General features: G+C 68.5%; 103 protein-coding genes and 1 tRNA gene (2 of these 104 running past the window's edge). 57 read left to right on the top strand and 47 right to left on the bottom strand.

The features are described 5' to 3' along the window. Both JE033_RS07980 and JE033_RS07975 read left to right on the top strand, forming a co-directional pair. Window positions 1-157, top strand: partial view of an arsenate reductase ArsC gene (locus JE033_RS07980; protein ID WP_200330629.1) — the 3' end only. The gene continues 254 nt to the left of window position 1, outside the view; only the last 157 of its 411 coding nucleotides appear in the window; the start codon falls outside the window, past its left edge; its stop codon occupies window positions 155-157. 215 nt (window positions 158-372) lie between these two features. After that, window positions 373-1,245: a DMT family transporter gene (locus JE033_RS07975; protein WP_200330627.1), complete on the top strand. Its 873-nt coding sequence runs from the start codon at window positions 373-375 to the stop codon at window positions 1,243-1,245. On the opposite strand, the gene JE033_RS07970 is transcribed toward JE033_RS07975, so the two are convergent. Next, window positions 1,242-3,083, bottom strand: coding sequence for a sigma-70 family RNA polymerase sigma factor (locus tag JE033_RS07970; RefSeq protein WP_200330625.1), 1,842 nt, complete (start codon window positions 3,081-3,083; stop codon window positions 1,242-1,244). The genes JE033_RS07975 and JE033_RS07970 overlap by 4 nt on opposite strands. Before the next feature lie 305 nt (window positions 3,084-3,388). On the opposite strand from JE033_RS07970, the gene JE033_RS07965 reads away from it, so the two are divergent. Next, window positions 3,389-7,573, top strand: coding sequence for a DUF5979 domain-containing protein (locus JE033_RS07965; protein WP_200330623.1), 4,185 nt, complete (start codon window positions 3,389-3,391; stop codon window positions 7,571-7,573). Window positions 7,574-7,635: 62 nt separating this feature from the next. On the opposite strand, the gene JE033_RS07960 is transcribed toward JE033_RS07965, so the two are convergent. After that, window positions 7,636-8,520: an alpha/beta fold hydrolase gene (locus JE033_RS07960; RefSeq protein ID WP_200330621.1), complete on the bottom strand. Its 885-nt coding sequence runs from the start codon at window positions 8,518-8,520 to the stop codon at window positions 7,636-7,638. Window positions 8,521-8,616: 96 nt separating this feature from the next. On the opposite strand from JE033_RS07960, the gene JE033_RS07955 reads away from it, so the two are divergent. Continuing rightward, window positions 8,617-9,948: an MFS transporter gene (locus JE033_RS07955; RefSeq protein ID WP_090145966.1), complete on the top strand. Its 1,332-nt coding sequence runs from the start codon at window positions 8,617-8,619 to the stop codon at window positions 9,946-9,948. 102 nt (window positions 9,949-10,050) lie between these two features. Here the strand turns inward: JE033_RS07955 and JE033_RS07950 are convergent, their stop codons facing one another. The 3 genes from JE033_RS07950 to pdhA are packed head-to-tail and all read right to left on the bottom strand — an operon-like array spanning window position 10,051 to window position 13,615. Further along, window positions 10,051-11,454: a dihydrolipoamide acetyltransferase family protein gene (locus tag JE033_RS07950; protein ID WP_200330619.1), complete on the bottom strand. Its 1,404-nt coding sequence runs from the start codon at window positions 11,452-11,454 to the stop codon at window positions 10,051-10,053. Continuing rightward, window positions 11,454-12,512, bottom strand: a complete 1,059-nt coding sequence (locus tag JE033_RS07945; protein ID WP_370567936.1) for an alpha-ketoacid dehydrogenase subunit beta — start codon at window positions 12,510-12,512, stop codon at window positions 11,454-11,456. The genes JE033_RS07950 and JE033_RS07945 overlap by 1 nt, the downstream gene beginning before the upstream one ends. Before the next feature lie 8 nt (window positions 12,513-12,520). Further along, window positions 12,521-13,615, bottom strand: coding sequence for a pyruvate dehydrogenase (acetyl-transferring) E1 component subunit alpha (gene pdhA, locus JE033_RS07940; RefSeq protein WP_090145970.1), 1,095 nt, complete (start codon window positions 13,613-13,615; stop codon window positions 12,521-12,523). A gap of 158 nt (window positions 13,616-13,773) precedes the next feature. On the opposite strand from pdhA, the gene JE033_RS07935 reads away from it, so the two are divergent. Next, window positions 13,774-14,235 carry an Lrp/AsnC family transcriptional regulator gene (locus JE033_RS07935; protein ID WP_200330615.1) on the top strand — a complete coding sequence of 154 codons (462 nt, stop codon included), beginning with the start codon at window positions 13,774-13,776 and terminating at the stop codon, window positions 14,233-14,235. Window positions 14,236-14,268: 33 nt separating this feature from the next. Here JE033_RS07935 and JE033_RS07930 read toward each other — a convergent pair whose 3' ends face one another. The 8 genes from JE033_RS07930 to JE033_RS07895 all read right to left on the bottom strand — a co-directional run bounded on the left by JE033_RS07930 (window position 14,269) and on the right by JE033_RS07895 (window position 21,801). Then, window positions 14,269-14,601 carry a DUF2188 domain-containing protein gene (locus tag JE033_RS07930; protein WP_370567922.1) on the bottom strand — a complete coding sequence of 111 codons (333 nt, stop codon included), beginning with the start codon at window positions 14,599-14,601 and terminating at the stop codon, window positions 14,269-14,271. After that, window positions 14,594-14,794 carry a hypothetical protein gene (locus tag JE033_RS07925; protein WP_200330613.1) on the bottom strand — a complete coding sequence of 67 codons (201 nt, stop codon included), beginning with the start codon at window positions 14,792-14,794 and terminating at the stop codon, window positions 14,594-14,596. The genes JE033_RS07930 and JE033_RS07925 overlap by 8 nt, the downstream gene beginning before the upstream one ends. 687 nt (window positions 14,795-15,481) lie before the next feature. Beyond that, window positions 15,482-16,321: a 5-dehydro-4-deoxy-D-glucuronate isomerase gene (gene kduI, locus JE033_RS07920; RefSeq protein ID WP_200330611.1), complete on the bottom strand. Its 840-nt coding sequence runs from the start codon at window positions 16,319-16,321 to the stop codon at window positions 15,482-15,484. A gap of 20 nt (window positions 16,322-16,341) precedes the next feature. Continuing rightward, window positions 16,342-17,313, bottom strand: a complete 972-nt coding sequence (locus JE033_RS07915; RefSeq protein WP_090145976.1) for a 2-hydroxyacid dehydrogenase — start codon at window positions 17,311-17,313, stop codon at window positions 16,342-16,344. 74 nt (window positions 17,314-17,387) lie between these two features. After that, complete coding sequence (locus JE033_RS07910) at window positions 17,388-18,488, bottom strand: extracellular solute-binding protein (protein ID WP_176698245.1); 1,101 nt, start codon at window positions 18,486-18,488, stop codon at window positions 17,388-17,390. A 52-nt stretch (window positions 18,489-18,540) separates the two neighbouring features. Then, window positions 18,541-19,656: an ABC transporter ATP-binding protein gene (locus tag JE033_RS07905; protein WP_176698246.1), complete on the bottom strand. Its 1,116-nt coding sequence runs from the start codon at window positions 19,654-19,656 to the stop codon at window positions 18,541-18,543. A gap of 8 nt (window positions 19,657-19,664) precedes the next feature. Beyond that, window positions 19,665-21,410, bottom strand: coding sequence for an ABC transporter permease subunit (locus tag JE033_RS07900; RefSeq protein WP_200330609.1), 1,746 nt, complete (start codon window positions 21,408-21,410; stop codon window positions 19,665-19,667). Window positions 21,411-21,435: 25 nt separating this feature from the next. Beyond that, window positions 21,436-21,801, bottom strand: a complete 366-nt coding sequence (locus tag JE033_RS07895; RefSeq protein ID WP_200330607.1) for a cupin domain-containing protein — start codon at window positions 21,799-21,801, stop codon at window positions 21,436-21,438. 184 nt (window positions 21,802-21,985) lie between these two features. Between JE033_RS07895 and JE033_RS07890 the strand changes: the two genes are divergently transcribed. From JE033_RS07890 to JE033_RS07865, 6 genes are all read left to right on the top strand, one after another. Next, window positions 21,986-22,798, top strand: coding sequence for an IclR family transcriptional regulator (locus JE033_RS07890; RefSeq protein WP_176698248.1), 813 nt, complete (start codon window positions 21,986-21,988; stop codon window positions 22,796-22,798). 124 nt (window positions 22,799-22,922) lie between these two features. Continuing rightward, window positions 22,923-23,921 carry a C-terminal binding protein gene (locus JE033_RS07885; protein ID WP_200330605.1) on the top strand — a complete coding sequence of 333 codons (999 nt, stop codon included), beginning with the start codon at window positions 22,923-22,925 and terminating at the stop codon, window positions 23,919-23,921. 1 nt (window position 23,922) lies between these two features. Continuing rightward, complete coding sequence (locus JE033_RS07880; RefSeq protein WP_200330603.1) at window positions 23,923-24,666, top strand: SDR family oxidoreductase; 744 nt, start codon at window positions 23,923-23,925, stop codon at window positions 24,664-24,666. Beyond that, window positions 24,663-25,346 (top strand): bifunctional 4-hydroxy-2-oxoglutarate aldolase/2-dehydro-3-deoxy-phosphogluconate aldolase, encoded by a 684-nt coding sequence (locus tag JE033_RS07875; protein WP_200330601.1) that lies wholly within the window; start codon window positions 24,663-24,665, stop codon window positions 25,344-25,346. Before JE033_RS07880 ends, JE033_RS07875 begins: the two co-directional genes overlap by 4 nt. Before the next feature lie 2 nt (window positions 25,347-25,348). Next, window positions 25,349-26,320: a sugar kinase gene (locus tag JE033_RS07870; protein WP_200331107.1), complete on the top strand. Its 972-nt coding sequence runs from the start codon at window positions 25,349-25,351 to the stop codon at window positions 26,318-26,320. Between the two features lie 26 nt (window positions 26,321-26,346). Continuing rightward, window positions 26,347-27,318 carry a quinone oxidoreductase gene (locus tag JE033_RS07865; RefSeq protein WP_200330599.1) on the top strand — a complete coding sequence of 324 codons (972 nt, stop codon included), beginning with the start codon at window positions 26,347-26,349 and terminating at the stop codon, window positions 27,316-27,318. 96 nt (window positions 27,319-27,414) lie between these two features. Here JE033_RS07865 and JE033_RS07860 read toward each other — a convergent pair whose 3' ends face one another. Both JE033_RS07860 and JE033_RS07855 read right to left on the bottom strand, forming a co-directional pair. After that, window positions 27,415-28,830, bottom strand: a complete 1,416-nt coding sequence (locus JE033_RS07860) for an acyltransferase (protein WP_200330597.1) — start codon at window positions 28,828-28,830, stop codon at window positions 27,415-27,417. A 102-nt stretch (window positions 28,831-28,932) separates the two neighbouring features. Next, entirely contained in the window at window positions 28,933-29,619 is a 687-nt protein-coding gene (locus tag JE033_RS07855) for a response regulator transcription factor (protein ID WP_200330595.1), read from the bottom strand. 110 nt (window positions 29,620-29,729) lie between these two features. Here JE033_RS07855 and JE033_RS07850 point away from each other — a divergent pair, with 110 nt between their 5' ends. Both JE033_RS07850 and JE033_RS07845 read left to right on the top strand, forming a co-directional pair. Beyond that, entirely contained in the window at window positions 29,730-30,707 is a 978-nt protein-coding gene (locus tag JE033_RS07850) for a hypothetical protein (RefSeq protein WP_090145997.1), read from the top strand. A 1-nt stretch (window position 30,708) separates the two neighbouring features. Next, window positions 30,709-32,634: a sensor histidine kinase gene (locus JE033_RS07845; protein WP_200330593.1), complete on the top strand. Its 1,926-nt coding sequence runs from the start codon at window positions 30,709-30,711 to the stop codon at window positions 32,632-32,634. Between the two features lie 25 nt (window positions 32,635-32,659). Here JE033_RS07845 and JE033_RS07840 read toward each other — a convergent pair whose 3' ends face one another. The 5 genes from JE033_RS07840 to JE033_RS07820 form a co-directional block, all read right to left on the bottom strand. After that, window positions 32,660-33,709 carry a biotin/lipoate A/B protein ligase family protein gene (locus JE033_RS07840; RefSeq protein ID WP_200331105.1) on the bottom strand — a complete coding sequence of 350 codons (1,050 nt, stop codon included), beginning with the start codon at window positions 33,707-33,709 and terminating at the stop codon, window positions 32,660-32,662. A gap of 56 nt (window positions 33,710-33,765) precedes the next feature. Further along, window positions 33,766-34,632: an alpha/beta fold hydrolase gene (locus JE033_RS07835; protein WP_200330591.1), complete on the bottom strand. Its 867-nt coding sequence runs from the start codon at window positions 34,630-34,632 to the stop codon at window positions 33,766-33,768. Window positions 34,633-34,693: 61 nt separating this feature from the next. After that, window positions 34,694-35,182 (bottom strand): Lrp/AsnC family transcriptional regulator, encoded by a 489-nt coding sequence (locus JE033_RS07830; protein ID WP_090146003.1) that lies wholly within the window; start codon window positions 35,180-35,182, stop codon window positions 34,694-34,696. Window positions 35,183-35,232: 50 nt separating this feature from the next. Beyond that, entirely contained in the window at window positions 35,233-36,873 is a 1,641-nt protein-coding gene (locus JE033_RS07825) for an amidohydrolase (protein ID WP_200330589.1), read from the bottom strand. A gap of 92 nt (window positions 36,874-36,965) precedes the next feature. Next, window positions 36,966-38,183, bottom strand: coding sequence for an MFS transporter (locus tag JE033_RS07820; RefSeq protein ID WP_200330587.1), 1,218 nt, complete (start codon window positions 38,181-38,183; stop codon window positions 36,966-36,968). A gap of 149 nt (window positions 38,184-38,332) precedes the next feature. On the opposite strand from JE033_RS07820, the gene JE033_RS14680 reads away from it, so the two are divergent. Both JE033_RS14680 and JE033_RS07810 read left to right on the top strand, forming a co-directional pair. Beyond that, window positions 38,333-38,944: a TetR/AcrR family transcriptional regulator C-terminal domain-containing protein gene (locus JE033_RS14680; RefSeq protein WP_200330585.1), complete on the top strand. Its 612-nt coding sequence runs from the start codon at window positions 38,333-38,335 to the stop codon at window positions 38,942-38,944. 145 nt (window positions 38,945-39,089) lie between these two features. After that, window positions 39,090-39,518, top strand: a complete 429-nt coding sequence (locus JE033_RS07810) for an META domain-containing protein (RefSeq protein WP_234037379.1) — start codon at window positions 39,090-39,092, stop codon at window positions 39,516-39,518. Between the two features lie 18 nt (window positions 39,519-39,536). Here JE033_RS07810 and JE033_RS07805 read toward each other — a convergent pair whose 3' ends face one another. Next, window positions 39,537-40,088, bottom strand: coding sequence for a flavin reductase family protein (locus JE033_RS07805; protein WP_090147312.1), 552 nt, complete (start codon window positions 40,086-40,088; stop codon window positions 39,537-39,539). Continuing rightward, a complete protein-coding gene (locus tag JE033_RS07800; RefSeq protein ID WP_200330581.1) occupies window positions 40,085-40,606 on the bottom strand; it encodes an NAD(P)H-dependent oxidoreductase in 522 nt (173 codons plus the stop codon). The genes JE033_RS07805 and JE033_RS07800 overlap by 4 nt, the downstream gene beginning before the upstream one ends. Window positions 40,607-40,889: 283 nt before the next feature. Between JE033_RS07800 and JE033_RS07795 the strand changes: the two genes are divergently transcribed. The 9 genes from JE033_RS07795 to JE033_RS07755 all read left to right on the top strand — a co-directional run bounded on the left by JE033_RS07795 (window position 40,890) and on the right by JE033_RS07755 (window position 51,000). Further along, window positions 40,890-42,176 (top strand): LLM class flavin-dependent oxidoreductase, encoded by a 1,287-nt coding sequence (locus JE033_RS07795; protein ID WP_200330579.1) that lies wholly within the window; start codon window positions 40,890-40,892, stop codon window positions 42,174-42,176. Then, a complete protein-coding gene (locus JE033_RS07790) occupies window positions 42,173-43,564 on the top strand; it encodes an NtaA/DmoA family FMN-dependent monooxygenase (RefSeq protein ID WP_200330577.1) in 1,392 nt (463 codons plus the stop codon). Before JE033_RS07795 ends, JE033_RS07790 begins: the two co-directional genes overlap by 4 nt. After that, the gene (locus JE033_RS07785; protein WP_200330569.1) at window positions 43,561-44,193 is read left to right on the top strand and encodes a GNAT family N-acetyltransferase; all 633 of its coding nucleotides are present in this window, start codon (window positions 43,561-43,563) and stop codon (window positions 44,191-44,193) included. The genes JE033_RS07790 and JE033_RS07785 overlap by 4 nt, the downstream gene beginning before the upstream one ends. Then, the gene (locus JE033_RS07780) at window positions 44,190-45,242 is read left to right on the top strand and encodes an amino acid ABC transporter permease (protein WP_090146021.1); all 1,053 of its coding nucleotides are present in this window, start codon (window positions 44,190-44,192) and stop codon (window positions 45,240-45,242) included. Before JE033_RS07785 ends, JE033_RS07780 begins: the two co-directional genes overlap by 4 nt. A gap of 9 nt (window positions 45,243-45,251) precedes the next feature. Beyond that, window positions 45,252-46,055 carry an amino acid ABC transporter ATP-binding protein gene (locus JE033_RS07775; protein ID WP_200330567.1) on the top strand — a complete coding sequence of 268 codons (804 nt, stop codon included), beginning with the start codon at window positions 45,252-45,254 and terminating at the stop codon, window positions 46,053-46,055. 102 nt (window positions 46,056-46,157) lie between these two features. Continuing rightward, complete coding sequence (locus JE033_RS07770; RefSeq protein WP_200330565.1) at window positions 46,158-47,198, top strand: ABC transporter substrate-binding protein; 1,041 nt, start codon at window positions 46,158-46,160, stop codon at window positions 47,196-47,198. Window positions 47,199-47,272: 74 nt separating this feature from the next. Continuing rightward, a complete protein-coding gene (locus JE033_RS07765) occupies window positions 47,273-48,313 on the top strand; it encodes a transporter substrate-binding domain-containing protein (RefSeq protein WP_200330563.1) in 1,041 nt (346 codons plus the stop codon). Then, window positions 48,310-50,364: an FAD/NAD(P)-binding protein gene (locus JE033_RS07760; protein ID WP_200330561.1), complete on the top strand. Its 2,055-nt coding sequence runs from the start codon at window positions 48,310-48,312 to the stop codon at window positions 50,362-50,364. The genes JE033_RS07765 and JE033_RS07760 overlap by 4 nt, the downstream gene beginning before the upstream one ends. A 36-nt stretch (window positions 50,365-50,400) precedes the next feature. Further along, window positions 50,401-51,000 carry a GNAT family N-acetyltransferase gene (locus JE033_RS07755; protein ID WP_090146032.1) on the top strand — a complete coding sequence of 200 codons (600 nt, stop codon included), beginning with the start codon at window positions 50,401-50,403 and terminating at the stop codon, window positions 50,998-51,000. 4 nt (window positions 51,001-51,004) lie between these two features. Here JE033_RS07755 and JE033_RS07750 read toward each other — a convergent pair whose 3' ends face one another. Next, window positions 51,005-51,595, bottom strand: coding sequence for a TetR/AcrR family transcriptional regulator (locus JE033_RS07750; protein WP_090146034.1), 591 nt, complete (start codon window positions 51,593-51,595; stop codon window positions 51,005-51,007). Window positions 51,596-51,702: 107 nt separating this feature from the next. On the opposite strand from JE033_RS07750, the gene JE033_RS07745 reads away from it, so the two are divergent. Then, window positions 51,703-54,231, top strand: a complete 2,529-nt coding sequence (locus JE033_RS07745; RefSeq protein WP_200330559.1) for an MMPL family transporter — start codon at window positions 51,703-51,705, stop codon at window positions 54,229-54,231. 132 nt (window positions 54,232-54,363) lie between these two features. On the opposite strand, the gene JE033_RS07740 is transcribed toward JE033_RS07745, so the two are convergent. Next, window positions 54,364-54,594 carry a hypothetical protein gene (locus tag JE033_RS07740; RefSeq protein WP_200330557.1) on the bottom strand — a complete coding sequence of 77 codons (231 nt, stop codon included), beginning with the start codon at window positions 54,592-54,594 and terminating at the stop codon, window positions 54,364-54,366. A 153-nt stretch (window positions 54,595-54,747) separates the two neighbouring features. Between JE033_RS07740 and JE033_RS07735 the strand changes: the two genes are divergently transcribed. Further along, the gene (locus JE033_RS07735) at window positions 54,748-54,957 is read left to right on the top strand and encodes a hypothetical protein (RefSeq protein WP_200330555.1); all 210 of its coding nucleotides are present in this window, start codon (window positions 54,748-54,750) and stop codon (window positions 54,955-54,957) included. A 574-nt stretch (window positions 54,958-55,531) separates the two neighbouring features. Here the strand turns inward: JE033_RS07735 and JE033_RS07730 are convergent. The 4 genes from JE033_RS07730 to JE033_RS07715 all read right to left on the bottom strand — a co-directional run bounded on the left by JE033_RS07730 (window position 55,532) and on the right by JE033_RS07715 (window position 61,171). Next, window positions 55,532-56,797, bottom strand: coding sequence for an alpha-hydroxy acid oxidase (locus tag JE033_RS07730; protein ID WP_200330553.1), 1,266 nt, complete (start codon window positions 56,795-56,797; stop codon window positions 55,532-55,534). Window positions 56,798-56,806: 9 nt separating this feature from the next. Beyond that, window positions 56,807-58,300 (bottom strand): rhamnulokinase family protein, encoded by a 1,494-nt coding sequence (locus JE033_RS07725; protein WP_200330551.1) that lies wholly within the window; start codon window positions 58,298-58,300, stop codon window positions 56,807-56,809. After that, window positions 58,297-60,333, bottom strand: coding sequence for a bifunctional aldolase/short-chain dehydrogenase (locus tag JE033_RS07720; RefSeq protein WP_200330549.1), 2,037 nt, complete (start codon window positions 60,331-60,333; stop codon window positions 58,297-58,299). Before JE033_RS07720 ends, JE033_RS07725 begins: the two co-directional genes overlap by 4 nt. A 76-nt stretch (window positions 60,334-60,409) precedes the next feature. Continuing rightward, on the bottom strand, window positions 60,410-61,171 hold the full coding sequence (locus JE033_RS07715) for a DeoR/GlpR family DNA-binding transcription regulator (RefSeq protein ID WP_200330547.1): 762 nt from the start codon (window positions 61,169-61,171) through the stop codon (window positions 60,410-60,412). A 43-nt stretch (window positions 61,172-61,214) separates the two neighbouring features. On the opposite strand from JE033_RS07715, the gene JE033_RS07710 reads away from it, so the two are divergent. The 12 genes from JE033_RS07710 to JE033_RS07655 all read left to right on the top strand — a co-directional run bounded on the left by JE033_RS07710 (window position 61,215) and on the right by JE033_RS07655 (window position 75,706). Beyond that, window positions 61,215-61,964, top strand: a complete 750-nt coding sequence (locus JE033_RS07710; protein WP_200330545.1) for a DeoR/GlpR family DNA-binding transcription regulator — start codon at window positions 61,215-61,217, stop codon at window positions 61,962-61,964. Between the two features lie 145 nt (window positions 61,965-62,109). Continuing rightward, window positions 62,110-63,636, top strand: coding sequence for a sugar ABC transporter ATP-binding protein (locus tag JE033_RS07705; protein ID WP_200330543.1), 1,527 nt, complete (start codon window positions 62,110-62,112; stop codon window positions 63,634-63,636). Then, window positions 63,633-64,655, top strand: a complete 1,023-nt coding sequence (locus tag JE033_RS07700) for an ABC transporter permease (RefSeq protein ID WP_200330541.1) — start codon at window positions 63,633-63,635, stop codon at window positions 64,653-64,655. Before JE033_RS07705 ends, JE033_RS07700 begins: the two co-directional genes overlap by 4 nt. Before the next feature lie 37 nt (window positions 64,656-64,692). Further along, entirely contained in the window at window positions 64,693-65,667 is a 975-nt protein-coding gene (locus JE033_RS07695) for a sugar ABC transporter substrate-binding protein (RefSeq protein ID WP_200330539.1), read from the top strand. Between the two features lie 98 nt (window positions 65,668-65,765). Next, complete coding sequence (locus JE033_RS07690) at window positions 65,766-66,872, top strand: NAD(P)-dependent oxidoreductase (protein WP_200330537.1); 1,107 nt, start codon at window positions 65,766-65,768, stop codon at window positions 66,870-66,872. 68 nt (window positions 66,873-66,940) lie between these two features. Further along, window positions 66,941-68,368: an FGGY-family carbohydrate kinase gene (locus tag JE033_RS07685; RefSeq protein WP_200330535.1), complete on the top strand. Its 1,428-nt coding sequence runs from the start codon at window positions 66,941-66,943 to the stop codon at window positions 68,366-68,368. 500 nt (window positions 68,369-68,868) lie between these two features. Further along, a complete protein-coding gene (locus JE033_RS07680) occupies window positions 68,869-70,122 on the top strand; it encodes a hypothetical protein (protein WP_090146056.1) in 1,254 nt (417 codons plus the stop codon). 44 nt (window positions 70,123-70,166) lie between these two features. Next, on the top strand, window positions 70,167-71,177 hold the full coding sequence (locus tag JE033_RS07675) for an aldose 1-epimerase family protein (RefSeq protein ID WP_370567921.1): 1,011 nt from the start codon (window positions 70,167-70,169) through the stop codon (window positions 71,175-71,177). Beyond that, window positions 71,174-72,667: a sugar ABC transporter ATP-binding protein gene (locus JE033_RS07670; RefSeq protein ID WP_200330531.1), complete on the top strand. Its 1,494-nt coding sequence runs from the start codon at window positions 71,174-71,176 to the stop codon at window positions 72,665-72,667. Before JE033_RS07675 ends, JE033_RS07670 begins: the two co-directional genes overlap by 4 nt. Next, window positions 72,664-73,671, top strand: coding sequence for an ABC transporter permease (locus JE033_RS07665; RefSeq protein WP_090146063.1), 1,008 nt, complete (start codon window positions 72,664-72,666; stop codon window positions 73,669-73,671). Before JE033_RS07670 ends, JE033_RS07665 begins: the two co-directional genes overlap by 4 nt. Next, window positions 73,668-74,723 (top strand): ABC transporter permease, encoded by a 1,056-nt coding sequence (locus tag JE033_RS07660; protein ID WP_200330529.1) that lies wholly within the window; start codon window positions 73,668-73,670, stop codon window positions 74,721-74,723. The genes JE033_RS07665 and JE033_RS07660 overlap by 4 nt, the downstream gene beginning before the upstream one ends. After that, window positions 74,720-75,706, top strand: a complete 987-nt coding sequence (locus JE033_RS07655) for a sugar ABC transporter substrate-binding protein (RefSeq protein ID WP_090146067.1) — start codon at window positions 74,720-74,722, stop codon at window positions 75,704-75,706. Before JE033_RS07660 ends, JE033_RS07655 begins: the two co-directional genes overlap by 4 nt. Window positions 75,707-75,784: 78 nt before the next feature. Here the strand turns inward: JE033_RS07655 and JE033_RS07650 are convergent, their stop codons facing one another. From JE033_RS07650 to JE033_RS07620, 7 genes are all read right to left on the bottom strand, one after another. Then, entirely contained in the window at window positions 75,785-76,786 is a 1,002-nt protein-coding gene (locus JE033_RS07650; protein ID WP_090146070.1) for a LacI family DNA-binding transcriptional regulator, read from the bottom strand. A gap of 262 nt (window positions 76,787-77,048) precedes the next feature. Next, window positions 77,049-78,218 carry an L-rhamnose isomerase gene (gene rhaI, locus JE033_RS07645; RefSeq protein ID WP_200330527.1) on the bottom strand — a complete coding sequence of 390 codons (1,170 nt, stop codon included), beginning with the start codon at window positions 78,216-78,218 and terminating at the stop codon, window positions 77,049-77,051. A gap of 28 nt (window positions 78,219-78,246) precedes the next feature. Then, the gene (locus tag JE033_RS07640) at window positions 78,247-78,600 is read right to left on the bottom strand and encodes an L-rhamnose mutarotase (RefSeq protein WP_090146074.1); all 354 of its coding nucleotides are present in this window, start codon (window positions 78,598-78,600) and stop codon (window positions 78,247-78,249) included. A 132-nt stretch (window positions 78,601-78,732) separates the two neighbouring features. Next, window positions 78,733-79,776: a rhamnose ABC transporter substrate-binding protein gene (gene rhaS, locus JE033_RS07635; RefSeq protein WP_200330525.1), complete on the bottom strand. Its 1,044-nt coding sequence runs from the start codon at window positions 79,774-79,776 to the stop codon at window positions 78,733-78,735. A gap of 87 nt (window positions 79,777-79,863) precedes the next feature. After that, window positions 79,864-80,934 (bottom strand): ABC transporter permease, encoded by a 1,071-nt coding sequence (locus JE033_RS07630; RefSeq protein WP_090146079.1) that lies wholly within the window; start codon window positions 80,932-80,934, stop codon window positions 79,864-79,866. Next, complete coding sequence (locus JE033_RS07625; protein ID WP_090146081.1) at window positions 80,931-81,962, bottom strand: ABC transporter permease; 1,032 nt, start codon at window positions 81,960-81,962, stop codon at window positions 80,931-80,933. The genes JE033_RS07630 and JE033_RS07625 overlap by 4 nt, the downstream gene beginning before the upstream one ends. Then, on the bottom strand, window positions 81,959-83,488 hold the full coding sequence (locus JE033_RS07620; protein ID WP_200330523.1) for a sugar ABC transporter ATP-binding protein: 1,530 nt from the start codon (window positions 83,486-83,488) through the stop codon (window positions 81,959-81,961). Before JE033_RS07620 ends, JE033_RS07625 begins: the two co-directional genes overlap by 4 nt. Window positions 83,489-83,719: 231 nt before the next feature. Between JE033_RS07620 and JE033_RS07615 the strand changes: the two genes are divergently transcribed. Beyond that, a complete protein-coding gene (locus tag JE033_RS07615) occupies window positions 83,720-84,733 on the top strand; it encodes a LacI family DNA-binding transcriptional regulator (RefSeq protein WP_200330521.1) in 1,014 nt (337 codons plus the stop codon). Window positions 84,734-84,872: 139 nt separating this feature from the next. Here JE033_RS07615 and JE033_RS07610 read toward each other — a convergent pair whose 3' ends face one another. Together JE033_RS07610 and JE033_RS07605 are read right to left on the bottom strand one after the other, a co-directional pair. Continuing rightward, complete coding sequence (locus JE033_RS07610) at window positions 84,873-85,637, bottom strand: response regulator transcription factor (protein WP_200330519.1); 765 nt, start codon at window positions 85,635-85,637, stop codon at window positions 84,873-84,875. Window positions 85,638-85,664: 27 nt separating this feature from the next. After that, window positions 85,665-86,981 carry a sensor histidine kinase gene (locus tag JE033_RS07605; protein ID WP_200330517.1) on the bottom strand — a complete coding sequence of 439 codons (1,317 nt, stop codon included), beginning with the start codon at window positions 86,979-86,981 and terminating at the stop codon, window positions 85,665-85,667. A 148-nt stretch (window positions 86,982-87,129) separates the two neighbouring features. Here JE033_RS07605 and JE033_RS07600 point away from each other — a divergent pair, with 148 nt between their 5' ends. From JE033_RS07600 to JE033_RS07580, 5 genes are all read left to right on the top strand, one after another. Continuing rightward, window positions 87,130-88,035: an ABC transporter ATP-binding protein gene (locus JE033_RS07600; RefSeq protein WP_200330515.1), complete on the top strand. Its 906-nt coding sequence runs from the start codon at window positions 87,130-87,132 to the stop codon at window positions 88,033-88,035. Further along, the gene (locus tag JE033_RS07595; RefSeq protein ID WP_200330513.1) at window positions 88,032-89,171 is read left to right on the top strand and encodes an ABC transporter permease; all 1,140 of its coding nucleotides are present in this window, start codon (window positions 88,032-88,034) and stop codon (window positions 89,169-89,171) included. The genes JE033_RS07600 and JE033_RS07595 overlap by 4 nt, the downstream gene beginning before the upstream one ends. 118 nt (window positions 89,172-89,289) lie before the next feature. Beyond that, window positions 89,290-89,691, top strand: coding sequence for a cytidine deaminase (locus JE033_RS07590; protein ID WP_200330511.1), 402 nt, complete (start codon window positions 89,290-89,292; stop codon window positions 89,689-89,691). A gap of 31 nt (window positions 89,692-89,722) precedes the next feature. Continuing rightward, window positions 89,723-91,255 carry a DHA2 family efflux MFS transporter permease subunit gene (locus JE033_RS07585; protein WP_370567920.1) on the top strand — a complete coding sequence of 511 codons (1,533 nt, stop codon included), beginning with the start codon at window positions 89,723-89,725 and terminating at the stop codon, window positions 91,253-91,255. Between the two features lie 44 nt (window positions 91,256-91,299). Continuing rightward, window positions 91,300-91,605 (top strand): MTH1187 family thiamine-binding protein, encoded by a 306-nt coding sequence (locus JE033_RS07580; protein WP_200330509.1) that lies wholly within the window; start codon window positions 91,300-91,302, stop codon window positions 91,603-91,605. 87 nt (window positions 91,606-91,692) lie between these two features. Here JE033_RS07580 and JE033_RS07575 read toward each other — a convergent pair whose 3' ends face one another. The 4 genes from JE033_RS07575 to JE033_RS07560 all read right to left on the bottom strand — a co-directional run bounded on the left by JE033_RS07575 (window position 91,693) and on the right by JE033_RS07560 (window position 97,767). Further along, a complete protein-coding gene (locus JE033_RS07575) occupies window positions 91,693-92,661 on the bottom strand; it encodes an NAD-dependent epimerase/dehydratase family protein (protein ID WP_200330507.1) in 969 nt (322 codons plus the stop codon). Between the two features lie 31 nt (window positions 92,662-92,692). Continuing rightward, window positions 92,693-95,422 (bottom strand): alpha/beta fold hydrolase, encoded by a 2,730-nt coding sequence (locus JE033_RS07570; protein WP_200330505.1) that lies wholly within the window; start codon window positions 95,420-95,422, stop codon window positions 92,693-92,695. After that, on the bottom strand, window positions 95,419-96,486 hold the full coding sequence (locus tag JE033_RS07565) for a 3-oxoacyl-ACP synthase III (RefSeq protein WP_090146151.1): 1,068 nt from the start codon (window positions 96,484-96,486) through the stop codon (window positions 95,419-95,421). Before JE033_RS07565 ends, JE033_RS07570 begins: the two co-directional genes overlap by 4 nt. Before the next feature lie 102 nt (window positions 96,487-96,588). Continuing rightward, window positions 96,589-97,767 carry a 4-hydroxybenzoate 3-monooxygenase gene (locus JE033_RS07560; RefSeq protein WP_200330503.1) on the bottom strand — a complete coding sequence of 393 codons (1,179 nt, stop codon included), beginning with the start codon at window positions 97,765-97,767 and terminating at the stop codon, window positions 96,589-96,591. 209 nt (window positions 97,768-97,976) lie between these two features. On the opposite strand from JE033_RS07560, the gene JE033_RS07555 reads away from it, so the two are divergent. From JE033_RS07555 to pcaC, 6 genes are all read left to right on the top strand, one after another. Then, window positions 97,977-98,741 (top strand): IclR family transcriptional regulator, encoded by a 765-nt coding sequence (locus JE033_RS07555; protein ID WP_200330501.1) that lies wholly within the window; start codon window positions 97,977-97,979, stop codon window positions 98,739-98,741. A gap of 87 nt (window positions 98,742-98,828) precedes the next feature. Then, window positions 98,829-99,647: a protocatechuate 3,4-dioxygenase subunit beta gene (gene pcaH, locus JE033_RS07550; RefSeq protein ID WP_200330499.1), complete on the top strand. Its 819-nt coding sequence runs from the start codon at window positions 98,829-98,831 to the stop codon at window positions 99,645-99,647. Further along, complete coding sequence (pcaG, locus tag JE033_RS07545) at window positions 99,647-100,237, top strand: protocatechuate 3,4-dioxygenase subunit alpha (RefSeq protein WP_200330496.1); 591 nt, start codon at window positions 99,647-99,649, stop codon at window positions 100,235-100,237. The genes pcaH and pcaG overlap by 1 nt, the downstream gene beginning before the upstream one ends. Continuing rightward, a complete protein-coding gene (locus tag JE033_RS07540) occupies window positions 100,227-101,705 on the top strand; it encodes a lyase family protein (protein ID WP_234037119.1) in 1,479 nt (492 codons plus the stop codon). Before pcaG ends, JE033_RS07540 begins: the two co-directional genes overlap by 11 nt. Then, window positions 101,702-102,502, top strand: coding sequence for an alpha/beta fold hydrolase (locus tag JE033_RS07535; RefSeq protein ID WP_200330492.1), 801 nt, complete (start codon window positions 101,702-101,704; stop codon window positions 102,500-102,502). Before JE033_RS07540 ends, JE033_RS07535 begins: the two co-directional genes overlap by 4 nt. Next, window positions 102,499-102,936: a 4-carboxymuconolactone decarboxylase gene (gene pcaC / locus JE033_RS07530; protein ID WP_200330490.1), complete on the top strand. Its 438-nt coding sequence runs from the start codon at window positions 102,499-102,501 to the stop codon at window positions 102,934-102,936. Before JE033_RS07535 ends, pcaC begins: the two co-directional genes overlap by 4 nt. A gap of 31 nt (window positions 102,937-102,967) precedes the next feature. Here pcaC and JE033_RS07525 read toward each other — a convergent pair whose 3' ends face one another. After that, on the bottom strand, window positions 102,968-104,491 hold the full coding sequence (locus tag JE033_RS07525) for a SulP family inorganic anion transporter (RefSeq protein WP_200330488.1): 1,524 nt from the start codon (window positions 104,489-104,491) through the stop codon (window positions 102,968-102,970). A 170-nt stretch (window positions 104,492-104,661) separates the two neighbouring features. On the opposite strand from JE033_RS07525, the gene JE033_RS07520 reads away from it, so the two are divergent. Together JE033_RS07520 and JE033_RS07515 are read left to right on the top strand one after the other, a co-directional pair. Beyond that, entirely contained in the window at window positions 104,662-105,039 is a 378-nt protein-coding gene (locus JE033_RS07520; RefSeq protein ID WP_200330486.1) for a MerR family transcriptional regulator, read from the top strand. Between the two features lie 138 nt (window positions 105,040-105,177). After that, window positions 105,178-105,753, top strand: coding sequence for a dihydrofolate reductase family protein (locus tag JE033_RS07515; RefSeq protein ID WP_200331102.1), 576 nt, complete (start codon window positions 105,178-105,180; stop codon window positions 105,751-105,753). Window positions 105,754-105,864: 111 nt separating this feature from the next. Here JE033_RS07515 and JE033_RS07510 read toward each other — a convergent pair. Continuing rightward, window positions 105,865-105,938: transfer RNA gene (locus JE033_RS07510), tRNA-Met, on the bottom strand. Between the two features lie 86 nt (window positions 105,939-106,024). Then, window positions 106,025-106,243: a hypothetical protein gene (locus tag JE033_RS07505; protein ID WP_090146165.1), complete on the bottom strand. Its 219-nt coding sequence runs from the start codon at window positions 106,241-106,243 to the stop codon at window positions 106,025-106,027. Between the two features lie 146 nt (window positions 106,244-106,389). On the opposite strand from JE033_RS07505, the gene JE033_RS14775 reads away from it, so the two are divergent. From JE033_RS14775 to JE033_RS07480, 5 genes are all read left to right on the top strand, one after another. Beyond that, window positions 106,390-107,337: an Lrp/AsnC family transcriptional regulator gene (locus JE033_RS14775; protein ID WP_200330484.1), complete on the top strand. Its 948-nt coding sequence runs from the start codon at window positions 106,390-106,392 to the stop codon at window positions 107,335-107,337. Between the two features lie 101 nt (window positions 107,338-107,438). Further along, window positions 107,439-108,866 carry an amidase family protein gene (locus tag JE033_RS07495; RefSeq protein ID WP_200330482.1) on the top strand — a complete coding sequence of 476 codons (1,428 nt, stop codon included), beginning with the start codon at window positions 107,439-107,441 and terminating at the stop codon, window positions 108,864-108,866. Then, entirely contained in the window at window positions 108,863-109,171 is a 309-nt protein-coding gene (locus JE033_RS07490) for a hypothetical protein (RefSeq protein ID WP_090146171.1), read from the top strand. Before JE033_RS07495 ends, JE033_RS07490 begins: the two co-directional genes overlap by 4 nt. Then, window positions 109,168-110,631, top strand: a complete 1,464-nt coding sequence (locus JE033_RS07485; protein ID WP_200330480.1) for a sodium:solute symporter — start codon at window positions 109,168-109,170, stop codon at window positions 110,629-110,631. The genes JE033_RS07490 and JE033_RS07485 overlap by 4 nt, the downstream gene beginning before the upstream one ends. An 89-nt stretch (window positions 110,632-110,720) precedes the next feature. Continuing rightward, the gene (locus JE033_RS07480; protein WP_090146175.1) at window positions 110,721-111,140 is read left to right on the top strand and encodes an organic hydroperoxide resistance protein; all 420 of its coding nucleotides are present in this window, start codon (window positions 110,721-110,723) and stop codon (window positions 111,138-111,140) included. Window positions 111,141-111,244: 104 nt separating this feature from the next. Here JE033_RS07480 and JE033_RS07475 read toward each other — a convergent pair whose 3' ends face one another. The 3 genes in view from JE033_RS07475 to fni are tightly spaced (at most 40 nt apart) and all read right to left on the bottom strand, a layout consistent with a single transcriptional unit that may run on beyond the window. Next, entirely contained in the window at window positions 111,245-112,390 is a 1,146-nt protein-coding gene (locus tag JE033_RS07475; protein ID WP_200330478.1) for a hydroxymethylglutaryl-CoA synthase, read from the bottom strand. Further along, window positions 112,387-113,454, bottom strand: coding sequence for a hydroxymethylglutaryl-CoA reductase (locus tag JE033_RS07470; RefSeq protein ID WP_090146187.1), 1,068 nt, complete (start codon window positions 113,452-113,454; stop codon window positions 112,387-112,389). The genes JE033_RS07475 and JE033_RS07470 overlap by 4 nt, the downstream gene beginning before the upstream one ends. A gap of 40 nt (window positions 113,455-113,494) precedes the next feature. Next, window positions 113,495-113,547: the 3' portion of a type 2 isopentenyl-diphosphate Delta-isomerase gene (gene fni / locus JE033_RS07465; RefSeq protein WP_200330476.1), read on the bottom strand. Its footprint extends 1,120 nt past the window's final position; 53 of the gene's 1,173 nt are visible here — the last part of the coding sequence; its start codon lies off the right edge, out of view — the gene reads right to left on this strand; it ends in the stop codon at window positions 113,495-113,497.

Raw genomic sequence — 113,547 nt, 5'->3', positions numbered from 1 at the left:
GGGCTGCGGCGACGCGTGCCCGTTCTTCCCTGGCACGCGCTATGAAGACTGGAAGCTCGACGATCCGGCGGGCCAGGGCATCGAGTCGGTGCGCCCGATCCGCGACGAGATCAAGGGTCGTGTCGAAACCCTCATCGCGGAACTCATCGCGCGATAGGCCGGGCGGCGGAGCACACGGAGTACGGGGTGGCGCCTCGGCTTCTACCCGGTGAGCGCACTGGTCCGTGCATATCGATCATTTCCGGCCTTCCGTTCAGACCGGAACAGACTCTACGGTGAGGAGACGCCAACGGTGCAGATCGTCGGCAGATCCGATCGCCCAGGTTCACTTGAGAAGGCCACCATGACGCGCACCGCACCCGACGGCGACTCGTGAAGGCGGCCGACCGCGGAGCGCTCGTCTTGGTCGCACTGCTCTGGGGCGTCAACTTCGTCGCGGCGAAAGTCGCCCTCGCATCCTTCACGCTGTGGGAGCTGCGCGTCATCACCTTCGGCGGCGCCGCCGTCGTCTTGGTCGTGATCGCCCTCTGCACCCGCACCAGACTGCGCATCGGCGATCCTCGCGACCTGGTCCGCCTGCTGATCGCAGGCGCGTTCGGGATCGGAGGGTTCGGCGTGTTCTCGGCGCTCGCGCTGCTCAACACCACCGCAGGGCGCGCCACGATCTGCGTCTACACCATGCCGATCTGGGTCGTGCTGCTCGCACGCTTCGTGCTTCGCGAACCGATCACCGCGAGACGGTCGGCCAGCCTCGCCCTCGGTGCTGCAGGGCTGGTGATCCTCGCGTGGCCGCTGCTCGGCACCGGCGACTGGCTCGGCGCGCTCTACGCGCTGGCCGCCGCGGTGAGCTGGGCCATCGGCACCGTGTACCTGAAGCGCATCGATGTGGACGCCCCTCCGATCGCGACGACCGCATGGCAGCTCGTCGCGGCTGCTGCGATCTCACTCGTCGGCCTCGCCCTCGACCCGAGGACCGCTCCCTTCCTGTTGACCGGCAGCGCAGCCGCAGGGCTCGCCTACAACGCCCTGCTCGGCACCGTGATCGCGTACCTGATCTGGTTCGGGCTCCTCCAACGGATCTCGGCGGGTGCTGCGGGCCTTGGAAGCCTCCTCGTGCCGCTCTTCGGAGTCCTCGCCTCCGCGGTGCTCCTCGGGGAGATCCCCACGGCGCCCGACCTCGTCGGCCTCGGCCTGATCCTCGTCGCTGCGGCGATCCCGCTCATCGCACCCGCGAAGCGCAGCTAGCAGGTGGTGTCGGGCGTCACCGTCGTCCACGGTGAGTGCCTGCCGTCGAGCGAGAGCAGTCGCATCTCGATCATGACGTCAGTGATCGGAGCATCGTGCAGCCCGTCCCACTGCGAGAGCGGAGTGAGGGAGGGTGTCCACCACCACGGATTCGGGTCGGGATCCGTGCCCGTGAATACGTTCTCGAAGATGACGCCGGAAGGGTCCTGCACGCTGGGATACGCAATGAGGAGCACGGGAGCAGTCGACGGCAGCTGCGTGATCCGCGCCTGCAGCGCGCCCGCCGTTGACGACGTTCCGGTCAGCACGAAACCCTGGTCCGGGTTCTCGGCGTAACAGGCGAAGCCGACGAGCAGCGTGGGATCGGCATCATCGACCGGCTCGCCGCCGGAATCGCCGCCCGCGTCTGCGTCCGCACCGCCGATCGCATCGGCGTCCGCGGTCGATGCGGCTGTGTGCGCTCCGGTGGCTCCCGCATCCGCGCCCCCGGCGGAACCGGATGCACCGGATCCGTCGCTCGACGCGGTTCCCGTTGAGTCGCCCTCCACGCTGCCTGATCCATCGGCCGAGGCATCACCTGTCCCTCGCGAATCGCCCGACTCATCGCCGGCAGGGTCGGGACCCTCGGAGGGCCCCGGGCCCGGTGCGGGTTCGACGCCCAGAATCTCAACGAACGCTCGGCGATCATCGTCCGCTCCGGTGTGCTCGCGCTGATCGGATGACTCAGAGCCCCCATCCCCGGAGTCGGAGTCGGAGTCGGAGTCGGAATCCGCTCCGCCGCCGAGCGGCGCATCTGCGGCGTCACTCGACGACGCGGGCGCTGCTGCCGAGATTCCGGAGCCGGTGGCGGCAACGGGCGCCGTCGACGCGCTCAAGGCCAGTGCCGCGGTCACCACGGCGGCGATGCCCACGATGGTGGCGCCGGCGATCACCGCGGTTCTCGCGGGTGCGCTCGAGAGATGCTTCCGGATCGTGCCGCCGGTACTCGCGGCCGCCGGCGTGCTCCCGGTGAAACCGCCCAGCAGGGCGGTGGCCGAACCGCCGCCGACGAAGATGGTCGCCAGGATGAGGGCGAGCTTGCGGTTCAGGAGCGCGACCTCATCGGCGGCTGAAGCGCACGAGCGGCAGGTCTGCAGGTGCGCCTGCACCGCGCGCGAGCGCGCACTCGTCAACTTTCCGCGTTGATACCGCTGCAGATCCTGCAGCGTGGATTCGCACTCGGCGGAGGCGAGTTCGCGCTGCACGTGCGCTTCGACCCATGCGGATGCCAGAGCCTCGCGGGCCCGTGAGGCGAGGGCTGACACAGCGTTGGGCTTGATCCCGAGCAGCTGCGCCGCCTCTCGAGGGGGCAGACCCTCGACTTCGGTGTACCAGAGCACCGATTGCCAGCGCTCGCTGAGCGAGTTGAAGGCCTGCGCCGCGGCGTTGCGGTCGAACGCATGGTCCTCCCACGGATCTGCTTCGGGGATCTCGTGGGATTCGTGCAGTTCTGCAACGTGCGTCTCCGGGCTGCGGAGCTTGTCTGCGGCGACCGACTGCACGACCCGGTACAGGTACGGCCGAAAGGCGCCGTGCGGGCCCCTGCCCTTCTCGATGCTCTCGATGATCTTCAGGTAGGCGTCTGACACCACGTCTTCCGCGTCCAGCGACGGCGCGATGCTTCTGGCCGCAACGATCGCCGGCCGAACGTGCCGCTCCCACAGCACGGCGAGCGCCGCGGAATCTCCTGCCCGGTACGCGGAGAGGAGGTCCTCATCGGAGTCGTGCTGCTGGTCGGCCACGATCTCATCCCCCTTCGCGCTCCCGATGTTGCGATGCCGGAGAGCACCCCGATGCATTATGAGTCCTTTTCTCTCGGAATGCACGTCTTCCCCGGAATCCACGCCACGCCATCGCGGGATCTCCGGTACGCGACATGAGCGGGCGGCGGAGAGTTTTCTCGAACATTTCGTGAAACGTGCGTCACGAAACGGGGCGTGCGCCGTGTTATCGGTGAGTCGGCTCCTGTGGACCGTTCCCCGACGTACTCCGGGAGCCGACCGTTGCCTGCTCCGAGGCGCCCCAGACATTCCACGGGCGCCCCGGAATCGCCGCGTCGACGCGGTCCATCCATGCCACGAGCACGAGGAGAGTAAGCGCGCACATGCGTTCCCACAGCACACACGGACATCAGGTCCGCCCCTTCCGAATCGGAAGGATCGTCTCAGCGCTGACCGCGGCGCTGCTCGCCGTCAGCGGTCTGCTGACGATTCCTGCGGCGGCGAACGCCGCTCCGAACCCCGAGATCGCCGTCACGAAAGTGGTGATCGGCGCGGGAAGCGGGCCCGACGGGCAGTTGGTCGTCGGCGACACGGTGTCGGTCTCCGGCAGCTGGGATGCAACCGCGGCGGATCCTCAGCCGGGAGACGTCTTCACGATCGGCCTTCCCCAGGAACTGCGGATCCCGGCCAACGTGCCGTTCTCGCTGAGCGGGCCGACGGAAACGGGAGAGGTCGTCGATTGGGCGACGTGTCTCGCGGACGCGTCGACCGGGATCGTCACGTGCACGCTCACCGAGGAAGTCGCGCTGTATCCCGAGAACGTCATCGGCGAGTTCGCATTCGACGTCACGGCAGTGGAGGCGACGGACGAGCAAGCCCTCGTCTTCGACCTCAACGGGCAGGACGTCCCCGTCGAGCTGCCCGGTGGCGGCGGAATCGATGACGGCATCGAGATTCCGGACACCTGGAGCAAGACGGGCGAGATGAACGCCAACAACTGGTCCATGAAATGGACGATCGACCTCCCGGGCTCGCGCATGCAGGCCCACGACGTCATCAACGTGGCCGACACCCTCGGAGCGGGACACGCGCTGTGCACGCCGTCGAACATGAAGGTGGAGACGGTGCGAGGCAGCGCCGTCGCCGATGCGACGAGCGTCGCCGAGATCGTGCCGGGCGCGGATGCGCAGCACTTCACGATCAAGCTCACTGCTCCCGAAGGCGGCTTCGACCCCAACGTGACGTACCGCATCACCTACGACACCTGCACGCCCGACGGGCAGATCGACCCCGAGAGCACCGAGTACACGAACGAAGCCAGCATCGATGTGTGGGGCGAGTCCTCTGGCATCATCGGGCTGCATCCGCGACCGTGGCAGGGGTCGCTCACCAAGTCGGGCACGGTGCTCGGCGGCGGAGAGCGCAACGGAAAGATCGCTTGGACGGTGAGCGTGCCGGGCGACCAGCTGCTGGGCAAGGACGGCTTCGTGTTCAGCGAACAACTCGGAGCCGGGCACGAGGTGTGCAGCGACACGATCAGCGGGATCCGGATCACCGAGCGCTACGGCCCGAGCAATCAGCTCCAGCGCGACGTCACCGGAATGCTCGCCCCGACTGTGACGTCTTCCTCGGCGCAGGCATTCGCGATCGATTTCGACATCTCCGATCCGGCATTCTCCTTCAAGGCCTCGGACTACCGGTACGTCATCACCTACTCGACGTGCGTGAGTCAGGACGGGCTGCCAGCAGGCGGCACCGCGTACACCAACCAGGTAGAGGTCGACGGTCAGGTCGCCGGCACCGAGACCAAGGTTCCCGGACGATCCGAGGGCAAGAACGGCGCCATCAACGGCAGGTCGGTCACGCTCGACGGCGTCGAGCACCTCCCGCAGACGACCATGAACTGGAACATCACCGTCCCGGGCGAGCGGCTCTCGGCGGTGGAAAGCGACCTCGTCGTCACGGACACCCTCTCAGGTGCGCACGAAGTGTGCGTCGCCGGTGATCCCACGAGCGGATTGGCTTCGCAGCTCGGCCTGAAGGTCGAAGCTCGCGACCAGGTCGGAAACGGGGGGCTCGCGACTGTCGATCTCACCGACTCCGTGACCGCGTCGCACGAGGATGGGGTGATCACGCTCGCGATCCCGCGCCCGACGCTGGCGCAGCCCGGTGGGAGCCAGGCGACCGGGTTCAGCGCCGAGTACCAGTACGTGATCAGCTACACGTCGTGCACCTCGAGCGGTGGCATGGACGCGCCGGGCACCTCGTACGGCAACTCCGCCGAGGTCGCTGGGAAGACGTATGAGAAGTCGGTGACGCAGAGCAATCGCGGCAGCGGCACGGGTCAGGGCGTCTCGCGCGGTTCGGTGGGGATCAGCAAGACCCTCGCCGACACTGCGGGAGCAGCATTCGTTCCCGAGGGCACGATGTTCACCGTGCACGTGCAGGAGATCGATCCGCAGGGCCAGATGCAGCTCGAGTACGACCTCCAGGTGCCGTTGAACGGCGATCGGATCAGCGGCCCGAACTCGCGCGGCCTCGGCTGGACGGTGGCGCTGTCAGAACCGACCTTCCCGGCGATCCCCGGCGTCGTGTTCGGTGATCCCGTATTCGCGGAGGGCGAAGCCGTGACCGTGGGTGACGGCGGGAAGACCGCCGTCGCAGCACTGACACCGGGCAGCAACGTCACCGTCGACCTCACCAATGAGGCGCAGCTCGGCGCGGTGTCGCTGGTGAAGCAGGTCGCAGGCGGGGCGGCGAGCCAGGTCGACACGGATCGCGCCTACGAAGTGACCGCGGCGATCGATACGACCGCGCTGGGCGAAGGGTTCCCGAAGCAGGCGGATCGCACGGTCACCGTGCGGGCCGGAGCACCCGTGCTCATCGATGATCTGCCGATCGGTGCGACGGTCGCGTTGAGCGAAGCGCGCCCGGTCGACGATGACCGGTTCACCTGGGGCGACCCGGTCTTCTCCCCGGAGAGCATCACGATCACCGGCGACCACGCAACGGCTCCAGCGGTCGTCACGCTGACGAACAGCGTCGAGCGGACCGTGGGAACGTTCTCGATCGTGAAGAACGTGACCGGCGCCGAGGCTGATAATCCGGCCGTGCCCGATGCGGTGACGGTCACCGCGGTCTGGGAGCAGGAGGGCGTACCCGGCTCGAAGACCCTCACGGTGCCGACCGATGGCACGCCCGTCGAATTCGGCGAGCAGTTGCTGGTCGGCACGCAGGTCGAGTTGATGGAGACTCCGCTCGAAGATGCTTCTGGCATTGCGTGGGGGACACCCGTCTGGTCCGGTGACGGCGTCGTCGTGACCGAAGAGTCGGCGACCGTGACGATCGGACGCGACGCGACTGCGCAGGTGTTCTTGGAGAACCACGCTGCGACGTCAATCGCCGGCATCAGCGTGCTCAAGGGAATCGGAGGCGCGGCAGCGGGAGAGGTCGATCCCGAGACGCAGTTCCCGGTCACCGCGACGTGGACCGACGCAGACGGTGAACAGTCGAAGGAGCTCACGATCAACGCGGTCGAACCGACCCCGCTGGGAGTCGACCTTCCCGCTGGCACCGTCGTCACGATCACCGAGGGCGACCGCCCCGGCATCGACACCGTCATCTGGGACACGATCGCCATCTCCGGCGACCGGGTGACGGACAACGGTGACGGCAGCGCCGAGATCGTGGTCTCGGATCAGCAGGGCGAGATGACCCTGGTCACCGTGGTGAACGAGGCGACGTGGGCTCCGGGCACCTTCTCCGTGGCGAAGCATGTCGACGGCGTCGAGCTCGAAGCGGCGGGCGTCCCCGAGTCCGTCGCGGTCACCGCTTCGTGGTTCGAGGCCGGTGAGCCGCACTCGGCAGAGCTCGCGATCCCGACCGACGGCACTCCGGTGCAGTTCGACGGGAGCCTTCCGCACGGCACGGAGGTGACGCTCTCCGAGGCTGCCTCCGATGACACAGATGCGTTCAGCTGGAACGCTCCCGAATGGGAGATGGATGGACTCGTCGTGCACGACGACGGCACCGCCACCCTCACCATCGGGGCCGCGCAGACGCTGGCCGTCGACCTGATCAACACGGTGACGCCGAAGCTCGGAAGCCTCTCGGTGACCAAGTCGCTCACGGGCGACGGTGCATCGCAGGTGCCCGCGGACACCGTGTACCCGGTGAGCGCGAGCTGGACCGACCTGATGGGTGAACCCCAGCGCGTCGAGCTCGAGCTCGTCGCCGGCGAGCCGACGGTGCTCGACGGGCTGCCGCTCGGCACTGAGGTGACATTCACCGAAACGGCGGCGGATCTGCCCGCAGCCGTCAGCTGGGTCGGAGCCGACTGGTCGACCGAGTCGGCGGGTGCGTCGATCGACGGAGCGGGCGAGCGGATCGTGCTCACCGTCACGGGAGACGCGGGTGCTCAGGCGCTCGTCGATCTCGAGAACGAGATCGGGGTCGCCCCCGGGCTCGCGGTGACCGGTGGTGAGTTGCTCACCGGTGCTCTGCTCGCAGCCGGGCTCGTGGCCGGCGGCGTGCTGCTGCTCCTCGCACGGCGCCGTCGCGCGCTGTAAGAGACGCATCTGACAGGGGCGGCCCGGGCGAGAGCCCGGCCGCCCCTGATCCGTACCCGCCCTCAGGGATCGGGTGTTTCCGCGTTCGGGGTGGGGAAGAAGTCGATGAGCGCTTGGCTCAGGGGCGCAGGCGCTTCCTCGGCCACGTGATGACCCGAGTCGATGCCATGCCCTCGTACATCGCTCGCCCAGTCTCGCCAGATCGCGAGCGGGTCGCCGTAGAGCTGTTCGAGGTCGTCTTGCTCCGACCACAGCGCCAATACCGGCATCGAGAGCCGACGGCGAGCGGCGCGGTCGGCCTCCTCATGGGCGCGATCGATCGTGAGTCCGGCGCGATAGTCCTCGAGCATCGCCCGCACGACACCTGGGGTGCGGATCGCCGCCAACCATTCCGCATGGTTCTCAGCACCCATGCGCTCCGGGTCCGCTCGGTACCAGTTCTCGGGGTCGGCGTTGATGACACGCTCGGGAGTATCGGGCTGAGCGTAGAAGAACCAGTGCCACCACAGCGAGGCGAACCGAGCATCTGCGCGAGCGAGGTGCTCGCTGATCGGAATGCAATCCAGCAGCGCCAGGTGATCGACTCGTTCTCCGTGGTCGAGCGCGAGGCGGAGCGCGACGTAGCTGCCGCGGTCGTGTCCGACGAGGTGGAAACGATCGTGACCGAGGATCGTCATGAGCTGCGTCAGATCCCCGGCCATCGCGCGTTTCGAGTGAGCGCTGTGATCCTCGGTCGGATCCGGTCCCCGCGACCGGCCGTACCCCCTGAGATCCGGGCAGATCACCGAATACCCGGCGTCGACGAGCCTGGGGGCGACGCTGTGCCAGGTGGCCCCAGTGCGCGGATGCCCGTGGAGGAGCAGGACCGGCGGCCCGTCGCCGCCGTACCGCACGTGGATGGTCGCCTCATTCGTCGCGATGTCTTCGACGGCGAAGTTCTCGAACATGCTCCCATCATGCATGCGATGGGTCGTATTCGTGTACGCTCTATTACTGGCCGAACGGTCGGTAACTTGGCCGTCCATACGAACAACGGAGTTCACATGACCATGACTGCTGCTGCCAAGCAGGCGGAACGGCGCAAGGTGCTCGCAGGCACCGTCGTCGGTACCACCATCGAGTGGTACGACTTCTTCATCTACGCGCAGGCGGCGGGCGCCGTCTTCGCGACGCTCTACTTCGCCCCCGCGGGTGAGACGGTCGGCCAGATCGTCGCCTGGGCGTCCCTCGGCATCTCCTTCCTGTTCCGCCCCCTCGGCGCCATCGTCGCCGGGCACCTCGGCGACCGGCTCGGGCGCAAGCGCATGCTCGTGCTCACGCTCATTCTGATGGGGCTCGCCACCGCCCTGATCGGCGTGCTGCCGACCTACGCCCAGATCGGCGTCGCGGCGCCGGTGCTGCTCGTGCTGCTCCGCGTGCTGCAGGGCTTCTCGGCCGGCGGCGAGTGGGGCGGGGCCGCCCTCATGTCGGTCGAGCACGCGCCCGAGAACAAGCGCGGCTTCTTCGGCGCGTACCCGCAGATCGGCGTGCCGCTCGGCATGATCCTCGCGACCGCGACCATGTGGGTCATCACCACGACGCTGACCGAGGAGCAATTCCTGACCTGGGGCTGGCGCCTCCCGTTCCTCTTCTCCATCGTGCTGATCCTCGTCGGCTACTTCATCCGCCGCGCCGTCGAGGAGTCCCCGGTCTTCAAGGAGCTGCAGGAGCGCAAGGGCGAATCTGCCGCACCGCTGAAGACGCTCTTCTCGAAGCACGCGAAGGAGGTGGTGCTCGCCGCACTCATCTTCATCGCGAACAACGCGGCCGGCTACCTGCTCATCGCCTTCTTCTCGGCGTATGCGACGCGGCCGGAAGCCGAGGGCGGGCTCGGCCTCGAGCGGCCCCCGGTGCTACTCGCCACCACACTGGCCTCCTTCGGGTGGCTCGCGTTCACCCTGTTCGGCGGCATCGTCTCCGACCGCATCGGGCGCGTTCGCACCTTCCAGATCGGGTACGTGCTGCTGGGTATCTGGGCCGTGCCGATGTGGTTCCTCATCGACACCGGCAACATCTTCATGTACTTCCTCGCCCTGTTCCTGATGACCGTCGGGCTCGGACTCTCCTACGGCCCGCAGGCCGCGCTCTACGCCGAGATGTTCCCCGCCGACGTGCGCTACTCCGGGGTCTCCATCGGGTACGCGATCGGCGCGATCTTCGGCGGTGCGTTCGCTCCGCTCATCGCCGATCTCGTGTTCGGCGCCACGGGAGCGTCGTGGACGATCGGCCTGTACATCCTCGGCGTGACGATCGTCTCACTCGTGGCCGTGTCGCTCGTGAAGGAGCCGAAGGGCGTCGCGCTGAACACGCGCTCGAACGAGGTCGTGACGGTCTAACCGCCCACCCCTCGACGCAATGCGGCAGAAGGTCCGTTCCCCAGCTCTCGGGGAACGGACCTTCTGCCGCATTCCTGGTGGCTCGTGGGCTCCGGCCCGGCCTCACACCCGGGAGTACGCGCGCAGCGGGTGCTCGAGCATATCGGTCACCGCGCGCAGGAACCCGGCCGCATACCCGCCGTCGCAGACGCGGTGGTCGAACACGAGCGAGAGCTGGGCGATGCGCCGCGCCTGGACGCGGCCGTCAACCACCCAGGCACGCTCGAGCACGCGCCCGATCCCGAGCATCGCGACCTCGGGGTGGTTGATGATCGCGGCGGAGCCGTCGACCCCGAGGCCGCCGTAGTTGTTCAACGTGAACGTGGAGCCTCTGAGCTGCTCAGGGGGCGTGCGCCCGTCGCGCGCGGTCGCACTGAGCGACCGCAGCTCGCGGTCGAGCTCGGCGATCGACATCGCGTGCGCATCGCGCATCACCGGAACCATCAGCCCGCGGCTCGTGTCGACGGCGATGCCCAGGTTCACGCCCTCGTAGATCTCGATCGCGTCACCGGTCGGCGCCAGGCGGCTCGCGAGAATCGGGTACTGCTGCAGCGCGAGCAGCGTGTAGCGGGCGAGGATCGCCGTGAGCGATGGCGGCCGCTCGCCGTCCGCCGCCATGAGCGGGCGCAGCTCCCAGAGCTCGGTGAGATCGACATCGACCCACACCGTCGCCTCGGGAATCTCGGCCCTGCTGCGCGAGAGCGTCTCGCTGACGACGCGCCGGAGCGGGCTGAAGCGCTCGACGCGGGCCACCGGCAGCGGCGACGTGTGCGCGCCCGCGGTGACGGGATCCTGCTGAGTGCCCTCGGAAGCATCTGCGCGAGGCGCATCCGCAGCGCGCAGCACGTCGGCGCGAGTGATCGCGCCATCGCTCCCCGTCGCGCGCACCCGGTGCGGGTCGACCCCGAGCTCCCGGGCGAGACGACGCACGATCGGAGACCGCACGGCGACCGTGCGGCGCGGTGCGTCGCTGATCCGCACCGGGGCGGGGGCTTCGTGCACCAGGGCGGGAGTCGAGGTGGCGCCGCTGCGCGCCCCGCCGATGCCGCCCCTGGCCCGGCGGCGACGGCCCTTCGCGGGCCCGCGGCCAGTGCCGTAACCGATCAGCACGTTGCCGGATCCCGCCCGTTCCTCGTGACGGTAGGCCTCGCGCTCCTCGTCCGGCGACGGAGGCGCTCCGGGTGACTCGGGCGAGCCGCCCGCGGGCTCAGCGGCTTCGGGCGCCCGCTCATCGAGCACCTCGAGCACCGGGGAGCCGGTCAGCAGTGCATCGCCCTCGGCGCCGTGCAGCTGCACGACCACGCCGGCGTAGGGCGAGGGCAGCTCGACGATGCTCTTGGCCGTCTCGACCTCCGCGATGGGCTGGTCGATGCTGACGGTGTCGCCGACGGAGACCATCCAGCGCACGAGCGCGGCTTCCGTGAGGCCCTCGCCGAGGTCTGGCAGGTTGAAGACGCGCGTGCTCATCACTGATCCTCCCAGTGCAGGGTTTCGATGGCGTCGAGTACGCGCTCGGCGTCGGGCAGGTACCAGTGCTCGAACTTCGGTGAGGCGAACGGGGTGTCGAATCCGGTCACGCGCCGCACGGGCGCCTCCAGGTACTCGAAGCACTGCTCGAACACGCGGGCTTGGATCTCCGACGCGACACTGGCGAAGCCCGGAGCCTCGGCGATGACCACAGCGCGGCCGGTGCGCCGCACCGACTCCATCACGGTGCGATCGTCGAACGGTGTCAGGGTGCGCACATCGACCACCTCGACGCTGCGTCCCCCCGCTTCCGCGACCTCGGCTGCCTCGAGGGCGATCGGAACGGACGGGCCGTAGCTGATGAGCGTCACGTCGCTGCCCGGCCGCACGACGCGGGCGCGGCGCAGATCGGCGGCGATCGACGTATCGACCGGCCCGGTCGACCAGTAGAGCTTCTTCGGCTCCATGAAGACCACGGGATCCGGGGAGGCGATCGCCGCGCGCAGGAGCGAATATGCGTCCTGCGGCGTCGACGGGGACACCACGGTGAGCCCGGGCGTGTGAGCGTAGTAGGCCTCGGAGGAGTCGCAGTGATGCTCGACGCCGCCGATCCCGCCGCCGTACGGGATGCGGATCACCATCGGCATGCGGAGATCGCCGCGGGTGCGATTGCCCAGTTTCGCGACGTGACTCACCACCTGCTCGAACGCCGGCAGCGCGAAGGCGTCGAATTGCATCTCGACGACCGGGGCGAGCCCGTTCATCGCCATTCCGACCGCAGTGCCGACGATGCCCGACTCGGCAAGGGGTGTGTCGAAGCAGCGGTCTTCGCCGAATCGCGCGGTCAGGCCATCGGTGATGCGGAAGACGCCGCCGAGCGCTCCCACATCCTCGCCGAAGACGACGACGCGGTCATCGCTCGCGAGAGCGTCGGCGAGGGCGAGGTTGAGGGCGCTCGCCATCGTCAGCGTCTCGACCGTCGTCGCCCCTGCTTCGGCGTCGCGAGCGGATGGCGCAGCGCCGGCGGGCGTTCCGGCCGGAGCGGCGCCGTGCGCCATCGTGGTGCTCATGACTCGACCTCCGTGCGCTCGATCTCGTCGCGCAGCGCGTCCCACTGCGCGTCGAGCATCTCGGGTCGCTGCGCGAAGACGTGGGTGAAGAGGTCCTCGGGGTTCAATTCCGGGTCCGCGTTCATCGCGTATCGCAGTTCGCTCGCGATCTCCTCCGCGGCAGCGGCGAGCTCCGACTCGTCGGCCTCGGTCAGGGCGCCTGACTCGCGGAGGTGGCTGCGCAGGCGGGTGAGCGGATCCCGTCCGACCCACGCCTGCACCTCCTCGCGGTCGCGGTAACGGGTGTCGTCGTCGGCGTTGGTGTGCGCGAGCATGCGGTACGTGTGGGCTTCGATGAAGCTCGGGCCCTGACCGGAACGGGCTCGATCGACGGCCGCGCCGAGCACGGCGAGCAGCGCGGCGACGTCGTTCCCGTCGACGCGCTCGCCGGGCATTCCGTATCCGATGGCCTTGTGCGCGAGAGACGCCGCCGCGGTCTGCCGTGAGAGCGGCACCGAGATGGCGAACTCGTTGTTCTGCACGAAGAAGACGACCGGGAGGTGGAAGACGGCGGCGAAGTTCATCGCCTCGTGGAAGTCGCCCTCGCTCGTGGCGCCGTCGCCGCACATCGCGAGCACCACGGTGTCTTCGCCCCGGAGCCGAGCGGCGTGCGCGAAGCCGACCGCGTGGAGCAGCTGCGTCGCGAGCGGAGTCGCCTGCGGCGCGATCCCGTACTCGGTCGGGTCGTAGCCCGAGTGCCAGTCTCCGCGCAGCAGGACCATCGCATTCGCCGGCTCGACGCCGCGAGCGATCACCGCGACCGAATCCCGATAGGTCGGAAACAGCCAGTCGCCGCGCTCGAGGCACAGCGCCGCGGCGATCTGGCAGGCCTCCTGGCCGGTCGACGCCGGGTAGACGGCCAGCCGGCCCTGGCGCACGAGCGCATTGCACTGATCGTTGATGCGGCGGCCGTTCACGAGTCCCGCGTAGGCGCGTCGCAGCGTCTCGCGATCGGGCAGGGCGAACTCGGGGTCGGGCTGGACGACACCCTCGGCGTCGATCAGTTGCACGGGGGTGTCGCGCGGCAACAGCGCGTCTGCTGATCGGGACACGGTTCCTCCTTGAATCCGTCCGTCAATGTGTCGCCTATTGTGCTCGCAATTCACGCGCCTGCGCACGATTTCGCTCGACTTCTGTATGTTTGATTGCAGAACAGCCTGAATACTGGATATCTGTATCGGGCGACGAGCCGGTCTCCAAGGGAGCAGACATGCAGGTAGACGACACCGATCGAGCGATCCTGGCAGTGCTCAGGAACGATGCCAGAATCTCCATGACCGCGCTCGCCGAGGCGGTGCACATCTCGCGCGCCGGAGCGCATGCCCGCGTGCGCAAGCTCGTCGACAGTGGCGTCATCATGAACTTCACGGTGCGTACCGACCCGGTGCGCGCTGGGGCTCACGCCTCGGCCTACGTGACGCTGCTGATCGACCAGACCGGATGGCAGGAGGTGCGCGCCCGGCTCGGCGAGATCGCGGAAGTCGAGCACATCGCGCTCGTCGGCGGCGACTTCGACGTACTACTGCTCGTGCGCGCTGCCGACAACAGCCACCTGCGGCGCGTGGTGCTCGAGGACATTCAGTCGATTCGGTGGGTGCGCAACACCCGCACCATTCTGATCTTCGAGGATTTCGGCGGCGGCCAGCCGCCCGAGCTCGCCGCGGATCGATGAGACGGCGGCCGGGTACGCCCGTCCAGGCTGCGGTTAGCCCGGCTCCGAAAAGGGTACCTGTGGGTTGGGGTCCGCCGACTCCGCCTCACGTGACGACGCGGGATCCGGATCCGTAATCGCCCCCGTCGGATCCGATTCTTCGATCCGATGCTCGCGATCGTGCGCGGCGGCGAATTCACGGGCAGCCTGTACAGCTTCTTCTTTGTCCCGGAAACTCCTCGAGAGATGAGGGGCGCCTTCCACTTCGTTCACCCACTGGCCGTTCTTCGACTTGGTCGTCACCGTCAATTGGCTCATCGCGCTGTCCTCCTGCTGCTTTCCACGTTTCTGCGTCGTTGCTGGGTAGCTCTGTCGTGTCTCAGTCACGATACGTCTCGACCGACGACGCATCGTCGTCATCAAGCTCCACCGTGATCGACTGCTCAAGCGCATCTGCCGTGTCCGCTTCAGATGACGTGGAAAGAACGTCTTCAGAAGCTGGTTCATCGTCGAACCCCGCGTTCCGGTTCTGCTCCAGGGCGTCGGCTTCCGGTACTTCTGCAGAGAAGTGGTCGCTCATTCGTATTCTCCTTTGCTCCTGATCGCGTCCCGTGGTTGCTGGGGGACCTACCATCTCAGCGGATCTTGTCAGGCGCGAGGGGGTTGAATAACCGGCGTCCTGCGTGCCGCGCACGAACACGCACGTGGAGCGGCCCGAGACTTGAGAAGCGAGATCTCCCGGGGCATTCGCGCTTCGCGCTGCCATGGTGTCGCGCAGAGTAAGAGAGATGCGAGGCCGTTTCAAGGCCATCGCAGCATCGGGAGAAGCTGCTCAGGCTTGTCGATGCGGTGACTTCGCGAACCGCAACGCACCTGCTGCGATCGCGGTGAGCCGGGCGAAGACGCCGATCTTCGCCCGGCTGCACGACACAGCCAAGACGTCGCCGCCCTGACAGGAATGCGAATGAAGCAGCTCAACGGGAGGAACAGAGATGAACGGCACTGAGCGGGGCAGTTCGAAGCATGGACCCGAACTCGACGAGGAGATGAAACACGAAACGAGCGGCACTGTTCAAGGGCATGGGTACCCGCACGCGGAGCCATTTCGGGACACCGAGCCAATGCCCGACGATACTGATGGCCCCGAGGTCGTCGAGGCGTTTGAACGGGGCGATAGCGGAGGCGATCCCGCTCGGGAGTGAGCGGGCACGAAAACGCTCATTCTAGTGAGAGAGCTCCCGCGAGGAACGCTCTCTCACCAGAAGGTTCAGGCGACCGCTCCGGCGACCTCCGGCACCGAGATCTGATCCATGTCGGCGAACATCTGGTTCTCGCCGGCCATGACCCAGAGGAACGAGTAGTTCGTAGTGCCGGCTCCGAAGTGCATCGACCACGCGGGCGAGATGACGGCGTCGCCATCGCGCAGGACGACGTGCCGCGTCTGCCCGGGAACCCCCATGAAGTGGAACAGCCGCTCGTTCTCGTCGAGATCGAAGTACACGTAGACCTCGGTGCGGCGGGCGTGGGTGTGCGGGGGCATGCTGTTCCAGATGTTGCCGGGCTCCGGCGCCGTGATGCCGAGCACGAGCTGGCTGCTGCGCACCCCGTCCTCGTGGATGTGCTTGCGCACGATGCGACGGTTGGCGTGCTCCTGCTCGCCGGTCTCCGTCGTGAGCGCTTCCGATGCCGGGACGAGCGTCGTCGGGTGATCGGTGTGGGATACGGCGGACGACAGGAAGAAGCGCGTCCCGGTCACGTCGGCCTCGAAGGAGATGTCACGCGCCCCGCGGCCGATATAGAGCACATCCATATGCCCGATCGGGTAACGGGTGCCGTCCACGACCACGGACCCCGACCCGCTGAGCCCGGAGACCGCGAGTTCGCGGCGCTGGCAGAAGTACTCCGCCCGGAGGTCGGGGAAGTTCTCGAGCGCGACGGCCGTGCCGGGGATCGGGCTGACCCCGCCGAGCACCATCCGATCCTCATGGCTGTACACGGCCCGCAAGAGGCCAGGGGTGAACAGGTCGCTGATGACGAAGCGGGCGCGCAGCTCTTCGTCGCTCATTCCGACGAGTTCGTCGGGGTGGGTGGCGTGACGGATTTCCATGAATCGGTTCTCTTTCTGGTTCAGAGTGCGGTGCTGGTGACGACGTTGACGGGCTCGCCCGCAGCGAAGGCGATGATGTTGCGGCCGGCGATCGCGAAGACATCGTCAGCCTCGTCGGTGTGGAACCCGATGTGCGGGGTCAGGACGAGGTTGGGGAGATCCAGCGGGATCGTGTCGAGGGCGGGCGGCTCGGACTCGAACACGTCGATGCCGGCGCCGAAGAGTCGCCCGTCGCGCAGCAGCGCGAAGAGGGCGTCGCGATCGAGGATCTCGTCCCGCGCGGTATTGACGACGATCGCGCCCTCCGGCAGCAGCGCGAGGAGATCGCTCGAGATGAGGCGCTCGGTCTCCGGGGTGTGCGTGAGGTGCAGCGATACGGCGTCGCTCAGTCGGAAGAGCTCTTCGAGCTCGACGCGCCGCCCGGGAAGCGCGGCTTCGACCTCAGGGCGCTCCGTCCGGTTCCAGTACACGACGTTCATGCCCAACGCGTCCGCGATGCGAATGACCTCGGAGCCGATGGCTCCGGTGCCGACCACGCCGAGCGTGCGCCCGGCGAGCTTGACACCCTGATGCTTCGCCCATTCGCCGGCGCGCACGATGCGGTCGCCCTCAGGGATGCGACGTGCGACCGCGAAGAGCAGCCCGATGGCGTGCTCGGCCACGCTCCGGCTCGCGAAGTCGGGCACGTTCGTGACGGTGATGCCGAGCGATTCCGCCTCCGCGACGTCGACGAAGCGGTGCGCACCGGTGCCGACGAAGCTGACGAGCGACAGGCCGGGAACGGAGGAGAGGAACCCCTGCGGGAGAGGACCCTGGTCGCCGATGATGTAGACGGCATCGTAACCCTGGGCCCGGGCGATCGTGGCTTCGGCATCGGCGAACTGCTCTTCGAACCAGTCGAGCCGATGGCCCGCAGCCTTGAGCGGTTCGATCACGTCGCGGTGGACGATGTCCGAGTACTGCGCTTCGCCGTCGATGCATACGATGTTCATGGGAGTCCTTCTCTGATCGGGTGGGAGTGAGACGGGGCCCGCGCCGCCGGTGGGTGGCGGGGCCCCGAGGCCGGCTACTGCGCGACCCAGCGGTTGAACTGATCAGTCAGTTCGGTGTTGTTCTCCTTGTAGTAGTCGGCATCGAGCGTGATCGCGGTGTCGGTGTTCTCGCCGACGGGGAGGAACGGCTGGATGTCTTCGGGGAAGTCGCCGACTCCGACGCCGGTGCTCGCCGCCGGGATGGGGGTCGGCACCTGGGATGCGAAGGCGACCTGGCCCTCGGTGTTCTCGATGACGCTCTTCAGCAACTGCTGGGCGGCCTCGGGGTTGGGGGCATCGGCGGGGATCGCCCAGACGCTGTTCGCGTAGCCGGCCTGGTCCCAGCTCACCGAGATCGGGAAGCCGTTCTGGCTCGCCGTGAAGGCCCGGTTCGCCCAGACGATTCCGAGGTCGCAGGAGCCGTTCTCGAAGCTCTCGATGGACTGCGCACCGCTCGACCACCAGGTGACGTTGTCCTTGATGGTGCCGAGCTTCTCGAATGCGCGGTCGGTGTCGAGCGGGTAGAGGTCGTCGGCGGCGACCCCGTCGGCCAGCAGCGCCGACTCGAGCGTCCAGCCGTACTGGGGGTTGTTGAAGAGGCAGCGCTGGCCGGGGAACGCTTCCGTGTCGTACAGATCTTCCCAGGTCTCCGGGTGCTCCCCGTCGACGGGCCAGGTGTCGGTATTCCAGGCGAGCACCATGCCGAAGGTGCCGACTTCGATGCCGGTCTTCGAGTAGGTGCCCTCGACGAGCTGGTCGACGGGGACGATGCTCGTATCGATCTCCGCGAGGTAGCCGTCATCGGCCGCCTGCTGGGCATCGCTGAGCGAGGGCAGGAACACGAGGCTCCAGTCGACGGCGCCGTTCTGCGCACCGGCGAAGAACTTCGTCGAGGCCTCGTTGTAGTCGTCGACGACTTTCACCCCGGTCTCCTCGGTGAAGTCGGCGAAGAGGGTGTCGTTCAGTCCTTCCCAGACGTCACCGCCGCTGGTGTCGTAGAAGAGGATCTCACCGGAGATGTCGCCGCCGCCCTCGGCATCCGCGGCGTCGGCGCCTCCGCTGCACGACGTGAGGGCGAGCGCGCCGGCGAGGGCGAGTGCACCGAGCGAAGCGGTGCGGGTCAGTGTGGAATGCATATGCAGGTCCTTCCTTGGATGCATGCGTTGAGGAGGTAGTGCGAACTGGGGACTACGGAGTGGGGAGCAGGACGGCGCTGCGTGCGCGCACGCTCATGACCGCGGGCGTGCCGACCTCGGGGATCGCCTCGGCGCTGTCGAGATCGACGAGGTAGGAACCGCGCTCGTCGGCGAGGCGGACGCGGATGGTCTGCCCGAAGAACCGGGCATCCGTGATCGTGACGCGCGCGACCGCTTCGTACCCGACCGGGGCGGTCTCGACGCTCGGGCTGAGCCGGATCTGCTCGGGTCGTGCGCTGAGCGTGCAGGCGGATCCGACAGCGAGGGTCGGCCCCTCCGTCGCGGTGACGACGAACTCGCCGGTGCGCACCTGGGTGCCGGAGCGGCTCTGGCCGACGACCTCGGCGACGAAGCTGTTGGTCTCGCCGAGGAAGTTCGCGACGAAGTCGCTGTTGGGAGCGCTGTACACCTCGCGCGGTGCCCCGACCTGGCGAATGTACCCGGCCTCCATGACACCCATGCGGTCGGAGAGGATGTACGCCTCCTCCTGGTCGTGGGTGACGTAGATCGCCGTCGTCTCCGATTCCTGCTGGATCCGTCGGATCTCGGACCCGAGATCCTGCCGCAGGCGCCGGTCGAGCGCACCGAGCGGCTCGTCGAGCAGCAGGACGCGGGGGCGCTGGGCGAGCGCCCGGCCGAGCGCGACGCGCTGCTGCTGGCCGCCCGAGAGCTGTGACGGGTGCCGATCTCGCAGCGCCCCGAGCTCCGTGAGCTCGAGCATCTCGTCGACCCGCTTCGCCAGGGCGGCGCCGCGCACTTTGCGGATCTTCAGCCCGAACGCGATGTTCTGCGCGACGGTGAGGTGCGGGAAGAGCGCGTAGTTCTGGAACACGAACCCGATGTCGCGCTGCTGCGTCGGCAGATGCGTGACATCGCTGCCGTCGATGGCGACACTGCCCGACGTGAAATCGATCAAGCCGGCGATGATGCGCAGCAGCGTGGTCTTCCCGGACCCCGAAGGGCCGAGCAGGGTGAAGAACTCGCCCGCCTGCACGGCGAGGTCGGTCTCATGCAGCACGCGCGTGCCGCTGAAGTCGCAGGTGATCCCGTCGACGATCACTTCGCCGCGCTTTCCGACGGTCGCCGCGTTTGCGTGTGTGGGGGACATGCCGGTCCTCATTTCTGGTCTGCCAGGATCGCCGACCGTGAGCGTCGCGACTGGATGATGCGCTGAGCGATGATGACGGCGATGACGAGCAGCGTGAGCAGCGCGGCGATCGCCGGGACAGTCGGCACGATGCCGCTCTCCAGGTACTGATAGATGGTGACGGGCAGTGTCTTCACCGGTCCGGTCTGGAGGAAGAGGGCGAGCACCACTTCGTCCCAGGAGGTCACGAACGCCAAACCGAACGCCGAGAGGATGACCGGGATCATGCCTCGCACCGTCACCGTCCAGAATGCGGAGATCCGCGACGCCCCCATCGTCCAGGCCGCCGTCTCGAGGTCGAGACCGCGTGATGCGAGTGCGGTGTTCACGATGGCGAACGCGAGCGGGAACGATACGAGGGTGTGCGCGAAGACGAGGCCGGGAATCGTGCCGGCGAGGTCGAGCCGGAGTTCGACCGCGTAGATCCCGATCGCGAGCAGGATGGCCGGCGTGATGATGGGCGCGAAGGCGAGCCCGGAGATGATGACCTTCGTCCGCTCGGATTTCGCGGTCTGCACGACGCGTGCGAGGTACAGGGCCAGGGCGGTGGATGTGATGCCGGTCAGCGTCGCGATCAGCAGGCTTCTCGTAATGGGATCGAGCCAGGTGCTGGTGGTGAGCGCCTCCCCGTACCATTCGAGGGTGAAGCCGCGCGGAGGGAACACCACCGTCTGCGTCTCGCCGACGGAGAGCGGGAAGACGATGAGCACGGGCAGGAGCAGTACGAGCAGTGAGATCAGTGTCAGCACGCCCGTGGTGACCGTGCCTGCCGACCAGGTGAAGCGCTGCTCTGCGCTGACGCCTTTCGCCTGCCCGCCGATTCCGGGGGCTTGGAACCCGCCGCCGATGCGGATGACGGCGACGTAGAGGATGAGGGTCGCCGCGAGCAGCACGACGCCGAGAGCCGAGGCGACACCCCATTGGAACAGGTCGATCTGCTGCTGGATGTACACGGCGACGGTCTGCTCCTGCGGGCCGCCGAGGATGGCGGGGACGATGAAGAAGCTGAGCGCCAGGATGAAGCAGAGCAGAGCGCCGCTGAGGATCGATGTGCGCACGAGCGGCAGGAAGACCTTGACGAAAATCTGGAAGCCCGATGCCCCCATCGTCTTGGCCGCGAGGATGACGTTGTGGTCGATGCCCGTCATGCCCGAGTAGAGGATGAGGATCATATAGGGCAGCAGATACATCACGGTGCCGACGAGGGTGCCGCCCTGGGTGTAGAGCAGGGAGAAGCGCTCGCCGCCGAGCGCCTGGCTCGCCTGGCTGAGCAGCCCGTTCGGGCTCAGGATCGAGGTGACGGCGAAGAGCCGCACGACGATGGAGACCTGAAACGGGATCAGGATGAGGAGGAGCACGATCCCGGCGGCGCGGCTGGGGAGCCGCGAGATGAAGTAGGCGGTCGGGAATCCGAGGAGCAGCGCGAGGAGCGTCGAGTTCACGGCGAGCACGATGGTGCGCCACTCGACGAGATGCAGGTAGTCGTCCTGCAGGATCGTGAGGTAGTGGTCGAGCGTGAGCTGGGGCTGACTCCAATCCCAGACGCCGTCGAGGCTGATGCTGCGGAGCACGACGTCGAGCAGCGGCCAGAAGAAGAAGATCACGAAGAAGCCAGCGGCGGCGAGTGCCATCGCGATCTTGGGGAGGCGAACGGGGTCGAGGATCGATCGCCGCGGAGGGCGAACCGTCGGGATCCCGGTAGTGCTGAGGCTCATCATTGATCCTTGTCGGCGCGGTGGATCAGGCCGCGGCCTGCGTGATGACGTACACCTTGCGGGCGGTCTCCTCGACGTTCCACACGACGTGCGAGCCGTCGGGGAGCGACACGAAGGCGTCCGGGCGGATCTCGATGACTTCGCCGTTCTCACGGGTGATCGTGCCTGCGCCGCTCACGAAGTACATGAACTCGGAGACGCCGATCTTGCTCGAGTGGAAGCTGCCAGGGCTGATCTCCCAGACTCCGATCTCAGTGCGGCCGTCCTCGTGGAGGATGGACTCGTGAGCCTCGGGATCGCCGGAGATCACGCGGCTGGGCGCCGGGCTCGTCTGGAGGGTCATCGTCGTGAGCCCGTGCAGTGTGACCGGATTGAAGAGAAGCTCGGTCATGAGGTATCAGCCCTTTCGGCGGAGTGCTGCAGTGCGACTCTGCGAATTGAAATTTGAAACACTGTCTCATAAGTGCAGAAATAATGTCAAGATAGAAACGACCGGCGATACCGGTTCGTAAAATTGCAACGGTGAGGAGACCTCGCGATGGAGCGTGGTACCGAATCGAAGGATGGAGACCGGAATGGCCGAACGCGTGATATCCACTGGCGGACTGACATCGTCGGAGCGAGTCACGGGCACGCAGAGCCTGGAGAAGGCGGTCGACATTCTCGAGTACATCGCCTCGGCGCCTCGCCCGGGCGTCACGCTGGCCGAGTGCACCGGCATCCTCGGCTACAGCAAGGCGACGACGCAGCGCATGCTCCTCACCCTGGCCCGACGCAATCTGCTGCACTTCGATGAGGATCTCGGGGTGTACTCGCTCGGCATGCTCACGGCGAAGCTCGGATCGGAGTACCTGAGCCGACTCGACACGCGAAAGGCCGCGCTGCCGGTCATGCGCGACATCGTGAGGGAGACCGGCGAGACAGCGCACCTGGGCGTGCTCTCGGGAAAGGATGTGGTCTACATCGAGCTGGTCGACAGCCCCCAGCCGATCCGCATCTTCAGCAAGGTCGGGGATTCCATCCCGGCATACGCCACCGCCATCGGCAAGTCGATCCTCGCTCAGCTGCCCAGTGACGTCCGGCAGCGGCACCTGCCGGACTCTCTCAGCGGCCGCACCGCGAACACGCTGACGACGTTCGAGGCCCTGCATCGGGATCTCGCGTTGACCCGGGAGCGCGGGTACGCGATCGACAACGGCGAGAACCGCGACGGGATCCGCGGATTCGCGGCGCCGATCTTCGATTTCTCCGGTGCGGTCTGCGCCGGCTTGAGCCTCGGCGGCCCGACGGCGCGCGTCGAGGCGGAGGAGGATGAGCAGCGTTTCGGCGAGCTCGTGAAGCGCGCGGCGCGCCGTGTATCCCAGGTGCTCGGCGCTCCCGGGGCGTAGTCGATCGAGCACGTCCCATCGTCTCCGGCGACGGTTTCGAGTGCGTTTCGCGCGCATCTCCGGTTGGCGAACTCCGCGGTTTATGAAATGATGTTTCAAATTTCAATCTCCGATGGGGGCTCCAATGCAGCAGCAACGTCGTCGCGTGGTCATCACCGACTGTGATCACGGCAGTGTCGATATCGAGCGGGAGGTCGCCGCCCGGTACGGGTACGACCTCGAGTTCGCCGAGTGCACGAGCGAGGAGGACGTGATCGCGATTGCCGCGGACGCGGCCGCGATCCTCACCCAGTACGCGCCGGTCACCGAGACGGTGCTCTCGCGACTGCCCGGGCTCGTCGCCGTCGGCAGATACGGCGTGGGCGTCGATACCGTCGACCTCGACGCCGCAAGCGCGCGGGGAGTCGCCGTCTGCAATGTGCCCGACTACGGCACTGAGGACGTGAGCGACCACGCGATCGCGCACGCACTCGGGCTGCTGCGCGGACTCCCGGCACTCGATAAGGGCGTGCGCCGCGGCAGCGCCGATCTCGCGCCGGTACGACCGCTCCATCGCTTCTCGGCCTCGACCTTCGCGGTCTACGGTCTCGGGTTGATCGGTGAAGCGACGGCGCGGAAAGCACGTGCGCTCGGCTTCCGAGTGATCGGAACCGATCCCAGGTACGCGGCAGGCGACATCACCCTGGACGGAACCGACGTCGTCGCGCCTGACGAGCTGCTCGCGCAGGCCGATCTCATCTCGCTGCACCTGCCGCTGATCGCGCAGACCAGGCACCTCATCGACGATGCGGCATTCGCGCGCATGCGCCCGGGCGTCAAGATCGTGAACACATGCCGGGGCGGCGTGATGCAGACGGAAGCGCTCGTGCGCGCACTCGACTCGGGCGTCGTCGCCGCTGCGGCGCTCGACGTCTTCGAAGAGGAACCCCTGCCCCTCACCCATCCGCTCCACCGGTTCGAGCAGGTCATGCTCAGCCCGCACGCGGCGTGGTACAGCGAGGAATCGTTCGTCGAGCTCAAGCGCCGCGCGATGGAGCACATCCTCGACGTCTGCGAGGGGCGGCCGGTCGCGTACGTCGTCAACCAGGCCGATCTCCGGGCCCGCGACCTCGAGAGGATCTGAGATGTTCGACGCGACACTCACCGGGCGCACGGCCGTGGTCACCGGCGCCTCCCGCGGCATCGGCGAGGCCGTCGCGGCCGCGCTGCTCCAGAGCGGTGCCGATGTGACCACGTTCCAACGCGGCCCGAATTCGGACGCACTGCGCGCGATCGCTGACGCGAGCGGGCGCCCGCTCGCGCACGTGGCGGTCGATTTCGCGGATCCGAACTCCGTCGATGCAGCGATCGACCGGGTCGGCGCCGTCGACATCCTCGTCAACAACGCCGGCACGCAGATCAGGCACGACGCCGTCGACTTCCCCCTCGGCGACTTCGAGCGGGTGCTCGCGGTCAATGTGAACGCGGTGTTCCAGCTCAGCCAGGGCTTCGGGGCGGGGATGGTCGAGCGCGGGACGGGGAAGATCGTGACGCTCGCCTCGCTGCTGACCTTCCAAGGCGGGCTTCGCGTGCCGGCCTACGCCGCATCGAAAGGCGCCGTCGCGCAACTGGTGAAGGCGCTCAGCAATGAGTGGGCCGGCCGGGGCGTGAACGTCAATGCGGTCGCTCCCGGCTATGTGGAAACGGAGATGAACGAGGCGCTGCTCGCAGACCCCGTGCGCTTCGCGCAGCTCAGCGATCGCATCCCAGCAGGACGGTGGGGGAGCCCGCAGGACATCGCCAGCGCGGTCGTCTTCCTGTGCACGCCCTACGCCGAGTACATCCACGGCGCGGTGCTCCCGGTCGACGGCGGATGGCTCGCGCGATGAGTCCCCGCGAGCGCGCAGGGGTGCCCGCGGAACTGCGCGCCAACCCCGTGATCGCCGTACTGCGAGCGCCCACGGCAGCTGGATACGCTCCCGTGATCGATGCGCTGCTCAGGGGTGGCGTGCGGTTCGTCGAGGTGACGCTCAGCACTCCGGGCACGATCGACGAGTTGCCGATGCTCGTTCGCCGCTTCGGCGACGACGCGCGGATCGGCGTCGGCACAGTCACCGAGACGAGCCAGGCGCGGGAGGCGATCGCCGCCGGTGCGCGGTACCTGGTGACCCCGACGACCGATCCGCGGATCATCGACGTCGCGGTCGACGCCGAGGTGCCCGTCTACCCCGGCGGCTTCACGCCGACCGAGTTGCACACCGGGTGGCGCGGCGGCGCGACGGCGGTGAAGGTGTTCCCCGCTTCGAAGCTCGGGCCGAAGTACGTCGCCGACCTGCGCGGGCCGTTCCCCGATATCGAGGTGATTCCCTCGGGAGGCGTGGACGCAGAATCCGCGCTCGATTGGCTGCGCGCCGGTGCCTGCGCGGTGAGCGCCGGAGGCCCGCTGCTGCGCGATGCGTTCGACGGGGGAGACCTCGGCGAGCTGACCCGGCGCGCGCAGGCGCTGCAGCAGTCCATCGTCGATGCCGGGCTCGTCGCGCGAGTCGATCTCGGACGGACGGGGGCGTGACGATGGCGACCGCACCCGGGCCGAGCGCAGCGCCCTACGTGCTGACCCTCGGCGAATCGATGGGCCTCGTGCGCCAAACGCAGGCCGGCAGACTCATCACGCAACGCGCAATCGAATTCGGCTTCGGCGGTGCCGAATCGAATGTGGCGATCGGCCTGAGCCGTCTCGGCACGGATGCCGTGTGGTGCGGCAGGCTCGGCGCTGACAGCGTCGGAGACGTGATCGCGCGCGAGCTGCGGGCTGAGGGGGTGCGCACCGTGGCGATCCGGGATGCCGGTGCTCCCACCGGTCTCATGCTCAAGGAGCGCCCGACCGCAGGCACCTCTCGCGTCGTCTACTACCGCACGGGCAGCGCCGGCTCTCGACTCGAGCCGAGCGACCTGTCAGATGCACTGATCGCCGGGGCCGCACTCGTGCACGTCACCGGCATCACTCCGGCGCTGTCGGAGAGCGCCGATGCCGCCGTCGAATCCGTCATGCGTCGAGCGCGCGGCGCCGGCGTGCCGGTGTCCATCGATCTGAACTACCGATCCGCGCTTTGGAGCCGAGCGGCCGCGGCCGTCCGCCTCGCCGAGCTGGTGCCGCTCGCCGACATCGTCTTCGCCGGCGATGACGAAGCCGCCCTGCTGCTCGGCGACCGCCCGCTCGCGGAACTCGGGAGCGGACTGCAGGCACTCGGGCCGACCGAGGTCGTCGTCAAACTGGGCGCGCGCGGGTGCGCCGCGTTTCACGGCGGTACCCGCATCGACCGTGCGGCGATCCCCGTCGACGTCGTCGACACCGTGGGTGCCGGGGACGCGTTCGTGGCCGGATACCTCTCCGAGCTGGTCGGCGGCGCGGAGCTGGAGCAGCGCGTCACGACCGCCGTGACGGCGGGAGCGTTCGCCTGCACGATGAGCGGTGACTGGGAGGGTTTGCCGCGACGCAGCGATTTCGCGTCGCTGCAGTCGAACCTCGATCCGGTGCAGCGCTGATCGAGCGATCGCCGTAGGCTGAAATCATGACGAAGATGCGCGCGATCACCGTTGCCGAGGCCGGCGGCCCAGAGCTGCTGCAATTCACCGAGGTCGAGAGCCCCGCGCCCGGGGCGGGCGAGCTGCTCGTGCAGACCCGCGCCGTCGGCGTGAACTTCATCGAAACCTACCAGCGATCGGGCATCTACTCCGTGGAGTACCCCTTCACCCCCGGAGGAGAAGCCGCCGGCGTGGTGCTCGAGGTCGGGGACGGCGTCGAGGGGTACACAGCCGGTGACGTGATCACCACAGCAGAGGCCTCGCGCACCTACGCCGAGCGCTTCGTCGTTCCGGCCGATCGAGCGGTGCGCGTGCCCGAGGGCATCGCGGCCGACGTCGCCGCGGCCATTCCGCTGCAGGGGATCACCGCGCACTATCTCGCCACCTCGGCCGCGCAGCCCCGGGCAGGGGAGACGGTGGTCGTGCACGCAGGAGCCGGTGGAGTCGGCCTGCTGCTCACCCAGCTGCTGCTCGCGCGCGGGGTGCGCGTGTTCACGACCGTCTCGACGGCCGAGAAGCGCGAGCTGAGTCTCGGTGCAGGGGCCGCCGAGGTCTTCGACTACGACGACTTCTCGGCACGGGCGCGTGAGCTCACCGACGGGGAGGGCGTCGCGGTGGTCTACGACGGAGTCGGGGCGCGTACGTTCGACGATTCGCTGGCGGCGCTGCGCGTGCGCGGCGAGCTCGTGCTCTTCGGCGCGGCGAGTGGCCCAGTGCCGCCCTTCGACCTGCAGCGCCTCAACGCGGGGGGATCCCTGTCGGTCACCCGACCCTCGATGGGGCACTTCGTGCGCACCGCTGAAGAGCGGGCGTGGCGCTATCGCGAGCTCTTCGCAGCGATGGAGGCCGGCCAGCTCGACTTCCGCATCGGCGCCCGGTTCCCGCTGGCTGAGGCGGCTGCCGCGCATCAGGCGCTCGAGTCGCGAGCCACGACGGGCAAGGTGATTCTCGAGCCGTAGCGGCGGCCCGCCCGGCAAGACGCCGGCGGCTTCGGCAGGAGATCTCGCGTCGGTGCGCAGCTGCGGGCGCGAACCGACTCACCGAAGCGGCATCTCTCACCGAAGCGTCACGAGGCGCGGGCGTAGGCGCAGGCGCGGGCGCAGCGTGGCGAAGTGGAGGCCGAGTGCGAGCAGCGCGAGAGCGGCTGCGTAGGGCAGGGGCGAGGCGATCCCGGCGAGCAGTGCACTGGCGGTTCCGCCGATGCCGCACAGCACGCTGAGCGACGCCGACCAGCCCTGCATCCCCCGCATCCCGCGCATCCCCCGCATGCCGGCGCGGCTGCCGAAGCCCGTCGCCGTCGCCGTAGCCGTCGCCTGAAGTCGCGCGACTATCCGCTGCTCGAGCGGTGCGATGCAGGCGGCCACCGGCAGCACGCAGCACCCGATCACGAGGAGCCACAGCGGGCGCGTCGCCCACCACGCCTCCGAGTGCGGGGCAGGCAGGGGCAGGCCGGCGCTCCACATGAGGGCGACCAGGCCGAGTACGACGGGCATGTGCCAGAGATACACCCCCATTGCGACGGCGTTCGCCCGTGAGATGACGCGCGTGAGGCGGGGCGCGCGGGTGAGCGAGTCGAGTCGAGGGCGCAGCAGTTGGAGCACGAAGAACTGCGCCGTGCCGAGCAGCATGATCGCCGTCGTCGGCGGGTTGAGATTCACGAGCATGTCGGGCGACCATCCGCGCCCGATCAACGCGAGCAGCAGCGCCAGCGACGCGAGAAGGCCGGTGATCAGGCCCCGCCGGCGCCACACGGCGAACGACAGCCCGTCGCGCATCAGGAATCCGAGTTGCTGCATGAGCGGCCAGACGAGCACGAGGTTGAGATACCCGACCGGCGCGCCGAGACGTGCATGCGCCACGTCGACGATGATGACGCCGACGGCGAGCGCGAGCACGGTGATCAGCGGGATCCGGTCGTGGAGCCACGCCATCGCCGGCACCAGCGCGGTGACTCCGAAGTAGGTCGCGAGGAACCACAGCGGCTGGCCGATCCGCAGGCTCGCCTCGTCGATGAGGGCGGCGTCCGCCCCGAGCGCTCGGGCGAGCAGCAGTGCTCCGCCGACCGATCCGATCATGAGGATCGCGGGCACGGCCAGGCGGCGCGTGCGTGCGGTGACGTACTCGGCGGCGCTTGCACCGCGTTCGCGCATGCGCCGCCACTGCGACAGTGAGGCGAAGCCGCCGGCGATGAAGAAGAGGGGCATGATCTGCAGCACCCACGTCATCGGCACGAACCAGGCTTCGCCAGAAAGCGCGACACTCGTGCGCAGCGCCCCGGTCGGTGCGATCTGCGCGCCGACCATGAGGGCGTGCAGCACGACGACGATCAGCAGAGCGCCCGCGCGCACCGCATCGACGGTGGGGTCGCGGTGCGAGGCTGGCCGCGCAGGCGAGGCCGGTCGGGCGGCCGGCGGCGGTGAGGCCGGGCCGTCGAGCGCGAGCAGGTCGGGCTGCGAGTGGGTGAGTGTCACGGTGGCTCCTTGCATCGGGTACAAGGAGAGACGGTAGAAGCGGGGTGGCCCGCTCCGCGTCACTCGCGCGGGTGAACCGGCCGAACTGCGGGGTGAGGCGGATCAGCGCCCGACGCCGACGAGCCCCGATTCGTACGCGGCGATGACGACCTGCGTGCGATCCCGCAATCCGAGCTTTCCGAGCACCCGGGACACGTGCGTCTTCACGGTCTGCTCGGAGAGGAACAGGTGCTCCGCGATCTCGCTGTTCGACTTGCCCACCGCGACGAGCTTCATGACTCCGAGCTCGCGCTCCGTCAACGGCGAGAGCAGCGCTGAGGTGTCGCGGGGCGCCGGGCGCGCGACGTAGTCGGCGATCAGCTTGCTCGTGATGGAGGGCGCGAGCAGCGCGTTGCCCGCGGCGACGACGCGGACGGCCGCGATGAGGTCTTCCGCGGTCGCGTCTTTCAGCAGGAACCCGCTCGCGCCGGCCTGCAGCGCCGAGAAGACGTACTCGTCGGCGTCGAAGGTGGTCAGCATGATGACCCGCGGGTGATCGAGCCCGGGCATCGAGAGCACCGCCCTGGTCGCGTCGAGACCGTTCATCTGGGGCATGCGAATATCCATGAGGATCACGTCGGGCCGCGATCGCCGCACCAGTTCCACGGCCTCGCTGCCGTCCGACCCGCTGCCGACGACGGTGAGGTCGGGCTGCGCGTCGAGCAGCGCGCCGAACCCCTGGCGCACCATCGCCTGATCGTCGATGATCGCCACCCGCACGGGGGTATTTTCTCGGTCTGACGGCACCATGAACTCGATGGTATCGAGAGAATCGAGTGGAAGGATCACCCGGAGGTACCACCCGAGTCGACCCCTGAGGGTGACGCGCAGATGCGCGAGCGGCTCGTACGGTGAACCGCATGGTCCTCCTCCCTGTGCTTCTCGCCGCAGTCGGCGCCGTCGGCCTGGCCGCCGGCACGCACCTGCAGCATCGCGCGGTGCGGCTCGGCGCGATGCATCGCGACCCGGCGTCGCCGCCCCGCCCGAACGCGCGGATCCCCGACGGGCTCCTCCAGATGTGGCGATCCCCGCTCTGGCTGCTCGGCGGCGCCGTCATCGTGGGCGCGACCGCACTCAACGTCGTCGCGCTGGGTCTCGCCCCGATCTCCGTCGTGCAGCCCGTCGGCGCACTCGCCCTCGTCGTCGCGGCCGTCATCAGCGCAGGTTCGTCGGGGCTGCGGATCACTCGCGGACTGGCATCCGGCATCGCACTCACCGTGCTCGCCGTCGTGGCCTTCGTGCTCGTCAGCGCCGGGTTCACCCGGGATGCGCACCCCGCTGATGCTCAGGTGCTGCAGCTCTCGGTGGCGCTGGGCGCCGGCATCGTGGCCGGGGGGCTCGTCGCGGTGAGCCGAGCGGGTCACCTCTCCCGCGTGGTGACCGCCGGCATGATGTACGGCGCCGTCGCAGCCGCAATGCACGTGGTGGCGGTCGAAGGCGTCGCGATCCTGCATCGGAACGGAGCGGGGACGCTCGGCGATCACGGCGCACGTGCCATCGCCCCCGGTGCGATGTGGGCGCTCATCGCACTTCTCGGAGCCGCCGCGCTCGTCGGTCTCTGGCTGGTGCAGACCGCCTACGCGAGCGGACCGCCCGAGACGGTGCTCGCGGGGCTGACGGTGCTCGATCCGCTCGTCGCCGTGGGGGTCGGCGTCCTGCTGCTCGGCGAATACGCACCGCTGCCACCGATCGCTCTGCTCGGGCTGGTGACGAGCGGCGGGGCCGCGGCGGCGGGCATTCTGCTCATCGCGCACCATCACCCGGGCTTCGCACCAGCACCGGCCGCATCAACACGACACGACGCCGTTGGCGTCGCACCTCAGAATAGGAGAAGCTGACATGGTGAACGACTCATCGGGCAGCACCCGACGCTTTGCCCGCATGCTGTCAGGCATGGGGCGCGATTACGCCCTCATCGTGCCGGGCTTCCTGCTCTCACTCGCAGCGTTCGTCGTGCTCGTTCCGCTCGCCCTGCTCTCGATCGGAACGCTGATCGTGTGGATCGGCGCTCTCCTGCTCCCGCTGACGCTGCGCGCCGCTTCCGCCGCCGCGCAGCTTTCGCGGGCGCGGGTGCGCCGCTGGGGCGGGCAGCTGCCCGCGGCGCAGTACGCGGCGCCCGCACCGGGTCTGCGAGGACAGCTGCGCGTGCTCGGCGAGCCGCGCCGCTGGGCGGATCTCGTCTTCGAGACGCTCATCGCATTTCCACTGCGCACCGTGAGCGCGGTGCTCGTGATCGCGTGGACGGCGGCAGCGCTCGGCGGCCTCACCTACGTGGTGTGGGGCATCTTCCTGCCGCCGCACGAACAGACCTTCCCCGGGATCGCCATCGAATCCGCGACCGGGGCCGAGCCCGGCACGTACACGCACTCGCACCTCGTCAACGCCGGATTCAATCTCGTCGTCGGCGTCGTCTTCATCCTGCTGCTGCCTGCGGTGCTGCGCGGCCTCGCACGCCTGGACGTGCTCGTGACGACCGCAGCGCTCGGGCAAGCGGTGCCGGTGGGGGAGCGGCCACCAGTCGAGCTCCCAGCGGCGAGTGCCCCGAACCGCTCGCCGGCGACGGCGCCGGCGAGCGCCGCATCGTCGTGGTCTCCCGAGAACTGGTCGTGGATCGCAGCGGCGTTCGTGGCGATCGTCGCCGTCGCGGTCGGCTGGCCGGTGCTCGCGTCCCTCTACGGCATCCACGTCGCGATCGCGATGCTCATCGCGGTGGGGCAGGCGCTCGCCGTGGTGCTCGTCGTTCGCTGGCCGGCGGCGGGCATCGCGCTGCAGTCGATCGCGGCGGTATCGACCGTGCTGGCGAGCGCGGCGACCGGGCTCTCGTGGCCGTGGCCGTGGCCGGTCATGGCGCTCCTCGTGCAGGCCGCGCTCGTGATGATCGTCGCGCTGCGCCGCCACTGGGTGTGGGCGGCGATCGCGTGGGCCGCACCGCAACTGGCATGTGCGATCGCCGCGCTGCCGGGCGGCATCGATGGTGCGGGGTGGGCCAATCTCATCGTCTCGGCCGCGGTGTCGGGCGCGATGCTCGTCGCAGGCGTGCTCGGGCGGCAGTGGCTCGCGAACCGCGGCGCCCTCCGCGAGGAGCGCCGCATGAGCGCCGGGCTGAGCGCGCAGCGCCGGGAGCTCGAAGAGCGCAACCGCATCGCGCGTGAGCTGCACGACGTGGTCGCCCACAGCATGTCGGTCATCAGCGTGCAGGCGACGACGGCGAAGTACCGGTTTCCGGCGCTCGGAGATGACGCAGAACGGGAATTCGCGTCGATCGCCGGGTCGTCACGGCAGGCACTCGCCGAGATGCGCGGGTTGCTCACGCTGTTGCGATCCGGCGATGAGGATCGCGATGCGCTGCTCGCCCCGCAGCCGTCGATCGCGGATATCCCGTCGCTCATCGAGTCGACCCGCCACTCGGGGGTGCGCGTCGACCTCGTCGTCGAGGGACCTGAAGAGTCGGGCAGCGCCTCGCCGTCGCTCGCGCCGGCGCTCGGGCTGACCGCGTATCGGATGGTGCAGGAGACGCTCAGCAACGCGATGCGACACGCGCCAGGGTCTGAGATCACCGTCTCGGTGCGATCCGACGCCGAAGCGCTCGATGTCGCGGTGGTGAACGGGCCTGCGGACGCGACGCGTGCGCAGCACCCAGCCCCCGGCTCAGGGCTCGGTCTCGCCGGGGTGCGCGAACGCGTCGAAGCCCTCGGAGGCGCCGTCACCGCCGGCGCCACCGACGCCGGCGGATTCGCGGTGCGCGCCCGTCTCCCACTGGGCTAGCGCACTGCCCGGCACGGGCGGCGCCCTACGGCACGCGGCGGATCCACTCCTCCGTCAAGAACTTCTTCTCGACCAGCCGCTCGGCGGCATCCCACTCGCCCTCGGTGACCTCGCCATCGGTGCCTCCGTGCCGGCGCTTGAAGACCTCGATCATGCGCTCGATGATCTCTTCGCGCGGCAGACCGGTCTGGCTTCGCAGCGGATCGACGCGCTTCTCAGCGCTCGCGGTTCCCTTGTCGGAGAGCTTCTCGCGACCGATGCGCAGCACCTGCGTCATGGCTTCGGCATCCATGTCGTACGCCATGGTCACGTGGTGCAGCACGGCGCCCGACCCGAGGCGCTTCTGCGCCGCGCCGCCGATCTTGCCCTGGGGGCTCGTGATGTCGTTGAGCGGCTTGTACACCGCGTCGATGCCGAGCGACTTCAGCGCCTCGAGCACCCATTCGTCGAGGTACGCGTACGAGTCGGCGAAGCTCATGCCCCGCACGAGCTCTCCCGGGACGTAGAGCGCGTACGTGATGCAGGCCTCCGGCTCCATGTACATGGCGCCCCCACCCGAGATGCGGCGCACGATCTGCGCGTGGCGCGCCGCGGCCTGCTCCTCGTCGACCTCGTTCTTCACCGACTGGAAGCTGCCGATGAACACGGCGGGGGCGTTCCACTCCCAGATGCGCAGAGTCGGCCCGCGAAGCCCCTCGCCGACGGCTGCGGTGAGCACCTCGTCGAGCGCGGCGTTCAGCACGGGGGCGATGGGCGGTTCGTGCACGATCTGCCAGTCGTAGTCGCGCCAGTGCGCGGCGCCGGTGACGGCGCGGCGGATCGCCACCCCGACCGAGTCGGGCGTGAACCCGAGCAGGTGCACCTCGCTCGGGAGCGCCTGGTGGATGGCGGTCGAGAACTCCTCGATCGTGCCGTTCGGGTGGTGCCCCTCGATCGCCTCGTTGATGCAGCCGAGCGCATCATCGGGTTCCAGGAAGAAGTCGCCGGAGAGGCGGAAGTCGGTGATGCGATCGTCGACGACCTCGAAATCGACGACGACCAGCTTGCCGCCAGGAACCTTGTACTCGCCGTGCATGCTCATGACTTCAGAGTACGCCCGCGCGGAGCGCAGCGACACTGCGGCTTCGGCGATCAGTCGCTCGCGACGCGCTCCTGGATCCAGGTCGCGATGTCGGCGAACACCTCGTCGCGGTTCGTCTCGTTCAAGATTTCGTGCCGGGCGTCGGCGTAGACCTTGACGGTCACGTCGCGCACGCCCTTCGCCCGATAGGCATCGGCGAGCAGGCGGATGCCGTCACCGCGACTCAACGGATCGTGCGATCCGGAGACGATGAGGATCGGCACGTCAGGCGCGAGGCCGGATGCCGGCTTCCCGAACAGGCGAAGGCCGTCGGCGACGCCGAAGAGTCGCAGGATGTCGGCTTCGAAGCACAGGGGATCGTTCGCGAACGCCTCGGAGACCGCGGCGTCACGGCTGAGCCACTCGAACCCGTTGGCCTCGGGAGAGGCCCACTTCGCGTTGAGATTGCCGCTCTCCATGTGGCGGAAGGTGCGGAACGCCGAGCCCGAGAGCACCACCGCGTCCCACGTGCGCGGGTGCTCGTTCATGATGCGCTGGGCCATGAGCGAACCCCAGGAGTGCGCGAAGGCGACGAGGGGCAGGCCGGGGTGGCGCTCGCGGGCGATCTCGGCCAGTCGGCGCACCGCTGCTTCTGCGGCGAGGAGCCCGCCGACCCCGAGCCGGCCCAGTCGGGAGAGATCGCCCTCGTGCTGGCGGCGTCCCGTCTCGCCGTGCCCGCGGTGGTCGTCGGCGACGACGGTGAACCCGATGTCGGCGAGGAAGCGCGCGAACGCCTCATAGCGCAGCGCGTGCTCCCCGATGCCGTGAGAGATCTGCACGACGCCGACCGGTTCGGCCGCGCGCCACTCGTAGCATCGGATCTCGACACCGTGTGCGTCGACGAAGTCGAACTCGACGCGCTCTCCCGTGATGCTCATCTGCCCATTCTGCTGTCTCGTCGGTGCCCGCGCCAGGGAGCGCGCTGAACGCGCGTCGGAGTCACGAGCCGTCGCCGACGCCCCAGCCGTACGCGAGCTTGTGCGCCTTCAGCACGAAGAAGGACTCGGTCGAGACGACGCCGGGCACCTGCTGCAGGGTGCTGAACATGAGGTCGGTGTAGTGCTCGATGTCGCGGCACACGACCTCGACCATCACGTCGAAACCGCCGCTGGTGAGCACGACGTAGCTGGTCTCGGGGAGTGCTGCGAGCGCCTCGCACACCCCGGGCGCGGTGCCCGCCTCGCACTTGATGCCGATGAGTGCGAGACGGTCGAAACCGATGTTCAGCGGATTGGCGATGCCGACGATCTGGAAGAGCCCGCTGTCCTGCAGGCGCTGCACCCGGTAGCGCACGGACGACGCGGAGACGCCGAGATCCTGGGCGAGACTGCTGAAGGGCGTACGGCCGTCGACCTGGAGCGCGGCGATGAGCTTGCGATCCAGCTCGTCGAGATCGAGGTGGGCTGCGGCGTGTTCGCGCTCCGTCATTGGGGCCTCCTCGGCTGATCGACGACGGGACCAGTCTATTGATGCGAGGATCAGCCGGCCGTCGCCACCTCGCCGTCGACGACGGTGAGCACCGCCGAAGCTCCGAGCAGCAGTTCGGGGGCCTCGACCAGGGGATTGGCCGCCCAGACGACGAAGTTGGCGCGGTAGCCCGGGACGATGCTGCCGAGCTCGTCGTCGCGTCCGGTCGCGTACGCGGTTCCGACGGTGAAGGCCTCGAGGGCCTGCGGCGGGGTGAAGACGCGCTCGGGCTGGTAGGGCGCGCGATCGCGCTCGAGCACCGACTGCGCGGTGAGCGCGATGAACAGATTGTCGGCCGCCTCGTGCGGAGCGGTCGGCGCGTCGGTGCCGAGGGCGAGTCGCACGCCGGCTTCGCGGAACTTGTGCCAGGGGAACCCGGTGACGGCGCGCTCGTCTCCGAGCACCGCCTGCCAGTTGTCGAGCACGGCGGGATCGCAGTGCACGGGCTGCATCGAGGCGGTGACTCCCAGTTCGGCCATGCGTGCAATGGTGTCGTCGGCGACGTATTCGAGATGCTCCACCCGCGCGCGGCGGTCTGCGCGAGGGCCGTTGACGCGTTCGGCTTCGGCGACCATGTCGAGCGCGATGGTGCTCGCCTCGTCGCCGATGGCGTGGAGGGCGAACTGCAGGCCGGCCGCGTCTGCCGCGACGGCGACGGGCAGCGCGAATTCGCGCTCCCAGATCGGACCGGGGAGCGCACCGTTCGCGTACGGTGCCCGCATCGCGGCGGTGCAGGCATCGATGACGCCGTCGAGAATGAACTTCACGCCCGCGATGCGCAGCCACTGGTCGCCGTACTTCTCTGCGACCTCGTCGCGGATCCGCGCGACCTCTGCGATCTCGGCGAGGTCGGTGTCGAGATCGCCCGATGCGGTGAGCAGCCAGTGCGCGTTCACGGGGAAGGGCAACCGCCCGTCGCGGTCGAGGAGGCGGCCGTAGGTCGCGAGTTCGGCGTGGCCGAACGACATCTCCGTCGCCCCGGTGACGCCGGTCTCGAGATATGCGGTGAACGCGTTGTCGAGGAAGCGGTCGCGGTCAGCATCGGTCGACATCGTCTCCAGGTAGCTCCAGGCGTACTTGACCGCTGCGGTCTCGAGCAGGAAGCCGGTCGCGTTGCCGTCCGCATCGCGCACGATCTCGCCGCCGACCGGGTCGGGCGTCTCGCGGGTGATGCCCATCGCGTCGAGTGCCGCCGTGTTCACCCAGACGGAGTGCAAATCGTTCGCGTCGAGCACGACGGGCACGTCGGCTACGACGGCGTCGAGCATCGCCGCGGTGGGGCGCTCGCCCTCGGCGAAGATGTCGAAGCGCCAGCTCACTCCGGTGAGCTTGACCGCTTCGGGGTCCGCCTCGCGAGCGGCGGCCAAGCGGCGCTGCACTTCGGCCACGGAATCGGCGTCGCGCAATTGGACCTTGCCGAGCGCTTCACCCAGCATGAGCATGTGCGCGTGGCCCTCGGTGATCCCGGGGGTGACGAAGGATCCCGCGAGGTCGATCTCACGGGCGTCGGGGCCGGCTGCGGCGCGCACCGTATCGAGGTCGCCGACGGCGAGGAAGCGGTTGCCGGCGACCGCGAAGCTCTCCAGCGGGGCGCGGTCTGCCGGTCCGGTGAAGACGACGGCGTTGCGGTAGACGGTGGTGGGGGCCGACATGAGGGGCTCGCTTTCGGTGCTGGTGCTGGTGCTGGTGCTGGTGCTGGTGCTGGGTGCCGAGTCCTGGGTGCTCGGCGGCTGGGGCTGGGTGTTCAGTGGACGGGCTCGGCGGCCCGCGCCGCCGAGCGGGCGAGCGCGCGCTCGGCTCCGGTCGATACGCGAGCGACGAACACCATCGGAAGGATCACCACGAAGCTGACGATACCGGTGATGAGCGTGAACGGGCCGATGCCGAGACCTTCGATGAGCACGCCGCCGATGAGCGGTGCGAAGCTGGAGCCGACGAGGTAGGCCCCGAGCAGTGGCCCCGACCAGCGGCCGCGGGCATCGAGGCCGGCTGCCGTGGCGATGAACAGGGCGAAGGCGAAGGCGTAGATCGAGCTCACCGCGATGATCAGCACGGCGAAGGTGGTGGGGTCGGCCGTGAGACCGGTCCAGATCTTGAGCACCCCGCCGATCGCGAGCGCGATGGTCAGGGGCCAGGCGCGTCCGAAGCGGTTGCCGATCACCGCGGCGATCAGCATGCCGAGGATCCCGCCTGCGGCGGAGAGGCTCAGCGTGAAACCGAGCGACTGCTCGCCGATGGCGAGCGCGTCGCCGAGTACCGGGGCCATCGTCCAGATCGCGTCTTCGCTCGTGCCCCAGATCGGGAAGAGGAAGAGGATCGCGACGCCCGCGAGCGTGATGCGTCGGGGCTCGGCGATCTGCAGGCTCTGCGTCACGTCGACGGGCGCCGCGTGCTCGGGCGCGTTCGGCAGCCACACCGCGAGTGCGAGCCCGACGAGGGAGATCAGTGCGAGCGTGCCGAACACGCTGCCCTGGGTGATGCCGATCAGGGGAATCACCGCGAGGATCACGGTGATGAGTGCTCGGTTGACGAGACCGCTCGTCGCGGAGATGCGATTCGGGTTGCGCAGCGCTGCGATGGCGGCGCCCGATGTCGAGATCGCCGCGCCGACGCCTGCGCCGCCGACGATGAGGCCGGTGACGATGACCGTCGATGTCGGCACGAGCGCGGCGGCGCCGAAGGCGACCACGGCGACGATGAGCCCGGTGATGGCGAGCGGGCGGCGGAGTCGGCCGGAGGCGATGCGGCCGGTGCCGAGGCCGACGACGGCGGAGGCGAGCAGCGCCCAGGTGAGGATGTTGCCGGAGGCGACGGGGTCGAAGCCGAGGCTGCCGAGCGCGGTGATGATGAACGGTGCGAGGTTCGCCATCATCAGGCTGGCGAGTGCGATGAGGAAGGTCGCGCTGCCGTTGCGGAGGGTCAGCGGGAGCCGGGGATCGGCGTCGATCTGCGTGCGTGACACGGGAACTCGTTTCTCCGGCTGCGTCGCCGGGTGGATGCGTTAACCGAATTGGTTTCGGTTTAACCGCAACCATGTTCTCCCCGTGTGGGAGGATCTGTCAATACGGACCTGCAGTGCACCGGCATTGCGCGGCGACGGGAGAGGGAGACGTGGCGCGACCGAAGACCGCACGACTCAGCCGGGAGATCATCGGGCGCGCAGCGATCGAGCTCGCCGAATCCGGTCGCGAACTCCAGCTGGTGCCGCTCGCGAAGAGGCTCGGGGTGAGCGTGTCGTCGCTGTATCACCACGTCGACGGACGCGACGGCGTGATCAGGGCGATGCGCGAAGTGCTCGTGCCCCGGTACCTCGTGGACGTGCCTGCGGGGTCTGGTTGGGAGCAGCGCATTCGCCTCGAGGTAGAGCGCACCTGGCGCATGTACGCCGATCATCCGCGGGTGCTCCAGTACATGGTCACCTCCGTCATCGACGAGCCGGATGTGATGCGCTTCTACAACGCGCTCGCCGACGCGCTCGCCGAAGCGGGCCTCCCGGCGAGCGAGCTGCTCACCACGATCGAGGTGATCGACGCCTTCACCTTCGGAGCGGCGCTCGACACGCTCTCCCCCGATTCGATCCTCGATGCCGCGAGCGCCGGTGAGGTGCTCAGCGGGTTGCTCGCGAATCACCCAGCGGGTGCCGAACGCAATCGACGACTGTTCGACCGCGGGCTCGATCTGCTGCTCGCGGGAATCGCCGCGCGCGTCGGGGCGTCGCGCTGACCGGTGCGCTGCCCGAGGCCCCGCGGCGAGCCGCGAGGCCCCGTTCGCCGGCCTTGAGCGAGTCGGGACCGCGACGTACGCTGGAGCCCATCGAGGCGCTCGCAGTGGAGTGCCGGGATGCCGGGTGAGGGGAGTCGCCGTGTCGATGCGAAGACGTGCCGCCCGGTGCGCAGGCGGAACCGCGGTGGCAGGGGTGCTGCTGGTCCTCCTCACCGCATGCGTGCCGAGCCTGAACGCCCCCGATGCTCCCGATGCCCGCGACGATGCAGCTGATTCCGCCCTCGCCTCCGAAGTGCTCGGAACGTGGGCGGGGCAGGCCGAGGGAGATGCCGCTCCGGAGCTGACGTTCGTCGACGACGGCACCTTCTCGGGCACCGACGGCTGCAATCGTCTCGCCGGCCGGTGGGAGGCCGACGATGCGGAGATCGAGTTCGACGACGTCGCGATCACCCAGATGGCATGCAGCGGTTTCACGTCGTGGCTCGACCGTCTCGACACGGCTTCGGTGAGCGGGAACACGCTGACGGTGTTCGACGATCCGGGCGCTGAGATCGGCACCCTGACCAGAAGCTGAGGCGCTAACCCCGACGCCTCAGGCCTGTCGGGCGAGCTCGTGGTAGGCGCCCCGGTAGAAGAGCAGAGGGTCGCTCTCGACCCCGGTCGAGATCCCGGAGACGGCGACGAGGAAGATCAGGTGATCACCGGCTTCGATCTCCTGCTCGACCGCTCCCGCGACCCAGCCGAGTGCGCCCGCGAGCACCGGCGCGCCATTGATCTCAGACGGGGCCCACTCGACGCCCGCCCATTTGTCGGTCCCCGAGCGCGCGAACTGCCCGCTCAAGTCCCGTTGCTGCGCGCCCAGGACGTTCACGACGAGACTGCCGTGCGCGCGCACAGCAGTGAGGCTCCTCGAGGTTCGCGCGATGGAGAAGGAGATGAGCGGCGGGTCGATGGACACGCTGGTGAATGATTGGCACGTGAAGCCGACCGGGCCCTCGGCGCTCTGGGTCGTGATGACGGTGATGCCGGAGGCGAAGGCGCCCATGGCATCGCGGAACTCACGCTGGCCGAATGGTGCGGCGGGGGGAGGTGAGGCGGAGGCGGGCGCGGCGGGGATGAGCGCGGAAGTGGTCGCAGAGCTCATGCGTCGACCTCCGATCGTGCCGGTGCGGAAGGCAGCCACCGGCCGTCCGACTCCAGCCAGGCGTCGAGAATCACGTCGCGGCGATCGAAGTGCGGCGTCGGGAACGCGAGCCCGCGCGTCGGCACACTCGCTCCGAGCTCCACCAGCAGGGGGCGGAGCGTGAATTCGACGGCGAGCGCGTGCTCATCGGAGGCGGTGGTGAAGACCGGGACGGCCGTGACGCCCCGGAGCGCGTTCGCCGGGTAGCGGTCGAGGAATGCCTTCAGGAGCCCCGTGTAGCTGGCCTTGTAGGTCGGTGTGGCGATGATCGCGTAGTCGGAGGCGCGCAGCTGGGCGCTGATGGCGTCGACGCGCGCTGCGGGCCAGGCGAAGAGGTCGGTCGCGTGATCGATCAGATCGACGGTGGGCAGGGTGTCGGCGCCGGTGCGGGCGGCGATGCGTGATGCGAGGGCTTCGGCGAGTTGCCGGGTGCGCGAGTGCGGCTTCGGGTTGCCGACGATGACGGAGAGGGTGGACACATCGTTCCCTTCGGGAGGGCAGCGGCACGCGAACGGCCTGTGCCGAGGGCGCGGCTGCGCGGCGGGGGCGGGCGGGGGCCGCGCGGCACCACCGCTGCTATGGGCGGGCGGTCGTGATCCACGGTGAGATGTCGCGGAGTCGCCTCGGGATCTCATCCCGGGAGCTGCTGCTCAGTGTAGGTCGGTCTTCACGTCGCTCGGCGAGTGCAGCGCAACAGTGCGTAATGGTCATCGTTCGTCATGTTCCTTCCCCGATCGCGATTTCGCGCCATAAGTTCACCGCATGTCTTCCATAACCGAACCCAATCAAACTGGGGCACCCTTCACCGTCGGCATCGCGCTCGACGGCGCCGGTTGGCACCCCGCCGCCTGGCGCGACGGCAGCGCGCGACCCGACGAGCTCTTCTCCGCCGCCTACTGGGAGCAGCTGGTCGGCATCGCCGAAGCCGCCGGAGCCGACTACGTCACGTTCGCAGACGAGCTGCGGGTGCAGCCGGCGACCGGATCCCCGGCGCACGTCGATCCCACCGTCGTCCAGGGGCGTCTCGACGCGCTGCTCACGGCGAGCTGGATCGCACCGCGCACGCACCGGATCGGGCTCATCCCGACGGTGACCACGACGCACACCGAACCGTTCCACGTTGCGACTGCGCTGCAAACGCTCGACCACATCTCGGCGGGCCGCGCCGGGTGGCAACTGCGCATCTCAGCCGACCCGGAATCGGCTGCAGCCTTCGGACGCAGGCCAGCGCCCCGCGTCGACACCGCAGCGATCCTCGCCGGAGAGCGGGACGCCGGGCTGGCAGAGCTCGTGTCCGGTGCGGCCGATGCCGCGGAGGTCGCGCGGCGGCTCTGGGACAGCTGGGAGGCCGACGCGGTCATCCGCGACGCATCGACGGGCCGGTACCTGGACCGCGACCGCGTGCACCGCATCAACTTCGTCGGCGAGGAGTTCTCGGTCGTCGGCCCTTCGATCGTGCCGCGCTCGCCGCAGGGTCAGATCGTGGTCACGCTGCTGGCGCACGCCACGCCGGTGTACGAGCTCGCAGCGCGGGCGGCCGATGTCGTATTCGTCACACCCGAGCACGACGCACGCCCGGCGGGCGCATCGTCCGGCACGGACGTCGCCGAGATCGTCGCCGAGGTGCGCGCGGCCGAAGCGGCGGTCGATCGTGCGACGCTCGGGTTGCCGCCGCTGCGCGTCGTCGCAGACCTCGTCGTGGCGCTCGACACCCCTGCTGAACCGGGCGCGCATCGCATCGCACGTCTCGACGATCTCGCCGGAGCCCCGTTCAGGAGCGACGCGCGCATCGAGAGCGGCCCCCCGACGCACATCGCCGAGACCATCGCCCGATGGCGCGCCGCAGGCATCGACGGAGTGCGCCTCCGACCCGCAGCACTGCCGCTCGACCTGCAGCTCATCGCCGCAGAACTGCTGCCGCTCCTGCGGGCGCGGGGACTCGCGAGCCCGGAGACGCAGGAGACGGTCTCCCTCCGCGAGCGATTCGGGCTCGCCCCCGCCCCGAACCGATACGAACGAGAGCGCACCGCACAGGAGGTCGCAGCATGAGCGCACGACAGGCACGACTCGTCGCCCATTTTCCCGGCGTCAACAGCACGACGGTGTGGAGCGACCCCGCCTCCGGCAGCCAGATCGACTTCGCCTCGTTCCAGCATTTCGCGCAGACGGCGGAGCGCGGGCTGTTCGACTACGTCTTCCTGGCCGAAGGGCTCCGCCTGCGCGAGCACGGCGGCGAGATCCACGATCTCGATGTCGCCGGCAGACCCGCGACCCTCGCGATCCTGGCCGCGATGGCATCGGTGACGCGGAGCATCGGGGTCGTCGGCACCCTCTCCAGCACGTTCAACGAGCCCTATGAGCTCGCGCGGCAGCTCGCCACCATCGACCATCTCTCCGGCGGCAGGGTCGGATGGAACGTCGTCACCTCGTCCGACGCCTTCCACGGGGCGAACTTCCGCCGCGGCGGGTATCTCCCGTACGACGAGCGCTACACCCGAGCTGAGGAGTTCGTCGCACTCGCCAAGCGCCTGTGGGAGTCGTGGGAGCCGGGCGCCGTGCTCGCCGACCGAGCGGCGGGGCGCTTCGTCGACCCGCACCGCGTGCACGAGGTCGCCCACCGCGGCCAGCAGTTCGACGTCTCCGCGACGAGCACCGTGCCGCGGAGCCCGCAGGGCTTCCCCGTGATCGTGCAGGCCGGAGACTCCCCGGCCGGCCGTGACTTCGCGGCGGCCAACGCCGAGATCATCTTCTCCCGGCACACCGGGTTCGACGAGGGTCAGGCGTTCTACCGCGATGTGAAGGGTCGACTGCCGGCGTCGGGGCGCACGGAGGACTCGCTGCTGATTCTGCCCGCGGCGACGTTCGCGATCGGCGACAGCGATGCCGACGCTCGGGAGATCTCTCGGGAGATCGGCTTCGCGCAGACGTCTCCGCAGACCGCGGTCGCCTGGATCGAGGCGATCTGGGGTCGAGAGCTCCCCGGGCTCGACCCGGACGGACCGCTTCCGTCGGTCGAACCCGCGGAGGGCGATCAGCGCCTCGGTCAGGTCTCCACGAGAGTCGAGGATCGCGTCGCGCGCGCCGCGGCCCTGCGGGATCGGGCGGCGACCGAGGGGCTGACGCTCCGACAGCTGGTCGCCGCCGAGACAGCGTCTCACACCTTCGTCGGTTCGCCCGAGACGATCGCGGCGGAGATCGACCGCTACGTGCAGGGGCGCGCATCCGACGGGTTCGTGCTCGTGCCGCACCTGACTCCGGGCGGCCTCGACCCGTTCGTCGACCGAGTCGTGCCCGTGCTGCAGGAGCGCGGCGTGTTCCGCGACCGGTACGAGACCGACGCCGAGACCGGTGCGCCCGTCACCCTGCGGCGCACGCTCGGGTTGCCGCAGCCTCCCGCGGCGGCGGCACCGGTGCGCCGGGACGAGGTCGCGGCGTGACCGCGGCTCCTCCGTCGCTCGCGACCTCGGCGGCTGGGGGCGCGACGGCGGATCGCGAGGCATTCGAAGTGCGCATCGTGCACCCGTCGGATCCGCTCGCCCAGCCGCTGCTCGCCGACCTGGAGCGCGAGTACGACGCGCGGTACGGCGTCGAGGTGTTCGGCGAGCCTGCGGCGGTCGAGATGAATCGGTACCCGCTCGACGCCTTCGCGGCCCCGAACGGTGCGTTCATCGTGCTGCTGCTGGATGGCGAGCCCGTCTCCGGCGGTGCGTGCATGCGATACGACGAGCGCACGGCGGAGTTCAAGCGCGTGTGGACCCGTACGGACCTCCGCGGGCGCGGGCTCGCGCGGCGCGTGCTGAGCGCGCTCGAGCAGGAGGCGGGTCGCCTCGGCTATCAGCGGGTCACGCTCACGACGGGGCCGCGCCAGCCCGAGGCGGTCGCGCTCTACCTCAGGGCCGGGTACACACCGCTCTTCGACCAGGCGCTCGACGCAGCGACGATCGGCATCCACGCATTCGAGAAGACGCTTCCGCCGATCGTCGGCCGAGCGGCGCCCGTGGCGCAGGGCATCACCGGGATCGCACCGGCACCACTCACTCGCACCGCGCAGAAGGACCCATCATGACCGCAACACTCGAGACCCCGACGACCGAGGCGGCGGACCGCGCTGCGCAGCCGCACCAGCTCGACGTCGTACCGCTGCGCCACTGGTGGCGCTGGGCGTTCAGCGCTGTCGCCGTGTTCCTGCTCGCGCAGCTCATCTGGACGTTCTTCTCCAACCCCCAATGGCGGTGGAGCGTCTTCGCCGAGTACTTCTTCAACGACGCCGTGCTGCGCGGCCTCTGGCTCACCCTCTGGCTCACCGCCGTCTCCGCCGTCGTCGGCTTCGCGCTCGGCGGGATCCTCGCCCTCGGCAGGCTCTCGGGATCTGCGCTGCTGAGCTCGTTCGCCTGGGGGTTCATCTGGTTCTTCCGCTCGGTTCCGCTGGTCGTGCAACTGGTCATCTGGTACAACCTCGGGTACCTGTTCCCGACGCTCGGCATCGGCTGGCCGTTCACATACGACTTCTTCGTCGTCGAGTTCGACACCGTGCGGCTGCTGTCGGGATCAGTCGCGGCGATCCTCGGTCTCTCGCTGCACCAGGCGGCCTACTCGGCGGAGATCATCCGCGGCGGGCTCCTCTCCGTCGATCAGGGCCAGCTCGAAGCGGCACGCGCGCTCGGCATCCCGCGTGCTCGTCGTTTCTTCCGCATCGTGCTGCCCCAGGCGGCGCGAGCGATCCTCCCGAACGCCTTCAACGAGGTGATCGGCCTGCTCAAGGGAACATCGGTCGTCTTCGTCGTCGCCCTGCCAGAACTCTTCTACACGGTCCAGGTCATCTACAACCGCAACCAGCAGGTGGTGCCGCTGCTGCTCGTCGCCGCGGTCTGGTACACGATCTTCACCACGGTGCTCAGCATTGTGCAGTACTACATCGAGCGCCGGTTCTCCCGAGGCACCGCCCGAGAACTGCCCCCGACCCCGCTGCAGCGCCTGCGCCGCAAGATCACGGCGCTCTCGGGCGGCCGATCCCACGGCCCTCGCGAGCGCGCCGCTCGAAACGGTCGGACCATCGCGACGACCGGCCCCGTGTCCACCCACTCCGTCGCGGCGATCACCGCGCACGCCCAGTAGGAGCATCGCATGACTCTCACCACCGAAGCCTCGTCGGCGGCCCCTTCCGAACGGAGCGGCCTCGTCGAGATCAGCGGCGTCCACAAGTCGTATGGAGCCAATGAGGTGCTGCACGACATCTCGCTCCGCGTCGAACCCGGGCAGGTGGTGAGCCTGCTCGGCCCCTCCGGCTCGGGCAAATCGACGCTGCTGCGAGCGATCAACCACCTCGAGACGATCGACGGGGGCGCCATCACCATCGACGGCGAGTACATCGGGTACGAGCGGCGCGGCGGCAAGCTGCACGAGCTCCACGAGAAATACGTGCTCGAGCGCCGCACCCGCGTCGGCATGGTGTTCCAGAACTTCAACCTCTTTCCGCACCTCACCGCGCTCGAGAACATCATCGAAGCCCCCATCGGTCTGAAGCGGGCCGGGCGGCGTGAGGCGATCGCGCAGGCCGAGGTGCTGCTCGAGCGCGTGGGGCTCGCGGATCGCGCCGACCACTATCCTCGCCAGCTCTCGGGCGGCCAGCAGCAGCGCGTGGCGATCGCCCGTGCGCTGGCGCTCGAGCCCGACGTGCTGCTGTTCGACGAGCCCACCAGCGCGCTCGACCCGGAACTGGTGGCCGAGGTGCTCCGTGTGATCCGGGACCTCGCCCACAGCGGCACCACACTCATCATCGTCACCCACGAGATCGGATTCGCCGCAGAGGTCTCCGACCATGTCGTATTCCTCGACGCGGGTCGCGTCATCGAGGCGGGCACTCCGCAGCAGGTGCTGCGGGCACCCGAGCAGGCGCGCACGCAGGAGTTCCTCGACTGGGTCATCTGACTCGAGCCCGCTCACAACGAGTCGGCCGCCGCGACGCCGTCGCCGCTCCATCCGCCCATCCGCTCTGCATCCACCGCATCACCATCACGAAGGACGTCACCCATGCCCACGATCCCCACACCCTCCGCTCCCGCGCCGCGCCTCCGCTCCCGCGTCGGGCTCGTCTCGCTCGCCGTGCTCGCGCTCGCCGGCCTCACCTCCTGCGGCGCGGTCGTGACGGAGGAGGAGCAGGCGAACGCCGCTCCCGGCAGCGCGGCAGATGCAGCGCCCGCCGGCGACTCCCCATTCGACCTGACCAGCGCGAGCGTCGACGAGCGGCTGCGCATCGATCCCGTGCCAGAGGCGGTTGCCGCACTGGAGGCGAGCGGGTTCGATCCGATCCAGGAGGGCAAGCTGACCGTCGCTCATTCCGCGTACGAGGCACCACTCGGATTCCTGGCCGAGGACGACAACGCGACCCTCCTCGGCATCGAGCCCGACATCGCGAACCTCGTCGCCGACGGGCTCGGCCTCGAGTACGCGCCCGAGAACGTCGCGTGGGCGGACTGGCCGCTCGGCGTCGAGTCGGGCAAATACGACGTCGTCGTCTCGAACGTGACCGTCACCGAAGAGCGGAAAGACCTGTTCGACTTCGCGACGCACCGCAACGACGTGCTCGCGTTCTCCGTCGCCGCCGACAGCGAGATCGAGGAGATCGCCGAGGCGAAGGATGTCGCCGGACTCACCGTCGTCGTCGGCAGCGGGACGAACCAGGAGAAGATTCTGCTCGACTGGTTCGCGGAGAACGAGCGGAACGGACTCGAACCGGGCGAAGCCGTGTACTACGACGACAACGCCGCAGGCCAGCTGGCGCTCGTATCCGGTCGGGTCGACGCCATTTTCGGGCCGAATCCGACCGCGTCCTACGTCGCCGCGGTGAGCGGTGAATCGAAGGTCGTCGGCACGCTCAACGGAGGGTTTCCCGAGAACGCCCAGATCGGCGTGACCACGGCTCGCGACAACGGGCTCATCGAACCCGTCTCGATCGTGCTGAACGCGATCATCGAGGACGGCACGTACGCGAAAGCCCTCGAACGCTGGGACCTCTCGGACGAGGCCGTCGCCGAGTCTCTCGTCAACCCTCCCGGCCTGCCGCGTCCGTGACCGAGCGCCGCTCCCGTTTCCGCACCCAGCACTCGGTGCCGCGATCCCGCCGCGCCGCATCCGATGGAGATCACATGACCGCCAGTCGCCACCGTTCACCGCAGCACCACCGTTCCCTCCGGCGCGGTGCGGCCCTGCTCGCCGCGCTCGCAGCGACCGCCTGCGCCCTCACCGCATGCTCGGCGCTCGTGACCGACGATGAGCAGCGCCGGGGCGCGAGCACCGAATCGACCGCACCTGCTTCCGAAGCCGCCTTCGACCTCACCACCTCGAACCTCGACACCCGCCCGCACACGGACCCTGTTCCGCAGGCCGTCGAGGCCCTCGCCGCCAGCGGCTTCGAGCCGGCGCAGGCGGGGAAGCTCACCGTCGCGATTCTCGGCGCAGGATCCCCGCCCACCTCCTTCTTCGCAGAGGACGACGCGCAGACCATCATCGGCAGCGATCCCGATTTCGGATCCCTGCTCGCCGAGGGGCTCGATCTCGCATACGCGCCCGAGAACGTCGCGTGGGCCGATTGGCCGCTCGGCGTCGAATCGGGCAAGTACGACCTCGCCCTCATCAACATCGGCGTGACCGAGGAGCGGAAGGAGCTCTTCGACTTCGCCACCTATCGCGACGCCGTCATGGCGTTCACCGTGGCGGAGGACTCCGAGGTGACCGAGATCGCGGAGCCGGCCGACGTCTCCGGGATCAAGGTGATCGTGGGCAGCGGGACGAACCAGGAGCAGTACCTGCTCGACTGGTTCGCCCAGAACGAGGAGGCGGGCATCGACCCCGGCGAAGCCGTCTACTACGACGACTCGGCAGCGGGGCTGCTCGCGCTCACCTCGGGCCGCGCCGACGCGAGCATCGAGCCCTACGCGCTGGCCGCCTTCCGGGAGCAGACGCTCGGAGACACGCGCATCGTCGGCGCGTTCAACAGTGCCTATCCCGTCGACGGGCAGATCGGCGCCGTGACCGCGAAGGGCAGCGGGCTCGTCGAACCGGTGCAGCTCGTCTTCGCGTCCCTCATCGAGAACGGGCAGTACGACGCGGTGCTCGAGCGCTGGGGGCAGGAGGACGAGGCGATCGCCGAGTCGCTCATCAATCCGCCCGGGCTGCCGAAGCCGTGAGCGACGGGTGGGAGGCCGGCGGAGCGGATCCGGTCGTCGTCGTATGCGTGGGGGCCGGCCCCGCGGCGATCATGCTGCTCGAGCGCCTCATCGCGAACCACGAGCGGGATCGCCCCGGGCTGCCGATCGAGCTGCACCTCGTCGATCCGCACCACCCGGGCGGCGGCCGCATCTGGCGGCGCGATCAGTCGCCGCTGCTCAAACTCAACTCCATGCTCGAAGACGTCGCCTGCTTCACCGACCCCTCCTGCACCCTCGACGGGCCGGTCGCCCCCGGGCTCTCGCTCGCCGAATGGGTGCGGAGCGTGCGCGCAGGCGAGATCCCGATGCCCGAATGGGCCGACGAGGCCGTCGAACGGGAGATCCGTGAGATCGAGACGCGCGACTTCCCCACTCGACGGCTGAACAGCGCCTACCTCGGATGGGTGTACGAGGAGACGCTGCGTCGCGCGTCCGACCGCTTCACGGTCGAATGGCATCGAGACATCGCTGTCGCGGTCGAGGATCACCAGGACTCCGAGTCGGACCGGTCATCCGTGCACCTCGCATCCGGCGCAGCACTCGACGCCGACATCCTGGTCTACGCACTCGGGCACAACGGCACCGAGCCCTCCTCGGAGTCGAAGCGCCTCGCCGGTTTCGCCCGGCGGAACGGGCTCGAGTACGTGGCGCCCGCGTTCACCGCCGACCTCTCCCTCGACCACCTCCGAGCGGGCACCGGTGTGATCGTTCGGGGCATGGGGCTCGCCGCCATCGACCTGATCGTCATGCTCACGAGCGGACGCGGCGGCCGATTCTTCGAGAACGCTCGCGGCGCATTGCAGTACGCCCCGAGCGGCCGCGAGCCGGTGCTGCATCTCGGCTCGCGCCGCGGTGTGCCCTATCGGTCCAAGATCACGAGCCGCATGGTCGGCAATGCCACCGTGCTCGAGTACGTCGGGGCCGAGTTTCGCGCTGCCGTCGAGCACCGTGACGAGCCGCTCGACTTCGAGCGCGACGTCTGGCCGCTCGTCGCCAACGAGTTCATCACCGGGTACTACCGAGAGCTGTTCACCGGTCACGCCGAGCGCGTCGTCGGCGACTGGGCGGCGTTCTGGCCGCTCCTGCGCGCGGCACTCGTCCGCGACGGCGGCTACGCCTCAGCAGAACTCGCCGAACTCATCGCGACGCATGTGCCCGACTGCGATGATCGCTTCGATCTCGAAGCCTTCGAGCGTCCGCTCGCCTTCGCGCCAGCGGGCCGCGAGCCGCAGCCGCCCGGTCGTCCCGATGAGCGCACGCCGAGCGGCGACGTGCACCACCGCGTCGTCGAGCACGTCAGCACCGATCTGCGACACCGCACCGCTCAGCGGCACAGCGCCACCCAGGCCCTCTTCATGACCGGCCTGCACGTCTACATCTCGCTCGCCGAGATTCCCCCCGAGCGGTGGAACGCTCGAAGTCGCACACAGGTGCTCCCGCGCCGCTGGCATGCCACATTCAGCTATCTCGCCTCCGGGCCTCCGGGCCACCGGCTCGCAGAGCTCCTCGCCCTCGCCGACGCCGGGGTCGTGCGCTTTCTCGGGGGCGAGCTGCAGGTGAGCGCCGATGAAGACGGCGGGGCGTTCACGGCGACCGGCACCGCCGTGGTGAGCGAGACCGCGGTCGCGAGTGCGAGCATCAGCGCGAGCACCCTGATCGACGCCTGGCTGCCCGAGGCTCGAGCGTCGCGCAGCGACAACCCCCTGCTGCGGCAGCTGGTGGCGTCTGGGCGCGTCTCCGAGCTCACCGTGGCCGACGCCGACGCCGACGCCGACGGCGCATCGACCACGGGGCAGATCGAGACCGGACCAGGCGGACGCATCCCCGGCCGAACCAGACAGTTCGGGCTGGGTCCGTTCGTCGCCGGACCGACCGGGGGAGCGTTCACCCGGCCCGGGCTCGACTCGCTGCCGTTCCGCATCCACGACCGGGTGGCGCGCGCGATCCTCGCCGAAGTCGCCGAAGTCGCCGATGTCGCGGAGCAGTGCGCCGTGTCGCACGACGGCCGGCTCGCAGCGACGCACCGCTGATTGCCGCGAGGCACCAGCCGGTGCAGAATGACGCGTATGGCACTCGATCACCCGGGCACGCTCAGCGGCTCTCTCGTCACGCTCGACCCTCTCTCGCTCGACCACCTGGAGGGACTCGCCGCGGCGAGCTCCGACGGTGAGCTGTGGAAGCTCTGGTACACCACGATCCCGGCACCCGACGAGATGGAGACCGAGATCCGGCGCCGCCTGAGGCTGCAGGACGCGGGTTCGATGCTCCCGTTCACCGCACGTCGCACGGACACGGGCGCGATCATCGGTATGACGACCTTCATGAACATCGATGCGCTCACGCCGCGCGTCGAGATCGGGTCGACCTGGAACGCCGCAAGTGCGCAGGGAACCGGCACCAATCCCGAATCGAAGCTGCTGATGCTGCAGCACGCATTCGAGGTGTGGGGGTGCAGCGCCGTCGAGTTCCGCACCGACCACAACAATCACCAATCGCGCGCAGCGATCGCCCGGCTCGGCGCGAAGCAGGACGGCATCCTGCGCGCCCACCTCCGGCCGGCCGCCGGGTATCAGCGCGACACGGTCGTGTTCTCGATCACCGAGCCAGAGTGGGCCGGCGTGCGGCTCGGGCTCGAGCATCGTCTCGCGAAGCGCCTGGCGGCGTAGCGGTTCAGGGGCTCGGCGGGCCCACGGCGACGGTGACGAGAGCCGCGATCGCGTCATCGTCGAGCGGGGTGCGGCTCAGCGCGCGGAGCAGGAGAGCCCCGACGAGCGCCTCGGAGATGTCGTCGACCGGAGCGCCAGGCGGCAGGTGCGGTTCGCTTCCGAGCGCCGCCGTGAGCCGCGTCGAGACGGCGCCCGACCCCGATCCGGCGATCACGTCCCGCAGACGCTGACCGACATCGGCGTTGTCGGTCGCCGCGGCGATCAGCGAGCGCGCCAGGCTCTCACCCTGCGGGCTGAGCAGTACATCGCCGACGGCGCGCAGCCACGCCGTCAGATCCCGGCGCACATCGCCTGTGTCGGGAACCTCGAGCCGTTCTGCGAGGATCATGCCCTCGAGCAGGGCCTCGGCGATGATCGCGCTCTTCGACTTCCACCACCGGTAGATCGTCTGCTTGCCGACGCCCGCGCGGGAAGCGATGCCCTCGATGGCGAGGTGGTCGTAGCCGCGTTCCGCGAGCATCTCGACGGCTGCCTGCAGAATCGCCTGGCGCGCGGCCTCGCTGCGCACCGGGCCGCTGCGGGATGACGCTGCCACGTGACCTCCATTCAGTAAAGACGAGACGGTCCGTGTTATCTTAGCCCCTGCTGGTCGACGACGATGGCGGCCCGCCTGATGCGGCCGCCGCGAACTGGGGAGATTGCATGGCCGAGTTGCTGCACCGACTGGGAACCTTCGCCGCGAAACGCGCGTGGACGGTGATTCTCGCGTGGATCGTCATCCTCGGCATCGCCGTCGGCGGGTTCCTCATCGGGTTCAAGGGCCTGAGCTCCAGCTTCGACGTTCCCGGAACCGCCTCCGGCGAGGTGCTCGAGGAGCTCGAAGCATCACTCCCCGACTTCAGCGGCGCCTCGGGAACGGTCGTGTTCCACTCCGAGGACGGGGCGCCGCTCACCGACGCTCAGCGATCCGACATCTCGGAGCTGGCCGAGGCAGCGAAAGACCTGCCCGACGTGGCAGACGTCATCGACCCGTTCGAAGCCCAGCAGCAACTCGAAGACCAGCAGCAGCAGATCGTCGACGGACGCCAGCAGATCGCAGACGGGCGAGCGCAAGCCGAAGCCGGTCAGCAGCAGCTCGACGCCGCCCGCGCGCAGATCGCCGAGGGGCAGGCGCAACTCGACGCGGCCGGCGCCCAGCTGGCAGCGATCGAGATGCCAGAAGAAGCGCGAGCGCCCCAGCTCGCACAGCTCGAAGCGCAGCAGCAGCAGCTCGACGCCGGGAACGCCGAGCTCGACGCGCAGCAGGAGCAGCTCGACGCCGGCATCGCCGAACTCGACGAGAACCAGGCGAAGCTCGAACAGGGCGCGGAGCTCGCCTCCTACGCCGAGAAGATCGGCGTCGTATCGGCCGATGAGGCGACCGCGCTCGTGAACGTCTCCTTCACGGAGCCCCGGCTCGACCTCTCGCAGGAGACGAAGGACGCCGTGGTCGAGCACTTCGAAGGCACGCCCGTCGACGGGGTGCAGGTCGCGATCTCCACCGACATCTCGCAGGGCGTGCCCGAGATCCTCGGCGTCGGCGAGGCGGTCGGCGTCGTCATCGCGGCCATCGTGCTCATCGTCGTGCTCGGCTCGATCCTCGCCGCCGCCTTCCCCATCGTCACCGCACTCGTCGGCGTCGGCATCGGAGCCATGGCGACGCTCGCGTTCTCCGGCGTGACGCAGATGGCCTCGGTCACCCCGATCCTCGGAGTGATGCTCGGCCTCGCCGTCGGCATCGACTACTCCCTCTTCATCCTGTACCGGCACCGCAAGCAGATGCTGCAGGGCGCCGGCGTCGTCGAATCGATCGGGCTCGCCAACGGCACCGCGGGCAACGCGGTCGTGTTCGCAGGCACCACCGTGATCGTCGCCCTGCTCGCGCTGAACATCACGGGCATCCCATTCCTCGGCCTCATGGGCACGGCAGGCGCCGTCAGCGTCGCCGTCGCAGTGCTCATCGCGATCTCCCTCACCCCGGCGCTGCTCGGTCTCGCCGGCACGCGCCTGCTGAGCAAGAAGGCCCGTGCGCGGGCTTCGATCGCAGCGGCCGGCGAACCGGGCACCGCCCCCGATGTGAATCGCGGCGTGAAGCCCATGACGAACCTGCGCGCCGTCGTCACGGCGGTCGTCGCCACGGTCGTGCTGCTCGTCATCGCGATCCCGTCGATGTCGATGCGTCTCGGTCTGCCCGACGGCGGGTCGGAGGCCGAAGGCTCGACCGCGTACGAGGCGTACACGCTGACCGACGAGGCCTTCGGCGAGGGCGCGAACGGGCCGCTGCTCATCACCGCAGATCTGCCCGAGGGGCTCGACGACGACGGAGTGCTCGACGCGCAGCTCGCCGTCGCACGCGAGCTCGCCTCCATGGACGACATCGATGCGATCGCTCCGGTTGCCGTCTCGGACGACCACCGTCTCACCGCCTTCCAGGTCGTGCCGGCCGAGGGGCCGAACAGTCTGTCAACCGAGACCCTCGTGCGCGACCTCCGCGAACTCCCGCCCGTCGACGGCGAGATCGCACTCGGGGTGGCCGGCCAGGCTGCCATCAACATCGACATCTCGGAAGGGCTGCAGGAGGTGCTGCCGCTGTACCTCGTCGTCGTCGTCGGCCTCTCCTTCCTCATCATGGTGATGGTGTTCCGCTCCCTCGTCGTGCCACTCATCGCGACCGGCGGCTTCGTGCTGTCGCTCTTCGCGACGTACGGCGCCGTCACCGCGGTGTTCCAGTGGGGCTGGCTCGGCGAGTGGCTCGGGGTGCACAACCCCGGCCCGATCCTCAGCTTCCTGCCCGTGATTCTCGTCGGCATCCTGTTCGGGCTCGCGATGGACTACCAGCTCTTCCTCGCGACCGGCATGCGCGAGGCCTACGCCCACGGGGCGCCCGCGAAGCTCGCCGTCGCGCAGGGATTCCGGGCCGGGCGGACCGTCGTCATCGCGGCGGCCATCATCATGGTGGCCGTGTTCGGCGGGTTCATCGCATCGGATTCAGTGATGATCAAGTCGATGGGCTTCGGCCTGGCGCTCGGCGTGCTGCTCGACGCGATCGTCGTGCGCATGCTGCTCGTGCCCGCGCTGATGCATCTCGTCGGGCGCGGCGCCTGGTGGCTGCCGAAGTGGCTCGACCGCATCATCCCGAACGTCGACGTCGAGGGGTCGGCGCTGGAGCGCCGCCACCCCGTGCACCACTAGCGGCGCGGCGCTGCGGCGCTGCCGCGGCAGCGGCAGCGCGGCAGCCTCAATCTGCGAGCGGGGTCACTCTTCGTGCGTGTTGGACCAGCGACACGCACGAAGAGTGACCCCGCTCTGCGTGAGACGGCCCGTTCAGCTCGGCTGCGCGCGGGCTCGCTCGACTGCTTCTGTCAGCGCCGCGATGAGCGCCGATGGGTCAGCGACATCGTCGTCCATCGCCACGAGCACCGTCCAGCCGGCATTCACCATATGTTTGCGCCGTATCGCGTCTCGACGCAGCTGAAGATCGCTCGAAAAGTGGTAGCCGCCTTCGTATTCGATGGCGATGCGGAGGTCGGGATACCCGAGGTCGGCGTGGAGCACCCGATGCAGTGTGGCGACCGGACAGTTTACGACGGGCTCATCGAAGCCCGCGTCAACGAGGGCCAACCTGATGAAACTCTCCGGAGGGGAATCGACGGGAGTGCGCAGCAGATCTATTGCACGGTGACGTGCCGGCGCTCCGAGGGTGTTGCGATGACGGGAACGAGCGACCGCGAGTTCACTCGGGGTGCAGAGCGGCGGCGTCCGCGCACCGCCGCTGTCGGGAAGTCGCTCGCCGGACAGAAGGTAGTCTCCGGCCGCGACGAGCTCAGGGAGGGACACGACGACGGCTATCTGGCACCACACATCGGCGGGGGAGGGAAGGGTCAGCCCGCCGTGTTCAGCCCATCGCAGACCGCCTGATTTCACACGATGGCCGTGAATGAGCCGGTGGCGAGGGGCGCGGTGCGGCGAAAAAGATCCGACGTCGACTCGTCCTTTCGATGGCTGAGGGCACGGAATGCCGTAGACCGCGGCCGCAGACCTCCGGGACAGAAAGTGCTCTGGCCTGAGCGTCTGTCCGACCGCTATGCAGCGGTCGCGGTAGCTGAACTGGTCGAACTCGAAATCGGGGTGCACCACGAGGCCGTACCCGATGCGGCGCACATCGTGCGCTCGAAGCCGGTTCGATGACGTACCGGCGGCGATGATCTCGGATGCGCGGTACACGCCTGGGGCGACGGGGATGCTCTTGCGATGCGACACCTCTCCAGACTTGTCTTCTGCGAGCCGATTGCATCCGTCTGACCGAAGTTGTGGAAAGGTGGCGCGTCAATGCGGCTCGTTGTTTCGGTGTGAGCGACGACCGATTCGGTGCTATTCACCGCCGACCCACACATCCGCGAGCGGAGTCACTGTTCGTGCGTGTCATGGGGGCGACACGCACGAACAGTGACCCCGCTCGGAGAAAGGCGCAGCAAGCGCAGCGGCCGCAGCGCTACGCGCCAGCGCGGGCGCGGGCCGCGGCGCCGTGCTCGAGCGGTGCGAGGCGCTGCAGCTGAGTGACGTGGGCGGGCTCGAGCTCCGCGATCGAGGCGACGCCGAGCAGCTTCATGGTGCGCTCGATCTCGTCGCGCAGGATCGCGATCGTGCGATCGACCCCGGCTCGCCCGCCGGCCATGAGTCCGTAGAGGTAGGCGCGTCCGATGAGGGTGAACTTCGCCCCGAGTGCGATCGATGCGACGATGTCGGCGCCGTTCATGATGCCGGTGTCGACCATCACCGTCGCGTCGCGACCGACCTCGCGCACGACCTGCGGCAGGAGGTGGAACGGGATCGGCGCCCGGTCGAGCTGGCGGCCGCCGTGGTTCGACAGGATGATGCCGTCGACGCCGAGGTCGATGAGCTTCGCCGCGTCCTCGACGGTCTGCACGCCCTTCACGACGAGCTTGCCGGGCCACATCTCGCGGATCACCTTGAGGTCTTCGTAGCTGATGGTGGGATCCATCGCGGCGTCGAGCAGCTCGCCGACGGTGCCGCCGGTCGTGGAGAGTGACGCGAATTCGAGCTTGGGGGTGGTGAGGAAGTCGACCCACCACCACGGCCGGGGGATCGCGTTCACGATGGTGCCGAGGGTGAGCTGCGGCGGGATGGAGAATCCGTTTCGCTTGTCGCGCAGCCGGGCTCCGGCGACGGGCGTGTCGACGGTGAACTGCAGGGTGTCGAATCCGGCTTCCGCGGCGCGGCGCACGAGGCCGTAGGAGATCTCGCGATCCTTCATCACATACAGCTGGAACCAGTTGCGGCCGTGGGGGTTGGCCGCTTTCACGTCTTCGATCGACGTGGTGCCGAGGGTGGAGAGCGTGAACGGGATGCCCGCGGCTCCTGCGGCGCCGGCTCCTGCGGTCTCGCCTTCGGTCTGCATGAGGCGGGTGAACCCGGTCGGGGCGATGCCGAAGGGCAGGGCTGAGGATCCGCCGAGGACCTGCACCGAGGTATCGACGTTCGCGGCGGGCTTCAGGATGCCGGGGTGGAACTCGACGTCCTCGAACGCCTGACGCGCGCGGGCGAGGGAGAGCTCGCCCTCTGCGGCGCCGTCGGTGTAGTCGAACGCCGCTTTGGGAGTGCGGCGCTTCGCGATGGTGCGCAGGTCGTTGATGGTGAGCGCGGAGTCGAGGCGGCGCTTCTTGCCGTCGAACTCGGGGCGCTTGAACTGCATGAGGTCGAGAAGTTCGGAGGGGTTGGGGAGTTGACGGGTAACCATGACTGAAACCTAACGCGAAGCGGGGGTGTAACGGATGGGGGCGGTGGATCGGGCCACGACGGCGCGCAGCTCGGTGAGACCCGGGCCGATGAGGCCGAGCGTCTGCGCCTGGATGAGCAGGTTGCCCATCGCGGTCGCTTCGACGGGGCCGGCGAGCACTTCGAGGCCGGATCGGTCGGCGAGGCGCTGGCAGAGCAGGGTGTTCTGCGAGCCGCCGCCGACGACGTGGATGGTCGAGACCTCGCGATCCGCCAGTCGGCTCGCCGTCTCCACGGCGTCGGCGAATGCCACGGCGAGGCTCTCCGTGATCGAGCGGACGATCTCGGCCCGCCCCTCGGGTGCGCGTTCGCCGCGTGCTTCGAACCAGCGCACGATGCGGTCGGGCAGGTCGCCGGGCGGCATGAACTGTGGGTCGTTCGCGTCGAAGACGGGGATGGGGCCGGTGACCGATGCTGCGTCGGCGAGCAGTTCGCCGAGCAGGCTGGATCGCTGCGCGTTCGTCGCACCGGGCTCCCAGTGCCGCAGCGACTCCGAGAACAGCCATGTGCCCATGACGTTGTGCAGGAAGCGCGTGGTGCCCTCGATGCCGCCCTCGTTGGTGAAGTTCGCGAGGCGGGCGGCGTCGGTGAGCACGGGGGCATCGAGTTCGAGGCCGACGAGGCCCCAGGTCCCGCACGAGATGTAGGCGAAGTCGGATCGCGTGGCCGGTACCGCTGCGACGGCGGAGGCTGTGTCGTGCGAGGCGACCGCGACGACGTCGATCGCCCGGCCGATGACCTTCGCTGCGTCTCCGGTGACGGGCCCGAGGCGGGTGCCCGCCTCGATGAGCTGCGGCAGGATGCGCGCGGGAATGCCCGCCTCTTCCGCGAGTTCGAGATCCCATTCGCGTGTTCGCGGATCGAGCAGCCCGGTGGTCGACGCGTTGCTGCGCTCCGCGGCCTCCACTCCGGTGAGCCAGTAGTTCAACAGGTCCGGCACGAGCAGTGCGCGGTCGGCCACGTCGAGCAGGCCGTCCTCTGCGGCGAGCTGGAAGATCGTGTTGAAGGTGAGATGCTGCAGGCCGTTGCGGGCGTAGAGGCGCTCGGCCGGTACGCGCGCGAGCACGGCTGCGACGCCGGCTTCGCAGCGCGCATCGCGGTAGTGGTAGGGGATGCCGAGCAGGCGGCCGTGACGCAGCAGGCCGTAGTCGACCGCCCACGAGTCGATGCCGATCGACGCGATCTTCCCGGGGGCGCTGCGCTCGGCGGCGGCGAGCCCCTGCAGCGCCTGGTGGTAGAGCTCGAGGAAGTTCCAGTGCAGGCCGTCGCTCGTGCGCACGGGGTCGTTCGCGAAGCGCGCCACGTGCTGGGTGCGCAGTTCGGCACCGTCTGGGCCGTGCGCGATGCGGCCGACGATGACGCGCCCGCTCGTCGCCCCGAGGTCGACTGCTGCGACGGCGCGACCGGCGGCCGGAGCGCCGACGTCGGCGCCGCCGACCGCCGATCCTGCAGCCGCGTCGCTCATCGCAGGAACGCCGCGGCGACGCCGGAATCGACGGGGATGTGGAGACCGGTGGTGCGGGTCAGCTCGGGGCCGGTGAGCACGTAGACCGCGTCGGCGACGTTCTCGGGCACGACCTCGCGCTTCAAGATGGTGCGGTTCGCGTAGAACTGGCCGAGATCCTCTTCCTTGACGCCGTAGGTCGCGGCGCGGTTGGCGCCCCACCCCGCTGCGAAGATCCCGGATCCGCGCACGACGCCGTCGGGGTTGATGCCGTTGACGCGGATGCCGTGCTCGCCGAGTTCGACGGCGAGGAGCCGCACCTGGTGGGCCTGGTCGGCCTTGGTGGCGGAGTACGCGATGTTGTTCGGGCCGGCGAAGACGCTGTTCTTGGAGGAGATGTAGATGACGTCGCCTCCGAGCTTCTGCGCGATCATGGCGCGTGCGGCGGCCTGGGCGACGAGGAAGGAGCCCTTCGCCATGACGTCGTGCTGCAGGTTCCAGTCGGCTTCGGTGGTGTCGAGCAGGGACTTCGAGAGCGAGAGCCCGGCGTTGTTGACGACGAGGTCGACGCCGCCGAATGCGAGCACCGCGGCGTCGATCGCGCCCTGTACGGCTGCCGCGTCGGCGACGTTCGCTGCCACGCCGATGGCGACGTCTGCATTCCCGAGCTCGGCTGCTGCGGCCTGCGCCTTCTCGAGGTCGAGATCGGCCACGACGACGCACGCGCCCTCGGCGGCGAGGCGCGTTGCGATCGCCTTCCCGATGCCGGAGGCGGCGCCGGTGACGAAGGCGATGCGGCCCTGGTGCGACTTCGGTTTCGGCATGCGCTGGAGTTTGGCCTCCTCGAGGGCCCAGTACTCGATGCGGAACTTCTCTGCGTCGCTGATGGGGGCGTAGGTGGAGAGCGACTCGGCACCGCGCATGACGTTGATGGCGTTGACGTAGAACTCGCCGGCGACGCGGGCGGTCTGCTTGTTCGCGCCGTAGCTGAACATGCCGACGCCCGGGATGAGCACGATGAGCGGATCGGCGCCGCGCATGGCGGGGCTCGTCTCGTCGGCGTGCGCCTCGTAGTAGGCGCGGTAGTCCTCACGGTATGCCGCGTGCAGTTCGTGCAGGCGATTGATCTGATCCTCGGCCGTGGCGGTGGCCGGCAGATCGAGTACGAGCGGCTTCACCTTCGTGCGCAGGAAGTGGTCGGGGCAGCTCGTGCCGAGCGCCGCGAGCGGGGCGAGCTTCTCGCGGGACAGGAAGTCGAGCACGGCGTCGGAGTCAGTGAAGTGCCCGACCATCGGCTTGTCGGTGCTCGCGATTCCCCGCACCACCGGCGCGAGCTGGGCTGCGCGGGCGCGGCGCTCGGTCTCGGGAAGAGGCTCGAATCCGGCGACGACGCCGCCGAAGGGTTCGGGTGCGCCGTGCTCGGCGATGTAGGCGGCAGCGGTGTCGATGATCCAGAGCGAATTCCGCTCGCTCTCCTCGCTCGTGTCGCCCCAGGCCGTGATGCCGTGGCCGCCGAGGATGCAGCCGATCGCCTCGGGATGCTCCGCCTTGATGGCGGCGATGTCGAGGCCGAGCTGGAAGCCGGGGCGGCGCCAGGGCACCCACACGACCTTGTCGCCGAAGATCTTCGCGGTGAGCGCTTCGCCGTCGGCTGCGGTCGCGATCGCGATGCCGGAGTCGGGGTGCAGGTGGTCGACGTGGGCCGCGTCGACGAGGCCGTGCATTGCGGTGTCGATCGACGGCGCCGCGCCGCCCTTGCCGTGGAGGCAGTAGTCGAGGGCTGCGACCATTTCGTCTTCGCGCTCGAGGCCGGGGTAGACGTTCACGAGTGCGCGGAGGCGGTCGATGCGCAGCGCCGAGAGCCCGGCGGCGGTGAGCGTGCCGAGGTCGCCGCCGGAGCCCTTGACCCACATGAGTTCGACGTCTTCGCCGGTCACGGGATCGGTGGTGAACCCCTTCGCCGACGTGTTGCCGCCCGCGAAGTTCGTGTTCTTCTTATCTGCGCCGAGTCGGTTCGAGCGGGCGATGAGTGCCTGGGCGGTGGGGTCGGTCATGGGTGCCTCCGGAGCTGCCGTTTGTTGCTTCGTGTGAATTTAACACGAAATAACATGGCCGACAAGCGATCGTGCATCATCGGATCTCGACGAGGTCCCGATACGGATCGAGCCTGGGATCTGCGGGGTCGAGTTCGGTGATGAGCGTCGAAACGTCGGAGAGTTCGAGCGCCATGCCGGTCGAGCGCTTTCCGAGCTTCGACGAGTCGGCGCAGAGCACGGTCGCGTCGGCGGACTGCGCGAGGTGGCGCTTCACCTCGGCTTCCGCGAGCGACGCTTCTGAGGTGCCTCCCTCCGGGCTGATCCCGTCGGAGGAGGTGAAGAACACGCGCGTGTGCAGGAGGCGCGCTCCGGCGTTCGCAATCGGGCCGACCAGGCTGCCGGTGATCGCCTCGTGCGCACCGCCCGTCAACTGGGCCTCCACGCCGCCGAGACGCGCGAGCAATTCGAAGGTCTGGACGGAGTTGGTGCACGCGGTGAGCGCGCCGTGATCGCCGAGCATCTCAGCGAGGGCGTTGACGGTCGTCGATGCGTCGAGGGCGATCGCACCTCGACGGGGCACGAGATCGAGTGCCTTGCGCGCGATCGCGCGCTTCGCGCTCCCACGGGTCGCAAGCCGTTCGTCGTAGCTGCGCGGGCCGGTGGCGGGCACGGCGCCCCCGCGCACCCGTCGCACCGATCCCTCGACCTCGAGCATCTCCAGGTCGCGCCGAATGGTCATCGTCGAGACGTCGAACTGCGTCGCGGCCTGCTCGATGGAGATCTCACCCGCGGTGCGCGCGAGTTCGACGAGTTCTCTGCGCCGCCGCTCTCCCTCGATGCTTCCGTTCACGGCCATGTCTCTGAGCTTAGTGACCCGGCGCTACTACGCTAGGACCACCATGGTCTCCCTCGCCGCCGAAGAACGACGCGCCTGGCTGCTGCAGCGGCTCAGTGCGCTCCAGCGCGTCTCGCTGGCCGAGGCCGCATCGGAGCTGGGCGTCAGCGAGATGACCGTTCGACGGGACCTCGACGGCCTGGAGCTGGGCGGCACCATTCGCCGGGTGCGCGGCGGCGCCATGTACACCGGTCCCGTGAGCTTTCACGGCCGCGAGCAGTCTCAGGCCGCCGAGAAGGCGACCATCGCCGAGAAGCTGCTTCCGCTCGTGCCGACCAGCGGAATGATCGCGCTCGACTCGTCGACCACGATGCATCAGCTCGCTCAGCGCATCTCCGGGTCGGGAGACCTCACCGTCGTCACGAACGGAATGCTCACCTTCCACGCGCTTCAGGAGCGGCCCGGCTTGACCGCCGTGCTCACCGGAGGAGCGGCTGATCGGCGAAGCGACTCGCTGGTGGGGCCCGTCACCACGGGCTTCGTCTCCCGCGTCCACTTCTCGGCGTTCTTCGCGTCTGCCGCTTCCCTGGACGAGCGGGGCTGCCATGAGAGCACGCTCGAGGAGGCCGAGGTGAAGCGGGCGATCGCGCGTGCTTCGGAGCGCGTGCTGATCGGCGTGCACAGCGAGAAGCTCGGCAGTGTCTCCGTCGCGCACGCCGTTGATATCGATGAGATCGACACCCTCGCGACCGAGCTCGCCCCCAATGCTCGTGATCTCGCGGCGTTCCGCCGCCTCGTCTCCGACTTGCGCTGACGGCGCCGAGGCGGTGTTCCGGGTCCGCGGGGCCTGGGCGCGCCGTTGCGTCATCGTTACTTCACAAAAGTTGACAAAACCTCACATCTTGTAACACACTCATGTCTTGAAGGTGACGCCACGATGACGTGAGGAGCGTGCAGCAATGTCCCTACAGGACGTATCGACGGCCACCGGCCGCGGGGCAGGTCTGTCATTGCAGGTCGACCGGCTGGTGAAGGAATACCCCGGGGTTCGCGCACTCGACGGCGTCAGTCTCGACCTGCGGCCCGGTGAGGTGCACGCGATCATCGGCGAGAACGGTGCAGGCAAGTCGACGCTCATCAAGACCCTCTCGGGCGCCATCGCCCCGACCAGCGGCACGATCGCCGTCGATGGGGTGGTCCATGAGCGGCTCACGCCTCAGCTGGCCAGGGAGCTCGGGATCGCGGTGATCTACCAAGAGTTCACGCTCTTCCCGAACCTCAGCGCATCCGAGAACGTCTTTCTCGGAGAGTTCATCATGAAGGGGCCGGTGCTCGACCGCAAAACCATGGCGGCGAGATCGCGTTCGCTCTTCGAGCGACTCGGAGTATCGATCGCGCCGAACGCCCTCGTCGAGACGCTCACCACCGGCTACCAGCAGATCGTCGAGATCGCGAAAGCGCTGTCGAAGGAGGCGAAGCTGCTCATCATGGACGAGCCGTCAGCGCCGCTCACCGCCTCCGAGGTCGACGCCATGTTCGCGATCGTCGACGTGCTCAAGCGCGAGGGCATGACCATCGTCTACATCTCGCACCGCATGGAAGAGGTCTTCCGGCTCTCCGATCGGGTCACCGTGCTGCGCGACGGTCAGTACGTCGGCACGGTCGACACCCCCGCCACCACGAAGCGCGAACTCATCTCGATGATGGTCGGCCGTGAGCTCGGGGAAGACTACCCGACGCGCACGAACGTGCTGACCGAACCATCGCTGACGGTGACCGGCTTGACCGGCAACGGCGTGCGCGACATCAGCTTCGTCGCGCGAAAGGGAGAGATCCTCGGGTTCGCGGGGTTGATCGGCGCCGGTCGCACCGAGCTCATGGAGCTCGTCTTCGGGGCGAAACGGCCGGAATCCGGCACGGTCGACCTGCACGGCAACTCGGTGCTCTCGCTCAACCCCATCGCGGCGATCAGGAACGGCATCGCCCTGGTCCCTGAAGACCGCAAACGGCACGGCCTGATCCTCGAGTTCTCGATCGAGCAGAACATCTCCCTGCCACGGCTCCCGGAGATGTCGCGCGCCGGCGTCATCTCGACCGCGGCCGAGCGCGAACTCTCCGACCGCTACATGCGCGAGCTGCGCATCAAGGCGCCGAGCGGCGCCGAGATCGTCGGCAATCTGAGCGGCGGCAATCAGCAGAAGGTCGTGCTCGCGAAGTGGCTGGCCACGAGCCCGGAAGTGCTCATCTTCGATGAACCCACCCGGGGCATCGACATCGGGGCGCGGCATGAGATCTACCTGATCATGAACCGGCTCGCGGAGGAGGGGAAGACGATCCTGATGATCTCCTCCGATATGGAAGAGCTCATCGGCATGTCCGACCGGGTCGTCGTGCTGCAGGAGGGCCTGCAACGCGGGCTGCTCGAATCGGAAGACATCACTCAGGAAGCCATCCTCACGCTGGCTTCGGAAGGAGACCTCGCATGATCTCGAAGTTCCGACCGCGACTGCACGAGCTCGGGATCGTGCTGGTGCTGGTGCTGCTCATCATCGGTTTCAGCGCGCTCTCCCCGAACTTCTTGGACGCGAACAACCTGTTCAACATTCTTCGCCAGGTCACGACGCTCGGGATCGTGGCCGTCGGATTCGCGTTCGTGCTGCTGACCGGCGGCATCGACCTCTCCGTCGGCTACCAGATCTCGTTGTACGTCGTCGTGTGCGGCATCATGATGGCGCAATTCGACGTTCCCTGGCCGCTCGCGATCGTACTCGTGCTCGTGCTCGGCGTCGTGATCGGGCTGATCAACGGGCTGATCATCACCCTGACGGGTGTGGCCCCGCTGATCGTCACCCTCTCCATGATGACGATCCTCAACGGCGTCAGCTACCTGCTCTCCAAGGGCCTGCCGATCTCCGGCTTCCCGAGCGGCTTCTCCGTGCTCGGGCAGGGTGCCGTCATCGGCATCCCGATCTCCGTGATCGTGCTCGCCCTCGTCTGGGCGATCGGGTACTTCATCGCGAATCAGACCTACATCGGTCGGTACTTCTACGCGATCGGCAACAACGTCGAGGCGGCGCGCCTGTCCGGTGTGAATACGCGACGCACCCTGCTGCTCGTCTACGCAGTGAGCGGCCTCTTCACCGCCGTCGGCGCGATCCTGCTGCTGTCTCGACTGAACTCGGCGCAGTCGGCCACCGGAGCCGGGTTCGAATTCAGCGTGCTGACCGCGTGCGTGCTCGGCGGCGTGAGCGTCATGGGCGGGCGCGGGAGCCTGTTCGGTGCGTTCATCGGCGTGCTCATCGTCGGCGTGCTCGACAACGGTCTCGTGCTGCTCAACGTCAGCGAGTACGTGCAGCTCGTGATCAAGGGCCTCATCCTGCTGGTCGCGGTGATCTACGACGCCACCTCGAAGCGCTCCGGCGGGCGGCGCAAGCAGATCGGTGGCGTGTCCATCTCACGAGGGCCGACGGCTGAACCGAAGACCGCGACCGTCCCCCTCTCCTGAACCCTCCGTTCTCGCGGAAACCAACGAAAGGAACCCCATGAAGAAGATCACTGCGATTGCGGCGACAGGAGCACTGCTGCTCGGTCTCGCAGCGTGCAGCTCCGGCGGGAGCAGCGCCGCTCCGTCCGACACCGAATTCTCGGTCGGCGTCACATTCTCCGATCTCTCCAATCCCGTCTGGGCTGAGCTCGTGCAGGAGGCGCAGTCCTACGGCGCCGAGGAAGGCGTCGAGGTCAACTACGTCGACGCCAAGAGCGATGCAGCCACGCAGGTGACGCAGATCGAGAACTTCATCCAGCAGGATGTGGACGCGATCATCATCTGCGCCGTCGATTCGGAATCGCTCAAGGCGGCGACGCAGAAGGCGCAGGACGCGGGTATCAAGATCGTCGGGTACACCCAGGTGCTCGACAACTACGACGCCCAGTACCTGGTCGACGCATACGAGACCGGGTACGCGAACGGCGAAGCCGCAGCGGAGTGGATCAACGAGAACTACGGCGATGAGGACGTCGTCGAGTGGGCGCTGATGGACCTGCCGACGTTCCCCGAGATCATCGATCGCGCGAACGGCATCAAAGACGCCGTGGAGGAGATCGCGCCGAACGCCGAACTCGTCGCGACGAACTCCGCGCTGACCGCCGAGGAGGGCGTGACGAACGCCGAGAACTTCCTGCAGGCCAACCCCGATCTGAAGATGATCGCCACGATCGGCGGCGGCGGCGCGCAGGGCGGCAACGAGGGAGTCAAGGCGAGCGGGATCACCGACTTCGACTCCTTCGGACTGTTCGGGATCGACGCCACCCAGATCGAGATCGAGAACATCATCAAGGGCGACCCGCAGAAGAGCTCCATCAGCCTCGGCGGCGGCAAAGCGCACGGGCGGACGCTGATCGACATCACCTCCGACCTGCTGAACGGCGAAGAGGTCGAGAAGGACCAGTTCATGCCGATCACCGTGATCGACGAGAGCAACGCGCAGGACTACTTCGACGAGATGTTCGGCGGCTAATCAGATATCGGGGGCGGCGCGAACCGGATCGGGTCGCGCCGCCCTGTCACTGCCAGCACCGTCGCGCGACGGCAGGCGAACGTCGAGGAGACAGACACATGACACGCATTCTTGCGGCCGGAGACTTGTTCATCCGGTCGACCCGTCTTCGCAGCGCGATCGAACTCGCCCTGAGCGGGGCTGGGGGCCCGGGATCCGAGATCGAGGTGAGGGAGATCGAGTTCCCGTGGCCCGACGCGCCGTTCGGGCGAGTGGGAGAGGTCGACGAGGCCTCCGGGACGGAGGAGGAACTCATCGAAGCGCTCGACGGGGTCACCGCCATCGCCACGCAGCTCGCGCCGCTCACGGAACGCGTACTCGCGGCCTGCCCAGACCTGCGTCTGATCGCGGTCTCGCGCGGCGGCCCGACGAACGTGAACCTCGACGCCGCGCGGGCCCGCGGAGTCGCCGTCGCGAACGTCCCGGGCCGCAACGGCATCTCCACCGCAGAGATGACGATCGGGCTCGCGCTCGCGCTCCTCCGCCGCATCCCGCTCTCGCACAACACGTTGCTGTCTCACGAGTGGCGGGGAGAGTTCTATCGGCATGAGGAGGTCGGCGGCGAGGTCAAGGGATCGACCATCGGGCTCCTCGGCGCAGGCGCCGTGGGCGGGCACGTCGCAGGTGTCTTCGCAGCAATGGGAGCCGACGTGCTCGTCTACGATCCGTACGTGCAATCAGGATCACTGGGCCCCGGCGTGCGGTCGGCGCCCAGCATCGAGGACGTCTTCGCGCGATCGGATCTCGTATCCGTGCACGCGCGACTCTCTCCCGAGACGACCCATATGGTCAATGCCGAACGGCTCGCACTCATGCGCCCGGGTTCGCGTCTCGTGAACGCCGCGAGGGGCGGCCTCGTCGATTACGACGCCGTTGCCGATGCCGTGGAGCGCGGGCACCTGGCGGGCGCCGCGTTCGATGTCTTCCCCGAAGAACCGGTCGACTTCACGCACCGCATCTTCGGCCTGGCGGCCGCCGGGCACGACATCGTCTTCACCCCGCACATCGCCGGAGCGAGCCGTGAGACCGCGGATCGCGCGGCGGACGGCGTGGCGGAGGAGATACGCCGGTATCTTTCGGGCGAACCGCTGCTGCACCCGCTCGTCGAGGCGCCGTCCCCCACGATCACCCGAACCGCGCCGAGCCCGACCGCGCTGGGGCGGTAGCCTGCTCTGGCCCGTGCTGGGCAGGGCGCGACCGTCACCGGACCCTTCGACGAAGAGGAACTCACCCCATGACCCAACTGCTGCTCGGCATCGACGTCGGTACGAGTTCGGTGAAAGTGGTCGCGACGGATCGGGCTGGCACGCTCGTCGCCGATGCGTCGCAGCGATACCCGACGGCGACCGCTGGCGCGGCCGCCGAGCAGGATGCGACGGCGTGGTGGGAGGCGGTCTGCGCGTTGACGCGGAAGGTCGTCGCCGGAAGAACGGTACTGGCGGTCGCCGTCACCGCGCAGGCTCCGACACTGGTGCCCGTGGATCGGAACGGATCGCCGACGTGTGCGGCGCTCACGTGGCTCGACCGGCGGGCGACGGCCGAAGCTGAGCGGATCGCGGAGATCGTTCCCCATTCGCGCAACGGCGCGGATCCCTTCTTCGGCACCGCGAAGCTGCCGTGGCTCGCCGCGCACCGGCCCGAGGCGCTCGCAGCCGCGGAGCATGTGCTGTCTGCGAACGGCTTCATCGTGCGCCGTCTCAGCGGCGTCGCCGTGCTCGACGACACGACGGCCGCACTCATGCAGGGGTTCGACGACGAAACCGGTGCCTTCGACGCGGCGCTGCTCAATGCCGAAGACTCGCTCGCATATCTGCCGCCCATCGTGGCCGCACGAGCGATCGTCGGCACCGTCACACTCGAGGCAGCCCAGGCGACCGGCATCACCGCGGGGGCGAGCGTCGTCGCCGGAGGCATCGACTCGATCGGTTCAGCGCTCGAAGCCGGCGTAGTCGAAGTCGGCGATCCGCTCGTCGATATGACGGGGTTCTCGAGCGTCACGATTCTCGCGGTACCGCGCGGCACCCGCGTTCCCGGTTTCATCCACACGCGGCACTGCGTGGCGGACGTCGATCTGCTCATCACGGCGCAGGTGACCGCGGGTGCCACCATCGACTGGGTGAACGGCCTCGAAGGCGCAACGGACCTGCGCGAAGACGCCGTGCTCCTGCAGCTGCCGAGACCCGGCGAGCTCACCATGGTGACGAGCCTCGCCGGCGAGCGCACGCCGGGGTGGAATCCGCACTCCCGCGGAGTGATCGACGGCATATCGCTCGCGACGACCGCCTCTGATCTGATGCTCGCCGCGATGGAGGGTAACGCCCTCGCCCTGGCTCGCGACATCGCGACGGTTCGCGAGGCGGGGTTCCCGATCGATCGCGTCGTATCGACTGGCGGCGGGTCGGCATCGCGCGCCTGGTCGCAGATCAAGGCCGATGTGCTGGGGGTGCGCGTCGATCATCCCGCGAGCGGGCACGGTGCGGCGCAGGGGGCGGCCATGCTTGCAGGAATCGCGACGGGCGCGATCGACTCGCTCGACGCGATCCGCTCGCACGGTCGTGAACTCGAGGCGAGCTTCACGCCGGACCCCCTGTTGACAGCGGCCTACGCGGAACGGACTGCTCACTTCGCGACGCTCAGCGCCCTGAACGACCGCCGCCGCTGAGCCGCGCGAATCGACGCGTCCTCTGCCCCGTCGCGGCGACCCTGCCACCACCGACCCCGGCCAACTTCCAGCGGGGTCACTTTGGGAGGGTGTCGCGGTCGAATACCACCATGACACCCTCCCAAAGTGACCCGGCTCGCTTGGCGGCCCGGCTGGCTTGGCGGCCCGGTTCGCTTGGCGGCCCGGTTCGCTTGGCGGCGGCGGCGGCGCCGCTCGCTCGGCGGCGCCGCGCGGTCGGTGGGAGCGGGCCAGCGGTGCGCACTGCGCGCCGGTCGACCGCTTCATTGATCCATTTCGGCATCCACGGCCCGGGAATGCGTCGGGAGCGCGAGCGCCCGTGTCGAGCGATCGCGCAGCGCTGCAGGGAGTTCCGGGGTAACGATTCCGTATCGGCCCCACCGCCTATTGTGCCGCGCGAAACAATTTGGTAGTTTCAATGAAACCTTCTTGGTTCAATGAACCAGAGAAGCGCACGCAGCATCACCACAAAGGAGTGAGTAATGGCACAGGCCGGTCCATACGCGGGAGTCACGAGTTCTGAAGCCGCGATCGAACGCGCGATGAACGATGCGAACGGCGTGCTGCGTCTCGCTCCCGCTTGGGTGCCGCGCGCGTTCTGCACCCCGGGTCGGCGTATCCGGCTGCACCCAGACGACTACTTCCCGCTGGGCAAGGAGCGCGGCGGCATCGATGAGCGTTGGTTGGCGAGTGCGATCCGAGCCGAGAACGGGCCGCGCACCGACCCGTTCGAAGGTCTGAGCCTCGTGCGCGATCCCGACGGCGGGGTGATCCCGCTCGATGAACTCATCGCGCACGCGAAGGGCGATGCCATCGGTGCGCTGTGGGCGTCGCACGGCCTCTGGCCGATGTACTCGAAGTTCTTCGACAACGAGTTCCCGCTGCCGTTCCACATCCATCACCGCGATGAACACGCCGCCCTCGTCGGCAAGCCCGGCAAGCCAGAGGCCTATTACTTCCCGCCGCAGATGAACAACCATGGCGGACAGTTCCCGTACACGTTCTTCGGGCTTCACCCGGAGGTCACGAAAGAGCAGCTCCGCGACAAACTCGAGGCCTTCCTCCGCGGCGGCGACAACCGCATCACCGACCTGTCCAAGGCGTATCGCATCACCCCTGGCACCGGATGGGACGTGCCCGCAGGTGTCCTGCACGCACCGGCCAGCATGTGCACCTACGAGCCTCAGGCGGCGTGCGATGTGTTCGCGATGACCGAGTCGTGGTCGAACAATCGCGAGGTTCCGGACGAACTGATGTGGAAGGACGTGCCCGCGAGCAATGTCGGCGACCTGGACTTCATCGTCGATCTCGCGGACTGGGACCTGAACATCGACGCCGACTTCTGGAGTCACCGCTTCACTCCGCCGGTCGAGACGGTCGAAAGCCGCGCCGGGTCGCCTGAGTACACGGAGCGCTGGATCACCTACCGCGCGACTGCGTTCAGCGCCAAGGAACTCACCGTCGCTCCGGGCGGGTCCGTCACCGTGGGCGACCGGGACGCGCACGGACTCATCGCGGTCGCCGGGCACGGCAGCATCGGCGGGCAGCACATCGCGGCGATCTCGAGCATCCGATATGGGCAGTTCTCGAGCGATGAGTTCTTCATCACGGCGGGCGCCGCATCGGGCGGGGTGCAGGTGGTCAACACGTCGACGACCGACGATCTGGTCATTCTGAAGCACTTCGGGCCCGGCAATCAGCAGCTCGCGAGCGAACGCGTCGAGCTGGGACTCTAACGATGTCCGCTCAACCGAAGCTGTACGGCCGGACACTCGCGGAGGTGAGGCGTCGCACCGGCTCGCTCCATCAGCTCGCCCGCATCGATCGATTCGACGAGACGCAGGGCGCGGCTCGGGGCGCTCGTCGCATCGTGCTCACCTCGGGTGGCGGGCTGACGGTCGAGCTGCACCCCGATCGCGCACTCGACATCGGCGCGGTGGCGTACCGGGGCGTCCCGATCGCCTGGCACTCTCCCACCGGATTCGCCGATCCCGGCCTCACCGTGGATTCGGGGACCGAGTGGCTCCGCACGTTCGGAGGCGGTCTGCTCGCGACCTGCGGGCTCGACTCGTACGGCCCAGCGAGCACGGTGGCGGGAGTCGAGTACCCGATGCACGGCCGAATCGGTTCGACGCCGTCGGTCGTCACTCGGGCGCAGGTGACCGACGCCGAACTCGTGGTGGAAGCGGAGGTGCGTCAGGCCAGTGTCTTCGGAGACAACCTGCTGCTCACCCGCCGCATCACCGTACCGCTCGGCGGGGCGTCGATCGTGGTGGAGGATCGCGTGACCAACGAAGGGTCGGCGGCGGCCGGGCACATGGTGCTCTACCACGCGAATCTCGGGTGGCCTCTGCTCGACGACGGCTCGGTGCTCGAGGTGCCGTCGGTCTCGGTGTCCCCTCGTGACGCTGACGCGGAACACGGACTCTCGCAATGGTTCGAGATCACCGGGCCGGTTCCGGGGTACGCCGAACAGGTGTTCAAGCACGATTTCACCGGGCAGGGGATCGCGGAGGTGTCGCTCGACAACCCGACGCGCGATGTCCGCGTCGCCGTGCGGTTCGACACCGCCTCGCTGCCGGCGCTGCACCAGTGGAAGATGCTGGGAGAAGGGCATTACGTACTCGGGCTCGAACCGACGAACGTCGACTGGAGCCGCGGCCGTGCCGCCGCGAGCGAGGCCGGCGTCCTGCCGATGCTCGCCGCCGGGGAGAGCGCGGACTATCGTCTCGAATTTCACTGCGGAGCGAGCCGGGTCGGCAGCTCACCCGAGTCAGGAGGATCCGCATGACCGTCGCACTGGAGATGCGCGGCATCTCGAAATCGTTCCCCGGCATCCGGGCACTCGCGGATGTCGATCTGGTCGCCAGAGCCGGTGAGGTGCACGCGATCGTCGGCGAGAACGGCGCAGGGAAATCGACGCTGATGAAGATCCTCGCCGGTGTGTATCAGCCGGATGCTGGCTCCATCGTCCTCGGAGGCTCAGAAACCCGGATCGCCGGACCCATCGACGCGCGAAAGCGCGGTATCGGGATGGTCTACCAGGAGCTGAATCTCGTGCCGGATCTGACGGTCGCGGAGAACATCATGCTCGGCGCGACCCCTGCCCGGTTCGGCTTCGTGCGTCGTCGGGCCCTCTCCGATGCCGCGTCTGCCGTGCTCGACGCCTTCAACGCTCGGATCGATCCCTCGGCGCTTCTCGGGTCGCTCACCGTGAGCCAGCAGCAGATCGTCGAGATCGCGAAGGCGTACGCGCAGCACCCGAGCATCATCGTGCTCGACGAACCCACATCGTCACTGAGCGAGCACGAAGCACAGGCGCTCTTCCACATCGTGCGCCGCATGCGCGCCGATGGAATCGCGATCATCTACATCAGTCACCGGCTTCGCGAGGTGTTGGATCTCGCCGACCAGGTCACGGTGCTGCGCGACGGTCAGCAGATCGACACCCGGGCTTCGGACGGGTTGACGGCGGGGGAGATGATCCGCCTGATGGTGGGTCGGGATCTCACCGATATCTTCCCGAAACGCGTCGTCCCGATCGGGGACGTCGTGCTCGAGGTCGACGGGCTCACGCGAGCCGGAGCATTCTCCGACGTGACGCTGAACGTTCGCGCAGGAGAGATCGTGGGTCTGGCGGGCCTCGTCGGGGCGGGGCGCACGGAAGTCGCACGGGCCGTGTTCGGTCTGGATCGTGCGCAGGCGGGCGCCGTGCGCGTCGATGGAGCCGAGCTGGTCGCGCGCACACCGGCGCAGGGAGTCGCTGCGGGCATCGCGTACGTGCCAGAGGATCGGAAGCGCGACGGCATCGTGCCCTCCGCATCCATCAAAGACAATGTTTCGCTCCCCGTGCTGCGGAGCCTCTCGACCGCGGGATGGATCTCCCGCTCGCGCGAACGGGACCTGGTGCGCGAGCAGGTCGAGACGCTCGGGGTCTCACCGCCGGTCATCGAACGCGCCGTCGACACCCTGAGCGGCGGCAACCAGCAGAAGGTGGTGATCGCGAAATGGCTCGCCGCTCGACCCCGAGTGCTCATCCTCGATGAGCCGACGCGCGGGGTGGACGTCGGCGCGAAGGCAGACATCCACGCGATCATCGGCGAGCTCGCCGCCGCTGGCACCGCGATTCTGCTCATCTCGTCTGAGCTGCCAGAGGTGCTCGCGGTGAGCGACCGGATATACGTGCTCAGTGAGGGGCGCGTGACGGCTGAACTGGATCGAACCGAAGCCGACGAGGCCACCGTGATGCTCGCGGCAACGGGAGAGGCGGCGCACGCATGACCGATACGAAACTCGATACGACGATCACGGGGGTGCCGGGCACGAGCCGGGTCACCCGCGCCAATCTAGGGGCGCGCCTCGGTCCGGTGATCGGAATGCCCGTCGGCATCGTGCTGCTCCTCGTGATCGGCACGCTGCTCTCCGACCGGTTCTTCTCGGTGGGCAATCTGGTCAACGTGCTGATCAACATCTCGATACTCGGCGTGATCGTGGTGGGTATGACGTTCGTCTTCATCACGCGCGGCTTGGCCGATCTCTCGGTCCCGGCCACCGTGGCCGTCGGCGCGATTCTCACCCTCGGCCTCCAACCGGCCATCGGCACCTTCGCGGCAGCGCTCGTCGGGATTCTGGCGGCGTGCGGCGCCGGGGTCGTGAGCGGCATCCTGATCGGGTATGCGCGCATCAACCCCGTGATCACGACACTCGGCGTCAGCACCATCGTGCTCGGCATCGCGCAGTGGAGCGTCGGCGGGGTCATCGTGTACGGCTCCGACGCCGACGCCCAGGCTTTCGTGAACAGTCGGGTGTTCGGGATCCCGGTGATCGTCATCATCTTCGTGATCGTCGCAGTCATCGGCCATCTGGTGCTCTCGCGAACGACGCTCGGTCGCTGGGTCTATGCGGCGGGAAGCAATCCTGACGCCACGCGGGCGAGTGCGGTGCCGCTTGCACGAACCCGGGCGTCCGCGTTCGTCATGACCGCCGGGCTGAGCGGGCTTGCGGGCGCGCTGCTCGGGATCACCCTGCAGACGGCGAGGCCCGCGATCGGGGTCGGCTACGAGTTCGACGCGATCACGGCCGTTGTCGTCGGCGGTATCAGTCTGCTCGGCGGGTCGGGCAGCATTCCTCGAGCGATCGGCGGACTCCTGTTCGTCGCCCTGCTCAACAACATCCTGGTGCTGCAGGGCGTACCCACGGCGGTCCAGGGGATCGCGAAGGGCTTGCTCATCGTCGGCGCCGTCTCGCTCGACATCTACCTCCGTCGGAAGGGAGGCCGCTCATGAGCGCGGTATCACCGTTGCGTGGCGGATGGAGTCTCGCGTTGCTCGGATTGGTGCGCTACCGCGTCATCGTGATCCTGATCGCGACACTCGTCATCGCCGCCACATTCGTCCCCGGGTTCTTCGAAGCTCGAACGCTCAGCCTCGGCATCGATCGCGTGGCGACCATGGGACTCATCGCGATCGGACTGACGGTCGTGCTGATCGCCGGCCAACTGGACCTCTCCGGGGGCGCGATCCTTGCGCTGTCCGGTATCGCGGCAGTCGGTCTCCAAGAATCCATGGGTCAGGTTCCCGCGGCCATCGCCGGCCTCGGCATCGGACTGCTCGCCGGCTGCTGCAACGGGGTGCTGGTGGTGCTGCTCCGGATCAACTCCCTCGTCGCGACACTCGCCTCGATGCTGCTATTCCGCGCGGTGTGCCACCTCATCACCGATTCGCGGCCCGTCAGCGGCATCGATCCGTTCTTCGGGATTCCTCTGACGCAGCCGGTCCTCGGCACGCTCTCCACGCGCGTCTTCATCTTCGTCGTGCTCATTCTCCTGCTGCATGTCTGGCTGACGCGGATGGTCTCAGGGCGAAACCTGTTCGCGGTCGGCAGCAACGCGACGAGTGCGGCGGCGAGCGGCATCCGGTCGCGCTGGTACCTCTTCGGAGCATTCGCCTTCAGCGGTCTGATGGCCGGTCTCGCAGGGGTGACGTTCGGCATCGCCTCCAATACGGGGTCCCCGGTCTTCGGCGACACGATCGTGCTCACCGCCATCGCCGCGGTGGTCATCGGAGGAACCCGGCTCGAGGGAGGCGTCGGTTCGGCCCTCGGCACACTCGGCGGGTTGCTCACCCTCGCCGCTCTGACGACCGCCATGGAGTACCAGAGCATCCCCGCGTATGTGCAGGACATCGTGACCGGTGCCATCCTGCTCCTCCTCATCCTGCTCGACCGTCTGACCCACGCGAAGCGTGGCACTGATGTATCACCTACCGCACTGCTGCGGCGCCTCTCACCGAAGAGGGATGCCGCCCGTCAACACGAAACCGAAAGGACACCCGCATGATCAAGAAGGTATTCCTCGGAGGGACCGCGTTCGCCGCGGCACTCCTCCTCGCCTCCTGCTCGACTTCAGGAGCCGATTCCGCCGCCGAGTCACCCGACGCCGAAGCCGGTGCAGGGGCGGAGATCTGCTACATCACCGCCGCCGAGTCGCACGCGTACGCCACTCCCGCGAACGAGGCGTTTCAAGCTGCAGCGGACGAGGCGGGGGCGAAAGTCACCATGCTGAGCCAGGATTTCGATGTCCAGACCGGCACTGAGCAGCTGACGACGTGCATCGGACGCAGCCCCGATGGGATCGTGCTGTGGCCGCTCGATCCGCAGGCGTACATCCCGGGGCTCATCCAGGCGCAGACGGCGGGCATTCCGGTCGTGCTGATCAACTCGCCGATGGACGACGAGGCGCTCGAGCTGGTGGAGAGTTTCACCGGCCCCGACGTCTACGAGGAGGGAGTGCTCTCGGCGGACGCCATGGATGAGGCGCTCGGCGGCGAGGGCGGGGTCGTCATCATCGCCGGCCAGGCCGGCAACGGCACGAGTATCGGACGCACCGACGGATTCACGGAGCAGCTCGAGAAGATCGGCTCGGACATCGAGGTGCTGCAGACCGTCAACGCCGACTTCGATCAGCAGAAGGCGCTCGTCGCGAGCCGAGATCTGATCACCCGCTTCGGGGACGATATCGACGGCGTCTACGCGAACGACGACACGATGGCGCGCGGCTTCATCGACGCGTGGGCTGAAGCGGGCAAGGATCCTGCGGAGATTCCGCCGATCGTCGGTATCAACGGCCAGCAGGACGCGTTCGAGTCGATTCGCGACGGTCAGTTCTACGCGACCATCGTGCAGTCGCCGGTCGAGGACGGCAAGCTCGCGCTCGAGACGATCGTCCAGGCCGCGGCGGGCGAGACCGTTGAGAATCGCATCCCCATTCCGCTGACGGTCGTCACTGCGGAGAACGTCGAAGACGTCGAACCCGCGTTCTAGGTCCACCCGCCGAGAGGCACGGAACGGGCCCCGCGTTGTGCAGCGGGGCCCGTTCCTGTGCTGCGAGACCGCTCCCGATCAGGTGGAGGAGCGCACGACCAGTTCGGGAGCGAGCACGATGTGGTTGGCCTGCGGAAGCGGGCCCGGCCGGTCGATGAGTTGGATCATCATCTCGACCGCCGTGCGGCCCAACCGCTCTCTGGGCTGTGCGACGGTCGTGAGCGGTACCGCTCCGATCGATGCCCACTCGATGTCGTCGTAACCGACCACGGCGATGTCGTCGGGAACGCGCAAGCCGCAGCGCACGAGCTCCTGGATGAGGCCGAGCGCGAGCATGTCGTTCGCGCAGAGCACCGCGCTCGGTCGTTTGTCGTGCGGGCGCGCTGCGAGGGCCGCGCCGAGGCGCCGGCCCTCGTCCACGGTCCACGATGCCGTGGTCACGACTTCGAGGGTGATGTCTCCGTCTGATTGATGCACGACCTCGCGAGCGCCCTCGTACCGCGACCTCACCTTGGGGGAGCGGTGCGGATGCCCGAGGAACGCGATGCGCCGGTGCCCACGCGAGACCAGGTGCCGAGCGCCCAGCCGTCCGCCTTCGCGGTCATCGATCACCACCGACCAGACGTCGCGGTCGTCGCCCACGCGGTCCACGAAGACCATCGGCACGCCGCGATCCTTCAGCATGTCGAGGCGGGAGCTGCGCTCGTCCACTGGAGAGATGATGATGCCCTGCACGCGCTGCTGCACGAGCAGGTCGAGATTCTGGGACTCCAACTGCGGATCGTACGAGCTGTTGCAGAGCACCACTCCGAGGTCGCGCTCCCGGCACACCGCTTCGGCGCCGAGTGCGACATCCACGAAGAACGGGTTTCCGAGTTCGGCGACGGTGATGCCGATGGTTCGCGTGCGGCCGGGGCGGAACTGACGCGACCGCTGATCGGGGATGAAGTCGAGCTCGGAGATGGCGCGCTGCACCCGTTCACGAGTGTCGGCGCGCACGTACGAGGGGCGGTTGAGCACGTTGCTCACGGTTCCCGAGGACACTCCTGCGAGGCGGGCGACGTCTCGAATAGTCGCCATGGGCTACCGCCCGGTGCAGAGAAGAGGATGGTTCATTGAACGATCCTATCGCGAGACGCGCAGCTGTTCGCCCAGAGCTCGCCACCGCCGCCAAAACCCTCGGTACCTGCCTCAGCCACCCACCCACCCCAACACCCGCAGCGGGTCACTTTGGGAGTGTGTCGCGGTCGAAAACACAGCAACACGCTCCCAAAGTGACCCCGCTCGCAGATGGGGAGGGGTGGGGGTGGAGGGGTGGGGTGGGGACGGAGCGGGGAGGCGGTTACGCGCCCCAGCTCGCCTGAGCGCCGCCGACGCGGTCGGCGTTGATCTTCGCCTGGTAGCCCGAGGCGGCGTACGCGGCCATCGGGTCGGCGGGCAGGCCCCGCGACTCGCGCCACTCGGCGAGCGCCGGCCGCACATCCGTGTAGAAGGCGTCCATCATGATCGCGTTGGCTCCGAGCACATCGCCGGAGCGCTGCGCCGCACCGAGTGCGTCACGGTCGAGCAGCAGGGCTCGGGCCGTCATCTCCTGCACGTTGAGCACTGAGCGGATCTGGCCGGGGATCTTCTCCTCGACGTTGTGGCACTGGTCGAGCATGAAACTGACGTCGGGGTTGTTCAGCCCGTCGCCGCGCACGACCTCGACGAGAATGCGGAAGAGCTGGAACGGATCGGCGGCGCCCACGATCAGGTCGTCATCGGCGTAGAAGCGGCTGTTGAAGTCGAACGAGCCGAGCTTGCCGAGCCGCAGCAGCTGCATCACGATGAACTCGATGTTGGTGCCAGGGGCGTGGTGCCCGGTGTCGAGGCAGACCATGGCCTTCTCTCCGAGCGCCGCGACCTGGGCGTACGACGTGCCCCAGTCGGGAACATCGGTGTGGTAGAACGCCGGCTCGAAGAACTTGTACTCGAGCACGAGGCGCTGGTCATCGGAGAGGCGGGCGTAGATCTCCTGGAGGGACTCCTGCAGGCGATCCTGACGGCCGCGCATGTCGGCCTGACCCGGGTAGTTCGATCCCTCGGCGAGCCAGATCTTGAGGTCACGCGATCCGGTCTCGTCCATGACGTCGACGCACTGCAGGTGGTGGTCGATGGCTTTGCGACGGATCGCGGCGTCCTCGTGCGTGAGGGCGCCGAACTTGTAGTCGTCATCCTGGAAGGTGTTGGAGTTCACGGTGCCGAGTTGCACGCCGAGATCTTCGGCGTGTGCGCGGAGCTTCGAGAAGTCGTCGACGAGATCCCACGGGATGTGCAGCGCGACAGCCGGCGCGAGGCCGGTGAGCCGGTTGACCTCGGCCGCATCGGCGATCTTCTCGAACGGATCGCGCGGCGTGCCCGGCGTGCCGAACACCTTGAAGCGCGTGCCCGAGTTGCCGTAGGCCCACGACGGGACCTCGATGGACTGCTTCTCGAGGGTGCTGAGGATTTCGGGAGTCAGCTGGGTGCTCATGTTCTGCGGCTTTCTGTCTGATGCTGCGCTATGCGCGATTCGTGCCCGCGTGGTGGCGCGCGAGTTGGTCTTCGAGGTGGAACACCTCGGAAAGTCGGGGGGCCGCCTGGTCGGGGCGGCCGGCCAGGGCGACGAAGTAGTCGGCCATCTTCTCCTCCCACGCGGCGGTGCGCGGGTCGGCTTCGAGCGCGCGCTGGGCGGCGTCGTCGTCATCGGTCTCGTAGTACCCGATGAGCAGTCCGTCGGGGCGGAGGAAGAGCGAATAGTTGCGGCGCCCGGCGTCTGCGATCGCCGCGAGCATGTCGGGCCAGACCGCGGCGTGGTGCTCGGCGTACTCGGAGAGGCGGTCGGGCTTGACCTGCATCTGGAAGCAGACTCGCATGTGATTCTCCGAGAGGCTCGCGGGCGAATGGGGGCGTGGGGGAGTGGGGGTGTCGGGGAGTGAAGCGGAAAGCGTGCGGAGGGGATCCTGATCCTGACGATCTCGGATCAGGATCCCCGCGCCCGGGGCGGCTTAGAAGTCGAAGTCGCTGATGTTGTCCGCGTTGAAGCGGAACGGATCGCCGAGGAGCACGACGCCGTCGGCGCCGACCGAGTACTCGCCGAGGTCGCCGGCCTCGAAGGTGTCGCCTTCCTTGCCCTCGATCTCACCGGTGGCGAGCGCGTTCGCCGCGTACGCGGTCAGGTAGCCGAGGTCCTCGGGGTTCCAGAGCGCGAACTCGGTGACGGTGCCGTCTTCCACGTACTCGCGCATCTGGTTCGGGGTGCCGAGCCCGGTCAGTGCGACCTCGCCCTTCGCGTCCGAGGTCGAGAGGTAGCGAGCTGCGGCTGCGATGCCGACCGTGGTCGGCGAGACGATGCCCTTGAGCTCGGGGTAGGTCTGGAGGAGGGCAGCGGTCTTGTCGAACGAGGTCTGATCGTCGTCGTCGCCGTACACGACCTCGACGAGCTCGACGTCGGGGTGGTTCGCTTCGAGCTCTTCCTTCATGAGGTCGATCCAGGCGTTCTGGTTCGTCGCGTTCGCGGCGGCCGAGAGCACGGCGATCTCACCCTTGTCGCCGATCTGCTCGGTGATCATGTCGACCTGCACCTGGGCGATGCCGGCGGCGTCGGCCTGGTTCACGAACAGGTCGCGGCAGTCGGCGCTGGTGTCCGAGTCGAAGGTGACGACCTTCACGTCGTTGTCGCGTGCCTCGTTGACCGCGTCGCAGATCGCCTTCGGATCGTTCGCCGAGATGGCGAGCGCGCCGACGCCCTGCTGGGTCGCGGTGTTGATGAAGCTGACCTGCGCGTCGGGCGTGGCCTCGGTGGGGCCGACCTCGTTGAAGGTGCCGCCGAGCGCCTCGACCGCGGCCTTGCCGCCCTTGCTGGAGGTGTCGAAGTACGGGTTGCCGAGATTCTTCGGCAGGAAGGTGATGCTCGCGCCCGATCCCTCGGATCCGCCTTCGGATCCGCCGTTGCCGGCGTCGCCGCCTGAGCAGCTCGAGAGCAGCAGGGCTGCGCTGGCGGCGAGCGCGAGAACGGCGCCTGCCTTCTTCTTATTGTTCTGGAACCACATCGTTCGTTGTTTCCTTTCATCACCCCGCGGTGCGGGGACTGGTGTGGGTGGTCGTGGAAGTGTGCTGGGAAAGCGTGCCGATGTGCGTCAGGACGTCGTCGCGGCCCGAGCTCCGGCGATCTGCAGCTTCTTTCCCGTTCTCCGCCGGTTCTTCACCGCAGCGATCACGCTGGTCGAGATGACGGCGCCGATGAGCAGGGCTCCGGTGATGATGTTGATCACGTCGGAGGTGACGTTCGCGAGGCGCAGCGCGCTGCCGAGCACGCCGATCAGCACGACGCCGGCGATCACGCCGTGCAGGGCGCCGCGGCCGCCGAAGATCGACACGCCGCCGAGCAGCACTGCGGCGATCACCTGCAGCTCCATGCCCGTCGCGTTGTCGCCGCGGGCGCTGCCGTAGCGGAGGGTGAAGTAGATGCCGGCGAGAGCTGAGACCGCGCCGCTGAGCATGTACAGCAGCATCTTCGTGCGGGCGACGTCGACGCCGGAGAATCGCGCTGCTTCCGGCGACAGGCCGATCGCGAAGACGCCTCGGCCCAGCTTCGTGAAGTGCAGCAGGATCGCGAACGCGATGGCGAGTACCACGAAGAGGATCATGACGACCGGAATGCCGGTCGAGCCGATCTTCTCCTTCGCGAGGTCCGTCCAGAAGGCGGGGAACTCGGTCACCGCGGTGGTGCCGAGCATGCCTACGGCGATGCCGCGGAAGAGCGCCAGCGTGCCGATGGTCACGGCGAGCGAGGGAAGCCCCACCGCTGTGATGAGGAACCCGTTGATGGTGCCTGCGAGCAGGCCGGCCGCCAGCGCCAGCACGATGGTGAGCCCGAACGGCACCCCCGCCTGGGTGAGCACGCCGGTGAGCACGCTCGAGAGCCCGACGATGCTCGCGACCGACAGGTCGATCTCGCCCGTCACGATGATCGCCGTCATCGGCAGCGCGATGATCAGGATCGGGAAGATGTCGAGGAGCAGGTAGGTCATCGTGATCTTGCTGCCGAAGTTCGGCACCACGATGCTCGCGAAGAGCACGACGACGATGACGAGGGCGATGATCGCGCTCTCGCGGGTGAGGAGGAGGCGCTGCCAGAGCGGACGATCGTAGTCTGCGATGTGCCGCAGGCTGGTCGTGGAGGTGGTGACGGTGGTCTGAGCGGTCATCGCTGCGTCTCCCGTTCTTCGATGAGCTTCCGATGTTGTCGGAGCGAAAGGACCCGGTCGAGCACGATCGCTCCGATGATCAGGACGCCGACGACGGCGCGCTGCCAGAAGTCGGGCACGCCGAGCACCGGAAGCGCACGGTTGATGGTCATGAGCAGCGCCGCGCCGATGGCGGCGCCCCACACCGATCCGACTCCGCCGAAGATGGCGACGCCGCCGATGACGGCCGCACCGATCGCGTCGAACTCCCAGCCCGCGCCCGCCTGCGAGTTGATGGTGCCGTAGCGGGCGGCGTAGAGCACGCCGGCGAAGCCGGAGAGTGCGCCCGACAGCACGAAGGCGGTGAGCACGCGGCGCGTGACGGGCAGCCCGTAGAGCTGGGCCGCGTCGGGATCGGAGCCGATCGCGTAGCATTCGCGCCCGCCGCGGGTGTTCTTCATCCACCAGGCGACGGCGATCAGCACGACGACGGCGATGATGGTGAGCACTGGGATCGTCAGCACCTGCGCCGTGCCGAGGGCGAGGAAGCTGCGGGGCATGTCGGAGGCGTTGATGCGATCCGATCCCGTCCAGAGCACGTTGATGCCGCGGAAGGCGTACATCGTGCCGAGCGTGATCACGAGGGCCGGCACTTTCGCGAACGCGACGAGCGCGCCGTTGATCAAACCGAGCAGGCCGCCGAAGACGATCGCGATCACGACGACGACGATGGCGGGCAGCCCCGGCATGTCGATGAACAGGCGGCCGGTGAGGTACGCGCTGAGGCCGAGGATCGAGCCGACCGACAGGTCGACGTTGCGGGTGATCAGCACGACGGCCTGACCCACTGCGACGAGCAGGAGCAGCGACGGTGTCAGCCAGAGGTCGCGGTACCCGTCGGTCGAGAACAGGAAGTTGGGGTTCTTGATCGTTGCGGCTGCGACGACGAGCAGCACGGCGAGCAGAATGCTCGCCTCGCGCGCCCGTGTCAGGCGGCCGACGATCGCACCGAACCCGACGCTCGGGGCCTTCAATGTCGTGGCGCTCATGCGGCGTGCTCCGATTCCGTGCTCGAGCTGTGGGTCGCGGCGCGCATGACGTTCTCCTGCGTCGCGTCTTCGCGATCGATGGTGGCGGTGATGCGGCCCTCGTGCATGACGACGACGCGGTCGGCCATGCCGAGCACCTCGGGGAGCTCGCTCGAGATCATGAGCACGCCCATTCCCTGGCTCGCGAGCGTGGAGAGCAGGCGGTGCACCTCCGATTTGGTGCCGACGTCGATGCCGCGCGTCGGTTCATCGATGATGAGCACGCGCGGATCGGTCGCGAGCCACTTGCCGAGCACGACCTTCTGCTGGTTGCCGCCCGACAGGGTGCCGGCGATGGTGGTCAGCGCGTTCGCCTTGACCTCGAGCTTCTCCGCCCACGGGCGCGCGGCGCGGTTCTCCGCGCCGGTCGTGACGATGCCGAGTTTCGCGAGGGAGTCGAGGATCACGGACGTGGTGTTGCGGCCCACGCTCGAATCGAGCACGAGACCCTGCTTGCGGCGATCCTCCGGCACGAGCGCGAGTCCGGCGCGCATGGCGGCCGTCGGCTTGTTCTTCGCCACCTTCGTGCCAGCGACGGTGACGGTGCCGGTGCGGTAGGAGTCGACGCCGAACACGGCGCGGGCGACCTCGCTGCGGCCGGCGCCGACCAGTCCGGCGAGCCCGACGATCTCCCCGGCGCGCACGGTGAAGCTGATGTCATTGAAGATGCCGGGGCTCGTGAGCCCCTCGACGACGAGCAGCGGCTCGCCGGCTTCGGTCTCGATCTTCGGGAAGAGGTCCGTGATCTCGCGACCGACCATTTCGGCGACGACGCTGTCGGGATCCGTCTCGCTGATGGCGCGCGTCGAGACGTAACTGCCGTCGCGCATGACGGTGATCGTGTCGCAGAGCGCGAAGACCTCGTCGAAGCGATGCGAGATGAAGACGAGCGCGCGGTTCTCATCGCGGAGCGCGCGTGCGACCTGGAAGAGGCGCTCGACCTCCAAACCGGAGAGCGCTGCGGTGGGCTCGTCCATGACGAGCACGCGTGCGTCGAGCGAGATCGCCTTCGCGATCTCGATCATCTGCTGGTCGGCGATGGAGAGGCCGTCGGCGGTGCGATCCGGATCCATCGCGACGCCGAGGCGCGTGAAGAGCGATTCGACCTCGGCGCGCATCGCACCGCGATCGATGCGGCCGAACCGACCGCGGGGTTGCCGGCCCATGAAGATGTTCTCGGTGACCGAGAGATCGGGGAAGAGCGTCGGCTCCTGGTAGATGACCGCGATGCCCGCGGCCTTCGACTCGGCGGTGGTGGAGAAGTCGACCGTCTCGCCGTCGTAGCGGAAGTCGCCGCTGTCGCGGCGGTAGAGACCCGCGATGATCTTGACCAGCGTCGACTTGCCCGCGCCGTTCTCGCCGACGAGGGCGTGGATGGATCCCGGGTAGAGTGCGAGGGTGCTGTCGCGCAGTGCAATCACCTGGCCGAAGGCCTTGGCGACGCCGCGCAGTTCGAGCAGCGGCTCGCCGGCGGGTGGTTTCTTCATTGAACTCACGGACTTCCTGCCATTGGAAGGGCATATCAGGGGTGGTGCGCGCTTGAACTTGTGAATCGTTTCAATCGCGATTGAGGTGAGTTTATGGCGCGAGTCTCCAATGAGTCAAGTCGATGTCGAGACGGTTTCACAGTCGTTATTGAAGCGTTTCAAAAGAGTGATGCGATCGGTAGACTGCTGCCCAGCACAGGGCTTTACGACAACGAAGTGGGAGATCACGCCATGGCAGCGAGTATCCGCGACGTCGCGCGCGAGGCAGGGGTGTCGGTCGGGACCGTCTCCAACGTGCTCAACCGGCCGGAGATCGTCGCCGCAGGCACGGTGGCGCGCGTCACCCAAGCGATCGAGCAGTTGGGCTTCGTGCGCAACGATGCCGCGCGACAGCTGCGCGCCGGGCGCAGCACCAGCTTCGGACTCGTCGTGCTCGACACCCGCAACCCCTTCTTCATGGACCTGGCGCACGGAGCGCAGCGCCGCGCGATCGATGACGGGTACACCGTGCTGATGGGGGGCAGCGATGACTCTCCGCAGCGCGAGCACAGCATCCTCGAAATGTTCGAGGAGCATCGTGTCGCAGGCGTGCTCATCTCTCCCGTCGATACCGACCTCACGCAGCTCTGGAGGCTGCGCCAAGCTGGGATCCCCGTCGTGCTCGTCGACCGCGGTTCGAGCGACCGCTCCTTCTCCTCCGTCTCGGTCGATGACGTGGAAGGCGGGCGCATCGCCGCCCGCCATCTCTTGGAGCTCGGGCGCCGTCGCATCGCGTTCGTGGGCGGACCGCTGGGCATCAAGCAGGTCTCCGATCGCGTCAACGGCGCGACGTCGGTGGTCGCCGAGACGTCGGGAGCGACGCTCGAGGTGCGCGAGACGCGCGCATTGAGCGTGCTCGAGGGGCGCAGGATCGCCGAGGAGATCATCGCGCTGCCAGCCGACCGCAGGCCGGACGCCGTCTTCGCCGCGAATGATCTGCTCGCCATGGGAGTGCTGCAGGCCTTCGTGATGACCGGATCGCTGCGGGTGCCAGAGGACATCGCCCTCATCGGATACGACGACATCGACTTCGCGAGCGCCGCGGTGGTGCCGATCACGTCGGTGCGTCAGCCCGCGGTCGAGATCGGCGCCACCGCGGTGGGGTTGCTGCTGTCAGAGGCGCAGGCCGGTGCCGATGCGACGCGCGAGCAGATCGAGTTCACCCCCGAGCTGGTGGTGCGCGCCTCGACGGTGGGCGGCGCCTGACGCTGCGGCGCGCCGCCCTGCGCGCCGCCCTGCGACCGGGGTCACTCTTCGTGCGTGTCGCCGGACGACACGCACTGAAAGTGACCCCGCTCGCAAGGTGCTGCGCCAGCTGCGCCGGCGCCGGGCGGGGAGCGGCGGGCTACGGCCGCGTGTGCACCCACACGACCGCTTGAATGCGGTCGCGCACGCCGAGTTTCTGCAGCAGGTTCGACACGTGCGTCTTGATGGTCGCCTCGCCGAGGAAGAGCGCCGCGGCGATCTCGCCGTTCGACTTGCCCTGCGCTACGAGGGCGAGCACTTCCCGCTCGCGGTCGGTGAGGCCCGCCTCCGTCATCGCCGTGGCCGCCGCATCGGGTGCCTGGCTCGATTCGGGATCGCCGCCCGCCCCAGCGGCCTTCGCGTCGACGGCGGTACTCGCCGAGACCCGCTCGATCACGGCGCGTGTGACGTCGGGGCCGAGCAGCGCGTTGCCCGCCGCGAGCGAGTGCACGGCGTCGATGAGCTGCTCGGCGCGTGCGGTCTTCAGGAGGAAACCGCTGACTCCGGCGGCGAGTGCGTCGAAGAGGTACTGCTCGTGCCCGAACGTCGTGAGCACCAGGATCGCCGGAGCCGCGCGGCCCGAAGCCGATGCGACCGACGAAGCCGACGAAGCCGACGAAGCCGACGAAGCCGACGAAGCCGACGAAGCCGACATCAGGATGCGCCGCGATGCATCGATCCCGTTGAGCACGGGCATTTCGACGTCCATGCAGATGACGTCGGGATGGAGTTCGGCGGCGAGCGCGACGGCGACGGCGCCGTTCTCGGCCTCACCGACCACCTCGATGTCGGGCTCCGACTCCAGGATGATGCGGAAGCCCGAGCGCACGAGCGCCTGGTCGTCGACGAGCAGCACGCGGATCATGTGAGCCTTTCGGGGAAGTGGTGCATGTCAGCTCGCGGCAGCGGCAGCGGCAGCGGCAGCGGCAGCGGCAGCGCGGGGATGGGCGGAGGCGAGTTCATCCGGCACGCACGCGCGGACGATGAACCCTCCGCGCTCCCGCCGCCCGGCGTGCACGGTACCGCCGACGGCGCCGATGCGCTCGCGCATGCCCTGCAGGCCGAGGCCGGACCCGCGGGAGCGCTGCGTCAGCTCCTGCCGCACCCCGTCGTCCGCGACCTCCACCTCGACGGCATCCGCGCCGAATCGCAGGCGCACCTCGGCGGTCGCACCGCGGCCGGCGTGCTTGCGCACATTCGTCAGCGCCTCTTGCACGACGCGGTAGAGCGCGACGTCGACGAGCATGGGGATGGGCCGCGGCTCACCGGCGACGATGAGTGTCGTCGGCGTGCCAGAGCTCTGCGCCTCTGCCACGAGCTCGGAGAGGTGCGCGACGCCGATCGTGGTCGGCGCCGACCCTTCCTTCGCCGGGTCGCGCAGAGTGCCGACGAGCCGCCGCAGCTCGTCGACGGCGGTGCCCGCGCTCTCCTCGACGACGCCGAGGGCTGCAACCGCACGGGCGGGATCGCGCTCGATGCTGCGCCGCGCGGCGGCCGCCTGAATGCCCATGACCGACACGTGGTGCGCCACGACGTCGTGCAGCTCGCGCGCGATCGCCAGCCGGTCGAGCGCAATGGCCTGCGCCGCGCTCGTCTGCCGTTCGAGATCGAGCTCGCGCCCCTGCGCTTCGAGCAGCGCCTGCTGACGCGCCGAGCGCCAGGAGCGTTCGCCGAAGAAGTAGGCGCCGCTGAAGTACAGCAGGTTCGTGATGATCTGAATGACCGCGAACGTGGCGTACGCCGAGAAGATGCCTGATCGCGAAATGCCCTCGAAGGCGTCATCGCTCGAAGACGAGACGATGAGGACGACGGTGATCCACACCATCATGGCGACCCCGATGCCGAGGCGCACCCAGAGCGCGAGCGCGCGTCGGCGCTCCCAGGCGCCGACGGTGTAGAGCGCGCAGAACAGCGCGATGTTGATGATCAGCACCTCTGGCACGCCGAACTGGCCGCAGACGAAGAATCCGATCGACACGACGATCGCGACCGGCACCGGGTAGAGGCGGCGCAGTGCCAGCGGCAGCGTCGTCAAGCCCAGCCCGACGGCCCAGACCCAGGGCTCCGCTGCTCCCGGGTACATCCCGGTGCGCTGGTAGAGCAGCGCGGTGGTCACCGACGCGAGCGCGAGCACCAGCGCGAGCGCGATGTCGGCGCGCAGGCCGCTCCGGCCTGGGCTCGGCCGACTCCACTCCGCGTGATCCTCCATGGCACCAGCGTAGGGTGTGCCGCCGACGCGGCGCTTCCGTCGCGCGGGGGAGGGCGATCCGCCCCTCGCCGCAGCAATCAGCCGTGAGGGGGAAGCGCGTCGCGCCGGTGCTCCGCCATGCTGGAATCACACGACAGAAGGGATCGAGATGATCGACATCGCAGGCGTCACCCGCAGCTTCGGCGAGCGGCGCGTGCTCGACGACGTGAGCTTCACGGTCGAGGGCGGTCGCATGACCGGTTTCGTCGGAGGCAACGGCGCGGGCAAGACCACGACCATGCGCATCATCCTCGGGGTGCTCTCCGCCGACGCAGGCTCGGTCAGCCTCGACGGAGCTCCCCTCACCCCGGCCGACCGCGCGCGCTTCGGTTACATGCCGGAGGAGCGCGGCCTCTACCCGAAGATGCAGGTGCTCGAGCAGCTCGTCTACCTCGGGCGACTCCACGGCATGAGCGCGGGAGCGGCGAAGAAGTCCGCGGCCGACCTCATCGAGCGGCTGGGCCTGGGGGAGCGTGGCACCGACACCCTCGAGAGTCTCTCGCTCGGCAATCAGCAGCGCGCGCAGATCGCCGCGGCACTGGTGCATGAGCCGTCCGCCCTCGTGCTCGACGAGCCGTTCTCCGGCCTCGACCCCATGGCCGTCGAGGTCGTGCTCGCGGTGCTGCGCGACTATGCCGCGCAGGGCGCCCCGGTGCTCTTCTCCTCGCACCAGCTCGACATCGTGGAGCGGCTCTGCGACGACGTCGTGGTGATCGGCGGGGGCAGGATCCTCGCCTCCGGCTCGCGCGAGGGTCTTCGGGCGCAGCACTCCGGGAGCAGCTTCGAGCTCGAGCTCGCTGGGCCGGCGGCCGACGCCGGCTGGGTGCGCGAGCTGCCAGGGGTCGAGGTCACGCATCTCGACGGCGGGTTCGCCCGCTTCGATGCTCCGGACGAGTCCGCCGCCCAGGCGGTGCTCGCTCGCGCCGTGCAGCACTCCGCACCCGGCACGACGGTGCGGCGCTTCGCCCCCATCACCCCATCACTGGCTCAGATCTTCAAGGAGGTCGTGCGATGACCGCCCCACTCACTTCCCAGTCTCGGCGATCCTCGTCGCGCCCGATCAGCGGGGCTCAGGGAGCCTGGCTCGTCGCCGAACGCGAGATCACGACGCGCCTGCGCAGCAAGGCCTTCCTCATCTCGACCGGCATCCTCCTGCTCGTCGTGCTCGGGGGCGTCGTCATCAGCGGGCTGCTCTCCCAGAACGGCGGAATCGGAAGCCCCACGCAGGTGGCGACGGTGGCCGGTGCGAGCGGGGAGCAGGGCGACGCGCTCACCTCCGCCGGTTTCGAGGTGACCGAGGTCGGTGACCGGGCCGAAGCCGAGCAACTCGTGCGCGACGGCGACGTCGAGGCTGCGATCGTTCCCGGCGGAGACACCCCGCTCGATCTCACCGTGGTCGCGCTCGACAGCGCTCCGACCGATCTCGTGCAGGCGCTCTCGGTGGTGCCGTCGGTCGAACTGCTCGAACCCCTCGGCACGAACCCGTTCCTCGCGTACATCATCGCCCTCGCCTTCGGCATGATCTTCTACACCACCGCGCTCACCTTCGGCACGACGATCGCGCAGAGCGTGGTCGAAGAGAAGCAGACGCGCATCATCGAGATCCTGCTCGCCACCGTCTCCGCGCGCACGATGCTCGCGGGCAAGATCCTGGGCAACAGCATCCTCGCGCTCGGCACGGTGGTCGCGATCCTCGCCCTCGCCTCGGTCGGCATGCTCGCGACGGGGCAGGATCTGCTGCTCGGCGAGCTCGGCGCCTCGCTCATCTGGTTCGGCATCCTGTTCGCGTTCGGCTTCGTGCTGCTCGCTGCGATGTACGCGGCCGCGGCAGCGCTTGTCTCGCGGCAGGAGGACATCGGATCGGTGACGAGCCCGGTCATGATGCTCGTGATGATCCCGTTCTTCCTCATCATCCTCTTCAACGACAACCCCCAGGCGCTCGCGATCATGAGTTACATCCCGTTCTCCGCCCCGAACGCGATGCCGATGCGCCTCTACCTCGGCATCGCCGAGTGGTGGGAGCCGATCGTGTCGCTCGGCATCCTGGTCGTCACCATCGCGGTCGTCATCTGGATCGGGTCGCGCATCTACAGCAACTCGATTCTGCGCACCGGCGTGCGCGTCAAGCTGCGCGATGCGCTGAAGGACTAGTCGCCGACATCAGTGCAGGATCGGAACGCCCGGGGCTCCCACCCCGGGCGTTCCGGGTTCTCGCAGGCGCGGCGTCTGTGCCTCTCGGCTGGGCCCGCGGCCCGGATACGCTGGATACATGGCACACGACATCGACTGGACCGAGCTCACGGACGCCGCGCTCGCCGCAGCCGAGCACGCGTACGCCCCCTACTCGGGCTACGCCGTGGGGTGCGCGGCGCTCGTCGAAGACGGCCGTCTGATCACGGGCTGCAACGTCGAGAACGCGAGTTACGGCGTGACCCTGTGCGCCGAGTGCACCATGATCGGTCAGCTGCACCTCGGAGGGGGCGGGCGCCTCCTCGCGTTCGCCTGCGTCGGCAACGGTCAGCCGATCACGCCGTGCGGGCGCTGCCGGCAGCTCCTCGCCGAGGCCGCCGCACCTGGGATGCTGCTGCAGACACCCGCGGGAATCCGCACGATCGAGCAGATGCTGCCCGAGAGCTTCGGCCCGTCGGAGATGGCCGGCACGACTCCCTAGCACTGTCCGCGGCCAGGAGTAGTCTTCTCGGGTGAGCACCGAAACCCCCGCTTCCCCGAAGCCCGAGATCCGGCCCTGGCCCGCCCTGTGGTCGCTGGTGCTCGGCTTCTTCATGATCCTCGTCGACACCACGATCGTCTCCGTCGCGAACCCCTCGATCATGGAGGGGCTCGGCACCACGATGGTGGCGACGCTCTGGGCGACCAGCGCGTACCTGCTCGCGTACGCGGTGCCGCTGCTCATCACCGGCCGGCTCGGAGACCGCTTCGGGCCGCGTCGCATCTACCTCTTCGGGCTCACCGTCTTCACGCTGTCGTCGCTCGCGTGCGGCATGGCCGGGACGATCGAGGCGCTCATCATCGCGCGCGTCTTCCAGGGCCTCGGCGCCGCACTCATGACCCCGCAGACGATGGCGGTGATCACCCGCATCTTCTCGCCCCGCAATCGCGGTTCGGCGATGGCCGTCTGGGGGATCACCGCGGGCGTCGCCACGCTCGTCGGTCCGATTCTCGGCGGCGTGCTGCTCGACGGGTTCGGATGGGAGTGGATCTTCTTCATCAATGTGCCCGTCGGCATCATCGGCTTCGTGCTCGCGATGCGATTCGTGCCGAAACTCGAGACGCACGCCCACCACTTCGACTGGATCGGCGTGCTCCTGAGCGCCGCCGGCATGTTCATGCTCGTCTTCGGCATCCAGGAGGGCGAGAGCTACGAGTGGGGTGTGATCTGGGGGCCGATCTCGGTGTGGAGCCTGATCATCGTCGGCGCGCTCGTACTGGTGCTCTTCGTCATCTGGCAGCGCGTGCAGCGCGGCGAGCCGCTGCTGCCGCTCGAGATCTTCAAGGACCGCAACTTCTCCGTCGGCACCGGCACGATCGTCACGGTCGGACTCGCCGTCACCAGCATGGGGCTGCCGCTGATGTTCTACTACCAGCTCGTGCGCGGCCTCACGCCGACCCAGTCGGCGCTCATGCTCGTGCCGATGGCGCTGCTCTCGGCTGGGCTCGCACGTCCCGTCGGTCTGCTCATCGATCGCACCGATCCGCGCCGCATCGCGACCTTCGGGCTCGCGCTCGTCGCCGCCGGCATGCTGCTGTACTTCTTCCTGCTGCGCCCCGAGACGCCGCTCTGGCTGCTGCTCGTGCCGAGCGCCGTGCTCGGCGTCGCGAACGCCTGCATGTGGGGGCCGCTCGCATCGATCACCACGTTCAGCCTCGCTCCGCAGCTCGCGGGCGCCGGCTCCGGCGTCTACAACACGTCGCGCCAGGTGGGCGCCGTGCTCGGGTCGGCCGCGATCGCCGCGCTGATGCAATCGCGCATCGCCGCGGAGCTGGGCGGCGCGAGCGGTGGTGGTGCCGGCGCTGCTGGTGCTGCCGGTGGCGAGGCCGGGATGGGCGGCGGCCAGCTGCCCGAGGCGGCGCGCGAAGGGTTCGCCGCTGCGATGGCGCAATCCATGCTGCTGCCGGTGGCCGCGATCCTCATCGGGGCGATCGTGTCGCTCTGGTTCGCCCGCCGCCCGCAGAAGACCAACACCAACCCCATCAAGGTGCCGGCGGAGGCGTAGCGCTCACCTCACCTCATTGCACCCGAGAAAGGAACGCGAACACCATGATCCTCGCATTCTCCGTCGCCCCGTCGGGCACCGGCAACGCCTCCGTCTCCGATGCCGTCGCCGAGGCGGTGAAGGTGGTGCGCGCATCGGGCCTGCCGCACCGCACCTCGTCCATGTTCACCGAGATCGAGGGCGAGTGGGACGAGGTCTTCGACGTCGTGAAGCGCGCGACCGAGGCGGTGCTGCCCTTTGGGTCGCGGGTGTCGCTCGTGATGAAAGCCGACATCCGTCCCGGGTTCGAGGGCGAGCTCGACGGGAAGCTGGAGCGGCTGGAGGCTGCGATCGGGGATGCGGGCGAGTAACGGGTTCGGCAGCGCCTGCCGCCAAGCGCGCCTCATTGCATGCGAGCACGCTCGCCGCTCACGACGTCGGGTCCGCAGACCAGCAGCTCACCGTCCGTAGTGCCGAGCTACCGCCTCCATGCCTGCGGCGAAACTCACCGCGGGTTCCCACTTGAGCACTTCGCGTGTGCGGCGCTGATCGAACCAGTGCGCGGTCGACATCTGCTCGGCGAGGAAGCGGGTGAGGGGCGGCTCGTCGTCGTGCTCCCGCAGGTTCCAGACCGTATCCACGGTGGTGCCGGCCGCGAGGGCGAGCCCGACCGGCAGTCGAAGCCGAAGTTTCCGCGCACCCCCGGCCAGCGCGAGGCGTTCGATGAATTCTGCGATCGGCCGCGGCTCTCCGTTCGTGACGACGAGCGCTTCCCCGTGCACGCGGGTGACCGCGTCGAGTGCCGCGATCATCGCGTCGACGGCGTTGGAGAGGTAGAGGGTGTCGACGAGGGCCGCGCCAGAGCCGAGGATCGGCATGCGCCCCTGTCTGGACCGCACGATGATCCGCTCGGTCAGCTGGGTGTCGCCCGGGCCCCAGACGAGGTGCGGGCGCAGCACGAGCACGGGGAACTCATCTGAACTCGCCGCGAGGGCGAGGAGTTCGCCCTCGCCTTTCGTGCGCGCGTACTCTCCACGGGCGGAAGCCGGGTCGGCCGCCTCGGCCGGCGCTCCGACGAGAGACGTCCCCGAATGCGCGACGGAGGGTGAGGAGATGTGGACGAACCGGGTCACCCCAGCGCTCCGCGCAGCATCGAGTACGCTCCGCGTGCCGTCGATGTTGACTCTCTCGAAGTCCCTCGCGTCACCGGCCATCGATACCTTGGCGGCGAGGTGGATCACGGCGGCCTGCCCCGCCATTGCTCTCGCAACCGCGTCGTCCTCGGTCACGCTCCCCAGCACATCGCGCGCGCTCTCGACGCCTGAGGGCCGGCGCTGCAGCGTGGTCACTTCGTCTCCGCCATCGATCAACGCCCGCACGACCGAGGAGCCGAGCACGCCCGAGGCGCCGGTGACGAGTACCTTCACGGGAGTTCCTTTCGCGCCGAGTCGATAGGTGTCACGGCGCGCCGATGCGCTCACCGCGCAGCACGGCGTCAGCCCACACCGACAGTCGCGTGCGATCGATCTTCGAGTTGTGACGGATGTCGGTCGGGAACGAGGTCGACACCAGCACCGCGGCGACGTCGTGCGGGAAGTGCTCTGCGAGCGCCGTCCGTACCGCGTCCGTGAGCTCCAGAGGAGCAAGACCCGACCGCATGCGGATCCCAGGCGCTGGTTCGACGACGACGACGACGGCCTGCGCTCCTCGCGGGCCGGCCCCGACGACGGCCGAGCGGTACACCTGGGGCACCTGGTCGACGACGGCTTCCAATCCACCGGGGCCGAGCGGTCCGGACGAGGTGGTGAGCACGTGCTGCAGACGCCCCTCGATCCAGATCCGACCCTCGGGGTCGATGTGGCCGATATCGCTCGTGCGGTGCCAGACCAGGCCGTCGAGCGTGTCGCGCTTCGACGCCGCGTCGGTGTGCCACAACCCGTCGTAGCCCGCTTTGAGGTGCGGCGCCGAGACGACGAATTCACCGAGAACGTCGACGGCTGCGGTGTCCGTGAGGAGAGCATCGGCGGGCCGCCCGGTCTCGTCGAGCGGCGCGACAGCGATTCGCACGCGCGGAACCGGTCTCCCGACGCAGACGCCGTGATCCCGGGATTGAGCGACGGCGGCCGCGACGCCCTCGCGATCGATATCGGTGAGCATCAGGCCCTCGGTCATGCCGTAGGGCGAGCGGATCTGCGCGTTCGGAAAGAGCTCCGCGAGGTTGTCGAGCAGTCGCAACGGCACGGGAGCTCCGGCCGACAGCACGAGCTCGACGCCCGCGAGGGCCGCGCGTTGCTCGGAGGTCAGGTCAGCGGCGGTCGCCTCCACGTTGCGGTACGCGGCAGGAGATGCGAAGACCATCGTGCATGCGCCGGCGAGAATCGCATCGGCGAGCGCGGAGGCCGTCAGGGTGCGCGGCTTCGTGACCGACATGTCGGGAGTCACGCTGCGGATGCCGAGACCCGGCCCGAGCAGAGCGAAGGGGGCGAATCCGGCCGCCCAGCTCGTTTCGCCGTGCACGGTGAACTGCTCGCGGAGCGTGCGGGCCAGCGCGCCCAACCGGGCGTGCGTGTACCGCACGCCCTTCGCCGGCCCCGTCGACCCAGAAGTGAACAGGATCACGGCGTCATCATCGGGGCCGGGGGAGCGGATCGGCTCGTGGCCCGACGCGCGCGACAGCTCGGTCACACTCGTCTCGACGCCCAGTGCGGCGCGTTCGAGTGCGTTCAGCCGTCGAACGGAGATGCGCCGGCCGGGCCATCCGGCGGCCCGGGCCAGGAGCAGGCCGGGCTTCTGGCCGATGATCCACTGCGGATCGGACGCTTTGACGGCACGGGTCATGCCGGCCGCGCCCAGCCCGGAATCGGCGACGACCGCCACTCCACCCGCCTTGAGCACGCCGTAGAGCACCGCGGTGAGATCGTTGCCCGGAGTCACCAGCAACGAGACCCGGTCTCCCGGTTTCAGGCCCAGCTGCTGCAGCCCCTGCGCGATTCCATCGCTCACGCTCGTGAGCTGCCGCCAGGACACCTCGTGCGGCGGGGTGCGCGTCATGTCGACGCTCGCCACTGAGGAATCATTACGACGGGCGTCGAGAGCTTCGAAGATCATCGGAGCGCGAGGATCGCGCGCGGCGGTGACGGCGCCCTCCGCGCTCTGGCGCGATGCCCCTTCGGGGGACGGGGTCTCGCCGGGGAAGCGCTGCCGAAGCCAGGCGAGGATCAGGGATGCGACGTCGGAGTCCTCACTGACGAGGTGCGAGGCCTGCTCCATGCGATGCACGTCCGCCTGCGGCAGTCGCTGACGGAGGTCGCGCAGGAACTGCTCACCGAACACCGGGTCCTTCGGTCCCCAGACGAGCAGCGCCGGAGTGTCGATGCCGCTGATGTCGGCAGCCGACTGCTGCAGCTCGGCGTACGACGGATGGGAGGGATCGACGGGAACATCGGCGACGAATGCGCCGATACCGCCTCGCAGACCGGCGGCGCGATACGGAGCGCGGTACGCGTCACGAATCTCGGATGGGATGGGCCCCTGACCGAGATGCAGGGTGGTGCGCAGAAACCCGTCCGTGAACACGGTGGAGATGGGCAGGATCGGCCCGCTCAGCGCCAACCGGAGCGGGGTCGGAAGCGACATCTCCGCGGGGAGGTGCACGCCCGTGTTGAGGCTGATCACCCCGTCCACGATGTCGAGGTTTCGTGCCGCCCAGGTGAGCGACACGATTCCGCCCCAGTCATGGCCGAGGGTGACGATCGGATGCGAGGGCGATCCCTCGGCCCCGGCAGTATCGGCGAGGAGCGACCGCACGACCGCGTCGAAATCACGCACGCGTTCGGCAAGACGGCGGTATCCGGACCCGTGCGTCGTGGGCAGCGCATCATGCGTGAGGCGCTCGGAGTAGCCCATGTCGAGCTGATCCGGGGCGATGACGCGCCAGATCCTTCCCGTGGCGTCGCTCAGTGCTGCGGCGGCGACGCCGCGCCACAAGTACGACCACGTGGGGTTTCCGTGCAGCGCCAGAATGGTGCCACTCGGCTCGAGACCTCGCGCCTGCAGCGCTGGAAGGGTGTCGAGTACATGGAACGTGCGTTCGCCGTCTCCTGTATCCACCGTCACGAGACGCGACCACTGCTGGTCCCACTCGGAGAGGAGGCCTGGGAGAACCGCCGGACGCGCCGTGAACCTCACCAGGTGATCTCCACCATTGCAGTGTTCAGACCTGATCCGACTCCCAAGCAGAGAACGCGGTCGCCTGGCTTCATCTTCGGAGCTGTGCGGGCGAGGGTGATCGGCAAGGAGGCCGGGCCCACATTGCCCAGCTCCGGATAGGTCTTGGCGATCCTGGACTCGTCGATGTCGATGGCGTTCGTCAGGGCATCGACGTGGACGTTCGAGACCTGGTGCGGAATGTAATGATCCATGTCCTTCCAGTCCCAGTCGTTCTCGTGAGCCTCGTGCCAGGCGTCGGAGATGAGTCTCATGCCGTTGCTGAGCAGCCCTTGCGTATCGGTGAACATGCCCTCGTAGTCGCCAACGCAGAGCGCGTGATTCCACGTCGCTGCGCGGGAGACTCCACCATGGATACGGTGCCCTTCGGGGTGCAGATCCGCTCGTCCGAGCACGGCAGCGGCGGCTCCGGAGCCGAGAGTCAGCGTCGCGAATTCGTTCAGGTACTCTTCGCGAGTGATGCCGTCGCGATTCAAGCGGGCGACGGTGGCCTCTTGCACCCGCGACATGTCCTCGCCCGCGACGATGAGTGCGTAGTCGATCTGGCCGGCATCGATCATGCTCGCAGCGACGGTGATCCCGTTGACGAATCCCAGGCATGCATTGGTGATGTCGAAGTTCATCGCTGCCGGGCCGAGGCCGATGCTGTCGTGGACGGCGACCGCGACGGATGGCTCGAGCGCCTCGCGAGAAACCGAGGCGTTGATCAGAAGCCCGATCTTCTCTGCTGGGATTCCTGACTCGGCCAGCGCCTGCCGTCCGGCGGAGGCCGCTCCTTCGATGTAATCCGTTGGGCGTTCCCAATTGCGTTTCGCGGAGACGCCTGCGACCCGCTGGAGCAGGCCTCGCGGAAGGTTCAGGCTCTTGAGCGTGTCGCTGAGTCGTTCGTCGAACGATTGGGAGGTCACCTCGACCGGTGCGACAGCTTCGGCGAGCCCGAGAAGTGCGACGTTCGAATGTCGTGAGTTGCTGTTCGCGGCGTCTGCATCGGACCCGGTGGCCGGCGACGGAGGTTCGGGTTTCATTGGGGTCAACTGTAGTCGTATGACATAACTCAACCTTCATATGTCGCGCGCAGCGACTGCCCGGTACGCGTTTTTCGACACGGTGCCCGTCACATTCGTCGGTCAGAACGTGGAGGGGAGCGGCCACCCGGTGTACGCCTCGGCCAGGAAGCGCTGGCCGGCCTCGGACTCGATGACGCCTCTGAGTTCTCCGAGCTGCCGCTGGCGGTCGAACGCGTCGGCGCCATGCACCGCGTGCAGCATGCTCGTCATCCACCAGGAGAAATGCTGGGCCTTCCAGATGCGGCGGAGCGCCGTTTCGGCGTACGCGTCGATGCCCCGCTCATCGTGCTCGACGAGGAGACGCCGCAGTGCATCGCCGAGCAGCAGCACGTCCGCGATCGCGAGATTCATGCCCTTGGCCCCAGTCGGGGGCACTGTGTGCGCGGCGTCGCCCACGAGCGCAGCGCGACCGCGCCGCAGCCCGCCGGCGACGAAGCTGCGGAAGCGCAGCACGTCGCGTTGGAAGATTGGACCCTCGGTGAGGCGCGTGCCGGGAACCCGACGCTGCAACGCGTCCCAGATCTCGGCCTCGCTGAACGCGTCCGGGTCGGTGCTCGGGTCGCACTGGAAGTACATGCGCTGCACCGTCTCCGACCGCTGACTGATCAGCGCGAAGCCGTCGGGCGCATTGCTGTAGATCAACTCGTCCGAGCTCGGCGCCGCCTCGCACAGCACACCGAACCATGCGAAGGGATACTCGCGGAATGCGCCGTTCCCGCGGTCACCGGCGACCGCGGGGCGCACGACGCTCCGCGATCCATCAGCGCCGACGACGAAGTCGCAACGGATCTCGAACGGGGCTCCGTCAGCGTCCGTGGCGACGACGCGCGGCTCGGAATCGACGTCGTGCACGGCGGTGACGCTCGCGCTGAACCGCAGATCTTGCCCGGCGGCGAGGCGCGCAGCGATGAGGTCTTTCAGTACCTCGTGCTGCGGATAGAGCCACACAGACCGTCCGACGAGTGACGGGAAATCGATGCGGTGGCCCTCGCCGGCGAAGCGGAGCTCGATGCCGTCGTGGCGGTGCCCGACGGTGCGGGCACGGCTGCCTTCGATGCCGTCGAGCACCTCGACCGTCCCCTGCTCGAGAATGCCTGCGCGGATGGTCGTCTCGATCTCCTGACGACTGCGCGCATCGACCACGATGGATTCGACGCCTGCCGCTGCCAGCAGGTGCGACAGCAGGAGGCCGGCGGGCCCCGCTCCGACGATGGCGACTCGGGTGCGCTCGACGGTCATGGGTCTCCTTTGGCGGGGTCGAAGGGGGCGCCGGTATCGCGCGCGGCGTGCGAACGGCGCGTGCCGAGTGCAGCCATGGCGATCCGCGACCAGTGTGCTGGGATCGGCCCCGCCCGGCCGCACTTTTCTCACTCACTGGGAAACCGGCCGGACCTACCCCACCCCGCCCGCCCGCTACGCTCGGCAGGAGGTGAACTCGAGGAGGCGAGATGGCGGAGCAGGCGACGCCTGGCGTGCTCGACCGCGCGCTCGCGGTGTTGTCGTGCTTCAGCGAGGACGAACCCGAGCTCTCCGCCGGCCAGCTCGTCGAGCGCACCGGCCTCGCCTCGTCGACGCTCCATCGCCTCGTCGCCATGCTCGTCGACCGCGGTCTGCTCACGCGCCTGCCGAATCGGCGGCTGGCGGTCGGTGCGCGGCTGTGGGAGCTCGGCGAGCTCTCCCCGCTCGCGCTGCGCCTGCGCGAACGCGCGATCCCGCACCTCATGCGGCTCTACGAGGTGACGGGCGAGAACGTGCACCTCGGCGTGCTCGATGGGCCGGCGGAGCGCGCGAGCGTGCTCTACGTGGGGCGCGTCACCGGCCGCCGTTCGATCCCCACGGTGAGCCGTGCGGGCGGGCGGGGTCCGCTGCACACGACGGGCGTCGGCAAGGCGCTGCTCTCGGGGTGCGACGACGCCTGGTTGCAGCGCTACTTCGGCGCGAGTCCGCTGCTCCGGGAGACGACGCACTCGATCGTCGACGAGCACGCGCTCCGCACCGACCTCGCCGCCGGCCGCGCGCGCGGCTACTGGAGCACCCGCGAGGAGATGACTCTCGGCAATGTGTCGATCGCCGTCGCACTGCCGAGCGTCGACGGATTGCCCCCGATCGCGCTCGGCGTCGTGGTGCACCTCGAGCGGGCCGACGAGCGGCTCCTGTCACGGCTCATGCAGCAGGCGGCGAAGGAGATCCACTCCGAGATACGGAGCATCTGATTCCCGCTCAGTGAGAACTCCGGGAGCGATCGTCGTCTTCGGCTGCCACGCTGATGCGCAGGTCACGACCTCGAAGGAGAGCACCTCATGCCCGAGCACCCCATCGCCCCGGCACCGGAAGCCCTGCTCGCAGCACCCGATCAGGCTTCTCAGCAGCAGATCTCGGAGGAGATCGCGTCACTCCACGCCGACTTCTTCCGCCGCGCTGCCGATGGCGAACACCTGCCGCGCACCATGTACGACTTCCCGCCGTACCGTTCAAGCCTGCTGCGGCATCCGACCAAGGACCCGCAGCTCGTCGATCCGGAGACGATCGAACTGTGGTCTCCCGCCTATGGGCAGCGCGATGTCGCGGCGATCGAATCGGACCTGACGCTGCACCACACGGGTGAGCCCCTCGGCGAGCGCATCACCGTCACCGGACGGTTGCTCGACGCGTGGGGCCGCCCCGTGCCGAATCAGCTGATCGAGATCTGGCAGGCGAACGCGGCGGGCCGGTACATCCACCAGCGCGACCAGCATCCGGCACCGCTCGATCCGAACTTCACGGGTGCGGGTCGCGCGATCACGAACGAAGCCGGCGAGTACACGTTCACGACGATCAAACCGGGGCCGTATCCGTGGAAGAACCACGTGAACGCCTGGCGGCCGGCGCACATCCACTTCTCGGTGTTCGGCCGATCCTTCACGCAGCGCCTCGTCACCCAGATGTACTTTCCGGGCGACCCGCTGTTCGCGCTCGACCCGATCTACAACTCGATCCGCGAGCAGAAGGACCGTGATCGGCTCATCGGCGTCTACGACCACGACCTGACGGTGCCGGAGTTCTCGATGGGCTACCGATTCGACATCGTCTTGGACGGCCCGCAGGCCACCTGGTTCGAACCCGAGGAAGGGGAGCACTGATGCCCCGGCAGCCCGCGCCCCAGCAGCACTCGCCCGCGCCCGCGAAGACGCTCGCCCCGACCCCGGGCCAGACGGTCGGCCCGTTCTTCGCGTACGGCACCACGTTCCCGAAGCAGCACGAGATCGCCTTCCCGCACTCGCCGGGCGCCATCGTGCTGGCAGGAACCGTCTTCGACGGGGCCGGCACCCCGATCCCCGATGCGATGATCGAGATCTTCGCCGCCGATACGGATGGCAGTGTGCCGCGAGCTCGAGGCACGCTGCGCCGCAACGATCATGCGTTCACCGGTTTCGGGCGAGCCTTCACCGACGACGAGGGGCGCTTCGAGTTCTGGACCCGCGACCCCGGGTCGTCGTCGGGCGAGGCGCCGTTCTTCGCGGCGATCGTCTTCGCTCGCGGTCTGCCCGACAAGCTGCACACGCGGATCTACCTCCCCGACGATGCAGCGCGCCTCGACGCCGACCCGCTGCTCTCCGTGCTTTCGGCCGAACAGCGGAGTACGCTCGTGGCAGCACGCACGCCAGAGGGCCATCTCGCTCATGACATTCACCTGCAGGGTGCGAAGGAGACCGTGTTCCTTGCCTACTGATCCGGACGCACATGCACCCCGCCGCGAGTTCGACGCGGGGCTCCTCTCGCCGGTGAGCGCGGGAAGCGACGCCGTGCTGGCCGATGCGGAGGTGCTCGGCGCACTCGTCGCGACCGAGGTCGCACTGGTGCGGGCGTGGGCGGAGATCGGTGTCGCACCGCGCGCACAGGCTGCCGAACTGTCATCCGCCCTCGGCTGGAGCGGAACGGGCGACGTCTGCGCGGGCTTCGACGCCTGGCTGCCGCAGCTCGCGGCGGAGGCCGCGGGCGGCGGCAACCCCGTGATCCCATTGGTGCCGAAACTCCGCGACCGCACCGCCCCCGAGCTGCGGCACTGGGTGCACCGCGGTGCGACCAGTCAAGACGTGCTCGACTCCGCGCTGATGCTGATCGCGCACCGGGCAGGCCGGGAGACGCTGCAGCGGTTGCGGCAGACGGAGACCGCGCTCGCGCGGCTCGCGAGCACCGAGCAGGATCGCGTCGCCGTCGCCCGTACCCTGACTCAGCACGCGGTGCCGACCACTTTCGGCCTGCGCGTCGCCGCGTGGCTGCGCGGGGTGCGGCGCGCCTCCGACCGTCTGTCAGGCGCGCTGTCGGAGCTCCCGGTGCAGATCGCCGGGGCGGGCGGGACGATGGCGGGATACGTCGCCGTCGCTCGCGCAGAGCTCGGTTCGGACGAGCGCGCCGTGCGCGCTGCGGGGAAGCTCCCCGCGGCGTTCGCCGCAGAGCTCGGGCTCGCGGTCCCGGACGGGCCGTGGCACACGGTGCGCTGGCCGATCACCGAGCTGGGCGACGCACTCGTGCAGTGCGTCGATGCACTCGGCGTGCTGGCGGCCGATGTGGCCACCCTCAGCCGCACAGAGATCGGCGAGGTCGCGGAGTCGCGCGGAGGTGGATCATCAGCGATGCCGCAGAAGCGGAATCCGGCGCATTCCGTGCTGATCCGCTCCGCGGCGATCCGCGCACCTCATCTCGGCGCGACGCTGCACGCCGCTGCGGCGCTCGCCGTCGACGAGCGACCCGATGGGGCGTGGCACGCCGAGTGGCAGACGCTGCGCGAGCTGCTCCGCGTCACGCTCGGCGCGAGTGCCCATGCCGCCGAGCTCGCCGGGGGTCTCGCCGTCGACACCGACGCGATCGCACGCAATCTGGGGATGACGAACGGCCTGATCGTCGCCGAGCGGCTCTCGATCGTGCTCGGCGCGATCATCGGCGCCGAGCGGGTGCGCGACATCGTGTCGCGGGTGCGGGACGGGGCGGGGCTCGCCGACGCGCTGCACGCCGAGCCCGGCCTCGTCGATGCTCTCGCCGCCCGAGGAGGGCCGACGATCGCACAGCTGGCTGATCCTGCGCAGTACACCGGCCTGGCCCACGGGCTCGTCGATCACGCGCTCGCACCCGGCGCTGCCCAGGAGGGCGGCGCCCGCCCCGCAGCCGACGCGCCCGCCCCGACCGAGGAGCCAGGATGACCGCCCCAGAAATCGCACTCACCGAACCGATCGGCGCCGACGGTGCGCCACTGATCGTGCTCGCCCACTCCCTGGGCACCGGCCCGCTCATCTGGGAGCCCGTCGTGCCGCTGCTCGCGAAGGAATACCGCGTGTCGCTGCTCACCCTGCCCGGCCATGGAGTCGCGCCGGTGCCCACGGACGCGTTCACGCTCGACGAGCTCGCCGATGTCGTGGCAGATCGCGTGCGCGAGTTGGCGGGTACGATCGGCACCGCGTACTTCGCTGGGGTCTCGATCGGCGGGGCGCTCGCCCTCACGCTCGCACTGCGGCACCCCGATGTCGTCACGCGTGCGGCCAGTCTCGCCTCGGCCGCATCGCTCGGCTCGTCGGAGCACTGGAAGACGCGTGCGGCCACGGTGCGCACGCAATCGACCTCGGCGCTCATCGCGGCATCCGCGCAGGCGTGGTTCGCGCCCGAATCGATCAGCCGCGAGCCCGAGCTGACCGGGCGCATTCTGCACGCGCTGCAAGACACCTCCGACGAGGGGTACGCGCGCTGCGCGGAGGCGCTCGCGACGTACGACCTGCGAGACCGGCTCGGTGAGATTCGCATCCCGGTGCTCGCGCTCGGGGGCCGCCAGGACCAGGTCGCTCCCGAGGAACGGCAGGACGAGCTCGTCGCGGGCATCCCGAATGCGCGGAGACTGATGATCGAGGACGTGGCGCATCAGCCTCCGGCAGAGAACGGTTCCGCCGTCGCGGAGGCGCTCCTCGCGTTCTTCGGCGCGGACGCGAGCGGAGGGGGCCGGGCATGAACGCCGAGTCGAGTGACGCGACCGGATCAGCGGGCGCAGGAGCAGGCGGGCTGTCGGACGCGGGGCGCTTCGAGCAGGGCATGGCCGTGCGCCGCGCCGTGCTCTCGGACGCGCACGTCGATCGCGCGAATGCGCAGATGACCCCGTTCACCGCCGACTTCCAGGACTTCATCACGCGCACCGCGTGGGGCGACATCTGGTCGCGGCCAGGGCTCGACCGGCGGTCGCGCTCCGTGGCGGTGCTCACCGCCCTGATCGCGCTCGGTCACGACGCTGAACTCGCGATGCACGTGCGCGCGGCGCGCGCCAACGGGCTCACCGTCGACGAGATCAAGGAAGTGATTCTGCAGGCCGGGCTCTACTGCGGGGTGCCGGCGGCGAACTCCGCGTTCGGCGTCGCGCAGCGGGTGCTCGAGGAGCTCGGGGACCTGTAGCTACCTACCCCGCCCCACCAGCCTCATCCACTCAGTGGCTCTGCCCGAGCCCGCCGCTCAGCCGCGTGTGGAAGGCCGACGACTCGGCGTTCATGCCGATGAACTCCACCGACTTGCCGTGCTGCCGGTATTTCGTCTCGATGGCGTCGAGTGCTGCGACAGTCGAGGCATCCCAAACGTGTGAGCGAGAGAGATCGATCACCACGCGCTCGGGATCATCGGAGTACTCGAAGAGCGTGGTGAGGTCATTGCTCGACGCGAAGAGGAGCTGACCCTCGACGGTGTAACGAGCGATGGCCACTCCATTCTCAGAGGTGAGTTCGCGCTGCACGTTGACGAGGTGCGCCACGCGGCGCACGAACATGATCGCAGCGACGAGCACCCCGACGATCACGCCGATCGCGAGGTTGTGCGTCGCGACGACGACCGCCACCGTGATGACCATGACCGCGGTCTCACTCTTGGGCATGCGACGCAGCGTCGAAGGAGCGATGGAGTGCCAGTCGAACGTGCCGACTGACACCATGATCATGACGGCGACGAGCGCGGCCATCGGAATGATCGCGACGAGATCGCCGAGCAGCACGATGAGAATCAGCAGGAAGACGCCGGCCAAGAAGGTCGAGATGCGGGTGCGCGCCCCCGAGGCTTTCACATTGATCATCGTCTGCCCGATCATCGCGCATCCGCCCATGCCGCCGAAGAGGCCGGACGCGAGGTTGGCGATCCCCTGACCCCACGATTCGCGCGTCTTGTTGGAGTGCGTGTCGGTCACGTCGTCGACGAGCTTCGCCGTCATCAGTGATTCCATGAGTCCCACGAGGGCCATCGCCAACGCGTACGGTGCGATGATGGCGAGCGTCTCCCACGTCAGCGGAACGTTCGGCACGAATAGCTCGGGCAGACTGCGGGGCAGCTCTCCCTGGTCGCCGACGTTCGGAACCTGCATCGCGAACACGAGTGCGGCGGCAGTCACGAGCACGATCGAGACGAGCGGCGCGGGCACGACTCGGGTGAGCCGCGGCATTACGACGAGGATGAGGAGCCCCACGGCGACGAGCGGGTACACCAGCCACGGCACGCCGATGAGCTGGGGAAGCTGAGCGGTGAAGATGAGGATCGCCAGAGCGTTGACGAACCCGACCATCACGCTGCGCGGGATGAACCGCATGAGCTTCGCCACGCCGCAGACCGCGAGCACGATCTGCAGCACTCCCGCGAGCAGCACGGTCGCGATGAAGTAGTCCATGCCGTAATCGCGGGCGACGGGCGCGATGACGAGCGCGATCGCTCCGGTCGCCGCGGTGATCATCGCGGGTCGTCCTCCGACGAAGGCGATGGTGACGGCCATGATGAACGACGAGAAGAGCCCGACCTTGGGGTCCACTCCGGCGATGATGGAGAAGGAGATGGCTTCGGGGATGAGCGCAAGGGCGACCACGAGCCCCGCGAGTGCCTCCCGGGTGAGGAGTCGTGGAGAGCGAAGCGCGGTCATGACCGACGGATCTGACCGATAGCGTGCGGGGTCGTCGGTGCTGGTGGTCGTGATGGACATAGGTCTCCTCCTGGGAGCGGCGAGAGCTCTCGGCGTGAAAGCATGGACAATGCTGATGGGCGCGACAGTGCGCTCGGGCCGAGTGCCGAGGAGCGGAACGCTTCACTCAAGGCCCGATGATCAATACTAACGTAACGTTAGAGTTGTGGCGAATGAAATGAGGATGACGCGTGCCTGAAGATGGAATGATGCACATCGGTGAGCTCGCGGCTCGCACGGAGCTGTCGATCCGCACCCTGCGCCACTACGACCAGATTGGGCTGCTCGTGCCGACGGGGCGGTCGGAAGGCGGATTCCGCCTGTACACCGAAGGTGACTACGATCGGCTCATGCTGATCCGGCGGATGAAGCCGCTCGGATACTCCCTGGATCAGATGGGGGATCTGCTCAGGGCGATCGACCGCACGCAGGGGTCGACCGAGGAGCATGCGACGCGAGCGGTCGAAGACTTCCTCGCCGACGCGGAAGAACGGCGGGAGAAGCTCGCCCGGCAGCTCGAGGCTGCCGACGAGTTCATTCGTCAACTCCGCGAAACACCGCTCCGTTAAGCGGTGTTTCGGCAGTCGCGCTTCGATGCGAGCGACCCCATTCGTGACATCGAGATTGTCGCTTCATATCATGGGAGTCATCGCCGGCGGCATCACGAGCTCCGGGCGCGACAGTGCGGTACGAGCAGGGGACGGATGATGGCGCGAGAACTCGTATGGACCGGATTCATCACGCTCGACGGGGTGATGGACTCGCCCGGCGGCCCGAGCGAGGGGCACCCGAGTGGCGGGTGGGTCATGGGCACGCCGTTCGACGAGGCGGCGTTCTCGCTGAAGGGCGAGGAGCTCGAGGAGACGACGGCGCTGATGTTCGGGAGACGCAGCTACGAGGCCTTCGCCCCGATCTGGCGGGATTCCGAGGATCATGCCGCATACCGGGATCTCCCGAAGTACGTCGTGTCGTCGAGCCTCGGCCCCGAAGGGCTCGTAGCGGGGTGGGGGCCGAGCACCGTGCTCCGCTCCGAGGCGGATGTCGCGGCGCTCAAGGAATCCGACGGGGGTGCGATCTTCATCCACGGCAGCGGAGAGCTCGCCCGCCGGCTGTCGCGCGCCGGACTGATCGACCGGTATCACCTGCTGATGTTCCCGGTGCTGCTCGGCACGGGGAAGCGGGTCTTCCCGAGCGATGAGCCCGGCGAGCAGAAACTCGTGCTCCGGGAGTCGGAGGCCTACGGGAACGGGGTCGTGAAGGTGATCTACGACGTCGTTCGCTGATCCAGCGGCTGAAACGTGCGGCCGACCGCATCGACCGCATCAGTGCTCGCACACAGCACAATGCCCCCGGTGCGGTGCGGAGCGGAATCCGGACCAGGGGCATTGTCTTCGTTGCGGGGGCGGGATTTGAACCCACGACCTCCGGGTTATGAGCCCGGCGAGCTACCGAACTGCTCCACCCCGCGGCACGTGACAACCGTATCGCGGCAGCCGGGGAAGTTCGAATCGGGGAGCGCATCCGGCGCGTCGCCGCGAGGAGCCGGGGGCGGTGTCACCGACCGGAGGGCGGAAGCTTGTCGATCCCGTGACGGTTGGGCTCACTCGGTTCCGCCGCGGTGTCGGGCGATGCCTGCGTTGCACCGGAGGGGGTCTCGCCGGAGGTCGGGTAGCTCGGCTTGTCCGCTTCGGTCGGCGCGTCGTGTGCGGCGTCGCGCTCGTCCTGCGGCGGGAGGTGGTCGAGGGGCTGCTTAATCTCGTCTGCGTTCGTCATGCACTCCACCCTCCGTCGAAGTCGCCGGAGGGGCCAGGGGATTGCACTCGCGCGGGTGATGTGTTGGACCGAACCGGTCCGCCGGAGCTGTGACCGTCGTGCGGTGACTACGATCGAGAGAACACGCGCACTGAGGAGGCCCATACGTGGATGACGTGCTTTCCGAGCTGGATCGCCGCATCGTCGGCGCACTGCAGGTTGACGGCAGAGCGCCTTGGAGCAGTGTCGCCCGTGCGCTCGACGAGCCACTGCGCACGGTCGCTCGCCGCGGCAGGGTGCTGCTGGAGTCGGGGATGCTCTCGGTGGTCGGGCTGCGCAATCTCGGCCCCACCTGCGTGATCGAGATCACCTGCAAGCCGTCTCGTCTGGAATCACTGGCGGAGGAGCTCGCACAGCACCCGGGAGTCGTCTACGTCTTCATTCTCGCGAACCCGTCGAGCGTGCTGGTCGAGGTGCACGAGCAGATGTTCGATCTCGGCACGATGACGCTCTCGGTCATTCCCGCGTACGCCGGTGTGCTCGAGGTGTCGGCTACGCCGGTGCTCCACTATTTCAAGACGAACGCCGACTGGCAGCCGGGGTTGCTGACGGCGGCCGAGACGTCGATGCTCGGATCGCGGGCCCGCGTCGAGGAGTCGACGGCGCCGCCAGAGCGCCTCGACGCCGCCGACAGTGCGATCGTTCAAGCGCTCGAACGGGATGGGCGAGCGGGAATCGCCGAACTGGCCGAGCTCGCGGGGGTCACCGAGCCGACTGCGAGGAAACGGCTCGCAGACCTCGATGCGCGCGGAGCCGTCGCTACGCGCGTGCTGATCGATCCGCACCTGCTCGGGTTCGGCATCGAAACGTGCGTGCGCATCGACTGCGTCCCCGGCGAGGTGCGGGCGGTGGGCGAGGCGATCGCTGATCTGCCCGAGAGTCGGTACGTCGCGGAGTTGCTCGGCGAGCATTCGCTCATCGCGCACTTCGTGGCCGACGACCTGCCGCACGTGCGTCGACTGCTGCACGAGGAGTGGACCACGAGGGTCGGTCGCCTGCATCCGGCGCTGGTCACTCGAGTGGTCAAGCGAAGCGGACGCATCATCGCCGCCTGAGAAGCGCAAAACGAAAACTTTTGCGTCGGTGTTGGCGTAAATCCAAAGTCGTGGTTAACTTACTGACCGTAGTAGTAAGTCAATGACGATGGGAATGCGCTATGGCCGATCCGGCCGAACTCTCCGCCACGGAACTCCGAGCGGCACTGGGTGCCCGTGACATCAGCGCCGTCGAGGCGGTGACCGCGTATCTGGCGCGCATCGAGCGCGGCGCGGCAGTGAACGCGATGGTCACGGTGGATGCCGCCGCGGCGTTGCGGCGGGCAGCGCAGCTCGACGCCGAGGGGCCCGACCCGAGACTTCCGCTCTTCGGGCTCCCGGTCGGCATCAAAGACACCCACGACACCGCAGGCATGCGTACGACATACGGCTCGATCCGCCACGCCGAACACGTGCCGCAGCGCGACGCACTGCACGTGCGGCGCATGCGGGAAGCCGGAGCCATTGTCATCGGGAAGACGAACGTGCCCGAGTACGCCGCCGGTTCTCACTCCGTCAACCGAGTCTTCGGTGCGACGCGCAATCCGTACGCGCTCGACCGTTCGGCGGGGGGAAGCAGCGGCGGGGCGGCTGCGGCGCTCGCCGCTCGCCAGGTCGCGCTCGCCGACGGGAGCGACATGGGCGGCTCGCTTCGCAACCCCGCCTCCTTCTGCAATGTCGTCGGACTTCGGCCCTCGCCGGGAGTGGTTCCCGAAGCCGAATCGACCAATCTGCTCACGCCGCTCACCACCGCCGGGCCGATGGGGCGTACCGTCGACGACGTCGCACTGCTGCTCTCGGTGATCGGAACTCCAGATGCGCGCACCCCGATCGCCGCGCCGTCCCTGGGCGCCGCGGGCGAGCCCCGAGACCTCCGCGGGTTGCGGGTGGCCTGGGCGCCGACGCTTGGCGGCAACGCGCCGCTCTCGGCTGACGTCGCCGAGGTGCTCGAACGCGCCGTCGCGCTGCTGGCGGAAGCGGGGGCGAGCGTCGAAACGGCCTGCCCCGATCTCAGCGGCGCAGCAGACGCCTTCCTCACCCTGCGCGCAGCCGAATTCGAGATGACGTGGGGCGATGCGCTCGACGCCGACCCAGAAGACTTCAATGAGCGCCTCACCTGGAATATCACGCAGGGGCGCTCGCTGACCGGACGCGACATCATGAGCGCGCAAGAGCGCCAGACCGCACTCATGCGCGGGGCCGCGCGCTTCTTCGAGAACTTCGACGTGCTCCTCGCGCCGGCAGTGACGGTCGCGCCGTTTCCCGTCGACTGGGATTACCCGCGCACCATCGCCGGTGAGGCGCAAGCGCACTACCTCGACTGGATGCGCGCGGCGACGACGATCACCATGCTCGGCGTGCCGGCGCTCTCCGTACCCGCCGGTTTCACACGCGAGTCGCTGCCCGTCGGCCTGCAGGTGGTCGGGCCGTTCGGCAGCGATCACCGGCTGCTCGGGATCGCCAGAGCCTACGAGGCCCTCACGGGCTTCGCCCGTCACTCCCCAGAACTTCCGACCGCCTCTCACCATTGGAGCAATGAAGCACGATGAAACCTCGACTGTTCACTCTCGGAAGGCTCGCGATCGTGAGCGTTCCGGCCCTCGGATTCTTCGCGATTCCGTTCTTGCCCTTCGCTCAGCAGCCCGTGCTCTGGCTCGGCCTTCCCGCAGTGCTGGTGTGGAGCGCGCTGATGGTGCTGCTCTCAGTCGCCGCTCTGCAGGTCGTCGAAATGCTCTACCTGCGCGCCGGCGGACGTGAGGCCGATCTGCAGGAGGCCGAGCGCTTCGCCACCCAGCAGATCGAGCAGATCCGCGCGGCTCGTATCGCCGCAGAGGACAGCGAGGGCGTGCGATGACACTCTCCATCATGATCGTCGTCGGCATTGTGCTGATCGGCGCACTGGGCGTCGCGAGCCGACGCCGCCAGAAGAGTATGAGCAACTGGACCGTCGGCGAGCGCAGCAATCCGAAATGGACCTCGTGGTTCCTCCAAGCGGGAGAGTCGCTGACCACGTTCAGCTTCCTCGGGCTCGCCGGCATCGCGTTCGGCGGGGGCGTCAGCGCGACGTTTGCCGTCGCCTACCTGACGATCTCGTGGCTCGGCCTGTACTTCGTGGCGCCCCGCATCCGCGAGTTCGGGCAGCGTCGCGGATACCTGACCCTGGGAGACTTCTTCGAGGACCGCTTCCGCAGCCGCTGGCTCGGTCGCATCGTGTCGGTGATCGGTGCTCTGGCCCTCATCCCGTACCTGCAACTGCAGATCACCGGTCTCGGCCTGATCGTCGAACTCGCCACTGGGAGCGAGCGCGCCCGCGGGCTCAGCATGGTCGTGGCGAGCATTCTGGTCGCCGTCTTCGTCGCATGGTCGGGACTGAAGGGCATCGCCCGCGTGGCGATCCTGAAAGACATCATGATGGTCGTCGCCATGGTCGTCATCGCTGCCGGGCTCATCATCTCATTCGGCGGGATTCCCGAGATCTTCGGCCAGATCGCGCGCGAGGCTCCCGTGCTGCTCACCATGCACGTCGACGGCTACGATCCCGTCTTCTTCATCACGGCGACGCTGGTCACGGTCATCGGGTCGAGCTTCAACACGCTGCCGCACCTCTGGCCGCCGGTGCTCGCTGCGAAGAGCGGTGAGGTGCTGCGGAGCAACGCGAAGTGGCTGCCGATCTACCAGCTCGTGCTCTTCCTGCCCATCACGGTGGGCCTCGCAGCGGTGCTCGTGCTGCCGGGCGATACGACGGGCAACACGGTGCTGCTCACCATGTCCGGAGAGATCCTCCCGGATTGGCTCGTGGGAATCGTCGCGATCGCCGGCGCCTCGGCGGCGATGGTACCGGCGTCCGCGATCGTCATGGGAATCTCCACTCTCGTCACCCGCAACGTGATCGGCGAGCTGCGCGCGAAGCACCACATGACGGTGAACTACCTCGTCATCGTGGTCGCGATCGGCCTCGCGCTCGCCTTCGGTCTCGTGCGCTCGGACATCGGGGCCCTGCTGCTGCTCACCTACGGGTGCACCACGCAGTTCGCCCCGGCGATCGCGATCGCTCTGGCCGACCGCGTGCGGGTCGGCGCCTGGCCGGTGGGGCTCAGCATCGCCACCGGCGCGCTCACCGTGGCGGTCATCACGTTCGCGGAGATCCCGATCGGCAGCTGGGATTCCGGCCTCATCGCCCTCGTCCCCAATCTCGTCGTCCTCATCGTGGCCGAGGCCATTCGCCGGGCACGCGGCGGACGCGACGTGGAGCAGGTCGCGGTACCGGAGCCCGAGAGCGTGATCGGGGGGAGATCCGTGTCCGCTCTGAGCTGACTTCTGGCGAGTATCGGCGCAGTGCCAGCCCCAGGGCGTAGCCTGCGAGCGAGGCCGGTACGAGAGCCCGGCACGTGAAAGGGGAACCGATGAGCATCATGTACACCGCTGAGGCACTCGCGACCGGAGACGGGCGCAATGGCCACGTCAAGACCGTCGACGGGCTCGTCGACACCGATCTGCGCGCTCCGAAGGAGATGGGCGGCCCCGGCGGCGCCCCGAACCCCGAGGTGCTGTTCGCCGCAGGCTACGCCGCATGCTTCCACGGCGCCCTGCAGGCGGTTGCGCGCGAGAAGAAGGTCGACATCGCGGATTCCAGTGTCGGTTCCCGCGTGCACCTGAGCAACGTCGACGGGGGCTTCGAGCTCTCAGTCGAGCTCGAGGTCGTGCTCCCGCATCTCGAGCACGCGCAGGCTCAAGAACTCGCCGACGCCGCGCACCAGGTGTGCCCGTACTCGAAGGCGACGCGCGGCAACATCGAAGTGAAGGTCACCGCCTCCGACGACTGAGCCTCGGCGGGCGCCGAACGCCCGCCGAAACGCCGAACCCCTGCCGAGAATACGTGATCTCGGCAGGGGTTCTGTGCGCCGGCAGGGGCTCGGCGAGGGGGCGCCTAGCGGCGCTCGTAGCGGCGGGCGCTGCCGCGCAGACCGGCGAAGCGGAACGGAGCCTCGGTGACGCGCGGGGTCTCGACGTCGACGTTGCTCGGCAGCTCGCGCGCGTGCAGCTCGCGGTATTCGGGCACGCTGAGCGGAACGCGCGCGTCGAGCACGGAGGTGAAGTGGTCGCTGCGCGATGCTGCCGCCGGCTGCACCACACCCGTCAAGAATTCGCTCACGCTGCCGGAGCCGTAGCTGAACATGCCGAGGCGCTTGCCGACGAGGTCTCGCTCGTGGTCGAGCACCGAGGCGACGCCGGCGTACAGTGAGGCGGTGTACGCGTTGCCGAGGCGGCGGTTGTAGATCGCGCCCGGCACGAGGCCGTCATCGCCGAGGTCAACGCCCGTGTGCTCGCCCAGGCGAGCCTGCGCCTTGCGCGCCATCTTCGTGTACGGCTGGTGGTAGACGAGGCGGTCGATGTCGGTGATGGCGGGGCCGCCGTGCGCGGCGAGATCGTCCCAGGCGCCCGTCATGGCGTCGAGGTACGCCGAGATCGACAGAGCGCCGTCGACGATCGCCGTCGACGAGTCGTTCGGCCGCCAGAAGTCGTCGACGTCGGCGGAGAAGAGCCCTGAGGCGGGCTCGATCTCGACGAGGGCCGGATCGACGCCGATGAGGATCGCTGCGGCGCCCGCGCCCTGCGTGGGCTCACCGGGGGAGTCCAGCGCGTAGCGCGCGATGTCGCTCGCGATCACGAGCACGCGCTCGTTCGGGTTGCGCTGCACGATACCGACGGCGGCCTGGATCGCGGCGGTGCCGCCGTAGCAGGCCTGCTTGATCTCGGCGACGCGCACCTGGGGCGGCAGTCCGAGCAGCTTGTGCACGAAGACGCCGGCAGCCTTCGAATGGTCGAGACCGGACTCGGTCGCGAACAGCAGGGTGCGCACCCCGTCGAGTCCGTTCCGGTCGAGCAGCGCGAGCGCGGCGGTGGCGCCCATGGTGACGATGTCCTCGTCAGCCGCGGGAACGCTGAACTCGTCTTGCCCGAGGCCGAGCCGGTACTTGGCAGGGTCGACGCCGGTCGTCTCGGCAAGCGTGCCCAGGTCGAGCAGGTGGTGCGTGGTCGCCAGTTCGATGTCGTGAATGCCGATGGAGGTCATGCGTTCGGCGTCTCCTTCCGCTCGATGCGCAGGTGCGCAGCCATGAGTTCGCCCGGGTTCGTCTGCGCTGCGATGAGCGAGAGCTCGCCGCAGAGCACGGTGGCGGCCATGAGCTCGGCGAGACGGCGGGCGTTCTCGCCCGGCTCCCGATCCTCCCGGCAGCCGATGCGGGTCAGCGCCTCCTCGATGTGGGGCAGGTGCTTGCCGTTGCCGACCGTTCCCACGATGAGGTGGGGCACGGTGCACGAGAAGTACAGCCCCTCTTCCCGGTTCTCCGCGTAGGTGATCCCCTGCGATCCCTCGACGATGTTCGCCGCGTCCTGCCCCGTCGCCAGGTAGAAGCCGAGCAGCATGTTGGCGTAGTGGGCGTTCGCCGAGCGGATCGCGCCGGCGATGGTGCTGCCCACCAGGTTCTTGCGCACGACCATGTCGGTGACGCGCTGGGCGTCGGTGCGCAGTCCGCTGGCGACGAGCTCGTGCGGGATCAGGATCTCGGCGACCACGCTGCGCCCGCGGCCCAGAATCCCGTTCACCGCCGTCGCCTTCTTGTCGGAGCAGTAGTTGCCCGAGATGGAACCGTATTCGATCTCGAGCCCCCACGACAGGATCCGCTCCATGAGCGCATCGGCCGCGTTCGTCACCATGTTGTGACCCGACGCGTCACCCGTGGTGAACGCGAAGCGGACGAACAGCAGGTTGCCGACGATCTCGGGGTGCGCCTCGAGCAGCTTCGCGTGACGGCTGCCAGCGGTGACGACCTCCTGCAACTCGCCGAGGCGGGCCTCGATGGTCTGCGCGGCGATCTGCGCACCGACAGCGCCACGCGCCGTGAAGAGCACGGACCGGGTCATCCGCTCACCGGTGACGACGGTGCGGATGCCGCCTTCGACGGCGCGGGAGACGCGAGCACCGCGTCCGACGGACGGCCAGAGCGGTGTCTCGTAGGTGGCGAGGGGCACCGAGATCTCGCCGGAAACCGAGGATCCGGTGATCCTGATCGGGCCGACCCAGCTGGTCGGGATCTCCGTGACGGTCTCGCGGTGGGCCTGTTCGGGAACGCTCATGGCTTCCTTCGTGAGTGAGTGCGTGGGTGCTGGGTGAAGTTCACGGGCGTCGCGCCTCCGAGCGGAGCGCGAGCGCACTGAGGTTAACGCCGC

The sequence above is a fragment of the Leucobacter sp. L43 genome (genome assembly GCF_016597785.1).
GTDB classification, from domain to species: Bacteria; Actinomycetota; Actinomycetes; order Actinomycetales; family Microbacteriaceae; genus Leucobacter; species Leucobacter alluvii.
Note: the sequence above shows the minus strand (reverse complement) of the source record. Positions and strands in the feature narration are given on the sequence as shown.

What these genes read in the sequence shown, in the direction of transcription:
- JE033_RS07970 (WP_200330625.1), bottom strand. Translation starts at nt 3,083, where the DNA reads ATGCATCGGGGTGCTCTCCGGCATCGCAACATCGGGAGCGCGAAGGGG.
- JE033_RS07965 (WP_200330623.1), top strand. Translation starts at nt 3,389, where the DNA reads ATGCGTTCCCACAGCACACACGGACATCAGGTCCGCCCCTTCCGAATC.
- JE033_RS07960 (WP_200330621.1), bottom strand. Translation starts at nt 8,520, where the DNA reads ATGTTCGAGAACTTCGCCGTCGAAGACATCGCGACGAATGAGGCGACC.
- JE033_RS07955 (WP_090145966.1), top strand. Translation starts at nt 8,617, where the DNA reads ATGACCATGACTGCTGCTGCCAAGCAGGCGGAACGGCGCAAGGTGCTC.
- JE033_RS07950 (WP_200330619.1), bottom strand. Translation starts at nt 11,454, where the DNA reads ATGAGCACGCGCGTCTTCAACCTGCCAGACCTCGGCGAGGGCCTCACG.
- JE033_RS07945 (WP_370567936.1), bottom strand. Translation starts at nt 12,512, where the DNA reads ATGGCGCACGGCGCCGCTCCGGCCGGAACGCCCGCCGGCGCTGCGCCA.
- JE033_RS07935 (WP_200330615.1), top strand. Translation starts at nt 13,774, where the DNA reads ATGCAGGTAGACGACACCGATCGAGCGATCCTGGCAGTGCTCAGGAAC.
- JE033_RS07925 (WP_200330613.1), bottom strand. Translation starts at nt 14,794, where the DNA reads ATGAGCGACCACTTCTCTGCAGAAGTACCGGAAGCCGACGCCCTGGAG.
- kduI (WP_200330611.1), bottom strand. Translation starts at nt 16,321, where the DNA reads ATGGAAATCCGTCACGCCACCCACCCCGACGAACTCGTCGGAATGAGC.
- JE033_RS07915 (WP_090145976.1), bottom strand. Translation starts at nt 17,313, where the DNA reads ATGAACATCGTATGCATCGACGGCGAAGCGCAGTACTCGGACATCGTC.
- JE033_RS07910 (WP_176698245.1), bottom strand. Translation starts at nt 18,488, where the DNA reads ATGCATTCCACACTGACCCGCACCGCTTCGCTCGGTGCACTCGCCCTC.
- JE033_RS07905 (WP_176698246.1), bottom strand. Translation starts at nt 19,656, where the DNA reads ATGTCCCCCACACACGCAAACGCGGCGACCGTCGGAAAGCGCGGCGAA.
- JE033_RS07900 (WP_200330609.1), bottom strand. Translation starts at nt 21,410, where the DNA reads ATGAGCCTCAGCACTACCGGGATCCCGACGGTTCGCCCTCCGCGGCGA.
- JE033_RS07895 (WP_200330607.1), bottom strand. Translation starts at nt 21,801, where the DNA reads ATGACCGAGCTTCTCTTCAATCCGGTCACACTGCACGGGCTCACGACG.
- JE033_RS07890 (WP_176698248.1), top strand. Translation starts at nt 21,986, where the DNA reads ATGGCCGAACGCGTGATATCCACTGGCGGACTGACATCGTCGGAGCGA.
- JE033_RS07885 (WP_200330605.1), top strand. Translation starts at nt 22,923, where the DNA reads ATGCAGCAGCAACGTCGTCGCGTGGTCATCACCGACTGTGATCACGGC.
- JE033_RS07880 (WP_200330603.1), top strand. Translation starts at nt 23,923, where the DNA reads ATGTTCGACGCGACACTCACCGGGCGCACGGCCGTGGTCACCGGCGCC.
- JE033_RS07875 (WP_200330601.1), top strand. Translation starts at nt 24,663, where the DNA reads ATGAGTCCCCGCGAGCGCGCAGGGGTGCCCGCGGAACTGCGCGCCAAC.
- JE033_RS07870 (WP_200331107.1), top strand. Translation starts at nt 25,349, where the DNA reads ATGGCGACCGCACCCGGGCCGAGCGCAGCGCCCTACGTGCTGACCCTC.
- JE033_RS07865 (WP_200330599.1), top strand. Translation starts at nt 26,347, where the DNA reads ATGACGAAGATGCGCGCGATCACCGTTGCCGAGGCCGGCGGCCCAGAG.
- JE033_RS07855 (WP_200330595.1), bottom strand. Translation starts at nt 29,619, where the DNA reads ATGGTGCCGTCAGACCGAGAAAATACCCCCGTGCGGGTGGCGATCATC.
- JE033_RS07850 (WP_090145997.1), top strand. Translation starts at nt 29,730, where the DNA reads ATGGTCCTCCTCCCTGTGCTTCTCGCCGCAGTCGGCGCCGTCGGCCTG.
- JE033_RS07845 (WP_200330593.1), top strand. Translation starts at nt 30,709, where the DNA reads ATGGTGAACGACTCATCGGGCAGCACCCGACGCTTTGCCCGCATGCTG.
- JE033_RS07840 (WP_200331105.1), bottom strand. Translation starts at nt 33,709, where the DNA reads ATGCACGGCGAGTACAAGGTTCCTGGCGGCAAGCTGGTCGTCGTCGAT.
- JE033_RS07835 (WP_200330591.1), bottom strand. Translation starts at nt 34,632, where the DNA reads ATGAGCATCACGGGAGAGCGCGTCGAGTTCGACTTCGTCGACGCACAC.
- JE033_RS07830 (WP_090146003.1), bottom strand. Translation starts at nt 35,182, where the DNA reads ATGACGGAGCGCGAACACGCCGCAGCCCACCTCGATCTCGACGAGCTG.
- JE033_RS07825 (WP_200330589.1), bottom strand. Translation starts at nt 36,873, where the DNA reads ATGTCGGCCCCCACCACCGTCTACCGCAACGCCGTCGTCTTCACCGGA.
- JE033_RS07810 (WP_234037379.1), top strand. Translation starts at nt 39,090, where the DNA reads ATGCGAAGACGTGCCGCCCGGTGCGCAGGCGGAACCGCGGTGGCAGGG.
- JE033_RS07805 (WP_090147312.1), bottom strand. Translation starts at nt 40,088, where the DNA reads ATGAGCTCTGCGACCACTTCCGCGCTCATCCCCGCCGCGCCCGCCTCC.
- JE033_RS07795 (WP_200330579.1), top strand. Translation starts at nt 40,890, where the DNA reads ATGTCTTCCATAACCGAACCCAATCAAACTGGGGCACCCTTCACCGTC.
- JE033_RS07790 (WP_200330577.1), top strand. Translation starts at nt 42,173, where the DNA reads ATGAGCGCACGACAGGCACGACTCGTCGCCCATTTTCCCGGCGTCAAC.
- JE033_RS07780 (WP_090146021.1), top strand. Translation starts at nt 44,190, where the DNA reads ATGACCGCAACACTCGAGACCCCGACGACCGAGGCGGCGGACCGCGCT.
- JE033_RS07775 (WP_200330567.1), top strand. Translation starts at nt 45,252, where the DNA reads ATGACTCTCACCACCGAAGCCTCGTCGGCGGCCCCTTCCGAACGGAGC.
- JE033_RS07770 (WP_200330565.1), top strand. Translation starts at nt 46,158, where the DNA reads ATGCCCACGATCCCCACACCCTCCGCTCCCGCGCCGCGCCTCCGCTCC.
- JE033_RS07765 (WP_200330563.1), top strand. Translation starts at nt 47,273, where the DNA reads ATGACCGCCAGTCGCCACCGTTCACCGCAGCACCACCGTTCCCTCCGG.
- JE033_RS07755 (WP_090146032.1), top strand. Translation starts at nt 50,401, where the DNA reads ATGGCACTCGATCACCCGGGCACGCTCAGCGGCTCTCTCGTCACGCTC.
- JE033_RS07745 (WP_200330559.1), top strand. Translation starts at nt 51,703, where the DNA reads ATGGCCGAGTTGCTGCACCGACTGGGAACCTTCGCCGCGAAACGCGCG.
- JE033_RS07735 (WP_200330555.1), top strand. Translation starts at nt 54,748, where the DNA reads ATGACGGGAACGAGCGACCGCGAGTTCACTCGGGGTGCAGAGCGGCGG.
- JE033_RS07730 (WP_200330553.1), bottom strand. Translation starts at nt 56,797, where the DNA reads ATGGTTACCCGTCAACTCCCCAACCCCTCCGAACTTCTCGACCTCATG.
- JE033_RS07725 (WP_200330551.1), bottom strand. Translation starts at nt 58,300, where the DNA reads ATGAGCGACGCGGCTGCAGGATCGGCGGTCGGCGGCGCCGACGTCGGC.
- JE033_RS07720 (WP_200330549.1), bottom strand. Translation starts at nt 60,333, where the DNA reads ATGACCGACCCCACCGCCCAGGCACTCATCGCCCGCTCGAACCGACTC.
- JE033_RS07715 (WP_200330547.1), bottom strand. Translation starts at nt 61,171, where the DNA reads ATGGCCGTGAACGGAAGCATCGAGGGAGAGCGGCGGCGCAGAGAACTC.
- JE033_RS07710 (WP_200330545.1), top strand. Translation starts at nt 61,215, where the DNA reads ATGGTCTCCCTCGCCGCCGAAGAACGACGCGCCTGGCTGCTGCAGCGG.
- JE033_RS07705 (WP_200330543.1), top strand. Translation starts at nt 62,110, where the DNA reads ATGTCCCTACAGGACGTATCGACGGCCACCGGCCGCGGGGCAGGTCTG.
- JE033_RS07700 (WP_200330541.1), top strand. Translation starts at nt 63,633, where the DNA reads ATGATCTCGAAGTTCCGACCGCGACTGCACGAGCTCGGGATCGTGCTG.
- JE033_RS07695 (WP_200330539.1), top strand. Translation starts at nt 64,693, where the DNA reads ATGAAGAAGATCACTGCGATTGCGGCGACAGGAGCACTGCTGCTCGGT.
- JE033_RS07690 (WP_200330537.1), top strand. Translation starts at nt 65,766, where the DNA reads ATGACACGCATTCTTGCGGCCGGAGACTTGTTCATCCGGTCGACCCGT.
- JE033_RS07685 (WP_200330535.1), top strand. Translation starts at nt 66,941, where the DNA reads ATGACCCAACTGCTGCTCGGCATCGACGTCGGTACGAGTTCGGTGAAA.
- JE033_RS07680 (WP_090146056.1), top strand. Translation starts at nt 68,869, where the DNA reads ATGGCACAGGCCGGTCCATACGCGGGAGTCACGAGTTCTGAAGCCGCG.
- JE033_RS07670 (WP_200330531.1), top strand. Translation starts at nt 71,174, where the DNA reads ATGACCGTCGCACTGGAGATGCGCGGCATCTCGAAATCGTTCCCCGGC.
- JE033_RS07665 (WP_090146063.1), top strand. Translation starts at nt 72,664, where the DNA reads ATGACCGATACGAAACTCGATACGACGATCACGGGGGTGCCGGGCACG.
- JE033_RS07660 (WP_200330529.1), top strand. Translation starts at nt 73,668, where the DNA reads ATGAGCGCGGTATCACCGTTGCGTGGCGGATGGAGTCTCGCGTTGCTC.
- JE033_RS07655 (WP_090146067.1), top strand. Translation starts at nt 74,720, where the DNA reads ATGATCAAGAAGGTATTCCTCGGAGGGACCGCGTTCGCCGCGGCACTC.
- JE033_RS07650 (WP_090146070.1), bottom strand. Translation starts at nt 76,786, where the DNA reads ATGGCGACTATTCGAGACGTCGCCCGCCTCGCAGGAGTGTCCTCGGGA.
- rhaI (WP_200330527.1), bottom strand. Translation starts at nt 78,218, where the DNA reads ATGAGCACCCAGCTGACTCCCGAAATCCTCAGCACCCTCGAGAAGCAG.
- JE033_RS07640 (WP_090146074.1), bottom strand. Translation starts at nt 78,600, where the DNA reads ATGCGAGTCTGCTTCCAGATGCAGGTCAAGCCCGACCGCCTCTCCGAG.
- rhaS (WP_200330525.1), bottom strand. Translation starts at nt 79,776, where the DNA reads ATGTGGTTCCAGAACAATAAGAAGAAGGCAGGCGCCGTTCTCGCGCTC.
- JE033_RS07630 (WP_090146079.1), bottom strand. Translation starts at nt 80,934, where the DNA reads ATGACCGCTCAGACCACCGTCACCACCTCCACGACCAGCCTGCGGCAC.
- JE033_RS07625 (WP_090146081.1), bottom strand. Translation starts at nt 81,962, where the DNA reads ATGAGCGCCACGACATTGAAGGCCCCGAGCGTCGGGTTCGGTGCGATC.
- JE033_RS07620 (WP_200330523.1), bottom strand. Translation starts at nt 83,488, where the DNA reads ATGAAGAAACCACCCGCCGGCGAGCCGCTGCTCGAACTGCGCGGCGTC.
- JE033_RS07615 (WP_200330521.1), top strand. Translation starts at nt 83,720, where the DNA reads ATGGCAGCGAGTATCCGCGACGTCGCGCGCGAGGCAGGGGTGTCGGTC.
- JE033_RS07610 (WP_200330519.1), bottom strand. Translation starts at nt 85,637, where the DNA reads ATGATCCGCGTGCTGCTCGTCGACGACCAGGCGCTCGTGCGCTCGGGC.
- JE033_RS07605 (WP_200330517.1), bottom strand. Translation starts at nt 86,981, where the DNA reads ATGGAGGATCACGCGGAGTGGAGTCGGCCGAGCCCAGGCCGGAGCGGC.
- JE033_RS07600 (WP_200330515.1), top strand. Translation starts at nt 87,130, where the DNA reads ATGATCGACATCGCAGGCGTCACCCGCAGCTTCGGCGAGCGGCGCGTG.
- JE033_RS07595 (WP_200330513.1), top strand. Translation starts at nt 88,032, where the DNA reads ATGACCGCCCCACTCACTTCCCAGTCTCGGCGATCCTCGTCGCGCCCG.
- JE033_RS07590 (WP_200330511.1), top strand. Translation starts at nt 89,290, where the DNA reads ATGGCACACGACATCGACTGGACCGAGCTCACGGACGCCGCGCTCGCC.
- JE033_RS07580 (WP_200330509.1), top strand. Translation starts at nt 91,300, where the DNA reads ATGATCCTCGCATTCTCCGTCGCCCCGTCGGGCACCGGCAACGCCTCC.
- JE033_RS07565 (WP_090146151.1), bottom strand. Translation starts at nt 96,486, where the DNA reads ATGAAACCCGAACCTCCGTCGCCGGCCACCGGGTCCGATGCAGACGCC.
- JE033_RS07560 (WP_200330503.1), bottom strand. Translation starts at nt 97,767, where the DNA reads ATGACCGTCGAGCGCACCCGAGTCGCCATCGTCGGAGCGGGGCCCGCC.
- JE033_RS07555 (WP_200330501.1), top strand. Translation starts at nt 97,977, where the DNA reads ATGGCGGAGCAGGCGACGCCTGGCGTGCTCGACCGCGCGCTCGCGGTG.
- pcaH (WP_200330499.1), top strand. Translation starts at nt 98,829, where the DNA reads ATGCCCGAGCACCCCATCGCCCCGGCACCGGAAGCCCTGCTCGCAGCA.
- pcaG (WP_200330496.1), top strand. Translation starts at nt 99,647, where the DNA reads ATGCCCCGGCAGCCCGCGCCCCAGCAGCACTCGCCCGCGCCCGCGAAG.
- JE033_RS07535 (WP_200330492.1), top strand. Translation starts at nt 101,702, where the DNA reads ATGACCGCCCCAGAAATCGCACTCACCGAACCGATCGGCGCCGACGGT.
- pcaC (WP_200330490.1), top strand. Translation starts at nt 102,499, where the DNA reads ATGAACGCCGAGTCGAGTGACGCGACCGGATCAGCGGGCGCAGGAGCA.
- JE033_RS07525 (WP_200330488.1), bottom strand. Translation starts at nt 104,491, where the DNA reads ATGTCCATCACGACCACCAGCACCGACGACCCCGCACGCTATCGGTCA.
- JE033_RS07515 (WP_200331102.1), top strand. Translation starts at nt 105,178, where the DNA reads ATGGCGCGAGAACTCGTATGGACCGGATTCATCACGCTCGACGGGGTG.
- JE033_RS07505 (WP_090146165.1), bottom strand. Translation starts at nt 106,243, where the DNA reads ATGACGAACGCAGACGAGATTAAGCAGCCCCTCGACCACCTCCCGCCG.
- JE033_RS07495 (WP_200330482.1), top strand. Translation starts at nt 107,439, where the DNA reads ATGGCCGATCCGGCCGAACTCTCCGCCACGGAACTCCGAGCGGCACTG.
- JE033_RS07490 (WP_090146171.1), top strand. Translation starts at nt 108,863, where the DNA reads ATGAAACCTCGACTGTTCACTCTCGGAAGGCTCGCGATCGTGAGCGTT.
- JE033_RS07485 (WP_200330480.1), top strand. Translation starts at nt 109,168, where the DNA reads ATGACACTCTCCATCATGATCGTCGTCGGCATTGTGCTGATCGGCGCA.
- JE033_RS07480 (WP_090146175.1), top strand. Translation starts at nt 110,721, where the DNA reads ATGAGCATCATGTACACCGCTGAGGCACTCGCGACCGGAGACGGGCGC.
- JE033_RS07475 (WP_200330478.1), bottom strand. Translation starts at nt 112,390, where the DNA reads ATGACCTCCATCGGCATTCACGACATCGAACTGGCGACCACGCACCAC.
- JE033_RS07470 (WP_090146187.1), bottom strand. Translation starts at nt 113,454, where the DNA reads ATGAGCGTTCCCGAACAGGCCCACCGCGAGACCGTCACGGAGATCCCG.